This is a genomic window from Pseudomonas sp. BIGb0164 (assembly GCF_024810135.1).
GTDB lineage: Bacteria > Pseudomonadota > Gammaproteobacteria > Pseudomonadales > Pseudomonadaceae > Aquipseudomonas.
Map to the genome: position 1 here is coordinate 285,832 of NZ_JANUEA010000002.1, position 115,343 is coordinate 401,174.

Consider the following 115,343-nt stretch of genomic DNA (forward strand, 5'->3'; position numbering starts at 1 on the left):
GCTTTGTCGAGCGCGCCGTGGCGCAGCCGCACATTCGCCTGGTCACCGGGGGCAAGGCGGTGGAAGGCAATGGCTTCTTCTTTGAACCCACCGTGTTGGCCGATGCGCAGCAGGACGACGAAATCGTGCGTCGCGAAGTGTTCGGGCCAGTGGTGTCGGTGACCAAGTTCAATGACGAAGCACAGGTGCTCGGCTGGGCCAACGATTCGGACTACGGCCTGGCGTCATCCGTCTGGACCGCCGATGTCGGCCGCGCCCACCGCTTGGCCGCACGCCTGCAATACGGCTGCACCTGGGTGAATACCCACTTCATGCTCGTCAGCGAAATGCCTCACGGCGGTCAGAAACTGTCGGGCTATGGCAAAGACATGTCCATGTACGGGCTGGAGGACTACACCACCGTTCGCCATGTGATGTTCAAGCACTGACCCCGCCACTCCCTTTGAGGGCGGGCTTGTGTGGGAGCGGGCTTGCTCGCGAATGCGGTGGGTCAGTCGATAATGACGGTGACTGACAGACCGCTTTCGCGAGCAAGCCCGCTCCCACAAAAAGCCCGGTTCCCACAAGTCTCTTCTCATAACAATAAAATTCAGGTTCTTCCCCATGGATATCACCCGCCGCGACTTCCTCAACGGCGTCGCCATTACCGTTGCCGCCGGCATGACCCCGCTGCAGCTCTTGCAAGCCGCGCCCGATGGACGCTACTACCCTCCCGCCCTCACCGGCCTGCGCGGCAGCCATGTCGGCTCATTCGAAGTGGCGCACCAGATGGGCTGGGAAAAGAAGGTGTTCGATACCGAGAAACTGCCGATCACCGAGGACTATGACCTGGTGGTGGTCGGTGGCGGCTTGAGCGGTTTGTCGGCGGCGTGGTTCTACCGCGAGAAGCACCCCAAGGCGAAGGTCCTGATCCTGGAAAACCACGACGACTTCGGCGGCCACGCCAAGCGTAATGAATTCCAGGCCGGTGGCCGCACGATCATCGGCTACGGCGGCAGCGAGGCGTTCCAGTCGCCGAACCACCTCTACAGCAAGCAGGTGAATGGCCTGCTGAAAAAACTCGGGGTGAACATCAAGCGCTTCGAAACCGCCTTCGACCGCCCGTTCTACCCGGGCCTGGGGCTGTCGCGCGGGGTGTTCTTCGACAAGGAAAACTTCGGCGAAGACAAACTGGTGACCGGCGACCCCACGCCGATGGTGGCCGACGATATCGCGCCGGACCAACTCAACGCGCGCGCCATCGGCGACTTCATCAATGACTTCCCGTTGCCGCAGGCTGATCGCCAAGCCTTGATCGAACTGCACACGGCGCCCAAGGATTACCTGCCGGGCAAAACAGCCGAAGAAAAGGCCCGCTACCTCGCCGCCACCAGCTACCGGGATTTCCTGCTGAAAAACGTGGGTTTGTCGGAAGGCGCGGTGAAGTACTTCCAGAGCCGGACTAACGACTTCATGGCCCTGAGCATTGATGCCGTGGCGTCGGCTGACGCTTACAACGTAGGCTTCCCAGGCTTTGCCGGGATGAACCTGGCGCCGATCAGCGAAGAAGCCGCTGCGGAAATGGAAGAGCCCTACATCTACCACTTCCCGGATGGCAACGCGTCGGTGGCGCGGCTGCTGGTGCGAGACTTGATCCCGGGCGTGGCGCCGGGGCACACCATGGACGATATCGTGCTGGCGGCCTTTGACTACGCCAAGCTGGACCAGCCCAAGGCCGCCGTGCGCTTGCGCTTGAACAGCACCGCCGTCAGCGTGCGCAACGTCGGCGACGGCGTGCATATCGGCTACAGCCGTGGCGGACAACTCGCACAGGTGCGCGGCAAACGCTGCATCCTGGCCTGCTACAACATGATGATCCCCTACCTGCTCAAGGATTTGCCGGCGCCCCAGGCCCACGCCCTGAGCCAGAACGTGAAATACCCGCTGGTGTACACCAAGGTGGTGATCCGCAATTGGCAGTCATTCCAGACACTGGGGGTGCATGAGATTTACGCGGCGACCCAGCCCTACAGCCGCATCAAGCTGGATTACCCGGTGAGCATGGGCGGCTACGACCACCCGCGCGACCCGACGCAACCGATCGGCTTGCACATGGTTTACGTGCCCACCAGCCCCAACAGCGGCATGAACGCCCGCGACCAGGCCCGCGCCGGGCGTGGCAAGTTGTATGGGCAGACCTTCGAGCAACTGGAGGCACAGCTGCGAGACCAGTTGCAGCGCATGCTGGGCCCGGGCGGGTTCAACCATGAGCGGGATATTCTGGCGATCACTGTCAACCGCTGGTCACACGGTTATGCGAGCTTCTCCAACAGTTTGTATGACGATGCGGATCAGACTGAAGCGTGGATGAAACTGGCGAAAAAACCGCTGGGGCATGTGAGCATCGCCAACTCGGATGCAGCGTGGAGTGCGTATGCCCATGCGGCGATTGATGAGGCTTACCGGGCTGTGGGTGAGGTCAGCTGAGGACTTGTAGTGAGCGGGCTGCCTGACAATTGGAAATGTCTTGTCGCACTTGCAGCGCCATCACCCCGCTATCAATCATTTTTCCTACGTCATCGAACCGCTTAAGCTATCCGGCGTCTGTTTATTGTTCGTTGCGTTTGGTCGAAGGCATGTCCGAACCGTAATTTCTGATCCAGTACGTGCCAGGAACGGCGCAGGATTTGCTCACGACAGGTTGTCTCTATGCACCGCAGGAATTTGCTCAAAGCGTCCATGGCCATTGCGGCTTACACCGGTTTATCGGCCAGCGGCCTGCTCGCTGCGCAAGCCTGGGCCGGCAACCGTGCCGCCGACGGCAAGGCCATCGCTTTCGATTTTGAATCGCTCAAGGCCCAGGCCAAGCAACTGGCCGGCACGCCTTACAAAGACACCAAACAGGTGCTGCCGCCGACCCTGGCGACCATGACCCCGCAGAACTTCAATGCCATCGGCTACGACGGCGAGCACTCGCTGTGGAAGGAATTGAACGGCCAACTGGACGTGCAGTTTTTCCACGTCGGCATGGGCTTCAAGACGCCGGTGCGCATGCACAGCGTCGACCCCAAGACCCGCGAAGCCCGCGAGGTGCATTTCCGCCCGTCGCTGTTCAACTATGAAAAAACCACCGTCGACACCAAACAACTGACGGGCGACCTGGGTTTTTCCGGCTTCAAGCTGTTCAAGGCGCCTGAACTGGACCGTCATGACGTGCTGTCGTTTCTGGGCGCCAGCTACTTCCGCGCCGTGGATTCCACCGGCCAATACGGCCTTTCTGCCCGTGGCCTGGCCATCGACACCTACGCGAAAAAACGCGAGGAATTCCCCGACTTCACGCAATTCTGGTTCGAAACCCCGGACAAGGACGCGACCCGCTTTGTGGTCTACGCCTTGCTCGACTCGCCAAGCGCCACCGGTGCCTACCGCTTCGACATCGACTGCCAGGCCAGCCAGGTGGTGATGGCCATCGACGCGCACATCAACGCGCGTACCGCCATCGAACAACTGGGCATCGCGCCGATGACCAGTATGTTCAGCTGTGGCACCCACGAGCGCCGCATGTGCGACACCATCCACCCACAAATCCACGACTCCGACCGCCTGGCCATGTGGCGCGGCAACGGCGAGTGGATCTGCCGCCCGTTGAACAACCCGGCCAAATTGCAGTTCAACGCCTTTGCCGACAAAGACCCGAAAGGCTTCGGCCTGGTGCAGACCGACCATGAGTTCGCCAGCTACCAGGACACCGTGGACTGGTACAGCAAGCGTCCAAGCCTGTGGGTAGAACCGACGACGGCGTGGGGTGAAGGCTCGATTGACCTGCTGGAAATCCCGACGACTGGCGAAACCCTGGACAACATCGTGGCCTTCTGGACCCCGAAAACGCCAGTGGCTGCCGGGGATTCGCTGAACTACGGCTACAAGCTGTACTGGAGCGCCTTGCCACCGGTCAGCACGCCGCTGGCGCAGGTCGATGCGACCCGTTCCGGCATGGGTGGTTTTACCGAAGGTTGGGCGCCGGGCGAGCACTACCCTGAGGTGTGGGCACGCCGTTTTGCCGTGGACTTCAAGGGTGGCGGCCTCGACCGCCTGCCGGCCGGCACCGGGATCGAGCCGGTGGTGACCTGCTCCCATGGCCAGGTAAAGGATTTCAGCGTGCTGGTGCTCGACAACATCAAGGGCTACCGCATCCTGTTCGACTGGTACCCGACCAGCGACAGCGTGGAGCCGGTGGAACTGCGGCTGTTCATCCGTACCCAGGACCGCACCTTGAGCGAGACCTGGTTGTATCAGTACTTCCCGCCGGCGCCAGAGGCGCGTAAGTACACCTGATTCAAGGGGATCGGACTCTTGTGGCGAGGGAGCTTGCTCCCGCTGGGCTGCGCAGCGGCCCCAAAATCTTGGGAGCGCTTCGCACTCCAGCGCAAGCAAGCTTGCTCGCCACAACAGCCAGTTCCTACAGGTGTTTAGAACCGCGAAACACTCTTCATCGCCCCAATCAGGTAGCGCATCGCCACCTGATCGTTCTCGGTGAGGGCCCGGTACTGCGCCAGCAATTCCACTTCATCGGAACTCAACCTTCGACCCCGCAAGGTCAACCTGCGGCCCAGAAAAGCCGCCACCGCACCCGCAATACCATAGGACTTGGTCATGGACCGTTTCTCCTGAGATCAATCAAACACTCCTGTCGCCCATTACCCGCCTCCCGCAAAGCGCAATGCCTGCGCGAACCATCAGACTGACTCCCTGGGCCAGAAATCAGACTTACCCTAAGCGTAGAAACTATCTCGCCACACGTGGGATTTTTTTAGAGTATTAACTTAAAAAATTACTGCGGTAACAAAGACCTACAACCCTTTCTCACGAAATGGCCGGTAGAGGTGAATGTCGTGGGGTTCCTGTGCGTAGAGTTCAGGGTCTGGGGATTGCAGCATCAGGCAACCTTGGCCCAGGTAAAAGTCCACGGTATTGCGCGACTCCGTGGCCGAGACATACAACCCGTCCACTCCTGCCAACACCCCGTGCTCACAGGCCAGGGCGAACAAGCGCCCGCCCAGCCCCCGCCCACGCGCGCCATGGCTGACGTGCAGGAACTTCAATTGCCGCAGCAGCAAGTGCTGGTTGTGGACGGGGCGATTGTCCACCACCACCGCGGCCACCAGGCGGGCCCCGTCAAATACCCCCCAAAGCCAGCCGCCCCGTTCGAGGCAGGCGAGCAGCGCAATGGCGTCCTGTTCAGACTCGCCTTCGGGCCAGCCACGCATGTCGTGGTAATCGGGGTACAGCACCAGTTTGCCATCCTCGACGCGGTAGCATTCGTGAACCCGCTCCGTGCGGTCGATGGTGGCCAGCAACGCAATATCGTCTTTGTTTAATGCACGTTCGATCAACATGAAGGCCTCCTGCTCTTGAGTGCCAAGCATCCGGGTTGCGTTGAACACGGGCAAGAAAAAACCCACCGGGCCAGGGTGGGTTTGCAGGAACTGCCTGAGGGATCAGTCCCTGAGATCAGACTCGTGAATCGGCTGGTCGCGGTGCGTCGCCCGTTGATACTGTGCCGGCCAGATGGCCTTGCGCCCGCCCAGGTCGTCATCGGCATGCAGCGGCCAATACGGGTCGCGCAGCAGTTCACGGGCGAGGAAGATGATGTCGGCTTGGCACGTGCGCAGGATGTGCTCGGCCTGGGCCGGTTCGGTGATCATGCCGACAGTGCCCGTGGCAATGCCGGACTCCTTGCGCACACGCTCGGCAAAGCGGGTCTGGTAACCGGGGCCGGTGGGGATCTCGGCGTTGGCGGCGGTGCCACCGGAGGACACGTCGATCAGGTCCACCCCCAAGTCCTTCAGGCGGCGTGCCAGCTCCACCGTTTCATCGGGGTTCCAGCCGTCTTCGACCCAGTCGGTGGCCGACACCCGCACGAACAACGGCAGCTCCTGGGGCCAGACGTCGCGTACGGCCTTCGTCACTTCCAGCACCAGGCGAATACGGTTTTCAAAAGAACCGCCGTACTGGTCCTGACGCTGATTGCTGATGGGCGAGAGGAATTGATGCAGCAGGTAACCGTGGGCGGCATGGATCTCCACCACCTCGAAACCCGCCGTGAGTGCGCGTTTGGCGGCGGCGACAAAGTCGGCGATCACCTGCTGGATCTGCGCTTCATCAAGTGGCTTGGGTTGCGTGTGATTGGGGTCAAACGCAATCGGTGACGGCCCCACCGGCACCCAACCGCCATCTTCGGGCTTGACGCTGCCATGCTTGCCGATCCAGGGCCGGTGGGTGCTGGCCTTGCGCCCGGCGTGGGCCAGTTGAATCCCCGCCACCGCGCCTTGGGCGGCAATAAAGCGTGTGATGCGTTGCAACGGCTCGATCTGTTCGTCGTTCCACAACCCCAGGTCCTGGGCGGTGATGCGGCCATCGGCGGTCACGGCGGTGGCTTCGGTGAAAATCAGCCCGGCGCCCCCCACGGCGCGACTGCCCAGGTGCACCAGGTGCCAGTCATTGGCCAGGCCATCCTCGGCCGAGTATTGGCACATCGGCGACACAGCAATGCGGTTGAGCAGGGTCAATTGACGGAGGGTATAGGGTTCGAGCAGCTGACTCATGGCGCACCTCTTCTGGGTTCTATGGGCACTCAACGGTGCTTAGAGCCTAGTCGACAACGCGCGATTGCACAGGGTTCAGAATGGAACACGGGAGCCGATTGCCGGCTCCCGTTTTGCAACCGCCTACATTTCGACCTGGGTGCCCAGCTCGATCACGCGGTTGACCGGCAACTTGAAGAAGCGCAGGTTGCCGTTGGCGTTTTTCAACATGAACGCGAACAGCGCTTCGCGCCAGCGCGCCATGCCCTTGATGCGCGAGGCAATGACGGTCTCGCGGCTGAGGAAGTAGGTGGTGCGCATCGGACTGAAGTCCAAGTCATCCAGATGACACAGCTTCAAGGCCTCGGGCACGTCCGGCTCGTCGGCAAAACCGAAGTGCAGGATCACCCGGAAGAAGCCTTCGCCGTAGGCGTCCACTTCGAAACGACGCGAGGCGGGCACCCGTGGGATGTCTTCGTAGACCACCGTCAGCATCACCACCTGCTCATGCAACACCTGGTTATGCAGCAGGTTGTGCAACAGCGCGTGGGGCACCGCGTCAGGCCGCGCGGTGAGGAACACAGCAGTGCCCTGCACGCGGTGCGGCGGCTGCACGCGGATACTGCCGATAAAGATCGGCAGCGGCAGGCCGCCTTCGTCGAGGCGGTCCACCAGCAACTGCTTGCCGCGCTTCCAGGTGGTCATCAGCACGAACAACACGATCCCCGCCAATACCGGGAAGGCACCGCCCTGGATGATTTTCGGCACGTTGGCGGCAAAATACAGGCCGTCCACCAACAGGCAGCAGACCAGTACCGGCACCGCCAGGATCGGCGGCCATTTCCACAGCAGCAACATCACCGCCGACACCAGGATGGTGGTCATCAGCATGGTGCCGGTCACGGCCACGCCGTAGGCCGAGGCCAGGGCGTTGGAGGACTCGAAACCCAGCACCAGCAGGATCACGCCGACCATCAGCGACCAGTTCACCGCCCCGATATAGATCTGGCCCTGTTCGGCGCTGGAGGTGTGCTGGATGTGCATGCGCGGGATGTAGCCCAACTGGATCGCCTGGCGCGTCAACGAGAACGCGCCGGAAATCACCGCCTGGGACGCAATCACGGTCGCCAGGGTGGACAGCACCACCAGCGGGATCAACGCCCAACTCGGCGCCAGCAGGTAGAACGGGTTGCGCGCCGCTTCCGGATCGCCCAGCAGCATGGCGCCCTGGCCGAAATAGTTCAGCACCAGCGCCGGCAACACCAGCATGAACCAGGCGCGGGCGATGGGCTTGCGGCCGAAGTGGCCCATGTCGGCGTACAGTGCCTCGGCCCCGGTCAATGCCAGGACCACGGCGCCGAGAATGGCCACGCCAATCCCCGGGTGGGCCTGGAAGAACCGCACGCCCCACAGCGGGTTCAACGCGCTGAGCACTTCAGGGTGCAGCGTGATGCCATACACCCCCAGGCCGCCCAGCACCAGGAACCAAGTGACCATCACCGGCCCGAACAGCTTGCCGATGCGGTCGGTGCCGTGTTTCTGGATCAGAAACAGCGCCACCAGCACGATCAACGCGATGGGCACGACCCATTTTTCCAGGCCGTCGAACGCCAACTCCAGGCCTTCGATGGCCGACAACACGGAAATGGCCGGGGTGATCATGCTGTCGCCGTAGAACAGCGCCGCACCGCACAACCCACACACCACTAGGAAACTGCGCAGTTTCTTGCGCTCCCCTGCCGCCCGACGCGCCAGTGCCGTGAGGGCCATGATGCCGCCCTCGCCCTGGTTGTCGGCGCGCAGCACGAACAGCATGTACTTGATCGACACGACCCAGATCAGCGACCAGAAGATCAGCGCCAGGATCCCTAGCACCCCATCATGGTTGACCTGAACCCCGTAACCGCCAGTGAACACTTCTTTTAGGGTATAGAGCGGGCTGGTACCGATATCGCCGTAAACCACCCCGACCGCCGCCACCAGCATGCCAATCGGCTTTGCGTTGGAATGCTCGGCACCTGCTGCCTGACTACTTGCCTGACCCATCAACCACTCCTGCCCTTTGACCTGAGGTCTTTTATAAACAGCGCGTCTAAGCTGACCCTAGCATGCGCTGTTTTACTTCTCGTAACAGACGTTTTATTGACCTCGGGGTTCTACCCGTGTGCAACGGCGCGAAGCATAGCGCAGCACTCGTCGTATTTCCCTGCATAAAGCTGGTCAAGTGCGTTGCCCGTCGCTAGAATTGCGCACTTTTTGATCAGAGGCGCACCAAGCGCCCGTCTACCGCCTTGTCGTGCCCGACTGGCGGCGTCATTCAATACCGAGGTTAGACATGTCCACCACTCCCGCGACGGCCAATCCCAAGGTCGGCTTTGTATCCCTGGGCTGCCCCAAGGCCCTGGTCGATTCCGAACGCATCCTTACGCAATTGCGCATGGAAGGCTATGACGTCGTGTCCACCTACCAGGACGCGGACGTGGTGGTGGTCAACACCTGCGGCTTCATCGACTCGGCCAAGGCTGAGTCCCTGGAAGTGATCGGCGAAGCGATCAAGGAAAACGGCAAGGTCATCGTGACCGGCTGCATGGGTGTGGAAGAAGGCAATATCCGCAACGTGCACCCGAGCGTGCTGGCCGTGACCGGCCCGCAACAGTACGAGCAGGTGGTCAACGCCGTGCACGAAGTGGTGCCGCCGCGCCAGGACCACAACCCGCTGATCGACCTGGTACCGCCGCAAGGCATCAAGCTGACCCCGCGTCACTACGCGTACCTGAAGATTTCCGAAGGCTGCAACCACAGCTGCAGCTTCTGCATCATCCCGTCGATGCGCGGCAAGCTGGTCAGCCGCCCGGTGGGTGACGTGCTCGACGAGGCCCAGCGCCTGGTCAAATCCGGCGTGAAAGAGCTGCTGGTGATCTCCCAGGACACCAGCGCCTACGGCGTCGATGTGAAATACCGCACCGGTTTCTGGAACGGCGCGCCGGTGAAAACCCGCATGACCGAGCTGTGCGAAGCCTTGAGCAGCCTGGGCGTGTGGGTACGCCTGCACTACGTCTACCCGTACCCGCACGTGGATGAGCTGATCCCACTGATGGCCGCCGGCAAGATCCTGCCGTACCTGGACATCCCGTTCCAGCACGCCAGCCCGAAAGTGCTCAAGGCCATGAAACGCCCGGCCTTCGAAGATAAGACCCTGGCGCGCATCAAGAACTGGCGCGAGATCTGCCCGGAGCTGATCATCCGCTCCACCTTCATCGTCGGCTTCCCTGGCGAAACAGAAGAAGACTTCCAGTACCTGCTGGACTGGCTGACCGAAGCCCAACTGGACCGCGTCGGCTGCTTCCAATACTCGCCGGTAGAGGGCGCACCCGCCAACCTGCTGGACCTGGCCGTGGTGCCGGACGACGTCAAGCAAGACCGTTGGGAGCGTTTCATGGCGCACCAGCAGGCCATCAGCTCGGCGCGCCTGCAACTGCGCATCGGCAAGGAAATCGAAGTGCTGATCGACGAAGTCGACGAGCAAGGCGCCGTTGGCCGTTGCTTCTTCGACGCGCCGGAAATCGACGGTAACGTGTTCATCGACGATGCCAGCGGTTTGAAGCCAGGTGACAAGGTGTGGTGCACCGTGACCGACGCCGACGAGTACGACTTGTGGGCTGAAAAGCGCGACTGAATCGCGCCTGCGTAATAATTTGAAAAAGCCCCGCCTCTGGACAAGATGCGGGGCTTTTTTCGGTCTATCGTTTGCCCATCGGCGCCATTCATCGGCAAGGGGCAGCGGGCATGCGTCAGCATTCGGTTATCCACACACCTAAAACCAGCGACTACCCCGAGTTGGCGCGCCTTTGGGAGGCCTCGGTGCGGGCGACCCATGACTTTCTGCCGGACAGTTACATCCTGTTGTTGAAAAACCTGGTGCTGACCCGCTACCTGGACGCCGTGATGCTGATCTGCACCAAGGACGCGCGCCAGAACATAACCGGGTTTGCCGGGGTGGCGGCGGGCAAGGTCGAGATGCTGTTTATTGACCCACAGCACCGGGGGGAAGGTTTGGGCCGGCAATTGTTGAGGTATGCGATTGAGCATTTGAACGCCGATGAGCTGGATGTGAACGAGCAGAATCCACAAGCGTTGGGGTTTTACTTCAAGCAGGGTTTCGAGGTGATCGGACGTACGGAGCATGATGGCTTGGGGCAGCCGTATCCGTTGCTGCACATGCGTTTGCGCACGCCTGTAGGCGCTGGCTTGCCTGCGATGCAGGCACCTCGGTCTGCCTGATGTACCGAGTGGAGGCAATCGCAGGCAAGCCAGCTCCCAGCAAAGCCAGAGCCCCCACAAAAAACACCAGCACTGAAATGGAGCCGGGATTAACCGGCGCCAGGCAGGTACAATAGCTGCCCCCTTTTGTTACGGCCCTTGTCATGACTGACCCCATACGCCTCTCCAAACGCCTTATCGAACTGGTCGGTTGCTCCCGTCGGGAGGCTGAGCTGTTCATCGAAGGCGGCTGGGTCTCGGTGGACGGTGAAGTGATCGACGAGCCGCAGTTCAAGGTCACCACCCAGAAGGTCGAGCTGGACCCGGAGGCCAAGGCCACCGCGCCCGAGCCGGTGACTATCCTGCTGCACGCGCCGGCTGGCGTAGACGCCGAAACGGCCATGGCTTCGATCAGCGCCGACACCCTCTCGGAAGAACACCGCTTCGGCAAGCGTCCGCTCAAGGGCCACTTCCTGCGCCTGAGCGCCAGCGCCGACCTGCAGGCCAAGGCCAGCGGCCTGCTGGTGTTCACCCAGGACTGGAAGATTCTGCGCAAGTTGACCGCCGATGCCGCCAAGATCGAGCAGGAATACGTGGTCGAGGTCGAAGGCGACATGGTTGCCCACGGCCTCAATCGCCTGAACCACGGCCTGACCTACAAAGGCAAAGAGCTGCCGCCCGTCAAAGCCAGCTGGCAGAACGAAAACCGCCTGCGCTTTGCGATGAAAAACCCGCAGCCCGGCGTGATCGCCCTGTTCTGCGAAGCGGTTGGCCTCAAGGTCATCGCCATCCGCCGTATCCGTATTGGCGGCGTGTCCATCGGCAAGGTGCCGGTCGGCCAATGGCGTTACCTGTCCGGCAAAGAGAAGTTCTAAGCCGTCACCCTTTTTCTCGACACTGCCGGATTTGGGCGGTGTCCTCAGTTGAATACCAGGATTGCCCACCATGATTCACAACGACGTACTGCGCAGCGTGCGCTACATGCTCGACATCAGCGACAACAAGATGGTCGAGATCATCAAGCTCGGCGGCATGGACGTGACCAAGGACGACCTGCTGACCTACCTCAAGAAAGACGAGGAAGAAGGCTTCGTGTTCTGCCCGGATGAAGTCATGGCGCACTTCCTCGACGGCCTGGTGATCTTCAAGCGCGGCAAGGACGAAAGCCGCCCGCCGCAGCCGATCGAGACGCCGGTGACCAACAACATCATCCTCAAGAAACTGCGCGTGGCCTTCGAGCTGAAGGAAGACGACATGCACGCCATCCTCAAGGCCGCCGAGTTCCCGGTGTCCAAGCCCGAGCTGAGCGCACTGTTCCGCAAGTTCGGCCACACCAACTACCGCCCGTGCGGCGACCAGTTGCTGCGCAACTTCCTCAAGGGCCTGACCCTGCGGGTTCGCACCTAAGCCATGAGCTACAACGTCTCCCCCGTCGGCTTTGTGCGCTCCTGCTTCAAGGAGAAGTTCGCCATCCCGCGCCAACCGCAACTGGCGCCCGCCGCCCGTGGCGTACTCGAGTTGGTGGCGCCGTTCGACGGCGGCGAGGCAGTGCAGGGCCTGGAGCAGGTCAGCCATGTGTGGCTGTTGTTCCTGTTCCACCAGGCCCTGGAAGACAAGCCCCGCCTGAAAGTGCGCCCGCCCCGTCTGGGCGGCAATGCATCCATGGGCGTGTTCGCCACCCGCGCCACCCACCGACCCAACGGCATCGGCCAGTCGGTGGTGAAGCTGGACAAGGTGGAACCCGGCAAGCTGTGGATTTCCGGGATTGACCTGCTCGATGGCACGCCGGTGCTGGATATCAAGCCGTACGTGCCGTATGCCGACATGGTCGACATCGCCACCAACGGCATCGCCAGTGCCGCGCCGCAGCTGATTCCGGTGCAGTGGCTGAAGACCGCCCTGCAACAGGCACAAAGCCACGCCGAGCGCCTTGGCGAACCCTTGGTGGCGTTGATTGATCAATGCCTGGCACAGGACCCACGGCCGGCGTATCAGACGCCGGGGCCGGAGCGGGAATACGGTGCGCAGTTCTGGGATGTGGATGTGCGTTGGCACTATCCCGAAACGGGGGTGATTTGTGTGTTGGAAGTGCTTCCCGCCCAGTAAACCGCAGAAACGAAAAAGCCCGCGTTGCCTTCACAGGCAACGCGGGCTTTTTTTACTGTAGGAGCCGGCTTGCCGGCGATGGTCGTCAACGATGAAGCGTTTATTCTGGATAATCGCGACGTCTTGGAGGGCATCGCCGGCAAGCCGGCTCCTACAGTTGGTCGGTAATTACTTTTCGACGAATGCGCGCTCGATCAGGTAGTCACCTGGCTCACGCATGCGCGGCGAAACCTTCAGGCCGAAGCTGTTCAGTACTTCGCTGGTTTCGTCCAGCATGCTCGGGCTGCCGCACAGCATGGCGCGGTCGTCTTCAGGGTTGATCGGCGGCAGGCCGATGTCGCTGAACAGCTTGCCGCTGCGCATCAGGTCGGTCAGGCGGCCTTCGTTTTCGAACGGCTCGCGGGTCACGGTAGGGTAGTAGATCAACTTGTCACGCAGGGCCTCGCCGAAGAATTCATTCTGCGGCAGGTGCTCGGTGATGAACTCGCGGTAGGCGACTTCGTTGACGTAACGCACGCCGTGGCACAGGATCACTTTTTCAAAGCGCTCGTAGGTTTCCGGGTCCTGGATCACGCTCATGAACGGCGCCAGGCCAGTACCGGTGCTGAGCAGGTACAGGTGTTTGCCCGGCTTCAAATCGTCAAGCACCAGGGTGCCTGTCGGTTTTTTGCTGATGATGATCTCGTCGCCTTCCTTCAAGTGCTGCAATTGGGAAGTCAGCGGGCCATCCGGGACCTTGATGCTGAAGAACTCCAGATGCTCTTCCCAGTTCGGGCTGGCAATGGAGTAAGCACGCATGAGCGGGCGGCCGTTGGGCTGTTGCAGGCCGATCATCACGAACTGACCGTTCTCGAAGCGCAGGCCCGGATCGCGGGTGCACTTGAAGCTGAACAGAGTGTCGTTCCAGTGATGAACACTGAGGACACGCTCGTGGTTCATGTTGCTCATGTACGGGGGACTCCTGGAAATGGGTCTGCGCCAAAGATGGGATGCGCAATTGCACAGCATTCTAATGGCGGCGACAATATCTGTTAACTGGATTATTAAGATAAGGGTTATCGGTTATATCGATATGCGATTTACTCTCCGTCAACTGCAAGTTTTCGTCGCCGTCGCCCAGCAGGAAAGCGTCTCCCGCGCTGCTGGCCTTCTGGCCTTATCTCAATCCGCCGCCAGCACGTCGATCACCGAACTGGAGCGTCAATCCAGCTGCCAATTATTCGACCGCGCGGGCAAGCGCCTGAGCCTCAACGCCCTCGGCCATCAGCTGTTACCCCAGGCGGTGGCGCTGCTGGACCAGGCCAAGGAGATCGAGGACCTGCTCAACGGCAAGTCCGGCTTCGGTTCCCTGGCGGTGGGCGCCACGCTGACCATCGGCAATTACCTGGCGACCCTGCTGATCGGCAGTTTCATGCAGCAGCACCCCGAGAGCCAGGTGAAGCTGCATGTGCAGAACACTGCGCATATCGTGCACCAGGTGGCGCACTACGAAATTGACCTGGGTCTAATCGAAGGTGACTGCAGCCACCCGGATATCGAGGTGCAAACCTGGGTGGAGGACGAGCTGGTGGTGTTCTGTGCGCCACAGCATCACCTGGCCAAGCGAGGCGTGGCGACCATGGAGGAGTTGACTCATGAAGCCTGGATCCTGCGAGAACAGGGCTCGGGCACGCGCCTGACGTTTGACCAAGCCATGCGTCATCACCGCAGCGCGCTGAATATCCGCCTGGAGCTGGAACACACCGAGGCGATCAAACGGGCAGTGGAATCAGGCTTGGGCATTGGCTGCATCTCCCGGCTGGCGCTGCGCGATGCATTCCGCCGTGGCAGCCTGGTGCCAGTGGAAACCCCGGACCTGGACCTGGCCCGGCAGTTCTACTTCATCTGGCATAAACAGAAGTACCAGACCTCGGCGATGCGCGAGTTTCTGGAGCTGTGCCGCGCCTTTACCGCCGGGGTTCAGCGCAGCGACGAGATCGTGCTGCCGAGCATTGCCTGAGGCTTAGATCAGGATAACGGCCCACACCAGGGTGATCATGGTCAGGGCCACGAATTGTGCGGCGCTGCCCATGTCCTTGGCGTTCTTGGACAAGGGGTGACGGTCCAGGGAGATGCGGTCGATCGCCGCCTCCACCGCCGAGTTGAGCAGCTCGACGATCAGGGCCAGCAGGCACACCGCGATCAACAAGGCGCGCTCGACGCGACTGACGTGCAGGAAAAAGCTCAGCGGGATCAGGATGACGTTCAGCAACACCAACTGACGAAATGCCGCCTCGCCGGTGAAAGCCGCACGCAGGCCATCCAGGGAGTAGCCCCCTGCGTTGAAGATACGTTTGATACCGGTTTGACCCTTGAAAGGCGACATAGATGTAGGCAACTGAACCAAAGGAGTGGGGAAACTAGTTCACACAAAGTCAAAAAAGCGTGAACCGGTGACATCTTAATGCTGCGAAATTGACTCAAGTTGTTGCAAGAGCAGCGCCGCCTGGGTGCGCGTGCGTACGCCGAGCTTGCGGAAGATCGCGGTCACGTGGGCCTTGATGGTCGCTTCCGACACATTCAACTCATAGGCAATCTGCTTGTTCAGCAGACCTTCGCACACCATGGTCAATACACGAAACTGCTGCGGCGTAAGGCTGGCAAGCCCGTCCCGCGCAGCCTTGGCTTCATCGGACACATTGATTTCTTCAAACGCCTGGGGCGGCCAGGACACGTCGCCATCGAGCACCGTGCGCACGGCGTTCTGTATATCTTCCATGGCGCTGGACTTTGGAATGAAACCACTGGCACCAAACTCCTTGGAGCGCACCACCACGTCGGCCTCTTCCTGGGCCGAGACCATCACCACGGGAATCTGCGGGTACTGCCCCCGCAACAGCACCAGCCCGGAAAAACCGTAGGCCCCGGGCATGTTCAGGTCGAGCAGCACCAGGTCCCAGTCGGATTTTTCGGTGAGGCGGGCTTCCAGCTCGGCAATACTGGCCACTTCGACCAGGCGCACGTCCGGGCCGAGACCCAAGGTCACTGCCTGATGCAGTGCACTGCGAAACAACGGGTGGTCATCGGCTATCAGGATGTCGTATGTGGCCATTGATTAAATGATCCTGTTTTTTATGGGAGCCCTGATGGGTTCAGGGTTCGCCAGTACACAAGGCGATGGCCAGGCAGCCATCGCCACAGGGCATACTCAGCGTCAAAAACACCTGCAACGACGCTGAAAATTCACGGTTAAGCCCCAATCGGCGCCCAGCATGCCCAGCGTAGCCTGGGGGGTCAAGCACTACGCCCGTGGGCATTTTAGCGGGTTGCCGGTTTGCGGTGCCATCATGCAAACGTCGTCTGGTTATACCGCGTGGATATAGGGTGCAAGACGAGTATGGACGATGTCCGCAGGATCCAGCGGCAGTTGGAACTTGGCGGCCAGGTAGTGGGTGCTGAACACATCGAGGTAGGCATCCAGCACTTCACTGGCGGTTTGATCATCGGCCAGTTCCAGGCACAGCGCCGCCACTTCGGCGGTACAGAAATGATCATCTCGCTTTGATCGACGCAGCTTGTAGCGAGACAGCTGTTCCGACGCCAGGCTCAGGACCGGCAGGTGCTCCAGGTACGGGCTCTTGCGAAACATCTTGCGCGCTTCGCTCCAGGTGCCGTCCAGCAGGATGAACAGCGGGCGCTTGCCCGTCTCCACCTTGACCTCGCTGACCACCCGCTCCGGCGTAACAAATTCGCCGGGGAACACGATGTAAGGTTGCCACTGTGGATCTGCGAGCAAGGTCAGCAGCTCAGGGTCGACTTCGGTGCGGGACCAGGCGAACGCGGTGGTGTCGTCGATCACATCGGCGATCAGCCAGCCGGTGTTGCTCGGTTTCATCGGTTCCACGTCGTGCATCAGCAGGCACATGGCGGACCGGGCCTGAACCTTGGGGCGCCAGGCACACAGGCAATACTCGGGGATCACCCGACAGCCGGGGCAGCGTTCGGCGCGGGAACCACGGTTGAGGAACGGCCGAACGGCACGGGCCAGGCGTTGGGTGCGCAGGCGGGAGACGGCGTGGCTCATCGGATGCGCCGTTGGGACGGGTAAATCGACACGGTGAAAACTCGTGGAGGGCTCAAGTGGCCGCAGTTTACCAGCGATACGCCTGGCTGTAGTGGCAAGCGGTCACCTATAATTGCGCGCCACTGAACGCACAGCGCAGTGGCTGGTCTATGCACCAGTAACCGAATCAGGAGAGTTTCATGCTGCGTTCCATGCTGCGCCTTGTCGTTCCATCCGTCGCCTTGGCGCTGGTCTTGCCGATGGGCGCCCAGGCTGCCTCGTTGCTGGAGGCCCAAATGAACCGCAAGCTGCAAAGCGTCGCGGCTGAGAGCAACAAGGACCTGCCCCGGGAAATCGATGAAAAGACCCTGGAAGTGGCCTACACCGTCGAAGGCATGCAACTGATCGACCACCTCAGTGTGCAACCTGACCGGGCCGAGCAGATGCGCGCCAACCCCAAGGCTGTGTATTTCCAGCTGGGCCAGAGCGTGTGCCTGAACAAGGGCTACCGCGAGTTGATGGCCAAGGGCGCAGTGATGCGCTACGACATCACCGAGAACAAGACCAACCGCCCCGTGGCGTCGGTCAAGTTCATCGAGGCTGACTGCCCTGCACCGGCTGCGGCGAAGAAGAAAAAGTAACCACGTGAGCTGCGCGCACTGCCGTCCGGTGGTGCGCACTCCCCCCGCTTCAAGTCCTCTCCAGCAGCTAGACTCCCTATCAGGCGGCCAATAAGTGGTTGCCAGCCAAGGGTTTTCCGGCCCATGATCAAGTCATCCCAACCGTTCATTCACAGCGCTTTTCATGCTGTTCTGTAACATTTTCAGGGCAAAAGAAGGTTGCCCCCTGCGGCAAGCAATGACACATGCAGTGTCGTCGCCTCCGGCGAATGGCTCGTCGGCCACCCGGGCCCTGCAAGAAGGAGAAGTTGAATGCCTTATGAACCGAATGACCGCCTGCTCCGGCAACTTGAAGAAAACGGGGCCGACCTCACGCAACAGGTCGAAGCACAACTCCAACTGATCGCTCCCAACAGCCAGAATACCCCCCTGTACCGCGACATGATTCTCACCGTGCTACGCATGGCCAAGGACGACCGCAGCCGCTGGAACGCCAAGATCACCTTGCAAGCCATCCGCGAGCTGGATAACGCCTTCCGCGTCCTGGAACAATTCAAGGACCGCCGCAAGGTCACGGTGTTCGGCTCGGCACGCACGCCCGTTGAAAGCCCGTTGTATGCCTTGGCCCGGGAAGTCGGCGCCCTGCTGGCGCAATCGGACCTGATGGTGATCACGGGCGGCGGTGGCGGCATCATGGCCGCTGCGCATGAAGGTGCGGGCCTGGAACACAGTTTGGGGTTCAACATCACCCTGCCGTTCGAGCAACACGCCAACCCGACCATCGATGGCACCGACAACCTGTTGTCGTTCCACTTCTTCTTCACGCGCAAACTGTTTTTCGTCAAGGAAGCCGACGCGCTGGTGCTGTGCCCGGGTGGTTTTGGCACCCTGGACGAAGCACTGGAGGTTCTGACACTGATCCAGACCGGCAAGAGCCCGTTGGTACCGGTGGTGCTGCTGGACGCACCGGGTGGGGGTTTCTGGCAAGGCGCTCTGGACTTTATCCGTGGCCAATTGGAAGCCAATCGCTACATATTGCCTACCGACCTCAAGCTGGTGCGGTTGGTGTACAGCGCACAAGAAGCGGTGGAAGAGATCAACCGGTTTTATGCCAACTTCCACTCCACTCGTTGGTTGAAACGTGAGTTTGTGGTGCGCATGAATCACCCGCTCAGTGATCGGGCGTTGGCTCATCTGCAAAGCGAGTTTGCCAGCTTGCGGTTGAGTGGGGAGTTCCAGCAGCTTGCGTACACGGGCGAGGAGCATGATGAAGCGCGGTTCAGCCATTTGACTCGGTTGGTGTTCAACTTCAATGGGCGGGACCAGGGGCGGCTGCGGGAGTTGGTGGATTACATCAATTTGCCGGAGAACTGGGCACAGGCTCAGGGGAAGGCGCAGCAGCGGGTGGCGCCGGAGCCGGCGTGACTTTTTGCTAGACGAAAAAAAAGGCCCACTATTTTCATAGTGGGCCTTTGTTTTTTGGTTCGCTCAGTCGTCCAGATCTCGGCCACTCAACAGGCGGCTGATCATTTCCATCGAGAAGCCGCGATAGCTCAGGAAACGCCCCTGTTTGGCGCGCTCCTTGGCATCGATCGGCAGATGGCCGGAAAACTTGCGACGCCAGGTGTCTTCCAACTGCGCCTGCCAGCTGATACCGCACTCACGCAGGGCAAGGTCGATATCGGCACGCTGCAGGCCACGTTGACTCAGTTCTTCACGAATTCGCGCAGGGCCGTAGCCAGAGCGCGCTCGGTAGGAAACGAAACTTTCGAGATAACGGGCTTCCGACAGCAGCCCCTCCTCCGTCAAACGGTCGAGGGCACTTTCGATCATCTCAGGCTCTGCGCCGCGCTGACGCAACTTACGCGTCAGCTCGACTCGACCATGCTCGCGGCGAGCGAGCAGGTCCATTGCAGTGCGCCGAACGGCGACGAGTGTATCCAGTACAACAGTCATCGTTTGCTTCAGATGTCAGTGTCGACTTCTTCCATCTCGTCAACCGGCTCACGGTTGGCGGCCGCTTTCACGTCTGGTGCTGCGGTCAGCAGCTTGTCGCGGATCTGCTTCTCAAGCGTGGCTGCGATGTCCGGGTTGTCCGCCAGGAACTTGGCCGAGTTGGCCTTGCCCTGACCGATCTTGCTGCCGTTGTAGGCATACCAGGCACCGGACTTCTCGACGAAACCGTGCAGCACGCCCAGGTCGATCATCTCGCCGTTCAGGTAGATACCCTTGCCGTAGAGAATCTGGAACTCGGCTTGACGGAAAGGCGGTGCCACTTTGTTCTTCACGACTTTAACGCGGGTTTCGCTACCGACAACCTCGTCACCTTCCTTCACCGCGCCAGTACGGCGGATATCCAGACGGACCGAAGCGTAGAACTTCAACGCGTTACCACCGGTGGTGGTTTCCGGGCTGCCGAACATTACGCCGATCTTCATACGGATCTGGTTGATGAAGATCACCAGGCAGTTGGCGTTCTTGATGTTACCGGTGATTTTACGCAGCGCCTGGGACATCAGACGGGCTTGCAGGCCCACGTGCATGTCACCCATTTCGCCTTCGATTTCAGCCTTGGGTACCAGGGCCGCCACGGAGTCGACCACGATCACGTCGATGGCGTTGGAGCGCACCAGCATGTCGGTGATTTCCAGGGCTTGCTCGCCGGTGTCCGGCTGGGAAACCAGCAGGTCGTCAACGTTGACGCCCAGCTTGCCGGCGTACTCTGGGTCCAGGGCGTGCTCGGCGTCGACGAACGCACAGGTGGCGCCCATTTTCTGCGCCTGGGCAATCACCGACAGGGTCAGGGTCGTTTTACCGGAAGATTCAGGACCGTAGATTTCAACGATACGGCCTTTTGGCAGGCCGCCAATGCCGAGCGCGATGTCCAGACCCAGAGAGCCAGTGGAAATGGCCGGGATCGCCTGGCGGTCGTGATCGCCCATACGCATTACGGCACCCTTGCCGAATTGACGTTCGATCTGACCCAGGGCCGCAGCCAAGGCTTTCTTCTTGTTGTCGTCCATTAAAGTCCTCACGTAATCAATAAGGCCTGGTCGGCCAACACCTGTATAAGTAGACAGTATTGTTCCACAAAGATCCGGGATCGCCTACCCCTGATTTTCGATTTCTGCTGCAGCTCGTCGCAACAAGCCCTCTAGGGCGGCCTTTACCGTTTGTCGGCGGACCTCGTCGCGGTTGCCGGTGAAGTGCTCAAGCTCAGCCGTCACCTCATCACCCACGCCAAAAGCCAGCCATACGGTGCCCACTGGCTTGTCCGGCGAACCGCCGTCCGGCCCCGCCACACCACTGACTGCCACGGCAAAGCGCGCCAGGCTTTTTTCCTGGGCGCCACGGACCATCGCTTCCACCACTTCCTGGCTGACGGCGCCCACTTTTGGAAACAACGTTTCCGGCACATTCAATTGCCGGGTCTTCTGACGATTGGAATAAGTGACATAGCCCGCCTCGAACCACGCCGAACTCCCTGGAATCCGCGTGATGGCTTCGGCAATACCGCCACCGGTACAAGACTCGGCAGTGGTGACATGGGCATTGAGCACCTGCAAGCGGCGACCCAGTTCAGCGGCCAGTTGAGTGATTTCCTTCACGGTCGTCTCCAGGAATGGGCGGGGGTTCGACTACCCTACAGGAGCCCATTGGCCATGCAAGTTACAGAGTGCATCAAGACGCTAATGCGCGACGGCCTGCACATACGCCTGGCACGCACGCAGGGCGATCAGCGCACTGTCGCCGTCGTCGGTGATGGCGATAATTCGTTGAGCATGCGCCGGGTCAAGTTGGGCTCGCGCGGCTGCATGAACCACGCCGCCGGTGGGGGTGGCGGCTGGCACTGCGCAACCACGGGAGGTGTCGGCGGTGTCGAGAAGGACTGACAACCGCACATCAGCAGTGGCCAGGCGGTCACGCAGAGCCGCCTGATGACGTTGGGCATCGTTCAATTCCTGGGCATGTTGTTGGTCGCTGGCACTGAGCTGTTGCTCCAGCGCCAACCGTTGTTCCTGCTGTACCTGTTGCTGGTGCAGGGCAGACGCAGATTGCTGACTAAGCGCCTGCACTTGCTCAGCCGCTTGCTGTTCAAGCTGCAAGCCATAACGCCAGGCCTGCACTTGCCACACAACGGCCATTAGCAGGCAAACGCCGACCACGCGACAACCGACTAGGAAACGCATAGCACCGCCTTCGCCCGCGTCCACCGTTGCAGGCGATCCTCCAAGCCATTGAGCCCGCCATTGATCCGCCGCGTGATCGTGGTGAACTGGTCCTTGTCGGCCAGTTCATTCAGGCCATTGCTTTGCCAGAACCAGGCCGCAGACTCAGCAGCCCATTGCGGTTGCTCCAGCAGCTCGGGCTGAAGCAGCAGGCGATCATCACCGAACAGAGCCTGGCTGCACGCCAGGTAGTTACGACGGCCGGTAATCTGTATCAGCCCCCTGCCCCGGTACTTCTGGCCATCGCCATCCGCTTGCGGGGTATTGCCCAGGCGTATGGCCAAGGTGCCGGTGTCGTACTTGCTCAGGTATTGATCACTGCCCAGCTCGCGCACATAGCGCAACTCGCCGGATTCGTAGCCGATTTGGGCGAGAAAAGCGGCGATGCGTTTTGCGCGGTTGATGTCATACCGATTCATAGCGTCATTTAAAGCCGTTAAAAAAATGCCCGCTCGCGGGCGGGCCCCAGGCATCACTTGAAGCAGTTGAGGAAGCGAAATCACCATAGGTCTACCTTTGAAAACCTCTACTCCGACAACCCACACGCTGTGATCGAGCTGCGATACCCCGTCGCCGGGTCACCGGTATGAACCACCTGTTTGATCGACCATCGCCCTTGCATGTAGGAGGGCCAGGTTTCATCCAGCAGAAGCAACCCCTCTGCAGCCAGTAACGGATTGCCGGGGCAGTCAATCTGCAACGTCAAGTCTTCACGCCCTACCCGCCGCAACTCGCCTTCGGCCACAGCACGCGCTTCATCTTCGTTCTGGCAGCGTTGACGCAGGGTCTTGAAGGGAGTGTTACCGACCTGAACCACGCGCTGTTTGCACGCAGCAGCATCCCACCACGTCACGCGGCAACCCTCGTATTTCGCGCGGGATTTTTCGTCGAATTTGGCGGTGATGAACGATTGATCACCAGGGCGGTTGTCCTGGGTCACGGACAAGGTCACGTCCGGCAGCAGTTGCCCCGAAAGCGAGTTGACCCGCCCGGCTTCAGCCAGCACATACAGTTCGTTGATCGGTTTGGTCACTGCGCTGTAGCGCTCGGCGAGACGGGTGATGAACGCCATGTCGCTTTCGTTGGACTGGTCGATATGCGCAATCGCAATACCGTCCAGCGTCGGTGCCACACGCGGGGAATAACCGTGGCGACTGACCAGTTGGCGAAACAGCGCACCCAGCGTAGTCGGCCCGTAACTGGCCGATCGGCGTTGGCGGTAGCCCGTCGTATCCGCCGCGCTGAAGGGCGCCGCCGTGGCGACGATCATCAGGCGCATGGGAAACAGCACCGGGGTTCGCTGAGTGACCACAAACTGGCCCTTTTCCACCAGGCCGGACTCTTTATAACCCACACGCAAGCCGATCTTTCCGTTCAGGCTGGGCAGCCCTTCAAGCCCCTCGATATTGAGGGTCAGCTCCAGGCGGTCGGTCTTTATGCCCGTGGTGTCGGTATGACTCCAGTGCATCAGGCGCTGATTGAGCAACGCCGCATTGGCGCCGTAAAACTCCACGATCGGAGTGAATCCCTGTGCCATGCTGCCTCCTTAATCCCAGGCCGACACGGGGCGCAGCGCTGCAGGCCGCGCGGCCATTTCGGGCACGATCACCCCAACGCCGACCGGTAGCACCGGGCCGTATTCCGCCAGGTCGGGGTTGACCCGCCAGAGGGTTTCTTCGGCCACGTCATCGCAGCGTCCCAGCTCGCGATAGAGCAACAGGTTGACCGAATCACCGGCAATACTTCGTACTCTACGCATTGACGAATTCCTCCAGTTCCAAGGACCAACTCATGACCAAGGCGGTGCCGTCATCGATCACATTGCTCTGCGTTTCGACCACCGAATTGATACGCCATAGGCCCCAGTTTCGGCCGATACCATCCACCAGCGGCAAGGGTGCGCGGGCGTTTTGCAGCGCGCGCAATTCATCCAGACGCTGCATCCCCAGGGCGTACATCGCCGTGCCCGTGAACGTGAGCTTTTCCAGTTTCTGACCGTTCTGCCGTGACTGGGATTTGCTCGCGATAATCGTCAGGTCACTCCAGCCGCCATCGCTGTTGCGCACCAACCCGCTGTAGGCAAACCCGCGGGACAACCCAAAAATAAAGTCGCCGAGTACCATTTGCTGTCGCATCAATCACCTCCTGGAGGGTCAGTCATCGCGGTGTTGCGCCGGATTCCCAACGCGTCGGTGACCATCGGCACACATTGGAATTGCAGGGCCTGGATGACCTGGTTGACGACCTGCTGGGCGTCAGCAGGGTTGACCCCGGTGATCTGGATACTGGGGGCGATGCTGACCTGGACGTTGTCCGTTCGGGCTGCATTGAGGTCCTTGCCGACTGCGCTGGGCGCAGGCAGGCGATCACCGGAGCCAAACAGTTTGTCACCGAACCAGGTGCCCACTTCGCTGCCCAGCAAACCACCGATGGCGCCACCCACAGCCGTGCCGACACCCGGGAAAACCAGTGTGCCCAGCGCAGCACCGGCAGAGGCACCTGCCCAGGCCCCGCCTGCGGTGCTAAGGCCGGCGCCGATGGCTTTGGCATCGCCGTTGCGAACGCCGTCAGCCACACTCAGGGCGGTGTCGACATACCTCATTGGGCCAAGACGACGGGCACCTGCTGACTCCAATTTGGCCAGTGCTCCCGACAGCCCATCCGCCAGCGCTTTGGTCGTGCGGCGCCCACCAAGCCGAGCGGCTGGAGGGGCTGCATACGAGCCAAACGAATGACCAGGGAGTGGTGGGGTGGACTGAGTGAGCCGCTGAGTGTCCAGAGGCACGAGCGGTTGCCCCTTGATATTGAGCTGAGGGCCAGCCTGCTGTGTCTGGGGCTCCACGGGCTTGCGATAGGCATTGGCCGTGGATTCACGTGAAACCGGCTGGCCGGGCTCTGGCAATTTCTGCCGCCGTTTCTTCGGCTGCCCTCGTGTGCGTGCCTTGTCTCTTTCCCGAACCGTCTCTCCAACGCTCTCCGGCAACTGTGCTGTCACCGTGTCAAACACACCAAAACCGCTTACAGAAGCCGCCGCCGGACAGCAGCACGCTTTGTCCTTGTCCTTGTCCTTGTCTTTGGTGTATCCACCGTCCCTGAACAGCTTGCCCACTCCGGGCAGCTTGCCAAGCGTCACGTCGACAAGGTTGCCGGCTACCCGGGTTTTAATCGTCTCTCCCAAGCCCGAAAGAAGGCCCGAAACCATCGGCGATATCACCGCCTCAGTTGTCTTGACCGCTTGCGCAGCCAGGGGTGAATCACCGGCCCAGCTATTGGCGGTGTCCTGCACACCGGTCTTGGTTTTCAGCCACGTTTCTTCCAAAAGCAAAGGCGCGGGTTCGAGCGTCTTGGACAGGCGTTGCTCACTGTCTCTGGATGCCTTGCGCAACGCTGTGATGGATGTTTCAGAGGTGGCTGTCGCGTCAAACGTGAGGCTGGCATTTGATTGTTGAAAGGCAGCGACCGGGTCAAGGCGCTGCATGTCACGAACGGCCAGGGCTTCACGGGCCAGGCGCAGGCCTTGCGACGTGCTCGACTCAAACTCGGTGGCGCTCTTCTGCTCCGTTGGCTCAAGGGTTTTGACCGCGTCAATGCCCACGCCGTTAAGCCGCGAGATCGCGGTTTTCAGTGCGTCCACACTGTTGCGCAATCCTCCCAGGGACACAGAAAGCTGATTGAGCTGCGAGCCCGCCTGGTTCAACCCCAGACTCATCGAAGATAACAGTGCCGCATCCCCGAGACTGCCAGACAGCAAAGCTCCCGGATTGACGATTTCGGCACGCTTTGTACCGCTTGTGTCGCCATAAACACCCTGGCCATCCTTGGCCATGGCGTAGGCGAGCGAATACTTGTCTTGCATCCCGCTTACTCCTGTTTAACGCCAAGGCGAGTCATCGCGATGTCGTAGCGGCGCAATGCTTTTGCGGCATCCCATTCCAGGATCTCCGCTTCGGTTACCGAGTAAACCAGCGGCACCACATCGAGGATTACGTCGATGTCGCGTTGCGAAAGAAGGCCGCCGGTTGATTTAAAAAATCGTCGATGCGCTCCTGCAATTGCGTCCAGTCGGGTACGGTCAGGTGGGCGAGATCGGGGATCATCAGGCCGGTGCAGTGAGCAGTGATGAACTCGGCGCGCTCTTTGTTGGTGGTGAGTTTTTTCATCACCTTGGTAGCACGCAGGGCGGGCATTTCCAGAGGCAGTTCGGTGAGGGTACGGCCGGCTGCGTCGAGGGGCAGCAGCAGCTTGACCTGTTCGTGGGAGGAGGACTCTTCCGGTTCGCCGAGGAAGAACGCCGCAGGGCGGGTCGACATCTCGTGTACGTAGTGGGCGATGGTCACGTAATCCGGGCGTTTGAGCTGGTCGAGTTCTTTTTCCGACAGGCCGGTGGCGAGTTTCGCCAGTTCGAAGAACTGGTCGTCCTCGTCATCACCGGCCCGGGCCAGCGCGTCTTTTTGCGCGGCGTAGTACAGCGGTTTGAGCTGGACCTGCTCGATCATCGCGCCGGTGTCGGCGGTGACCGGCGAGAGCAAGCGGTGCAGCGGTGGCATCCAGGCCATGGGGCAATTCCTTGGTCAGCAACTGTTGAAGAAAACGCAGATAAAAAGATGAGCGCGGTCCATGTGGGAGCCGGGCTTGCCGCGAAGGCATCACCGCGGTGTAGTGGGTAAACCGAGTCGCCTGTATCGCAGGCAAGCCAGCTCCCACATTGACCGTGCCCACCTCAGATCGCGGGGTCTTTAAGGCATGAGCACGGCGCGGCGGGCGTCACCGAGAATGTCAACGCCGTTGAGCACGAACTTCTGGGTGCGCACGTCGATGTCGATCACCGGGATACCGTTTTCCTGGCGGTTGTAGGTGCGGCAGGACAGCTCCAGAGTAGTGAGGGCCTTTTCGCCCATCTTCAACTTGGCTTCCGTGAGCGATTTGAGCTTGCCGCCGACGGTGTGGTACGTGAAGTACGTCTTGCCGTCTTGGTCCTGGCCGGCTTCACGCACGTTGAGCAGGATGTCGTCACCCAGGCGCACGCCCAGGGCCAGCATGACTTCCGGGCCCGCGCCTTGCAGCACCAGCGAGGCGCCCAGCACTTTGCCGCTCTTGGCCATTTCCTCGGCGATGAAACGCCCGCCGGACATGGACTCCATGTCGAACTCGATCTTCGGCGGGGTGAACTCCTCCACCGTTGCGGACAACGGCAGGCCTTGCAGGGTGGCCGCAATGGCCTGTCTTACACGGTTGGTAAACATTAGAGAACGTCCTCCAGGAACTGCTCGATGATTTCATCGCGGGCATTGAGTTGATAAATCATGTGTTCGTTCGGCGCGTAGCGGCCGTAGTCGATGACGATGTACCAAGTGCCGTTCTTGTATTTCTCGACACTGTTGAGTTCCGGGTGCAGGTACACGCTGCCGCCCGGGATGGTTTCGTCCGCCACCAGGGTTTGCAGCCAGTCGTTGATGCGTTTGACCTCCTGGTCCATGAAGGACTTGGTGAGGTTCTTGGCCATGGCTTTCTGGCCGGCCTTGACCAGCTTGCGGCTGATAGCGTCTTCCAGGCCGACGTAGCTGATGAACTTGCCGGTGATGGAGCGGTTACCCAGCAGTGAAAAACCGCCGAGGATGGTGCGGGCGTAGTAGCTCACGCCGTAGCGGTTGAGCAGGTCGCCTTCGGTGGAGGTGTCGAGGATGTTGTACTCGACGACGCGGGAAACGTCCTCGGCAAACGTCACCTGGTTGCCCGGGCTTTCCCACTGCTTGACCTTGGCCAGTGCGGCGATGGCCAGGGACGACGGCGACAGGAACACGTTTTTCTTGGCGGCCTTGGAGTACACCGACGGCATGTTGTGCACCAGCAGGCAACGGTCGAAACCGAGGTCGGCACCGCCCAGTTCACCGCTGTAGGTCACCTGGTCGGCGACGCTGGCGTCTTTGCCGTCCAGCACCACGCGGGCCTTGATGCGTTTGCCGAAGGCGGCAAACTCACCGGCGACAGCCTTGGTGCCGGTGAAGCCCGGGGCACCGATGATGGTCAGGTCTTCCGGCACGCTGGCCAATGCCGCCAGGCCGAGCTTGCGACCGGTGACCGGCTCGTCGCCGCCGATCACGTTGTTGATCGTGTCAGCCGGGGTCGTGCCCTCTTCGACGATCACCACATAGACCGGCACCTTGACCACTTTGAGGATCTGGTAGACCGCCTGGAACAGCGTGCCGGCTTCAGTGCCGGTCGGGTCCAGCAGCGCCTGAGTGGTGAAGCTGTTGATGCGGAACGGCGCATTCTTCGGGATCGACGCATGGGCCTTCGGCGCGGTGCCGACCAGGCCGATCACGTTATCGCCCAGGCCACCCATGGCCTCGGGGGATTCGGTGGCATTCACAGTGATGCCGTTGTGCTCGAAGTTCAAAACCTCAGCCATGATTAGTCAGCCTTCTGGGTGGTGGCCTTTTTGGCCGGGGTGGCGTTGAGGACGCTGGTCAATTCCAGACGGCCAGCGGTGCGCAGGGCGGATGCTTCGACGTCCAGCAGCTCCAGTTCCTGGCCGACGGTGGACCAATGGCCGGCGCCGATGGGGAATGGGGTGAGGACGGTGTAGGTTTGGCGGGTGGACATAAGTAGGATCTCCAGGCGAAAAAAAACCGCTCAAGGCGGTTGGGGGTAAAAACGCTGCGTCGGTGCAAGGCGTTTACTTAGTCAATGGTTCCATGCGTTCTTCGTCAGGAGGCAACGGCCACTCAATCTCAATCGGGAACCCTGTTTGCTGGTGTATTCGCCCCAGATCGATCCGGTAGCGCTTCCATAACGCGAGAAGAGCAACCTCATCGTTGCTAGCACGATCTGTATCAATTGCATCCTGAAGAGGAGCTACGTGTAGTGCCGCGCTAGCAAGAAGTCGGAGCTTCTTTTCAATCGCAAGCTGTATCAGCTCTTCGGTTGAAGGACGTGTTTCAGAGGGGAGCTCCGCCGAATACCATTGATCGGCCCCAACTTCATCTGGTCCGCTAACCGACCAAAACCCTCGGCCGTCGTTACGAACTGCGAAACTCATAGCTTTTCCTCCCAACCCATCAGGCGAACGCGCGGAGATGCGCCGTTTGCCGCGTAATAGATGTTCATGTTTGCACTGTCCACTTGAAACAGTGCCACTCTCGAATCACACCTGTTAGTCGGGCAATTGATAACAACGGGCGGAGCCACCGTAGTGGAATTGATACCGCCAAAATTCGGATTAGGAGCCAACATGGCCGAAGCGGCGTCGTCTGGTTTTGAAAGTTGAATCAGGACTGCGGAGGCGGTAGGAGGAACAAAACTCGCCAGAGAAACAGCTTGCCATGTGGGTGCTGTGATATTTCCTGCAACACCTGAGGCCATAAGAGGGTATTCAAGGAGATTTGTACCAGGTGCAAACCTCATGGAAATTCGATTGCCTTCCTGTTCATATTTCAGGGGGAATTTCGTCGTTGCATCAGTGCGCAGACAGCTGATCCGCGCCTTATGTGTGTAGCCGGCAGGCATCAGCGGTTCGATCGAACTTAAGGATGCAATTGAAGCAATATTTGCACCGCCTCTAATTACATAGACGTGATAAAACGATGATGCGGCGACAACACCAGAATCTAAGCCCCCCGGTCCGTTCAGGGTCAGGTCCAATGTCAAATTCAGAGCTCCAGTGGCATCGACAGAGCTTGCCCCACCGACAATGAGCTGCTCAGCCTTTATGAAGACCTGACTGCCTACACCATTAGCTGAAACAAAGAGCCCCTTAGAAGCTCCTGAAATTCCAACTTGCTTCTGCTTTTCCACTGTCAGAGAGAGTGCCGCAATATCAATATTTCCTTGATTGATGGGCGCATTCCAAGCCTTGATGCACCAAATCACTGCAAGGTTGCGTGGTCGAGTACCACCTAATCCTAGGTTTTGGGTAGCTTGGGTGCCGCTAGAAAAAATTACATAACTAACGGGGTAATTACTTTGCGTGATGGCATCGAGTCCATGTGCGTTTAAAACGCTTGAATCTGACCCTGTGTGCCAAAGTCCAGAAACAGCTGGACTTTCAGAGCTGTAATCGAACGTCTGTAGCGTACCTTTTTGCCAAGTACCGACTTCTCGAGCCGTATCCACTCCTCGTCCATGATCCCAGCCCCGCAGGAACTCACCGCGGGACTCGGGCATTCGAAAGTTTCCAGCCCCCTCATCACCTTTATTAAAAGCCCCACCAAGAAAAGCAGACAGATCGGGATAAATCGCAGAGCTTTTAATACTGCCATCAATCTCCAAAAAGCCTGGAGGAACCTTATTTAAGGGAAAAGCAATAACAGAACCCACCGGCAATGCCGACGCCTTGGCAATCATCGCCTCAATCTCTGCCTTGCTATAAGTCCCCTTCGCCAACTGGGCCGATAGGTAATCCATCACCCAAGCCCGAGTCGCCTTCACCACTGTGTCATCGATCAACAACGTCACGATCGAGGCATTGCTCGTTTCGAAAATCGAGCGAATGTAAAACTCTTTCCCCGAGCCCGACGTGGCCAACACCGGCTTGTACGACTCCGGGTATTTCACGATGGCATACAAAATACCGGTGTCTGTCCACAGCCCGGCCTCTCGCACATACCAGCCACCAACATCCGAAGGAATGGTGACTTCGGCCATCAGCCAGTTGGCGTTTTTTTCGTCTTGAAACAGTGCATTCAACGGCCCGCGCCACACTTCGCGTTTCAGCGCTTTTGCGTTGGCATCCGGGTTGTAGACGGCGCCGTTGCCGTCGCCGACGGAGATCTGCGCCAGTTTGATCGGTACGCCCGCCGCCTTGCAGGCGGTTTCGTAAGCGATCCCCGCATTCGTGAGCAGGGTGTAATAGTCAGCCATTTAGTGCTCCTGAGGATAAAGGGTGGTGGTTTCGACGGTGTAGAGCCCGGCCGCCATAAAAGCGCGGCCCGTGGCCTCGACTCCTGCCAGCACGTTGGGGTAGATCGTGGTCAGTTCGCCGCACAACGTGGCGGCGCCGATGGAGTGACGGCCCGAAGCACTCAGGCCTACGGAGATCGACAAAATGTCGCGCTCGCTCTTGGCGTCAGCCAGGCGGCGGTCGAGTCGGGCGTCGATGATTTCGCTGTAGGGCAATTCGGTGTAGGCCCGTACGGAAAAGCTGTAGGGCACGCCAGGCGGTGTTTGTTCGTACCAGGCACGCACCTCTGGGGTGAGTTGCAGACCTTTGGCCGCGTTTTCCAAAGCCTGTCGCGTGCCAGCCTGGCGAGCGGTGGGCCAGGCGAGTTTGACGGTCAGGCGTTTCTCGATCTCGGGGGCCGTGGAACTCCATTCGTTCACCGCGCGGTCTGCCGCCAGGTAGGGCAGGAACGCCGCCGGTGTGCGATCCGGGTCCATCAATTGCGGGAACGGTGGAGTCACCCGCTCCAGCAACTGGCCAAAGCCCAGGTCCAGCGCCTTTTCCAGCGGTGAGCTGTTGGCAGGCAACAGGCTCGCTTTAGGCTCACTCATAGCGTGCGCACCTCCACTTCGACGCCCGTGCAATAGGGGGCCTGGAACGCGCTGCTGATGATCGGTTCCAGAGGTTCGAGAATCTGCAGTTGGGCGGCACCGGCGCTGTGGATGGCGTAGTCGATCCAGCTTGGATCGACACGGCCCTCCAGGCGGTGGCAAGAGTCGGCGTAGGTTTGCAGCAGTTTTTGCGCAGCGACTTGGGTCAATCCCGAATCGGGGCCGGCGTTGATCATGGCCACCACGCGAATCTTGTAACGTTGAATCTGCGCGCCCTGAACGGTGACCCGATCGGTCTCCGGCCGCACATCGGGCCGTGCGAAATGTCGCCGTACACCGTCAAGCAAATCGGCAGAAGCGCTGCCATCGCCCTCCCGTGAAAGCACAGTGACCATCACCTCACCGGGGGCGGTGCGCCTGCCATTGCCGTCCTTGACCTGAGCCGCGTAACCATCCGGTTCGAAGGTATAGCTGACGGTGACCAAACCCGGCGTGGCGCTTTGCACCTTGACCGACGGCCGTTCGCCGAGGGTGAAGACTTCACGGCGATACTGCATGCGCGAGCCCGCTGCCGGCGCATGGGGCGCCAGGTAATACCGCAGGCGGGCGTCGTCGTCACTCTCAAGAATCGGCGGCACCGGGGGGAATGCGGCCGGGTCGCCGGGGTCGAGTACCTGCCGCTCCAGGCCCATGTCGGCCAGACGGGCATCCAGGTTGCTGCCAGTGGCCCACCACGCCAGCATCTGTTTGATGCGGGCGTTGTATTTGCGCTCGTGGGTTTGCAGGCGCACGCAAAACGCTTCCAGGGCCAGGGTCAGCAGTTCGCTTTCGTTGTCGAGACTGACCTTGAGTTTGGCCGCGCTTTGCGGCGCACGGGTGGCGACGTAATCGACGACGAAGGCTTTGAACTCGGCCAATAAAGGTTCGAACTCATCGACAGCGATGATCGCCGGTTCTGCCAGTTGGTTCTGGCCAGGGATCAGCATGCTCATGTCACGACCTCGAAAGACTGTTGGCGGTTTTTCCAGGTGCCGGCAAAACGCAGCAACAAACCGGCGCCCTGGCGAGTGGCGACGATGACCTGGGGTTGAAAATCGGCGATGCCGTTCTGGGCGTTATAGAACGCCTGGGCGGCATGGCTCTGGGCGAGAATCAGCAAGTCGTCGCCCAGGTTCTGGCCGAGCAGTTGGGGGATGAGCGAGCCGTACAAAGGCCGCTTCTGACGCGTGCCCACGGGGGTGGTCAGCGCTCGGGTGGCACGCTGCACAAATTGCAGCCAGTCATCGACGGCTGCTCCGGTGTTCCTATCGATTCCGATCATGGCAAATCCTTATGCGCTGCTGATCACGCGGCCCTGGTGATCCACCACCGGGCCGCTCAAATGCACGCCGGCCGCATCCAGCAACACACCGCTGGCGCCGAGTTGCAGGGCGATGCTCTGGGCCGTCATCGTCAGGCTGGCGGCACCGACCTTGACCTCGACCTGTTCGCGGGAGCCGCTGAACGTGGTGGGGCCGTTGATCCAATTGAAGGTGTGGCTGGCATCGTCGTAATCGCTTTGAGTGCCGTCCTGATGGCGGCGGCGTGTCAGCGAAGCAACACTGGAGACAGGCGGAAAAAGGCTACTGTTGAGGCCGAACAAAGCCACGGACTGTGCGCCCCCTTCCCCGCCGCCATAGTTGAGCAACAGGCATTGTTCACCGACTGACGGAATACGGGTTTCGGTCTGCGCCCCCGCGCTGGGGTTGAAGAACCGAATGGCCGGGGTGAGCAACTCGCCGTGGCTGACCTTGCAGGTATTGCTGGCAGCGTCCACTTCCTGGCAGACACCAATGCGGCAGAAGCTCTCGGCGCGACGGTAGAGGTCTTCGAGCTGGGCTTCCATTTCGGCCAGACGCTCGACGATCGGCCCCAGCTGCATGCGTAGCAATGCATCGAACATGGACTACTCCTGCAGGGGGCGATATTGGTCAGGATCATCGATGTTCGAAACTTCCCAGGTTCGGGCAAACAGCGGTGTGCCGGTGGGGTCTTCGAGCAGCGACGGGCCGAGGTAAAGGGTTTGGGTAAAGGACACGGTCCAGGTGTCGTAGTCCGTTTCTGAATTGGATGAAGTCGACGGCGCCGCAACAATGTTTGTGGGCAAGTCGCATTGGTCTGGCGGTAGGCCCCAGCGGTTATCCAGGGCCAGGTCCATCAGTTGGCTGGCCAGGTCGCAGGCGTCGAAAGGGGCTGAGCCGGTGGTTACGCTGACCTTGAGTAAAACCGTGAGCGCATGGGCCTTGCGCCCTGCCAGGGAACGCAGGCCGGGGCCGTTGCGTTCGAGGCTGATCAAGACGCCAGGGCCTTGAACATCCAAGTGGTTGCCTACGCGCAGCTGTGGGAGAGCACTCTTCACCGCCTCCACGATGGCCCCGGGAAGCTGGGAAGGTTTTTCAATAAGTGTCATTGGGTCGCGTCCTTGCAGCGAGTTACTGCTGATCCGGGCGAGACGTCGGGGCCTCGTTGACCCCGATACGCTTGGCCGCCCAGCGTTCATAAAGGCCGATGGCGACGTCTGCGCCGGCCATGGCGGTGAGGCACCCAATGGCGCCCGCCGTCCAGATCGACATGCCGGCGGCGTAGCACAGCATCAAGGCTGAAACCCCGCAGACCATGCACGCTCCGGATCGCAAGGCCAGGCGCCGTACCAGCGACCAGCCACGGGCGCCCTCCTTGTCGGCGCGCCACATTTCGCCAGATACACCGCCGATCAGGGCCAGTGCGATCACCAGCCAGATAGGCATTTCCGCTAACGCTTGCTGCTCGTTTGTCATGTCACGCCTCCTGGCTGAGCACTGCCGGCAATGGGCCGGCTTCCTTGGTAAATCCATGTAGGGGTAGGCATTCCAAAAAGCCCGGTCGCCCGGGCTTTTCAGTAATGATGTCCTCGGTCTTTCGGCGCTACTGGCGCGGTACGGACCTTTCCTCAATGTTTTTCCGACCACGATCCCTGTCTGCCGGATAACTGCTTCTGGTGCTTTACGCTGCACACCCGGGCCAGTTGCCAACCCTCTGAACCGTTATGAGGCCGGTTCATCGCTGCCTGTTCTTGAAGCGCTGGTGAAACTAAAGAGCGTCGGCATCCTTGCCGGTGTTACCTGGCATCCCTGCCATCGCTTCGATGGCGTCCTTGCCGGTGTTGCGTGCCTTCCTTGTCTTCCTTGGCAGCATCCTTGCCGCCTCCACCAGGCCTTGTTGGCTGGCTTGAGATGAAGAATATGCATGTATGCATATACAGTCAATGCACAAATGCATTTATTTTTCCTGATGAAATGCATGAATGCATTTTCAGCCTTGTAGGCAGTGGGTTTGGTGGTTTTTTGCAGACGAAAAAAAGCCCGCTCGTGGGCGGGCTTTGTCTTACTGAAGAAGGTTAACGGGCGTACATGCCCCACCAGAATACATGGCCGAGGATGCTGATCTGCTCATCCTGGATATCCTGGAAGCTATAGTCCTCGTCCGGGTGCTCATCGCGATTAAAACTGCGCAGGCGAATCCCGGAAGGCAGGCGGTAGAGCTGTTTCACCCGCAACTGGCCATTGTGATTGATGGCATACAAGTCGCCATCGACGATGTCGCCGATGCCGCTCTTGCCGGCATTCACCCCGACGGTGGCGCCGTCACGCAGCACCGGCAACATGCTGTTGCCACGGACCGTCACGCACTTGGCCTGGTCGAACTGCACACCGTTGTGGCGAAGGCTGCGTTTGCCGAACCGCAGGCTGGCTTTCTCGCTTTCCTCGATGACGAATCTTCCTGATCCAGCAGCCAATTCAACCTCGCGCAAAAAGGGGATCGACACCTCGTCATCATTAACGGGTGTGTCGTCGTCCCACAGGCTTATGTCCTTGAGTTCGGAATGCATCGGGTCACGCCCCTCCTCCCGCGAAACGCCCACCGCCACGCGCCCGCGCAGTTGATCGGTGCTCACGCGGAAGTACTCGGCGATGCGGGAAATATGCTTGTCCGACGGATCAACGATCTTGCCGCTGAGGATCCGTGACAGCGTGGATTGAGGCACGCCGGTACGCCGGTGAAGCTCCGTGGGGGAGATCCGGTCGCGGTCCAGCAGTTCTCTTAATACGGTTGAAACGTTGCGTTTTTGCATAACGGGGATGATGACGGGGGATTTAGGGGTTGGCAAATGCAAAATTGCATATTTCATGCATTTACCCTGCCGGGATACCTATCCGTTTGTGAACTGCGTAGCCACGACCTCGCGTGTTAACCTTGCCGCCATCGCAAAATCGCAGGGCCGAATGCCCCACCTTTGCCCCACTCCTTTCAACGAATTTGCCTACGACCCAATGAGTAAAGCCACTTCAGATCTGTCCTCCCACACCCCGATGATGCAGCAGTACTGGCGCCTCAAGAACCAGCACCCTGATCAGTTGATGTTCTATCGCATGGGCGACTTCTACGAGATCTTCTATGAAGACGCGAAGAAGGCCGCCAAGTTGCTGGACATCACCCTGACCGCGCGCGGGCAGTCGGCGGGGCAGTCGATTCCGATGTGTGGCATTCCTTACCACTCGCTGGAAGGTTACCTGGTCAAGCTGGTGAAGCTGGGCGAGTCGGTGGTGATTTGTGAGCAGATCGGTGACCCGGCGACGAGCAAGGGGCCGGTGGAACGTCAGGTGGTGCGCATTATTACGCCGGGGACGGTGAGTGATGAGGCGCTGCTGGATGAGCGTCGCGACAACCTGATCGCTGCTGTACTGGGCGATGAGCGTCTGTTCGGCCTGTCGGTGCTGGATATCACCAGTGGCAATTTCAGTGTGCTGGAGATCAAGGGCTGGGAAAACCTGCTGGCGGAGCTGGAGCGCATCAATCCGGTAGAGCTGTTGATCCCGGATGATTGGCCGAAGGACTTGCCGGCAGAAAAACGCCGTGGGACCAAGCGTCGTGCGCCGTGGGATTTCGAGCGTGATTCGGCGCTGAAAAGTCTGTGCCAGCAATTCTCTGTGCAGGACCTTAAAGGCTTCGGTTGTGAAACCCTCACACTGGCCATCGGCGCTGCCGGTTGCCTGCTCAGCTATGCCAAGGAAACCCAGCGCACCGCCCTGCCGCATTTGCGCAGCCTGCGCCATGAGCGCCTCGACGACACCGTGGTGCTGGATGGCGCGAGCCGTCGCAACCTGGAACTGGACACCAACCTGGCCGGCGGTCGTGATAACACCCTGCAATCGGTGGTCGACCGTTGCCAGACCGCCATGGGCAGCCGCTTGCTGACCCGTTGGCTGAACCGCCCACTGCGGGATTTGAGCGTGCTACAGGCACGTCAGTCTTCTATTACCTGCCTGCTGGACGGATACCGCTTCGAGAAACTGCAGCCGCAGTTGAAGGAAATCGGCGACATCGAGCGCATCCTGGCGCGAATCGGCCTGCGTAACGCTCGCCCTCGCGACTTGGCACGCCTGCGCGATGCCCTCGGTGCCCTGCCGCAATTGCAGGCTGCGATGACCGAACTGGACACGCCGCACCTGCAACAACTCGCCGTGATCGCCAGCACCTACCCGGAACTGGCGGCGCTGCTGGAAAAAGCCATCATCGACAACCCGCCGGCGATCATCCGTGACGGCGGTGTACTCAAGACCGGTTACGACAGTGAGTTGGACGAGCTGCAGGCCCTGAGCGAAAACGCCGGGCAGTTCCTGATCGACCTGGAAGCCCGTGAAAAAGCCCGCACCGGCCTGGCCAACCTGAAAGTCGGCTACAACCGCGTGCACGGCTACTTCATCGAATTGCCAAGCAAACAGGCCGAGTCGGCGCCGATCGACTATCAACGTCGCCAAACGCTTAAAGGTGCCGAGCGCTTTATCACCCCGGAGCTGAAAGAGTTCGAAGACAAGGCACTCTCGGCCAAGAGTCGTGCCCTGGCTCGGGAAAAGATGCTGTATGAGAACCTGCTGGAAGACCTGATCAGCCAGTTGGCCCCGCTGCAGGACACCGCCGCCGCCCTGGCCGAACTGGATGTACTGAGCAACCTGGCCGAACGGGCGCTGAACCTTGACCTGAACTGCCCGCGCTTCGTGAGCGAGCCGTGCATGCGCATCGTGCAGGGGCGCCACCCGGTGGTGGAACAGGTGTTGACCACACCGTTCGTCGCCAACGACCTGTCGCTGGACGACGATACTCGCATGCTGGTGATCACCGGTCCGAACATGGGCGGTAAATCCACCTACATGCGCCAGACCGCGTTGATCGTGTTGTTGGCACACATCGGCAGTTTCGTACCGGCTGCCAGTTGCGAATTGTCGCTGGTGGACCGCATTTTCACGCGGATCGGCTCCAGTGATGACCTGGCCGGTGGCCGTTCGACCTTTATGGTGGAAATGAGCGAAACCGCCAACATCCTGCACAACGCGACCGAGCGCAGCCTGGTGCTGATGGACGAAGTGGGGCGCGGCACCAGCACCTTCGACGGTCTGTCCCTGGCGTGGGCGGCGGCCGAGCGATTGGCACACCTGCGTGCCTATACGTTGTTCGCCACTCACTACTTCGAGCTGACCGTGCTGCCGGAAAGCGAGCCACTGGTGGCCAACGTGCACCTGAACGCCACCGAGCACAACGAACGCATCGTCTTCCTGCACCACGTACTGCCAGGGCCGGCCAGCCAGAGCTATGGCCTGGCCGTGGCCCAATTGGCCGGTGTGCCAAACGATGTGATCCTGCGCGCCCGCGAGCACCTCAGCCGCCTGGAAACCACGGCCCTGCCCCACGAAACCGTGGTCGCCAGCCCTGCCAAGGCCGCCAGCAAACCTGCCGCTCCGCACCAGAGCGATATGTTCGCCAGCCTGCCCCACCCGGTACTGGAAGAGTTGGCCAAGCTTGACGTGGATGACTTGACGCCGCGTAAAGCGCTCGAAATGTTATATGCACTGAAGGTTCGGATATAACGCTGACGCTTGCAAGCTGGTAGACTCTCGCGCGGTTTGGGATGCTGCAGGCTATTAGCCTGGCCTGCAGACTATCGCTCCCGAACCTCGCGAGCCCTGCCACAAAGGGTTTCGCTGCCGCCGCCTGAGGAGAGAATTAGAAATGACCTTCGTCGTCACCGACAACTGCATCAAGTGCAAGTACACCGACTGCGTGGAAGTATGTCCGGTGGACTGCTTCTACGAAGGCCCGAACTTCCTGGTTATCCACCCGGACGAGTGCATCGACTGCGCCCTGTGTGAGCCAGAATGCCCGGCCGTCGCCATTTTCTCCGAGGACGAAGTCCCGGCAGAGATGCAGGAATTTATTCAGTTGAACGTCGAGCTGGCGGAAATCTGGCCGAACATTACTGAACGCAAGGATCCGATGCCGGATGCTGCGGAGTGGGATGGCAAAAAAGGTAAGATTGCAGACCTCGAGCGCTGATCGCGCTGCCGCCCACTAAAAAGGCCCCTTGCGGGCCTTTTTGCGTTTCTGAGTAGCCGGTTTTACTTTTCTACAGGCAAAAAAAAGGGGCGGTATGACCCGCCCACATTTTTTCCCTAGTCCCTGTATTCCTTTTCATCATCCTGATGAATCGCATCCTGCGACGTTCCTTGAACCATCGTTCCTTGATGGCTGTGTCAATCCGTGGACACAGGGCTGATCTTAAAGAGTTCCCATGTAAGTTCAACGGGATCCAAGCGCACTGACTACCATTGACCCTGGTCAAATCGAACAAAATAACCTTTTAATATCAATAAGATAAAAAACACTCTCACCAATTCAAGACGGCCAAGGCGGGTAAAAAAACCAATCACTTACGAAAAAGTAAGCGAATGCTTACACGAGCAATTGCGTAAAAGCGTAACTGCCGCCTTCCATCGACCCTCCAGACAAGAAAAAGCCCCGACACGTCGAGGCTCTTTTTCCCACCAACGGCTCAGTCGTCGCTGACCGTAATGGTCGGCATCGCTGGCGCAGCGGCTTCCTGCAGGACGATCCGCGCGCCCACGTGGCGGGCCAATTCCTGATAGATCATCGCGATCTGGCTATCCGGCTCTGCAACCACCGTAGGCTTACCGCCGTCGGCCTGCTCGCGAATCAGCATCGACAATGGCAGCGAGGCCAGCAATTCCACGCCGTATTGAGTGGCCAATTTCTCGCCACCGCCTTCGCCGAACAAATGCTCGGCATGGCCGCAGTTGGAGCAGATATGTACCGCCATGTTCTCCACGACGCCCAGCACCGGGATGTTGACCTTGCGGAACATCTCCACGCCTTTCTTCGCGTCCAGCAGCGCCAGGTCCTGGGGCGTGGTGACAATCACAGAACCGGCCACCGGGACTTTCTGCGCCAGGGTCAGCTGGATATCACCGGTGCCTGGCGGCATGTCGATCACCAGGTAGTCCAGGTCGCCCCAGGCGGTCTGGGTCACCAGTTGCAGCAGTGCGCCGGAAACCATCGGCCCGCGCCAGACCATCGGTGTGTTGTCATCGGTGAGGAAGGCCATGGACATGACCTCCACGCCCAGGGACTCGATCGGCACGAACCACTTCTGGTCCTTGACCTTGGGCCGAGTACCCTCGGCAATGCCGAACATCACGCCTTGGCTCGGGCCGTAAATGTCAGCGTCGAGAATGCCTACGCGCGCGCCTTCACGGGCCAGGGCCAGGGCCAGGTTGGCGGCAGTAGTGGATTTACCCACACCGCCCTTGCCGGACGCCACCGCGACCACGTTCTTGACGTTGGCCAGGCCAGGGATCTGCGCCTGGGCCTTGTGCGGGGCAATCACGCATTGAATGTCGACCTTGGCGGACGCTACGCCGTCGAGACCTTCGATGGCCATCTGCAGCATCTGCGCCCAGCCGCTCTTGAACAGACCGGCGGCATAGCCCAGTTCCAACTGGACCGAGACCTGGTCGCCCTGGACCTCGATGGCCCGTACACAACCGGCACTGACCGGGTCCTGGTTCAAATAGGGGTCGGTGTACTGGCGAAGAACGGCTTCCACCGCTGCGCGATTGACGGCGCTCATGGGCTACTCCCGAAAAAAGACTGACTGAAACAGGCGGCTATCCTAACCGTTCCCGCCGGTTAACGGCATGCTTTCGCAGTCTCGAAAGAGGCTGAAACAGCGCCACGGGGTGAAATATATTTCCCGGCGCTTTATAGTGGCCGACCTCCGTTTCATCAAGTAGCCGAGCCCCATGTCCGAGCCACGCAAGATCCTCGTCACCAGCGCCCTGCCCTATGCCAATGGTTCCATCCATCTTGGCCATATGCTTGAGTACATCCAGACCGATATGTGGGTGCGCTTCCAGAAGCATCGCGGCAATCAATGCATTTATGTCTGCGCGGACGACGCCCACGGTTCGGCCATCATGTTGCGCGCCGAAAAGGAAGGCATCACACCGGAACAACTGATCGCCAACGTGCAGGCTGAACACAGCGCCGACTTTGCCGAGTTCCTGGTGGATTTCGACAACTTCCACTCGACCCACTCCGAAGAAAACCGCGAGCTGTCGAGCCAGATCTACCTGCGTTTGAAAGAAGCCGGGCATATCGACCAGCGGTCGGTGACTCAGTATTTCGACCCGGAAAAGAAAATGTTCCTGGCCGACCGCTTCATCAAGGGCACTTGCCCGAAATGCGGCACCGAAGACCAGTACGGCGACAACTGCGAGAAATGCGGTGCTACCTACGCACCCACTGAACTGAAGAACCCGAAGTCGGCGATTTCCGGTGCCACCCCGGTGCTCAAGGATTCCCAGCACTTCTTCTTCAAGCTCCCGGACTTCCAGGCCATGCTGCAAGCCTGGACTCGCAGCGGCACCTTGCAGGACGCTGTAGCCAACAAACTCGCCGAATGGCTCGACAGCGGCCTGCAGCAGTGGGACATCTCCCGCGATGCGCCGTACTTCGGCTTCGAGATCCCGGGCGAGCCGGGCAAGTACTTCTACGTGTGGCTGGACGCGCCGATCGGCTACATGGCCAGCTTCAAGAACCTGTGTGACCGCACGCCGGAGCTGGACTTCGACGCGTTCTGGAACAAGGACTCCACCGCCGAGCTGTACCACTTCATCGGCAAGGACATCGTCAACTTCCACGCCCTGTTCTGGCCGGCGATGCTCGAAGGTTCGGGCTACCGCAAACCGACCGGTATTGCCGTGCACGGCTACCTGACCGTCAACGGCCAGAAGATGTCCAAGTCCCGTGGCACCTTTATCAAGGCGCGCACCTACCTGGATCACCTGTCGCCGGAATACCTGCGCTATTACTACGCTTCCAAGCTGGGCCGTGGCGTGGATGACCTCGACCTGAACCTGGAAGACTTCGTACAGAAGGTCAACTCGGACCTGGTCGGTAAAGTGGTCAACATTGCCAGCCGCTGCGCCGGCTTCATCCACAAGGGCAACGCCGGTGTGCTGGTGGCCGAGAACGCCGCACCGGAACTGACCGACGCCTTCCTGGCCGCCGCGCCGAGCATCGCCGACGCCTATGAAGCCCGTGACTTTGCCCGCGCCATGCGCGAGATCATGGGCCTGGCCGACCGTGCCAATGCCTGGATCGCCGACAAGGCACCGTGGTCGCTGAGCAAGCAGGAAGGCAAGCAGGCGGAAGTCCAGGCGATCTGCGCCACGGGCGTCAACCTGTTCCGCCAGTTGGTGATCTTCCTCAAGCCAGTTCTGCCGTTGCTGGCCGCCGATGCCGAGGCGTTCCTGAACGTCGCGCCGCTGACCTGGAACGACCACGCCACATTGCTCGCCAACCATCAATTGAATGAGTTCAAGCCGCTGATGACCCGTATCGATCCGGTCAAGGTCCAGGCCATGACTGACGCTTCGAAGGAAGACCTGGTCGCCAGCCAGACCGACACCGGTGAATCCGCGCCGGCCGGCAATGGTGAACTGGCCAAGGACCCGATTTCCCCGGAAATCGAGTTCGACGCCTTTGCTGCCGTGGATCTGCGCGTGGCGCTGATCGTCAAGGCCGAGGCCGTGGAAGGTGCCGACAAGCTGTTGCGCCTGACGCTGGACCTGGGAGGCGAGCAACGCAACGTGTTCTCCGGGATCAAGAGTGCCTACCCGGACCCGTCCAAGCTTGATGGTCGCTTGACCATGATGATCGCCAACCTCAAGCCTCGGAAGATGAAGTTCGGCATCTCCGAAGGCATGGTGATGGCCGCCGGCCCAGGCGGCGAAGAAATCTACCTGTTGAGCCCTGACAGCGGTGCCAAGCCGGGCCAACGCATCAAGTAAGCCCATGGGCCTACGATGAGCGAAACAGGTCTACTGTAGGAGCCCGGCTTGCCGGCGATGGCGTTCTCAAGGACGCCATCGCAAGCAGGCCGGGCTCTTACACATCCACTACCCGCCCGTTCGCTTGACCGGCATGCCAATGATCACCCCATGAACCTGATTCAACGTATCGACGCGCTGCTGCCACAGACCCAATGCGGCAAGTGCGGGCACCCGGGCTGCAAGCCTTACGCCGAGGGCATCGCGCTTGGCGAGGCAATCAACAAGTGCCCGCCCGGGGGGCTGGAAACCATCACCGGCCTGGCGCAGTTGCTCCAGGTGCCAGTGCTGGAACTGGACACCCGCCGTGGCGAGGCGCCTGCGCAGGTTGCCTATATCCGTGAAGCCGAGTGCATCGGCTGCACCAAATGCATCCAGGCCTGCCCGGTGGACGCGATTGTCGGTGCGGCCAAGCTGATGCATACCGTTATCGCCGATGAATGCACCGGTTGCGACCTGTGCGTCGCGCCCTGCCCCGTCGATTGCATTGAGATGCGCCCTGCGACCCACGTGTTGCCGATCGTAGGCGGCCTGGCAACCCACGCTCACGAGCTGCATGAGCGCAGCCTCAAGCGCGATCGCGCCAGACGGCGCTATGAACAACGCGCTGCACGGTTGCAGCGGGAAGAAGCACATAGGCTCGCCGAACGCCTGGCTCGGGCCAAGCGCCCAGCAACGGCTGCCCCCATGCAGGCTGATACGACTCAGGCCGCCCAGGATGCAGCGGTCAAGAAGGCCAAAATCGCGGTTGCAATGAGTCGCGCCCAGTTGCACAAATCGCTGAAGGCATTCGGTCACCCTCCGACATTCGAACAGCAGTCGCAGTTGATCGTGCTCCAACAGCAGTTCGAAGCGGCTGAACGGGCACTCGCGGCATTGGAGGTCAGTACCCCGACACCGTTGCCCACACAGAAGGACCCGGCGCTCAAACGCGCAAAAATCCAGCTGGCCATGCGCCGGGCCGAACTGAAAAAAGCCCAGGATTTGAACGCTGACGAGCAACAGTTGGCAACCTTGAGTGCTGCCCTGTCCAGTGCGGAGCAAGCGCTGCATGATGCCGAAGCGGAAAGCGACCAACCCAGGCCCGATCTGCAGCGTGTGGAAAAACGTCCTATCGACGCTCAGTTGCGCCAGCTGAAAACGGCCCTGGCTTATGCACGGGCTGAAGTCAGCAAGCTGCAACGCCAACCAGGGATCAGCGCGCAGGCACTGGAGGCCGCGCAACAGAAGCTCGAAGAAGCGCAGTTGCGGGTGGACACCCACACAACCGCCTGACCCGCGACAGGCACAGCAGGAGGCGCCGGCGATGGTTTATCCTGCAAGACCTGCATTCCCATTAAAAAATTACGCTGCCCCCTGCAAGGAATCGCCCACCCGATGAACGCCGCAAAACGCCTGGAAATATTCCGCCGGCTTCATGAAGACAATCCTGAGCCCAAGACCGAACTGGCCTACTCAACGCCCTTCGAATTGCTGATTGCGGTGATCCTGTCAGCCCAATCCACGGACGTTGGTGTCAACAAGGCCACCGCCAAACTGTATCCAGTGGCCAATACGCCAGAGGCGATCTACGCCCTGGGTGTGGAAGGGTTATCGGAATACATCAAGACCATCGGTCTGTACAACAGCAAGGCCAAGAACGTCATCGAGACCTGTCGCCTGCTGGTGGAGCTCCATGGAGGCGAAGTGCCACAGACTCGCGACGCACTGGAGGCGCTGCCCGGAGTCGGTCGAAAAACGGCCAACGTTGTACTGAACACTGCATTTCGGCAACTGACCATGGCAGTGGATACCCATATATTCCGTGTCAGCAACCGCACCGGCATTGCCCGCGGCAAGAATGTGGTAGAAGTCGAAAAACAGTTGATGAAGTTCGTGCCCAAGCCGTACCTGCTCGATTCACATCACTGGCTGATCCTGCACGGGCGCTATGTTTGCCAGGCGCGCAAGCCGCGTTGCGGCAGCTGTCGCATTGAAGACTTGTGTGAATACAAGGAGAAAACGTCCGACGATTGAGTGATCATTGTTTTTTTCGATGAATCGATTGAAAAAATCTTTTTTACCCATTCATGGATTATCGTTATAAGGAGCGCCAACGGCAGTCTTAGCCTGGAGTTAACCTTATGAGCACTGGCAAAGAACAACTCGATGTAGAAGACGACCTCGTTGCGGAGTCGGACGATGATGGGGAAGCACCTGTTGTAGAGGTGGCCAAGACCAATTTGAGCAAACGCCGCACCATCGACAATCTTCTGGAAGAGCGACGCTTGCAAAAACAACTGGCCGACTACGACTTCGACCTCTGATCAATCCGTTGACGACCGGAAGCCTCCCTGACGGAGGCTTTTTTGTGCCGGCTAAGCTGGATACCAACGCTGTATCGCTTCTCCTCTAGACCAGGCCGTTGCGCTGGGCCAGTTCGATCAAGTCCACCAGGGAACGAGCGTTGAGCTTGAGTAACAGGCGAGTCTTGTAGGTACTGACGGTCTTGTTGCTGAGGAACATGCCGTCGGCAATCTCCTTGTTGGTTTTGCCTCGCGCCAGTTGCTGCAACACCATCATTTCCCGCCCTGAAAGACGCTCGACCATGTCCGCCTCACTGGCGTTGCCAATGGTTGAACGCACCGAGTTCAAGGCCTGGTTGGGGAAGTAGCTGTAGCCGGACAGTACTGCCTTGATAGCACTCAGCAGTTCGGTCAAATCCTGCTGCTTGCACACATAACCTGCCGCGCCTGCCTGCATGCAACGCATCGAAAAATGCCCCGGCGCCTGGGATGTCAGCACCAGCACCTTGAAGGGGGCGGGTTGCTTGGTGGAAGACAGCCGGCAGATAACTTCCAGCCCATCGAGTTTGGGAATTCCGATATCCAGGATGACGATATCCGGCATATGTTCCCGGGCAAGTTGCAGCGCATCGACACCGTTATCCGTCTCTGCAACGACCTCATAACCATGACGCTCCATTAGCATGCGCACAGCAAGTCGAATGACAGGATGATCATCCACGATCAGCACTTTATTCATGAGAAAGTCCAATTTCGCTGTTCGAATTATTTAGAGCAAGCACAATAGCCTAGTCGTTTCCTAGTTGGCATAGTGCTCCCCCCCTAGCAACAACAAGCAGAGACCCAACCCACAACGATAAAGGAAATACCCTACAAAAAAACGTCAACGCGGATGTATCGAGTTTTATGGAGGCTTTCAGACCTTTCCGGGGACTTACATATCTTGAGTGAAATAACCAGGGCCCAAGGGGGGCGCGGTAAATGTTCCGCACATTACTTTCAGGAAATGCCCCTTGCTTGTGGCCTTCCAACAGAGAAGCAGGCTGAAATAATTCGACTGTTTTAGTTCCATTTAACATATTTAATTACACCCTAAATTCCTACAGACTATTCAGCACACAGCGGCTTCGCTGTACTTCATGAGTGAATTTTCTGTAAGACCAGTTCCTATACAGGTGTAAAAAAATCATTCCTATCCAAATAAACCTTACGATCAATCAAGGCTATCTATCGAACATTTTTTCTCCTCCAAAACATCAACACAAATTAAACATATTTAAACGCCAAGAACCCTTTCAAAACGGGCAAAAAAAATGGCCCCTTGAACAAGGGGCCATTTTTTATAACGCGCGGAACACTCAGAACAACGAGCGACCCTTGTTGGCCGCAATGCGCATGCGCAGTGCATTCAACTTGATAAAGCCCGCTGCGTCCGCCTGGTTGTAGGCGCCGCCATCTTCTTCGAAGGTGGCGATGTTGGCGTCGAACAGCGACTCATCGGACTTGCGGCCGGTGACGATCACGTTGCCCTTGTACAGCTTCAGGCGCACAACGCCGTTCACGTGGACCTGGGATGCGTCGATCATCTGTTGCAGCATCAGACGCTCTGGGCTCCACCAGTAGCCGGTGTAGATCAGGCTGGCGTACTTGGGCATCAGTTCGTCTTTGAGGTGAGCCACTTCGCGGTCCAAGGTGATGGACTCAATGGCGCGGTGGGCGCGCAGCATGATGGTGCCGCCTGGGGTTTCGTAGCAGCCACGGGACTTCATGCCCACGTAACGGTTCTCGACGATGTCGAGACGGCCGATGCCGTGTTCGCCGCCGATACGGTTCAGGGTCGCCAGTACGGTGGCCGGAGTCATTTCGACGCCATCCAGCGCGACGATGTCGCCGTTGCGATAGGTCAGTTCCAGGTACTGCGGCTTGTCTGGAGCGTTCTCCGGGGAGACGGTCCAACGCCACATGTCTTCTTCGTGCTCGGTCCAGGTGTCTTCCAGCACGCCGCCTTCATAGGAGATGTGCAGCAGGTTGGCGTCCATCGAGTACGGGGACTTCTTCTTGCCGTGGCGCTCGATCGGGATGGCGTGCTTTTCAGCATAATCCATCAGCTTTTCACGGGACAGCAGGTCCCACTCACGCCATGGAGCAATCACTTTCACGCCTGGCTTGAGGGCGTAGGCGCCCAGTTCGAAACGTACCTGGTCGTTGCCTTTGCCGGTAGCGCCATGGGAAATGGCGTCGGCGCCGGTTTCGTTGGCGATTTCGATCAGGCGCTTGGCGATCAGCGGACGTGCGATGGAAGTACCCAGCAGGTACTCGCCTTCGTAGACGGTGTTGGCGCGAAACATCGGGAAAACGAAATCGCGGACGAACTCTTCGCGCAGGTCGTCAATGTAGATCTCTTTCACGCCCATGGCTTGCGCCTTGGCACGTGCAGGTTCGACCTCTTCGCCCTGACCCAGGTCAGCGGTGAAGGTCACCACTTCACAGTTATAAGTATCCTGCAGCCACTTGAGGATCACCGAAGTGTCCAGGCCTCCGGAATACGCGAGAACGACCTTGTTTACGTCGGCCATGCCATCACTCCACGGGGTTGTACGGAAAGGCGCCGATTCTACCGACCAAAACCGTGGATTTACAGAGGCGCGACAGCAAATGAAGATAAAGCGACAGATTATGTCGAGCGGGCGACCGATGGTCGCACCTTACGACGTGTGCGCCGGGTTGCTCGGGCCGGTGGCCGTGGGCGCCGGTTTCTCGGGGACTGCCACGCGCTCAAGCTGAATGTTGACGCGGCGATTGCGGGCCCGGTTTGCCGCGTTGGTGTTCGGTGCCAACGGGTAGCTTTCGCCATGAAAGCGCAGGGTGATCTGCGATTCCTGGATGCCGTTGGCCTTTAGATAGTCCATCACCGCCAGCCCGCGACGGCGCGAAACGTCGCGATTGGTCAGTCGATTGCCGCTGTTGTCCGAATGACCATTCAACTCAACATGGTTGACCGTGGGGTCGGCTTTCATGAACGCGAGTATCACATCCAGTTTCTTCTTGGCGGCCGCATCCAGCTCGATGCCTCCCCCGGGGAACCCGACTTCGGTCTGCTTGACCTGGTCATAATTCATCGGCAACAGCTTGGTGGTGCACAACTGGTAGTCGTTGTAGGCCTTGCTGAATTTCACCGGTAACAGACGAATTTCAGAATAGCCCCCTTCTCGTCCGTAATGCCGAACGGTGGGGCTGCGACCTTCAAGCAAGCCGGTGAACAATCGCCCGGCCTGGGCCTGGGAGCTGTTGAACAGCACATCGCCACTGCCCGCGCGTACGGCGCCAAGGTTAATATCACCGCGCCCTGGTTGCCACGGTGCAGCAGCGGCCAACAGCGTGGCCGAGCCAGCCCCCAGCGAGCCGTTATAGGCTTTCAGACGAAACGTCGCCTGCTCGCCGGCCCGGCGCACGAACTCACCCGAACCGAAATCCGTGATCGGCTGGGTCAGGCGGCACTCGAACTGGTCGCCTTCCACCTTCCACTCAATGTTCTCCAGACGTGTCTGGAACGTGAGGGCCATCGCAGGCAGGCTGGCGAACACACTGAGCAGGGCTAGATAATGCTGGCGCACGGGAGGCTCCACTGGTTTCTACAACACTTCAAAGCGTCATACATCGATAAGGCATACAAAAGGCTATCGGATGCATCCCGCAAAACTTGATAGCGAGTGCCTGATAGAGTCTTTTCCGGTAGCATTCCCACCAGATTGACCCGCCTGGAATCCCCAATGTCCGACCGCCTGACCCTGCTGCGTCCCGACGACTGGCATATTCATCTTCGCGATGGTGCTGCGTTACCCCACACCGTGGCCGATGTAGCGCGCACGTTTGGCCGCGCCATCATCATGCCTAACCTGGTACCTCCGGTGCGTAACGCCGAGCAAGCCGATGCCTATCGCCAGCGTATCCTCGCTGCACGACCGGCCGGCAGCCGCTTCGAACCGTTGATGGTGCTCTACCTCACCGACCGCACCCAGCCCGAAGAGATTCGTGAAGCCAAGGCCAGTGGTTTCGTGCATGCCGCCAAGCTGTACCCGGCAGGCGCGACCACCAACTCCGACTCCGGCGTAACCAGTATCGACAAGATCCTGCCGGCGATCGAGGCCATGGCCGAAGTGGGCATGCCGCTGTTGATCCACGGTGAAGTCACCCGTGGCGACGTCGACGTGTTCGATCGTGAAAAGATCTTCATCGATGAGCACATGCGCCGTGTGGTCGAGCTGTTCCCGACCCTGAAGGTGGTGTTTGAGCACATCACCACGGCCGATGCCGTGCAGTTCGTCAACGAGGCTTCGGCCAACGTTGGCGCAACCATCACCGCACATCACCTGCTCTATAACCGCAACCACATGCTGGTGGGCGGGATTCGGCCGCACTTCTATTGCCTGCCGATTCTCAAGCGCAACACCCATCAGGTGGCGCTGCTGGATGCCGCGACCAGCGGCAATCCGAAGTTCTTCCTCGGCACCGACTCGGCGCCCCACGCCCAGCACGCCAAGGAGGCCGCGTGCGGTTGTGCAGGTTGCTACACGGCGTTTGCGGCCATCGAGCTGTACGCCGAAGCATTCGAACAACGTAATGCGCTGGACAAACTCGAAGAGTTTGCCAGCCTCAACGGCCCGCGTTTCTACGGCCTGCCGGCGAACACCGACCGCATCACCCTGGTTCGTGAAGACTGGACCGCCCCTGCCAGCCTGCCGTTTGGCGAGCTGACTGTCATCCCGCTGCGCGCCGGTGAAACACTGCGCTGGCGCCTGCTGGAGGAAAGCAAGTGAGTGAAGATCATTACGACGACGAACACGAGCACAGTGGTGGCGGTTCGCGCCACCCGATGGCCGAGCGGTTTCGCGGCTATCTGCCGGTTGTCATCGACGTAGAGACCGGTGGTTTCAACAGCGCAACTGACGCCCTGCTGGAAATCGCTGCGACCACCATCGGCATGGACGAACAGGGCTTTGTGTTCCCGGAACATACCCACTTCTTCCGCGTCGAGCCGTTCGAAGGTGCGAATATCGAGGCCGCCGCCTTGGAGTTCACCGGGATCAAGCTCGATCACCCACTGCGCATGGCCGTGAGCGAAGAAGCGGCGCTGACCGACATCTTCCGTGGCGTGCGCAAGGCGTTGAAGGCCAATGGCTGCAAACGCGCGATCCTGGTGGGTCACAACAGCAGCTTCGACCTGGGCTTCCTGAACGCCGCCGTGGCGCGGTTGGACATGAAGCGCAACCCGTTCCACCCCTTCTCCAGCTTTGACACGGCGACCCTCGCCGGCCTGGCGTATGGCCAGACTGTGTTGGCAAAAGCCTGCCAGGCAGCCGGTATCGACTTTGACGGGCGTGAGGCCCACTCTGCTCGCTACGACACCGAGAAGACGGCGGAGCTGTTCTGCGGCATCGTCAACCGCTGGAAAGACATGGGCGGTTGGGAAGATTTCAACGATTGAAATCGTTTCCCGCGCATAAAAAAACCGGCCTTCTCAGGCCGGTTTTTTTGTACCGTTAACGTGGCTTACAGCTTGCCAGCGTTCTCGGTCAGGTAAGCCGCAACGCCTTCTGGCGAAGCGTTCATGCCTTTGTCGCCTTTTTTCCAGTTGGCTGGGCAGACTTCACCGTGCTCTTCGTGGAATTGCAGGGCGTCAACCAGACGGATCAGCTCTTCCATGTTACGGCCCAGTGGCAGGTCGTTGATGATCTGGGAGCGAACCACGCCTTTGTCGTCGATCAGGAATGCGCCACGGAACGCCACGCCGCCTTCGGATTCAACGTCGTAGGCCTTGGCGATGTCGTGCTTCATGTCGGCAGCCATGGTGTATTTGACTTTGCCGATGCCGCCATCGTTGATGGCAGTGTTGCGCCAGGCGTTGTGGGTGAAATGGGAGTCGATGGAAACGGCGACCACTTCAACGTTGCGCGCCTTGAAATCGTCCATTCGGTGGTCCAGAGCGATCAGCTCCGAAGGGCAGACGAAAGTGAAGTCCAGTGGGTAGAAGAACACCAGGCCGTATTTGCCTTTGATGGCTTCAGACAGTTTGAAGCTGTCTACGATTTCGCCATTGCCGAGGACGGCAGGTACGTCGAAATCCGGGGCTTGTTTGCCGACGAGTACGCTCATTGGGTATCTCCTGATGTGAGGGTGACGATTGAAGTAAAAGGACAGCTTCCCAGTCTGCCGTGTGTAAACGACAACCCTGTGACGCCGTCACGCTTCGTGAAGACCGACCATCATACACTGAAAAAACCGTTCGTCAGCGCACAGGCAGCACCGGTGAATACCCTACGATTCTACTTTGACAATCATTCTCGTTAACATTAAGATCCATCGCACTTAAGCCTTAAACCGCGACGGTTCTCCCTTATGTATGTGTGCCTGTGTACTGGCGTCACCGACGGACAAATCCGCGAAGCAATCTATGAAGGTTGCTGCAGCTACAAGGAAGTGCGTGAAACCACTGGCGTTGCCAGCCAGTGCGGCAAATGTGCTTGCCTTGCCAAGCAAGTGGTACGGGAAACCCTGACGCAGCTGCAAACAGCCCAGGCCGCGATCCCCTATTCAGCAGAATTTACACACGCTTAATTGAGCGTGTTTTAAAGAACCGGACTTAGTGTCCGGTTTTTTTATGCCCGCAATTCAATTAGTTAGCGTCAAGACGCGGAACACAAACATTCTTATTCCGATTAATTTTCATTTATTATTCAATAACTTAGGTTTGACACTAAGGATTTCGCCGCTCAAACTCCGCCTTATACACAGCTATTACAGGGCAGGACCCCAGTCATGAAAGGCGACATCTCAGTCATCCAGCAACTCAACAAAATCCTTGCCAATGAACTGGTCGCGATCAATCAGTACTTTCTGCATGCGCGCATGTATGACGATTGGGGCCTGGAAAAGCTGGGCAAGCGTGAATACAAAGAATCCATCAAGGCCATGAAGGACGCCGACGCGCTGATCAAGCGCATCCTGTTCCTCGAAGGCCTGCCGAACGTGCAAGACCTGGGCAAGCTGAACATCGGCGAGCACACCCAGGAAATGATCAGCAGCGACCTGAAGTTCGAGCACAAGAGCCACAGCGACCTGAAAGCCGCTATTGCTCATTGCGAAACCAAGGGTGATTTCGGCAGCCGCGAACTGCTGGAAGATATCCTGGAAGACCAGGAAGAACACATCGACTGGCTGGAAACCCAGCTGGGCCTGATCGACAAAGTCAGCCTGGAAAACTACCTGCAATCGCAGATGGGCGAATAAGCCCAAACGCTCAGGTATAAAAAAGCCCCGCTCTCTTACGAGAAGCGGGGCTTTTTATTGACCGCGGATTTTGTAGGAGCCCGGCTTGCCGGCGATGGCGGCTTCAAAATCACCGCTTGGCTCAAGGCCCTATCGCCGGCAAGCCGGCTCCTACACAGATTACGCGTCGGTCTTGGCGGCGGCGTTGGCCGCTGCTTCCTTGATCAGCGCTTGCAGCGAGCCATCGGCCGCCATCTCAACGATGATGTCGCTGCCGCCGACCAGCTCACCGGCGACCCACAGTTGTGGGAACGTTGGCCAGTTGGCGTATTTCGGCAGGTTGGCGCGGATTTCAGGGTTCTGCAGGATATCCACGTAAGCGAATTTCTCGCCACACGCCATGATGGCCTGGGAAGCCTTCGCGGAGAAACCGCACTGAGGAGCGTTTGGCGCGCCCTTCATGTAAAGCAGAATGGTGTTGTTGGCAATCTGCTCTTTGATCGTTTCGATGATATCCATGGAACACCTCGGCTGGAACTTTGCGACTCACAGGTCGGCACGGTGGCGCATTGTAACGCAAAATCCCAGCGTGGTGCTCAGGCTCCTTATGCGGCCGCCACCTGCACGGGAACCCCGTTCAGCGCGGCATTTCCGGACAATTCGTCCAATTGCCGCTCGTCGGTCAAGTCATTCGCGCTCGCCCCCGGCTGCCCACTGGCAATCGTCATCTGCACCCCTGGCCGGCCGTGGCCCCAGCCATGGGGTAGACTGACCACGCCGGGCATCATGTCCTGGCTGGCCACCACTTCCACCTCGATCATGCCGATACGCGAACTCACCCGCACACGCTGCCCATCAGCCAACTGCCGGCTCGCCAGGTCGTCGGGGTGCATCAGCAATTGATGGCGCGGCTTGCCCTTCACCAGTCGGTGATAGTTATGCATCCACGAATTATTGCTGCGCACATGACGGCGGCCGATCAGAAGCAGTTCGCCCACCTGGGGCACCGGCTGCGCCGCGAAGCGCGCGAGATCCGCAAGGATTACCGCCGGTGCAGCCTGGATATGGCCATCGGCGGTTTTCAACCGCGCAACGAGATTGGCCTTTAGTGGCCCCAAATCCACGCCATGGGGATGATCCGCCAACCTCGCCACCGACAGCTTGTGCTCGGAAGCATCGCCATAAACCCCAGCACGCAGGCCGAAGTCGATCATCTGGGCCGGCGCCATGGTCGGCTTGAGCGTGGCACCGGTGCGCGCCGCGAACGCCTGGGCCAAGCCGACAAAGATCTCCCAGTCATGCAGCGCACCTTCGGGCTTGGGCAAGATCGCCCGGTTAAAACGCGTGACGTTGCGCACGGCGAACATATTGAAGGTGGTGTCGTAGTGATCGTTTTCCAGCGCCGAGGTGGACGGCAGTATCAGGTCGGCATAACGGGTGGTCTCGTTGATATACAGATCGACGCTGACCATGAACTCCAGGCCGTCCAACGCCTGTTCCAGCTGGCGGCCATTGGGCGTCGACAACACCGGGTTACCGGCCACCGTCACCAGCGCACGGATTTGCCCTTCGCCCTCAGTGAGCATTTCCTCGGCCAGGGCCGACACGGGCAATTCGCCACCGTACTCAGGGCGCCCGGAAACCCGGCTCTGCCAACGATTGAAATGCCCGCCCCCCGTGGACGCGACCAAGTCCACCGCTGGCGTGGTGCACAAGGCGCCGCCCACTCGATCCAGATTTCCAGTCACCAGGTTGATCAATTGCACCAGCCAGTGGCACAACGTGCCGAACGCCTGGGTCGATACCCCCATGCGCCCGTAACACACGGCCTTATCCGCCCCCGCAAAGTCACGCGCCAGCTGGCGGATCTGCTCGGCCGGCACCGCGCATTGGCGGCTCATGGCCTCGGCAGTGAACCCGGCGATCGCCCGGCGCACCTCATCCAGGCCCACAACCGGCAAGTGCGTGGCACGGGTCAAGTTTTCGGCAAACAGCGTATTGAGCACGCCGAACAACAGCGCCGCATCGCCGCCTGGGCGTACGAACAGATGCTGATCAGCCATCGCCGCCGTTTCGCTGCGTCGCGGGTCAACCACCACCACTTTACCGCCCCGGGCCTGGATGGCCTTCAGGCGCTTCTCCACGTCGGGCACGGTCATGATGCTGCCGTTGGACGCCAGCGGGTTGCCGCCCAGGATCAGCATGAAGTCAGTGTGATCAATGTCCGGGATCGGTAGCAGCAAACCGTGCCCGTACATGAGGTAGCTGGTGAGGTGGTGGGGCAACTGGTCCACCGACGTCGCGGAAAAGCGGTTACGCGTCTTGAGCTGGCCCAGGAAATAGTTGCTGTGGGTCATCAGCCCGTAGTTATGCACGCTGGGGTTGCCCTGGTACACCGCCACGGCGTTTTGCCCATGCCGAGCCTGGATGCCTGCCAGCCGTTCGGCGACCAGCGAGAAGGCTTCGTCCCACGGGATCGGTCGCCATTCGCTGCCCTCACGCAGCATAGGCTGGTGCAGGCGGTCGGGGTCGTTCTGGATATCTTGCAGCGCCACAGCCTTGGGGCAGATGTGACCACGGCTGAAGGTGTCCAACGCATCACCCTTGATCGAAGTGATCGCCAGGCTGCCATCGTCGGCCTCGGTGGTTTCCAGGGTCAGGCCGCAAATGGCTTCGCACAGGTGGCAGGCACGGTGGTGGAGAGTCTTGGTCATGGCCAGTCTCTTTATCAGGGCTTTGATTGCACTATGGGCCGCGACAGCAGCAGGCACCAGTATCGTTCGCCCCGTGAATCCAAGCCCATCAGGCCAAACCATGGGCAAGCGTGAGCAAATGTTTCAGAACCCGGCGCACAGCCCCTGAAACCGACACGGCCTGGTCTGGGCCCGCCCCCACACATTGCAAAAGGTCTCGGCGCCAGTGTACAAATGGCCCGCTGCTGTCTGGAAATCGTCTTCAAAAGCGCTCTGGCGCCCTTCTTGAACACCCTTAAAAACCGTAGCCCTATTGGTAAGACGCGACATTTAATTATAAGATCGCGCCTTCCCCTATTTCGTCGCCCCGTGCGGCTTTCGCCGCAGGTCTCGCCCGTTGTCACAATAAACAAGGCTTTGAGTATCTGCGGTCTGTTGCAAAAAGGTAGTTAATGATGAGCGCAAGGCACTTTCTCTCCCTGATGGATTGCACGCCCGAAGAGCTGGTCAGCGTGATCCGTCGAGGCATTGAGCTTAAAGACCTGCGTAACCGCGGCGTACTGTTCGAGCCTTTGAAAAACCGTGTGCTCGGGATGATTTTCGAGAAGTCCTCGACCCGCACCCGCGTGTCGTTCGAAGCCGGCATGATCCAGTTGGGTGGCCAAGCCATCTTCCTGTCCTCGCGCGATACCCAATTGGGCCGTGGCGAACCGGTCGCCGACAGCGCCATCGTCCTGTCGAGCATGCTTGATGCGGTGATGATCCGTACCTTCGCCCACAGCACCGTCACCGAATTTGCCGCCCACTCCCGCGTGCCGGTGATCAACGGCCTGTCCGATGACCTGCACCCGTGCCAGTTGCTGGCCGACATGCAAACCTTCCTTGAACACCGTGGCTCGATCCAGGGCAAGACCGTGGCCTGGATCGGCGACGGCAACAACATGTGCAACAGCTATATAGAAGCGGCGATCCAGTTCGACTTCAAACTGCGTGTCGCCTGCCCGGAAGGTTACGAGCCCGACGCGCGCTTCCTGGCGCAGGCCGGCGACCGCGTGACCCTCGTGCGTGACCCGCGCGACGCCGTGATCGGCGCGCACCTGGTAAGCACCGACGTCTGGACCTCCATGGGCCAGGAAGACGAAACCGCCAAGCGCCTGGCCTTGTTCGCTCCGTATCAGGTCACCCGCGCCCTGCTCGACCTGGCCGCGCCAGACGTGCTGTTCATGCATTGCCTGCCTGCGCACCGTGGCGAAGAAATCAGCCTCGACCTGCTTGACGACTCGCGTTCAGTCGCCTGGGACCAGGCTGAAAACCGCCTGCATGCACAGAAAGCCTTGCTGGAGTTTCTCGTGCCGCCGTCGTACCACCACGCATGAGCCAGCCTTTACTGCTGAACCTGCGCAATCTGGCATGCGGCTATCAAGATCAACGGGTGGTGCAGAACCTCAACCTGCACCTCAACGCTGGCGACATCGGTTGCCTGCTGGGCTCTTCGGGCTGTGGCAAGACCACTACGCTACGGGCGATTGCCGGGTTTGAACCGGTGCACGAAGGGGAAATCAGCCTGGCGGGCGAAGTGATCTCCAGCGCCGGTTTCACCCTGGCACCGGAGAAACGTCGTATCGGCATGGTGTTTCAGGACTACGCGTTGTTTCCTCATCTGAGCGTGGCCGACAACATCGCCTTCGGCATTCGCAAGCACCCGCAAAAAGATCGCGTGGTGGCCGAACTGCTGGAACTGGTGAACCTGAAGAACCTGGGCAAGCGTTTTCCCCACGAGCTTTCCGGTGGTCAGCAACAGCGTGTCGCCCTCGCCCGCGCCCTGGCGCCGGAGCCGGCACTGTTGCTGCTGGACGAACCGTTCTCCAACCTTGATGGCGAACTGCGCCGCAAGCTCAGCCACGAAGTGCGCGACATTCTCAAGGCACGGGGCACCAGTGCGATTCTGGTGACCCATGACCAGGAAGAAGCGTTTGCCGTGAGCGATCAGGTGGGCGTGTTCAAAGAGGGGCGCCTGGAGCAATGGGACACGCCCTACAACCTCTACCACGAACCGCAGACGCCTTACGTTGCCAGCTTTATCGGCCAGGGTTACTTCATTCGTGGCCAATTGAGTTCGCCGGAGTCGGTGAGTACCGAACTGGGTGACCTGCGCGGTAATCGTGCCTACACCTGGCCTACCGGTGGTGCGGTGGATGTGTTGCTGCGCCCGGATGACATCGTCTACGCGCCGGACAGTGCATTGAAAGCACGGATCGTCGGCAAGACATTCCTCGGTGCATCGACCCTGTATCGCCTGCAATTGCCAACGGGCGCGCAATTGGAATCGATCTTCCCAAGCCATGCCGACCATCAGGTCGGGGCTGATGTGGGGATTCGTGTTGCCGCCGAACACCTGGTGTTGTTCCAGGCTTCGGGCAGCACGGCGGCGCAGATTCCGCAGTCCGAATCAGGCGTGCGGCGGTACAGCCCGGCCCACTGACCACACAGGATCAAAAATGTAGGCGCCGGCTTTTGTGGGAGCGGGCTTGCTCGCGAATGCGGTGTATCAGAAAAAAATTCGTTGACTGACACTCCGCATTCGCGAGCAAGCCCGCTCCCACATTGGTTTTGCATTGGCTTCAAAAGCGGTGATTCAAGCCCGGCCAATCGGCGCGAATTTGGCCTGGGTGTGCTCCGCCAGCACAGCCGCTGGCAATTCAACTTCCAACCCCCTTCTGCCCGCACTCACAAAAATCGTCGAGAACGGCTGCGCCGTCTCATCGATAAAAGTACGCAAGCGCTTCTTCTGCCCCAGCGGGCTGATACCGCCCAACAAATAACCGGTAGAACGCTGCGCCGCTGCCGGGTCAGCCATCTCGACTTTTTTTACCCCCGCTGCATGGGCCAGCGCTTTTAAGTCCAGGCTTCCGACGACCGGCACCACGGCCACCAGCAACTCACCTTTCTCGCTGCTGGCCAACAAGGTCTTGAACACCTGCGCCGGATCCAACCCCAATTTCTCTGCGGCCTCCAGGCCATATGACGCGGCCTTGGGATCGTGCTCGTAACTGTGAATACGATGTTCGGCGCGAACTTTTTTCAACAGGTCCAATGCGGGGGTCATGACGTCTCCGGGCGTGGCAAACAGATGGCCAATTCTAGGCCAAGGCCACATAAAAGGCTCTAGTCCGCCCACCTTTAAGGTGCACGGGCAATGTGACAAGCGTGATCATTCACCAGACCAATAGTTTGAAAGTGACTGACGGTTCACTTTCGACCTTTGACAGCCGTCATTCTTGTCTATATTTTTTCGTTTCCGAATACTGTAGGAATAGACCTGCAGCACTCGAGCAGTAAGCCGCGACCGGGATGGGGATCCTTGCCACGGTGAAAATCGCGCAACAACCCGTTGAGGTTGTGCGCCAGACAAGAACAACAACTGAGGTTTTCCATGACGACTGCTCTTCAACAGCCTTCACTTTCGAGCCAATGCATGGCCGAGTTCCTGGGGACTGCGCTTCTGATCTTCTTCGGTACAGGATGTGTCGCTGCGCTCAAGGTTGCGGGTGCCAGCTTCGGGTTGTGGGAAATCAGCATCATCTGGGGGGTGGGCGTCAGCATGGCGATCTACCTGAGCGCCGGTATTTCCGGGGCGCACCTCAACCCTGCCGTCAGTATTGCCCTGTGTATTTTCGCCGACTTCGAAAAGCGCAAACTGCCCTTCTATATCCTTGCCCAAGTCGCCGGCGCCTTCTGCTCCGCCGCGTTGGTCTACACCCTCTACAGCAATCTGTTTTTCGATTACGAACAAACCCACCATATGGTTCGCGGCACGCAAGCGAGCCTGGAACTGGCCTCGGTCTTCTCCACCTACCCTCACCCACTGCTGAGCACCGCCCAGGCCTTCCTGGTAGAAGTGGTGATTACCGCGATCCTGATGGGCGTGATCATGGCCCTGACCGACGATAACAACGGCCTGCCGCGTGGCCCCTTGGCGCCGCTGCTGATTGGCTTGCTGATCGCCGTGATTGGCAGCGCCATGGGCCCGCTGACCGGCTTCGCCATGAACCCTGCACGGGATTTCGGGCCGAAGCTGATGACCTTTTTCGCAGGCTGGGGTGAAATGGCCTTCACGGGTGGCCGCGATATTCCTTACTTCCTGGTTCCGATTTTCGCGCCAATTGTTGGCGCATGCCTCGGTGCTGCGGCCTATCGCGGGCTGATTGCCCGTCATCTGCCGAGCGCCGCACCTGCTATAGCTGAAGAAACACCTGACACGTCTGTCAATGGCAAGACCCGTATTTCCTGATAGCGCCAGCCTGGACGCACCTGCCCTTTTTGTGGCCCAGGCTGATTACCGATTTTCTTATTTTCCAAGGCATTCGACATGACCGATCTTCAGAATAAGAACTACATCATCGCCCTTGACCAAGGCACCACCAGCTCGCGCGCGATCATCTTTGATCGCGATGCCAACGTGGTTTGCACCGCCCAGCGCGAATTCGCCCAGCATTACCCGCAAGCCGGTTGGGTCGAACATGACCCGATGGAAATCTTCGCTACCCAAAGCGCCGTGATGGTCGAGGCCCTGGCCCAAGCTGGCCTGCACCATGACCAAGTGGCTGCCATCGGTATCACCAACCAGCGCGAAACTACCGTGGTGTGGGATAAGGTCACCGGCCGCCCAATCTACAACGCCATCGTCTGGCAGTGCCGCCGCAGCACCGAGATCTGCCAGCAGCTCAAGCGCGACGGCCACGAGCAGTACATCAGCGACACCACGGGCCTGGTCACCGACCCCTACTTCTCCGGCACCAAGCTCAAGTGGATCCTCGACAACGTCGAAGGCAGCCGCGAGCGCGCACGCGCTGGCGAACTGCTGTTCGGTACCGTCGACAGCTGGTTGATCTGGAAATTTACCGGCGGCAAGACCCACGTCACCGACTACACCAACGCCTCGCGCACCATGCTCTTCAACATCCACACCCTGGAGTGGGATGCGAAGATGCTGGAGATTCTCGACATTCCGCGCGAGATGCTGCCGGAAGTGAAGTCGTCCTCGGAAATCTACGGCCGCACCAAAAGCGGTATTGCCATCGGCGGTATCGCCGGCGACCAACAAGCCGCCCTGTTCGGCCAGATGTGTGTCGAAGCCGGCCAGGCCAAAAACACCTACGGCACCGGTTGCTTCCTGCTGATGAACACCGGCGACAAGGCGGTGAAATCCAAGCACGGCATGCTCACCACCATCGCCTGCGGCCCACGTGGCGAAGTGGCCTACGCCCTGGAAGGCGCCGTGTTCAACGGCGGCTCCACCGTGCAGTGGCTGCGTGATGAGCTGAAAATCATCAACGATGCCCACGACACCGAATACTTCGCCGGCAAGGTCAAGGACAGCAACGGCGTGTACCTGGTGCCTGCGTTTACTGGCCTGGGGGCGCCCTACTGGGACCCGTACGCCCGTGGCGCGTTGTTCGGCCTGACCCGTGGCGTACGCGTGGATCACATTATTCGTGCGGCCCTGGAGTCGATTGCCTACCAGACCCGCGATGTGCTCGACGCCATGCAACAGGATTCCGGCGAGCGCCTCAAAGCCCTGCGCGTGGACGGCGGTGCAGTGGCCAACAACTTCCTGATGCAGTTCCAGGCCGACATCCTCGGCACCCAGGTCGAGCGCCCGCAAATGCGTGAGACCACGGCACTCGGCGCGGCTTATCTGGCGGGCTTGGCGTGCGGTTTCTGGGGCAGCCTGGAAGAATTGCGCGGCAAGGCTGTGATCGAGCGCGAATTCGAGCCGCAGCTCGAAGAAAAGGAAAAAGAGAAGCTGTACGCCGGCTGGCAGAAAGCGGTCAGCCGCACCCGTGACTGGGAGCCTCACGAAGGCGCTGAATAAGCCAACGTCTGGTTGTAACTGGCAGGGAGCTGATTCCTGCGTCATCATGGGCCACTTTTGTATGGCAGCCCAAAGGACGCCCCATGAATCTGCCTCCCCGCCAACAACAAATCCTCGAGCTGGTCCGCGAACGCGGTTACGTCAGCATCGAGGAAATGGCGCAGCTGTTCGTTGTCACCCCGCAAACCATCCGCCGCGATATCAACCAGCTGGCGGACGCCAATCTGCTGCGCCGCTACCACGGCGGCGCGGCCTATGACTCCAGCGTCGAGAACACCGCGTACGCCATGCGTGCCGACCAGATGCGCGACGAGAAACAACGCATCGGCGAAGCCATCGCCGCCCAGATCCCCGATCACGCCTCGCTGTTCATCAATATCGGCACCACCACCGAATCCATCGCTCGTGCGCTGCTGAACCATAGTCACCTGAAAATCATCACCAATAACCTCAACGTCGCCACCATGCTCAGTGCCAAGGACGACTTCGATGTGTTGCTGACCGGCGGTAACGTGCGCCGTGACGGCGGTGTGGTGGGCCAGGCCAGTGTGGACTTCATCAACCAGTTCAAGGTCGACTTTGCGCTGGTGGGCATCAGCGGCATTGATGAGGACGGCAGCCTGCTGGACTTCGATTATCAGGAAGTGCGCGTTTCCCAGGCGATCATCGCCAATGCACGCCAGGTGATCCTGGCGGCTGACTCCAGCAAATTCGGGCGCAATGCCATGATTCGCCTGGGGCCGATCAGTCTGGTGGATTGCCTGGTGACCGATCAGCAGCCAGTGCCGGCGTTGGTGCAGTTGTTGAATCAGCACAAGGTTCGGCTGGAAGTCGTCTAGCGCCTGTTCTGACGCCATCGCGGGCAAGCCCGGCTCCCACAGGTAATCGCATTTCAATGTGGGAGCCGGGCTTGCCCGCGATGGCGGCCTGCCTGACCCCACATCACCCTCACCTTTTGTTCACAAATTTTCCTTTCTCGGTCTTTCGATGAGTTTTTTCAATCGAAGGCAGGTGGCTGCGCGCGCGTTTATCAGCTACCATTTTCGCAAATGAACATTAATGTTCGAATTCCAAGACGAAAAAGATCGCGAGGCCAGCCGATGAACCCTTCCACCTTGCCTGCTCCACCGCTTGCCGAAGTCTATGACGTTGCCGTTATCGGTGGCGGGATCAATGGCGTCGGCATTGCAGCAGACGCAGCCGGTCGCGGGTTGTCGGTATTCCTTTGCGAAAAGGACGACTTGGCCAGCCACACCTCGTCGGCCAGCAGCAAGCTGATCCACGGCGGCTTGCGCTACCTCGAACATTACGAATTCCGCCTGGTGCGCGAAGCCCTGGCCGAACGTGAAGTGCTGCTGGCCAAGGCGCCGCACATTGTCAAGCAGATGCGTTTCGTGCTGCCACACCGCCCGCACCTTCGCCCGGCGTGGATGATCCGCGCCGGCCTGTTCCTGTATGACCATCTCGGCAAACGCGAAAAACTCGCGGGTTCCAAGAGCCTCAAGTTCGGCGCGGACAGCCCGCTCAAAAGCGAAATCACCAAAGGCTTCGAATACTCCGATTGCTGGGTCGATGACGCGCGACTCGTCGTGTTGAACGCCATGGCCGCCCGTGAAAAAGGCGCGCACATCCACACTCAGACCCGCTGCGTGAGCGCTCACCGCAGCAAAGGCCTGTGGGAAATGAACATGGAGCGCGCCGACGGCAGCCTGTTCTCGATCCGCGCCCGTGCGCTGGTGAACGCGGCCGGCCCATGGGTCGCCAAGTTCATCAAGGACGACTTGAAGCTGGACTCGCCTTACGGCATCCGCTTGATCCAGGGCAGCCACCTGATCGTACCGAAGCTGTACGAAGGCGCCCACGCGCACATCCTGCAGAACGAAGACCAACGCATCGTTTTCACCATTCCGTACCTCAACCACCTGACCATCATCGGCACCACCGACCGCGAATACACCGGCGACCCGTCGAAAGTAGCGATTACCGAAGGTGAAACCGACTACATGCTCAAGGTGGTCAACGCGCACTTCAAGAAACAGCTGAGCCGTGACGACATCGTGCACACCTACTCCGGCGTGCGCCCGCTGTGCAACGACGAATCGGACAACCCGTCGGCCATCACCCGCGACTACACCCTGGCGCTGTCTGGCGGCACGGGTGAAGCACCGATCCTGTCGGTGTTCGGCGGCAAGCTGACCACCTACCGCAAACTCGCCGAGTCGGCGATGGCGCAACTGGCCCCCTACTTCACGCAGATGCGTCCGAGCTGGACCGCCAAAGCCAGTCTGCCCGGCGGCGAGAACATGACCACGCCAGAGGCATTGGCCGACGCCATTCGCAGCAAGTTCGACTGGGTGCCGAGCGAGATCGCCCGCCGCTGGTCCACCACCTACGGCAGCCGCACCTGGCGCCTGCTGGAAGGTGTGCAATCGTTGGCCGATTTGGGCGATCACCTGGGTGGCGGCCTATACACCCGTGAAGTCGACTACCTGTGCGCCGAAGAATGGGCCACCCAGGCTCACGATGTGCTGTGGCGCCGCACCAAGCTCGGTCTGTTCACCACGCCGGACGAGCAGGAGAACGTGCAGCGCTATCTGTCACAGGTTGAGCAGAATCGCGGCAAGACCCAGGCAGCCTGATCACCGCAGCCAAACAAAGCCCCCGTATCGAAAGGTCCGGGGGCTTTTTATTGGGTGTCTGATTGTTGTTGGTAACGCAGCCCCATCTCACGGATGGCGCTGGAAGCCGACGCGAGCAAAACAGGGTAAGCCGCTTCCAGAAAACCCGGCGTCGCCGTGCTCAATGCACGCTCGAGCCACACGCACGCCTGCTCTTCATCGCCCGCCTGGGCCAGCTCTGCGGCATGGTTGTATTGGCCGCGAAAATCCCCGGCCTCGGCGGCGCGCAGGTACCACTGCCGCGCCAGTGGCACATCCTTGGGCACCACAACACCTTCATGGTGAAAGCGTCCCAGCAGGTTCATCGACTTGGCGTGCCCCTTGGCGGCGGCCAGGCGGAACTGTTCGTATGCGGCCGCCAGGTCTTGCTCCACGCCACGACCACGGCTCAGCAATTGGCCGTAGTTGTAGAGCCCCCAATCCAGCCCCAAGTCGGCGGCCTGCCGGTAATGCTGCGCCGCATCGGCCAGGTCGATCGCGCAACCCCAGCCGTTCTCCAGGCAACGTCCGACCATGTTGATCGCCATCGGGTGACATTGGCGGGCAGCGATTCGAAACCAGCTCAGCGCCAATGTCGGGTCTTTCTGCACGCCACGGCCATCGAGCAACAACTGGGCCAGGGTTGCCTGCGCATCCACGTCCCCCAGCTGCGCGGCATGCATGACCCAGCGCACATACGCACGCGGGTTGTCCGCAATTTCTGGCTGCCCACTCTGCATTGGCACTTCTCACAGGCTGATAAAACTGACTGAAATTTCATGAATCATTTCGTTACAAAGTATTACATTTGAGATCTGTTATCAATTACGATCGCCTCTCACTTCTACCAACAAGAGACTATTCAATGGCTACCGGGATCAGTTCTGCCCCCCTCTCATCGCGGCATTTGCTCGCGTCGGCTGTGGGTTTGGCAGTGGCTGCGCAAGGAGGATTCAGTTACGCGGCGGAGACCGCAACCGATGACACAGGCGTCATTCAACTCGGCGCGACGAGCATCGAGGGCCAAGCCCCGAGCCAGAGCGCCTACAACCCTGTGGCGCCTTCATCCCCCAAGTACACCGAAGCGCTGCGCGATACGCCGCAGACCATCACGGTCGTCCCCAAGGAAGTCATTCATGACCAGAACCTGCTGACCCTGCGCGATGTGCTCAGCACCGTGCCGGGCATCACCTTCGGCGCCGGCGAAGGCGGCAGCGGCTATGGCGACAGCATCAACCTGCGCGGTTTTTCCGCCAGCGGCGACATCTACGTGGACGGCGTGCGCGACAGCGCGCAATACAGCCGCACCGACCCGTTCAACCTGGAGCAGGTGGAAGTCGTCAGCGGCGCAAGCTCGGTGTATTCAGGCTCGGGCGCGGTCGGCGGCACCATCAACCTGGTGAGCAAGACCCCGGAGTTGCGTGACAAAACCACTATCAGTGCTGGCATTGGCACCGACAATTACAAGCGCACCACGCTTGATACCAACCAGATGCTCAACGACACCACCGCGTTCCGGCTCAACCTCATGGCCCATGGTAACGACGTGCCGGGGCGCGATTATGAAGATTACGAACGCTGGGGCATTGCGCCTTCCATTGCGTTCGGCCTGGGCACGCCGACGCGCGTCACCGTCAGTTACGAGCACCAGAAAGACGACAACACCCCGCAATACGGCATCCCCATCTACAACGGCAAACCCATGCCGGGCGTGGGTTGGAGCGACTTCTACGGCTACCACAACATCAACGACCAGCAGATCACCTCGGACGCGTTCAGCCTGAAGCTCGAACACGATTTCAATGACGCCGTGTCGGTGCGCAACTTCACCCGCGTCGAGCGCGTGCGCCAAGATTTGCGCGCCTCCGGTCCAGAAGGCGCGCAAGCCGGTTGTCTGGCCAGCGGCACGCAGATCACTGGCGCCCCGTGCGCTGCGGGTTTGAACCCGGGTTTCTTCCAGCCAAGCGGCGGCTCGCTGGGTAACGAGCGCAACACCCAGAACAAGATGTTCACCAACCAGACCGACGTCACCAGCCGCTTCAGCACCGGCTTCATCGACCACACCCTGGTGACCGGCATCGCCATCAGCCGTGAGGAATACGAGGCGGATACCGGCAAATGGCTGACCAACAGCAACGGCACCGCAATCGTGCCGCCGCCGGTCAGCTTCAGCGACCCGAACTCCTACTGGGCGGGCCCGGTCAACTTCACCCGCGCGGCCCACGTCGACGGCGCGCTGAACAACCGTGCGGCCTACGCCTTCGACACGCTCAAGCTGAACCCGCAGTGGGAAATCAACGGCGGCCTGCGCTACGAGCACAACGCCGGCAGTTCGGTGACCAACGCCTACTCGACCTCGGGCGTGGAAACCCCGGGCCAGCGCTACGGCCAAGCCGACGACCTGACCTCCTACCGCCTGGCGCTGGTCTACAAGCCAGTGGAGAACGGCAGCTTCTATGTCGCCTACGGCAACAGCAAGACCCCGTCCCAAGCGAGCGTGAACGGTGGCTGCTTCACCCCGGCCAAAAGCTCCAGCATCGCCACCAACAACTGCAACGTCGCCCCGGAAACCGCCGTCAGCTATGAAATCGGCACCAAGTGGGACTTCCTCAACAATGCCCTGTCGGTCACCGGCGCGATCTTCCGCAACGACCGCACCAACTACAAAGTGGCCGACCCCGACCCCACCAACCTGAGCGGTACGCAGTCCCTCGACGGTAAAGCCCGGGCAGACGGCGTGGCACTGGGCCTGAGCGGCGCGATCACCGATCGCTGGAAGGTCTTCGCCAACTACACCTACCTCGACACCCGCGTCCTGCGCAGCGCCAGCGACTTTACCCTGGCCAACACCGGCTTCGACGCGCAGAAAGGCGAGCCTCTGCCCTTCACGCCCAAACACGCAGCCAGCCTGTGGACGGTGTACGACCTGCCCTACGACTTCCAGGTGGGCTACGGCATCACCGCGCAGTCCAAGCAGTACCTGGTCAGCGCCGCCGGGGCACCGACGGCGCCCGGCTATGCGGTTCAGCGCGCGATGCTCGGCTATAAGGTCAACAAGCAGCTGAACCTGCAGTTGAACGTCAATAACCTGTTCGACAAGGACTACCTGACCCGCATCCGCAACAACGGCTGGGCTGTGCCAGGCGATGGCCGCGCAGCCGTCGTTTCCGCCGACTACACCTTCTAACCCGCCCCTGTAGGATCTGGCTTGCCAGCGATGGCATCACCTCGGTCACTCTGACAAACCGAGGTGCCTGAATCGCAGGCAAGCCAGCTCCTACATAAAAGCGTCGCCTAAAACACCTTCAGCGCCATTCGGTTTTCCGAACGCCGCCCTCCCCCCTATTCGGTTTGCCGGACCCCGCGCTTTAAAATCCTTCGTCACACAAAGTTAATCTATATATAAATCAGATAGTTAACTGTTTGTTTCGGGTATGGCACGACTCATGCTCTACACTCCCTGACGATTGCCTGAGACGCCTCAGGAGCCGTCATGGGCATTCGCTGTACAAGAGAGCCGTTTAGCCGGCTTCATAAAAAAAACAAATGTCGAGGAAGTATTGATGCGCATCGTTCCCCATATCCTGGGCGCAGCTATCGCTGCTGCTCTGATCAGCACTCCAGTTTTCGCCGCCGAACTCACCGGCACACTGAAGAAAATCAACGACTCCGGCACCATCACCCTCGCGCACCGCGACAGCTCCATTCCGTTTTCCTACATCGCGGATGGTTCGGGCAAACCCGTGGGCTACTCCCACGACATTCAGTTGGCCATCGTTGAACAACTGAAAAAAGACCTGAACAAGCCCGACCTCAAGGTTAAATACAACCTGGTGACCTCGCAGACCCGCATCCCGTTGATCCAGAACGGCACTGCGGACGTTGAGTGTGGTTCCACCACCAACAACGCCGAACGCGCCCAGCAAGTTGATTTCACCGTCAACATCTTCGAAATCGGCACCCGTCTGCTGGTCAAGAAAGACGCTGATGGCAAGCCGTCCTACGCTGACTTTGCCGACCTGAAAGGCAAGAACGTCGTGACCACCGCGGGCACCACGTCCGAGCGCATCATCAAGGCGATGAACGCTGACAAGCAAATGGGCATGAACGTCATTTCCGCCAAAGACCACGGCGAATCCTTCAACATGCTGGAAAGCGGCCGTGCCGTTGCCTTCATGATGGACGACGCCCTGCTGGCCGGTGAAGAAGCCAAGGCCAAGAAGCCGGACGACTGGGTCATCACCGGTACTCCGCAGTCCTTCGAAGCCTACGCGTGCATGGTGCGTAAAGACGACCCAGCATTCAAGAAAGCTGTCGATGACGCCATCGTCGCCCTGTACAAATCCGGCGAGATCAACAAGATCTACAGCAAGTGGTTCGAGAGCCCAATCCCACCAAAAGGCCTGAACCTGAACTTCCCGATGAGCGACAAGGTGAAGGAGCTGATCGCCAACCCAAGCGACAAGCCAGCGCCTGACGTAAAAATCTGATACCTGACTAAGCTTATCTCCTGAGGGAGCCAACCCTCCCTCAGGCGTCTGTTACTACCTGCTGGCTTTAATGTGGAACACTCGACCTGGCGGTTTTCGAGCCGATCGCGTGTGCCTGGCGTTCACCGTCAGGCGGGAAAGGATCTTCCCCAAGCGGGTGCTTGTACATCGATCGATCTCGAGGGGAGACCCTAATGAATTACAACTGGGACTGGGGCGTGTTCTTCAAGTCCACCGGCGTTGGCAGCGAGACTTATCTCGACTGGTACATCGCCGGCCTGGGCTGGACCATCGCCATCGCTGTCGTGGCATGGATTATCGCCTTGCTGCTGGGGTCCATTCTGGGCGTCATGCGCACCGTGCCAAACCGCATCGTATCGGGCATCGCGACCTGCTACGTGGAACTGTTTCGTAACGTGCCGCTGCTGGTTCAGCTGTTCATCTGGTACTTCCTGGTACCGGACATGCTGCCGCAGAACCTGCAGGACTGGTACAAACAAGACCTGAACCCGACCACCTCGGCCTACCTGAGTGTTGTCGTGTGCCTGGGCCTGTTCACCGCCGCTCGCGTCTGTGAGCAAGTGCGCACCGGTATCCAGGCGCTGCCACGGGGCCAGGAATCCGCCGCGCGGGCCATGGGCTTCAAGCTGCCGCAGATCTACTGGAACGTGCTGCTGCCCCAGGCCTACCGGATCATCATTCCGCCGCTCACCTCGGAGTTCCTCAACGTCTTCAAGAACTCCTCCGTGGCGTCCTTGATCGGCCTGATGGAATTGCTGGCGCAGACCAAGCAGACCGCCGAGTTCTCGGCCAACCTGTTTGAAGCCTTCACCCTGGCCACGCTGATCTACTTCACCCTGAACATGAGCCTGATGCTGCTCATGCGCCTGGTCGAGAAGAAAGTCGCCGTGCCCGGCCTGATCTCCGTGGGGGGTAAATAATGGACTTCGATTTCAGCGGCATCATCCCCGCCATCCCGGGCCTGTGGAACGGCATGGTCATGACCTTGCAGTTGATGGTCATGGGCGTGGTCGGCGGTATTGCCCTTGGTACGGTCCTGGCGCTGATGCGCCTGTCGTCCAGCAAACTGCTGTCCCGCGTGGCCGGCGCCTACGTGAACTACTTCCGCTCGATCCCGCTGCTGCTGGTGATCACCTGGTTCTACCTGGCGGTGCCGTTCGTGCTGCGCTGGATCACCGGCGAAGACACCCCGATCGGCGCGTTCACCTCCTGCGTCGTGGCTTTCATGATGTTCGAAGCTGCGTACTTCTGTGAAATCGTGCGGGCCGGCGTGCAGTCGATCCCTAAAGGCCAGATGGCGGCGGCACAGGCCATGGGCATGACCTATGGCCAGACCATGCGCCTGATCATCCTGCCCCAGGCGTTCCGCAAGATGACCCCGTTGCTGCTGCAACAGTCGATCATCCTGTTCCAGGACACCTCGCTGGTCTACACCGTGGGCCTGGTGGACTTCCTCAACTCCGCCCGCTCCAACGGCGACATCATCGGCCGCTCCAACGAGTTCCTGATCTTCGCCGGTGTCGTCTACTTCATCATCAGCTTTTCCGCCTCGCTGCTGGTCAAGCGTCTGCAAAAAAGGTTTGCCGTATGATCTCTATCAAGAACATCAACAAGTGGTATGGCGACTTCCAGGTGCTGACCGATTGCAGCACCGAGGTTAAAAAAGGCGAAGTGATCGTGGTGTGCGGGCCGTCGGGCTCGGGTAAGTCCACCCTGATCAAGTGCGTCAACGCGCTGGAACCGTTCCAGAAGGGCGACATCGTGGTCGACGGCACCTCCATCGCCGACCCGAAGACAGACTTGCCGAAACTGCGTTCGCGCGTGGGCATGGTGTTCCAGCACTTCGAGCTGTTCCCGCACCTGACCATCACCGAAAACCTGACCATCGCGCAGATCAAGGTGCTGGGTCGCAGCAAGGAAGAGGCCACCAAGAAAGGCCTGCAACTGCTCGACCGCGTCGGCCTGTCGGCCCATGCCCACAAGCACCCGGGCCAGCTGTCCGGCGGCCAGCAACAACGTGTGGCGATCGCCCGCGCCCTGGCCATGGACCCGATCGTCATGCTGTTCGACGAACCGACCTCGGCGCTGGACCCGGAGATGGTGAACGAAGTGCTCGACGTGATGGTGCAGCTGGCCCACGAAGGCATGACCATGATGTGCGTGACCCACGAAATGGGCTTCGCCCGTAAAGTGGCCGACCGCGTGATCTTCATGGACGCCGGCAAGATCATCGAGGACTGCCCGAAAGAAGAGTTCTTCGGCGACATCAGCGCCCGTTCCGAACGCGCGCAGCACTTCCTCGAGAAAATCCTGCAGCACTAAGCCCTACAAAGCTTCCACTGTAAAAGCCGGGCCAATTGTGGGAGCGGGCTTGCTCGCGAAAGCGGTACATCAGCCACTGCATCTTTGACTGACACACCGCCTTCGCGAGCAAGCCCGCTCCCACAGGGCCCGCGCAGGCCGGTAAGCTCTGGTTGACCCAAGGCATCTGTGATGAAATGCGACCCCAACCCCTATCGCGCCGCGCCGCCATCACTTGCCGTGAAGCCTCGTCTGATTCGCCAACTGTTCCTGCCGCCGTTGATCATCGCCCTGATGATCGGCTTGGGTTATATCGGCTTCTGGGTCAGTGAGTACTATGGCATCCGCACCCTCAGCGACAACGGCGAACGCCAGCTGGAGCTGCACGCCCGTACCGTCGAAAGCGAACTGAGCAAATACACCTACCTGCCCAGCCTGCTGGAACTGGAATCCAGCGTGTCGACGCTGCTGGCCGACCCGAATCAGGAAACCCGCAAGACCGTCAACGATTACCTCGAAGGCCTGAATCGACGCAGTCGCAGTCGGGCCATCTACGTGATGGACACCACCGGCCGTGTGCTGGCCACCAGTAACTGGCGCGATGCCGACAGTTACCAGGGTGAAGACCTGTCCTTTCGCGCCTATTTCCAGAATGCCGTGCGCGGCCAACCCGGCCGTTTCTACGGCATCGGCAGCACCAACGGCGAACCCGGCTACTACCTGGCCCATGGCCTGGAAGAGCACGGCAAGATCATCGGCGTCGCCGTGGTCAAGGTGCGCCTCGAAGCCCTTGAAGAACGCTGGCAGCGCGCGCGCCTCGAAGCCTTCGTGAGCGACGAGAACGGCATCATCATTCTGTCCAGCGACCCGGCCCGCCGCCTCAAGGCTGTGCGCCCGCTGAGCGACGACACCAAGGAACGCCTGGCCCACAGCCTGCAATATTACTGGGCGACACTGAACGAGCTTGAGCCCCTGGCCCGCGAGCGCCTGAACGAAGGCACCGAAAAACTGACCTTCCCGGCCAACAGTGAAGTGGTCAACGACGAGCACGAAGTCAGCTACCTGGCACAAACTCGCCCGCTCAATGACACACCGTGGAATTTCACCCTACTCACCCCGCTCAATGACCTGCGCCGGGCCGCCATCAACCAGGGCATCCTGGTGGCCGTGGCCTTTGGCCTGGTCGCATTCCTGCTGATTGCCTGGAACGAGCGGCGCAAAGTCATCGCCACCCGCCTCGCCGCGCGGGAAGCCTTGCAGGAAGCTAACAGCCAGCTGGAACGTCGGATTGCCGAACGCACCGCCGACCTGCGCGCCAGCAACGAACGACTCAAGGGCCAGATCCGCGAACGGCGCCAGGCCGAAGAGACCCTGCGCCGCGCCCAGGATGAGCTGGTACAGGCTGGCAAACTGGCTGCCATCGGTCAGATGTCCACCAGCATCGCCCACGAACTGAACCAGCCACTGGCCGCGCTGCGCACTTTGTCTGGCAACACTGTGCGCTTCCTCGAGCGTGGCGCCTTGGACACCGCCAGCGCCAACCTCAAGACCATCAACGAACTGATCGACCGCATGGGCCGCATCACCGCCAGCCTGCGCTCCTTTGCCCGGCGCGGTGATGACCAGGGCGAAGCCAGCCTCGCCAAGGCCGTGGAGGCTGCCTTCCAGGTGCTTGGTGCGCGCCTGGACAGCTTGCCGCTGACCCTGCACCGCGACTTCGCCAACGCCCAACTGCAAATCGACCAGACGCGCCTGGAGCAGATCCTGGTCAACCTGATCGGCAACGCCCTGGACGCCATGCAGGCACAACCGACGCCGCAGTTGTGGCTCGAAGGCAGCAGCAGCGACGGCAAATATCGCCTGCAGGTGCGCGACAACGGCCACGGCATCGACCCCGAGGCGCGCAAGCATTTGTTCGAACCGTTCTTCACCACCAAGCCCGGCGAGCAAGGCCTGGGGCTGGGCCTGACCCTTTCCGCCAGCCTCGCGGCGGCCACCGGCGGCAACCTTGCCGTGGAACACCCGGCCAGTGGTGGTACTGCCTTTGTCTTGTGCCTGCCGTTGGCGGGCACTCAAAAAGCTGAGTCGACATGAAAACAGATCCTAAAGACCTCACCGTCCTGATCGTCGAAGACGACCCCCATGTGCTGCTCGGCTGCCAGCAAGCCCTGGCGCTGGAAGATATTCCCAGCGTGGGCGTGGGCAGCGCCGAGGAAGCGCTCAAGCGCATCGGCGAAAACTTTGCCGGCATCGTCATCAGCGACATCCGCCTGCCGGGCATCGACGGCCTGGAACTGCTGACGCGCCTCAAGGCCCTGGATAAAAGCCTGCCGGTGGTGTTGATCACCGGGCACGGCGACATTTCCATGGCCGTCGGCGCCATGCGCAACGGCGCCTACGACTTCATGGAAAAACCCTTTTCCCCCGAGCGTCTGGTGGATGTGGTCCGCCGTGCCCTGGAGCAACGTGGCCTGGCCCGGGAAGTCTGGTCGCTGCGCCGCCAACTGGCCGAACGCGACTCCCTGGAAGGTCGCATCATCGGGCGCTCGCCGGCCATGCAGAACCTGCGCGAACTGATCGCCAACGTCGCCGACACCTCGGCCAACGTGCTGATCGAAGGTGAGACCGGCACCGGCAAGGAATTGGTTGCGCGGTGCCTGCATGATTTCAGCCGACGCCACACTCACCAGTTCGTGGCACTGAACTGCGGCGGTTTGCCGGAAAACCTGTTTGAAAGCGAGATCTTCGGCCACGAGGCCAACGCCTTCACCGGCGCCGGCAAGCGTCGCATCGGCAAGATCGAGCACGCCCACGAGGGCACGCTGTTCCTCGATGAAGTGGAAAGCATGCCGATCAACCTGCAGATCAAACTGCTGCGGGTCTTGCAGGAGCGCACCCTCGAACGCCTGGGTTCGAACCAGAGCGTTGCGGTGGATTGCCGGGTGATCGCCGCCACCAAGTCCGACCTCGATGAGCTGAGCCGCGCCAACCAGTTCCGCAGCGACCTGTACTACCGCCTCAACGTGGTCACCCTGGAACTGCCGCCCCTGCGCGAGCGCCGCGAAGACATCCTGCAACTGTTCGAGCACTTTCTGCAGCAGTCGTCCCTGCGCTTCGACCGCACCGCGCCGGAACTGGACAACCAGACCCTGTCGAGCCTGATGAGCCACGACTGGCCGGGCAACGTACGTGAGCTGCGCAACGTCGCCGAACGCTTCGCCCTGGGCCTGCCCGCCTTCAAGAAAAGCGGCACCGGCAGTGGCAACCACGGCCTGGCGTTTACCGAAGCGGTGGAGGCGTTCGAACGCAACCTGCTCAACGATGCACTGCAACGCAGCGGCGGCAACCTGACCCAGGCCAGCCTGGAACTGGGGATGGCCAAGACCACGCTGTTCGACAAGGTCAAGAAATACGGGTTGAGCCACTGATGGATCTGTTACTCAAGGCTGCCCTGGGCGCAGCGGTCGTGCTGATCCTGGCCGCGCTGGCCAAGACCAAGAACTACTACATCGCAGGCCTGGTGCCGCTGTTCCCGACCTTCGCGCTGATCGCCCATTACATCGTCGGCAAGGGCCGTTCGGTGGACGACCTGAAGACCACGATCCTGTTCGGGATGTGGTCGATCATTCCGTACTTTGTGTATTTGGCGACGCTGTATGTGATGGTCGACCGGATGCGGCTGGAGGCGTCTTTGGCCGTCGCAGCAGTAGCATGGTTGATGGCCGCGACCGTGCTGGTCAGCGTGTGGGTACGCGTCCACGCCTGACCCAATGTAATCAAAACTGTGGGAGCGGGCTTGCTCGCGAATGCGGAGGTTCAGTTGGAACCTATTTGACTGACACACCGCTTTCGCGAGCAAGCCCGCTCCCACATTTGGACCTCAGGGTGTCAGCGGACTATTTTGTCGACCTGGATGCCCAGCTTCTTCAGGCGATACCAGAAGCTTCGCTCCGATATCCCGATTTTCGCCGCTGCCGCCGCCTGCACCCCATTGCTCTCCTGCAAGGCTGCAAGGATGTAAGCCTTTTCCACCTCAGCCAGCGCCGCGTCGAGGTCCTGGGGAATCCCCGGGCCGTCACTGAGGATCGTTGCCACCCCGCCTTCGCTCGGTTTGGAAGCGAACAGATAACCCGGCAGGTCAATGTCCTCGATCACCGGCGATGCCGCCACAATGGTCGCCCGTTCCACACAGTTCTGCAGCTCACGGATATTGCCCGGCCAGCTGTAGGCCGCCATCGCTTGCAACGCCTCGGCACTGAAACCGGTGATGCGCTTGCCGGCCGTGGCGCTCAGGGTCTGGGCGAAGTGGCGGGCCAGGGGCGCGATGTCTTCCACGCGCTCACGCAGGGCAGGCAGCGGGATCGGGAACACGTTGAGGCGGTAATACAGGTCTTCGCGAAACTCTTTATTGGCGACCGCGTCCAGCAAATTCTTGTTGGTGGCGGCGATCACGCGCACATCGACCTTGCGCTCACGCGGGTCGCCCACCGGTTCGATCACCCGCTCTTGCAGCGCGCGCAGGATCTTGGCCTGCAACGCCAGGGGCATGTCGCCCACTTCGTCGAGAAACAGTGTGCCTTTGTCAGCCTGCATGAAGCGCCCTACCCGGTCCGCCACGGCGCCGGTGAACGCGCCTTTGCGGTGGCCGAACATTTCGCTTTCCAGCAGGCCTTCCGGGATCGCGGCGCAGTTGACCGCGACAAAGGGTTTGTCGGCGCGGCTGCCGTGCTTATGAATGGCGCGGGCGACCATTTCCTTGCCGGTTCCGCTTTCGCCGGTCAGCAGGATGGTGGCGGTGCTGTCGCGTACCGAATCCACCGCCTGCAACACTTTGCGAAACGCGGGGCTGTCACCCACCAGGCTGTCGAACTGGGCATGTTCATCCAGCTCGGCGCGCAGGCGGGCGTTGTCGCGCATGATGTCGCGAAACTGCAAGGCCTTGGCCACGGTGATGTCCAGTTCATCGATATCGAACGGCTTGGCGATGTAGTCATACGCACCGTTACGCATCGACTGCACGGCGTTTTTCACCGTGCTGTAGGCCGTCATCACAATCACCGGCAAGTGCGGGTAGCGCACCTTGATCTCGGCCAGCAGCGCCGGCCCGTCCATGCCCGGCATGCGCCAGTCACTGATCACCAGGTCGATGTCTTCCTGTTCCAGCACCTTGAGCGCATGCAGGCCGTTGCCTGCGGTAAACACCTGGATGCCGCTCTGGCTCAGGGCCGACGACAACAAGTCACACAGCTTGGGTTCGTCGTCGACCACCAATACGTTATGCGTCATGACCTTCCTCATCATCCCCGTCGTCTTCGCCGTTAGCCGGAATGTACAGGCTGAACGTGGCGCCGGCATCTTTCTCACTGGCACATTCGATGCTGCCGTCGTGACTTTCCATGATCGAATAGACTTTGGCCAGGCCCAGGCCGGTGCCCGAGGCCTTGGTGGTGACAAACGGTGTGAAGATGCGCTCGATCATGTCCGCCGGAATCCCTTGGCCGGTGTCGGCAATGCTGATGATCGTGTTGTCGTCTTCGCTGCGGATGCCCAGCGTCAGGCGCCCGCCTTCAGGCATGGCGTCGATGGCGTTGAGGATCAGGTTCAGGCAGGCCTGCTTGAGCTGCTTGGCATCGGCGTAGATCGTTGCGCCGGGCGCCTGGTCATCGATCTGTGCATCGATGTTATGGGTAGACAGCTCCGGGCCGCAGAAGCCGAGGATCTCTTCCACCACCGGGCGTGCCGCCTGCAGCGTGCGCAACGGTGGGTTGGGCTTGGCGAAATCGAGGAACTCGGTGATCAGGTCGTTGATACGGCTGACCTCGCTGATCACGTATTCCAAATGGCGCTTGTCGGTTTCCGCCAGGTCGGCGCGCCGGTGCAGCAGTTGCGTGGCGGTCTTGATGATGCCCAACGGGTTGCGGATCTCATGGGCCAGGCCCATGGCGACTTCGCCCAAGGCATGCAGGCGGTCACGCCGGCGCAGTTGGGCTTCCAGGTGATGCAACTCGCCCAGGCGCTCGGTCATGTGGTTGAACGTGCTGCTCAACTGCGCCAGCTCATCGCCGCCGCTCACCAGCACGCGGTGTTCATAGTTGCCCGAGATCACCGCATTCACGCCCTGGGACAAATCCCGCAACGGCTTGGTCAGGCGCCGTGACACCAGCACCCCCGCCGCCAGGGACAGTGCCGAACTGAGCAGGAAAATCAGCACGAACAGATTGCTCTGGTTCACCAGCCCCACCAGGCTGGTATGGCGCAGCAAACCACTGAAAATCACACCTTGCAGCTCACCGGCATCGTTGAAGATCGGCCAGTACAACCCGCTGTACTTGCTGGTGAATTGCTCACTGGGTTGCTTGGTGCTGCGCAACGCCGCTTCAACCCCCTTGGGGATGCGCGAGGGATGATCTTCGAAACGCTGGGTCGAGAAAATCTCGGAGAAGCCCGAGGGGTTGGCCAGGTAGAGACGCAGGTCCAGGGAATGCACATCGGCCACGCTGGTGAGGAAGCTGCTGTCCAGGTAGGTGGCGACCAGCAGCAGGTAATCCTCGCCATCGCGATTGGTCTCGAAGGTCGAGACCACCAACCCCGTACTGACGCCGGCCACTTGCACCGTCTGCAACACCGCGTTGCTGGTCAGGTTGATCTGCTTGACGATGTCATCGGCGGCCGTGCTGAACACCACCTTGTGATCGCTGACCCGAATCAGCGCCACCACGTCGATATCCGTGGCATCGGCAATGTCGGCGGTGAGCCGATCATGCCGAGCAGCCTGTTTGGACGAGGGCGGGCTGGTGTAGCGCAAGAACAGCTTGGCCATGCGCGCGTTGTCGTGAAGGATGTCGCCAATCTCGTCCTTGACGATCTTGGTCGATTCTTGCAGCCAGATCCGCACGTTGCTGTCGAAAATCTGCGACAACGTGGTGGCAGCCAGCTCGGCCGCGATCATGGTGGGAATAACGCTGACCAGCCAGAACGCCAGCACCAGCTTGCGCTGGACGCTCCAGCGCGAGATGGCAAAGGGGCGGGCTTTCTGGCGGGTCTTGGTGATCATCAGGTTTCGCTTATCGCAGCAGCCATGGCAGGGTCGGAACGATCCGGTCGGAAAAACATTTTCACTACTTTGAGCAGCCCATTGACCAACCGATTGCGGTGGCGGAAGAACATGCTGTTGCCCTGGAACTCGCAACCCAGGCGCAGCTTACTGGCATACCCGGCCTGCCCGCACTCGTACAACGCGATATTGTTCTGGATACAGTAGTCGACGTTGGTCAGCCAGCTGCGGAAGTACAGGTTGTACTCACGGGTGAACGCCACGTCGTGCCCGAAGAACTTGTCGATCAAGCGGTGCTCATCCACCAGCACCAGGTTGAACGCCACCAGGCTGTCATCCACCCAGTAAAGTACACAGACCGCGCGCTCATCAAGGCGTTCGAGCACGCCGGTGAAGTAGCTGGCGGGCAAGCGTTCGAACTGCAATTCGGCGCGTGTCAGGGTCGCTTCGTAGAGGCGCATGACCTCAGGCAACACGTCGTCGATGTTGCGCCGCCATTCCACGCGCGGCCCAGGTGCGCGCAACTTGCGGCGCAGGTCCTTGCGGGTGGATTTGCCCAGCGACCCCAGGTAGGCGTCCACCGACCCGTAAGGCAGCGGCAACAGCCCGGTGGGCAGGCTCGGCATGCTTTGAAAGCCTGCGGCGCGGCAGCTGTCTGCCCAGTCGGGGTCTTTGGTCGGCGCATCCTTGACCGCCACCAAGCCGATGCCGAACTCGTCGGCGTCCTGGCGTGCAGCCTGCAGCAAATGCTTGAGCAGCAGCGGGCGGCGTTCGCTCGGGACGTGGCTGGCCACCCCCGCGTCGCAACGCTCGGCCACCGGCGAACCGATGGCATACAAGCCCAACTGCAAAACACCCGGCCACAGTCGCTCCAGGCGCTCGGTCAAGCGCTTGCCGGCACCCGACACCGTGGTGTCGAGTCGATAATGAGTGATGAAGGCGGCGGCGACAGCAACCAGCACACCATCATCGTAAACAGCCAGGTAACGCCACTGAAAATCATCGATCGCGGCGTTTTCCACGGCCACGTAATAGTCCCAGTCCTCCAGGGCACCGGGAAAACAGTCATTCCAGGCACTGCGCTGGATAGCCCGGATGGTCGGGAAGGCTTGGGCGGTAATCACGTCTGTTCCTTAGGCTTACGCCCGCTGTCGATAATCTTCGGGCGCCTCGATGGCATGGGTGTGCTGCTCGACAAACTCGGCACTCAACTCGATCACACGACGGTACTGCAGGTCGACGGTGATCATGTGGTAACAGTTGTCCAGCAGGATCTTGGTCACGGGGCCGCCGAGGTGGCGTTCCACGTAATCGGCGTTCCAGCGGCTGGTGATGTCATCCTCGATGGAATGCAGCACCAGCGCCGGTACCTTGACCTCGGGCATGCGCTTCTTGACCACGGCGTTCATGCGGTGCAGCTCGCGCACCGTGATGCCTTCCATCGTCAACAAGCCCGCCTCGCTGCTGTGCCCTTCCTTCATCTGCCGTTCGACGATCGCCCGCAGGCGCTCGTTCTTAATGCCGTACGGCGGCTTCTCTTCGAAGCGGCAGATGTGCACGCCGAACGGAATCTTCATCAGCAACGGCGTCAGGAACGCCAGCTTGTGAATGCTCCAGCCGTCGTACTTCAAGGTGGTGGAATACATCAGCAACCCGGCAACCTGCCCGGGGTGTTCGGCGGCCACGTACATCGACATTACCGCGCCCATGGACAAGCCACCGACGAACACCTGCGCGTGGCGTTGCTTGACCTGTGCGAAGGTCTTGCGCACGCCTTCGTACCAGTCCAGCCAGCCGGTGGCCTGCAGGTCGCTGTTGCCCCCGCAATGCCCGGCCAGCGTCGGCACGTACACCGTGCAGTTACCCGCCTTGGCCAAGCCTTTGGCGACCTGGCGCAATTCCGTCGGGGTGCCGGTCAGGCCGTGGATCAACAGGATCCCGACCGGACCTTCACCGAGAACGAAGCCGGCATCACCTTCACCGAGGTCGATCTCGAGGCTGTTCACCGTTTGGTTGCTCGCACCAGCAGTTGCTCCAGGAGCTTCAGGCCCAGGTCGATTTCCGGGTAGCTGATTTCCAGGGACGGTGCCAGGGTGATCACGTTTTTGTAGTAACCGCCGACGTCGAGGATCAGGCCGAGTTTCTGGCCATCAACCACCATGTCGCCCTTCATGCCTTCTTCAACCATGTAGTCCAGGGTCGCCTTGTCTGGCGTGAAGCCATCCGGGCCGCAGATTTCGCAGCGCAGGGCCAGGCCCAGGCCGTCGACGTCGCCGATGATCGGGAAACGTTTCTGCAGGTCTTGCAGGCCTTCCAGGAAGTATTTGCCCTTGGCCATGACCATCGCGCCGTAGTCGACTTCGTTGGTCATCTTGAACATTTCCAGGCCTACCGCCGTCCCCAGTGGGTTGGAGGCGAAGGTGGAGTGGGTGGAACCTGGTGGGAAGATCTTCGGGTTGATCAGCTCTTCACGGGCCCAGATGCCGCCCAGTGGGTTCAGGCCGTTGGTCAGAGCTTTACCGAAGACGATCACATCCGGTTGTACGTCGAAGTGTTCGATCGACCACAGTTTGCCGGTACGGTAGAAGCCCATCTGGATTTCGTCGGACACCATCAGGATGCCGTGCTGATCCAGCACTTGCTTGAGTTCGCGGTAGAAGTTCATCGGCGGAATCACGTAGCCGCCGGTGCCCTGGATCGGCTCGACGTAGAACGCTGCGTATTCGCTGGAACCGACTTTCGGGTCCCACACGCCGTTGTATTCCGTCTCGAACAGACGGGCGAATTGCTGCACGCAGTGGCTGCCGTATTCTTCCTTGGTCATGCCTTTAGGGCCGCGGAAGTGGTACGGGAACGGGATGAACTGCGCACGCTCGCCGAAGTGGCCGTAGCGACGACGGTAGCGGTAGCTGGAGGTGATCGACGAGGCGCCGAGGGTACGGCCGTGGTAGCCGCCTTCGAAGGCGAACATCAGGCTCTTGCCGTTGGTGGCGTTACGCACGACCTTCAGGGAGTCTTCGATAGACTGCGAACCGCCGACGTTGAAGTGCACGCGACCGTCGAGGCCGAACTTCTTCTTGGCGTCGACTGCGATCATTTCCGACAGCTCGATCTTGCCTTTGTGCAGGTACTGGCTGGCGATTTGCGGCAGGGTGTCGATCTGCTGCTTCAGCGCGTTGTTCAGGCGCGGGTTGGCGTAGCCGAAGTTAACGGCCGAGTACCACATTTGCAGGTCGAGGTACGCCTGGTCTTCGGTGTCCCACACGTAGGAGCCTTCGCAACGGCTGAAAATACGCGGTGGCTCGATGTAGTGAACGGTGTCGCCGTAGGAGCAGTACTTGGCTTCTTTATCCAGAAGAATCTGGTCTTCGGCGGTAGCGATACGGATATCAGACATGGTGGAAGAGTTCCTGATTTTCAACAGAGAGGTCAGCAGCAGTGAAGGTGGTGGCGTTGGCGGCGATGCCCAGAGGCAACTTGGCCAGCAGCGCGGGCACTTCGGCAAAGGTGTCGAAGCGCGCGTAAGGGATGTTGTTGGTTTCGCAGTAGTCAGCCAGGCTGCCTTTGGCGAAGACGAAATCGGCGGTGGAGGCCACGCACATGTCGGACTTGCCGTCACCGATCACCAGCACGCGCTTGTTGCGCGGGGTGGATTTGCATTTGCAGTTGCCGGACGCGGCACGGCAGGCATCGCTGGAGTACGGGAAGTCGATGCGCCAGCTGTTCTGGTCGACCTGGCGCAGGCGGTTGGCGAGGATCGGCAACAAGGTCACGTAGTTGCGCGACAGGATGCGCGCGATGCCTTGTTCGATGCCGTCGCTGACCACTTCGATGGTCGCGCCCAGGCCCATGACGTGGTCGACGAAGTCCGGGAAGTCCGGGTCGATCTCGACGCTGTCGAAGTAGGCCAGCAGTTCGGCAGGTGTGGCCTTGATCAGGGCCAGTTGACGGCTCAGGCATTCGCGGGAACCGATATGCCCATCCAGCCATTCCTGCTCGATGGTTTCCCACTCGGGGCCGGCGAAGCGTTGGAGGACGTTGTCGATGACATCGGTGGGGGTAATGGTCCCGTCGAAGTCACACACGATATGCCAGTGGATCATCTGCGTTTACCTTGAAGGTGGAGCGCGCTGCATGCGCTTGCCCAACCGGTAGAGCAGGGAGCGTGCCAACTGGCCGAAAGCCAGCGGGGCTGGGGGTTTGCCGTGTAACGGTGGTGATATGTGTCGCCCAAGCTACAATTTTTGTAGCTTGCTACAAACAAGATGAGTGCTTGCGCCAGGAAGGCCCTTCGCGCGTTCATGCGCACGTAATCAATCAAGGAACCGTGACCATGTTCAGGATCACATGTGCTGCATTCGCCGGTTTGCTGGGCTTGTGGGGCTTTTCAAACGCCGCCCAGGCTGAGGGCATTACCGGTGAAGTGGGCGCAGGCGTCAGCTATCAGCCCCGCGAACCCACGGGCAGCCGCTATCAGATCACCCCTATTCCGTACTTCGACCTGGACTGGGGCAATGTCAGCCTCGGCACTGACGATGGCTTGACCTGGAGCGCCCTGAATACCAACGGGTTCAGCGCCGGGCCTTACGTCAATTACATCCCGGGCCGCACGGCCAACGGCGCCCTCGCCGGCCTGCGGGACGTCTCAAGCATGGCCGAGGTGGGCGGGTTCGTGCAGTACGCGCCGGCCGAGTTCTGGCGGGTCTACGCCCAGTTGGGCCGGGCCGTGGGCGGTGGCCACGACCAGGGCGGCGTGCTCGGCAAGGTCGGTGGCGAGCTGGGTTACCCGCTGGGCGGCGGGATCATTGGCAGCAGCGGCCTGATGGCGCATTTCGCCGACGACCGCCAGACCAACACGTTTTTCGGCGTGGATGACAACGAAGCCGCCGCTTCGGGCTTCAAGCCCTACAACGCCAGCGGCGGCTTCCAGAACCTGACGTTTACCCAGAGCTTCGAGTTCCCCCTGGCGGCGAAATGGTCGTTGCTGACCAGCGCCAGCTGGGTCCACCTGGTGGGCTCGGCGGCGGACAGCAGCATCGTTCGCCAGACCGGCGAAGTGAACCAGGGCCAGGTGCAGACCGCTATCAGCTACAAATTCGACTGATTCCCCTGTAGGAGCCGGCTTGTCGAATCCTACAGTTGGGTTTCGTGAGTGCCGATGAAGTTGGTCTGAGCCTTGCAGTAACGCCCTGGAATCCACTTTTCAGGACGTTCTTCATGGCTCGCCCCGCTTACCGCCTGTTGCACCATTCGCTGTGGGACCTGGTCCCGATCGCCATGGGCCTGGCGCACTTTGCTTTTGTCATCTGGCTGGTTGCCGCGTTTCATAGCTTGAGCTGGTGGGCACTGGTGCCCCTGGCGCTGGTGTACGCGGTGAGCCTGTCGTGGAGCATCAACAGCATCTCCCACAACCAGATCCACAACGCCTACTTCACCCATCGCGCCATGAACCGTGGGTTCGACCTGCTGCTGTCGGTGACCATCGGGTTTTCCCAGACGCTCTACCGCGATATCCACAACCGCCACCACCGTGGCAACGCCGACCTGCCGGGCCCGGACGGGCAAACCATCGACCCGCTGTCGATCTACCAACGCGGCAAGGACGGCCAGCCGGAAAACCCGTGGGCCTACACGTTCCTCAGTTTTTTCCGCGACGATCCCAAGCCGTTCTATGACGAAATGAAGCGCAAGCGCCCCGCTGACGCTCGTTGGGTCAAGGTGGAGATCTGCGTGACGGTGGCATTCTACATCGCCCTGGCGTTCTACAACTGGCAGGCGGTGCTGTGGCTGTTGCCGTTCTGGTACCTGGGCCAGTGCCTGTCATCGCTCAATGGCTACTACGAACATTTCGGTGGCAACCCGGACCTGCCGATTGCCTGGGGCGTGAGTTCCTACAGCGTGTTGTACAACCTGATCTGGATGAACAACGGCTACCACGCCGAGCACCACTACCGGCCGAAGATGCACTGGACCAAAGTGAAGGCGTTTCATCGGGAGATTGCCGAGCAGCAGCGTGAGGCGGGCGTCAAGGCGCTTCCGGTGTCCCACGGCCTAGGCTTCCTGGTGGCCCACCGCAAATCCCAGGGCTGATCCTGATTTTGTAGTGAGCGGGCTTGCCCCGCGCGAGGCAAGCTCGCTCACTACACAATCCAACCAGTTCACCACTCGCTGCCAAGACAGCCTCCTACAGGGGTGGTGCATCAGTTCTCTTCGCCCTCAGCCAGCAAGGCGATCCCGCCGATAATCACCGCAACCCCCACCCAGTGCAGCAGGCTGATGTGTTCCCCCAGCCCCAGCCACGACCCCAGCAGCACCACCACAAACACCAGCGAACTCAGCGGAAACGCCAGGGACAGACTGCTGCGCCGCAGGATCAGCATCCACACGAAAAAGGCACCGATGTAACTGCCGATCGCCGCCAGGATCCCCGGGTTACGCGCCACGTCGGCCAGCCACTGCCAGTTGAAATCCATCTGCCCCAGTTGGTCACCGGCCACCTTGGTAAACAGCTGCCCGGCGCTTTCAAAACCGATCAGCAACGCCCATAGCACAACGGTGCCCAGGCGCCCGTGCAGCCAGCCGCTGGGCCGCTCTGCCGCTACATTCTGCGAACTCATGCCTGACTCCCCGCAATGGCCACCAACATCACGCCAAAGGTAATCACCAGCGTGCCCAGCCAGCGACGCCGGCTGACGGTTTCCTTGAGCACCAGCTTGCCCGCCAGCACCACGCCGCAGTAGGCCAGCGCTGCGGCCGGGAACAACAGGCTCAACGGCGCACGGGACAAGGCTTCCAGCCACACGAAAAACTCAATGGCATAGGCGCCGATCCCGGCCCACAGCAACGGCGCATTGAACACTTGGCCCCAGAACGCATTCAGGCGAAAACCGCCTTCCAGCTCCGGCAGGCGGTCCAGGCCGATCTTGAAACACAGCTGGCCGATCACATCGAGCACGATGGAAAACGCCACCAGCATCACTACGAGCAGGGTCACGGGAACAACTCCTCAAACAGGTCAATCAGGGCTTCATTGGTCGCGGCGTTGCGCTGAATATCCTCCGGGCTCCAGCGCTCGGGCGGCGGCTGGTCGGACTTGGCTTCCCAGCGCTTGAACGCGTTGCTGAACGCCGGGGTGGCGAACTCGCCGCACACGTCGATGCCAATGATGCGCTTGCGCGCCGCCAAGGCCCGCAGGGCCTCCAGCAGATGGGTCAGGCGCATGCCGCCCTGGTCCCAGTTGGTGGCGGCGTCTTCGCTGGCCAGCACGTCTTTGTCGATGGTGATCCAGATCGCTTCGGTGGGCAGGCTGCTGATCATCTGCTCCAGAAACGCGGTCCAGTCCAACTCGGCCAGGTTGCGCCAGTGCAGGTGGTTTTCCTGCTGTTGATGACCGGCGCCATCGCCTACCCGGCCCCAGACTTTCGACGGCGGATGCTGCCACGGAAACAGCTGCAATTGCCCGCGTTTGAGGGCGCCGAGGTTGCCGCCACGCAGTTGCGGGTTATGCAGGTCGTCGCTGCATGGGCCGAGGGTGACGATGCGTTTGACGGCCGGCATCTTCAACGCGCGGTTGACCCAGGAACCACAGTGGCGCTTGGGCGCAAAGCGCACCCAGTCGGGGTGGTTGTCGAAATGGATCAGGCTGATGGGTTCCTTGAGGTCCGCCAGGAACGCCGGCGTGAGGTGGTGATAATCACCGGAGCCAACAAACAGGATTTCCGGGCGTGCATCCACCGGCCGCGGCCGTTTGGCCAGGCGCTCGGCGAAAGATTTCCAGGTTTTTTCGGTGGACCACAGGCGCAGTTTCGGGCCCAGGTCCAGCAAGTCGAGGCGCGTGGCCTGGCCGCTGGCCAAACGCCGGGCAATCGGTGCCTGGCCGGTAAGGCTGTGGTCGAGGTCAAGAATATTCAAGGCAGTGTTGCCCCCTAATAACAGCGCCCATCCGGCTGCCGGAGGGGCTTTGAGGGGGTAATGCAAGGGACGGGCCAGCACTTATCTTAAAAACAGTGAATAACCAATGTGGGAGCGGGCTTGCTCGCGAAGGCGCAGTGTCAGCCAACACATGCATCAACTGACACACCGCCTTCGCGAGCAAGCCCGCTCCCACATTTTGAACAGTGACCGGCCTTAGGCTTTGGCTTCGCTGATGATCTGGCGGATGGCGCCAACAAACGCCTCGGCCGGCTGGCCACCGCTGACGGCGTACTGGTCGTTGAACACGATGGTCGGCACCGAGCTTACACCTCGGGAAATCCACAGCTGTTCCTGCTCACGGACGTCGGCGGCGTATTCGTCGCTGGCGAGAATCTCGGCGGCGCGCTTGATGTCCAGGCCGACGCTTTCGGCAATGATCGCCAGGGTCGCGTGGTCGGACGGGTCTTGGCCGTCGCTGAAGTATGCCTTGAACAGCGCTTCCTTGAGGTTGTACTGCAAACCTTGCAGCCCGGCCCAATGCAGCAGGCGGTGGGCGTCGAAGGTGTTGTAGATGCGGCTCTGGCCATCGGTGCGAAAGGCAAAACCCAACGCGGCGCCCATGTCGCGGATGCGTTCGCGGTTGGCCAGGGACTGCTCGGCCGTGGAGCCGTATTTCTCGGTGATGTGTTCGACGATGTTTTGCCCCTCGGCAGGCATGTTCGGGTTCAGCTCGAACGGCTGGAAATGGATCTCGGCCTGCACTTCGGCTCCCAGTTGGTCCAGGGCCTCGGTCAGGCCGCGCAGGCCGATGATGCACCAGGGGCAGGACACGTCGCTGACGAAATCGATTTTCAGGGGAGTACTCATGGTAGGCAACCTCGCTGGCATTCACGCGCCGGAAACCTCGCACGATACACCAATGTCACAGCACCTTCGAAGGCTCGCCCAGGTCAATCTGCGCCCAGTGCGCGGCATCTTCGCGGTGGGCTTTGAGATACGGCAGCACCGCCGTCAGCAACGGCGCCTTGAACGCCTCCTGGAAACGATGGGCCATGCCCGGAATCAGTTTCAGTTGACTGCCCTGGATATGCGCGGCCAGGTGTACGCCATGCATCACTGGCAACAACGGGTCGGCGGTGCCATGTACCACCAGCGTTGGCACCCGTAATTGGTTGAGCAGCGGCACACGGCTGGGCTCGGCAAGGATGGCCATGATCTGGCGCTTCACGCCGTCGGGGTTGAAGGCACGGTCATAGGACAGCGCCGCCTGGTGCAGCAACGCCTGGCGATCGTCTTTCACATAAGGGCTGCCGAGGGCGGCCAACAGGTCGGCCTGTTGTTCCAGCGCCACTTCACGGTTGGGCGCGCTGCGCCGCGACAGCAACTGCACCAGCGCCGCATTCGGGGCGGGCAGGCCTTCGGCGCCGGAACTGGTCATGACCAGGGTCAGGCTTTCCACCCGCTGCGGTGCCATGGCCGCCAGGTGCTGGGCGATCATGCCGCCCATGCTTGCGCCCAGCACGTGGAACTGCTGGACCTGCAATGCGTCCATCAAGCCCAGGGCGTCGTCGGCCATGTCGGTCAGCGTGTAGGGCGCCGCCACCGGCAGGCCGAGCTTGTAGCGCAGCACTTCAAACGTCAGGTTGGCGCTGGCCGGCGCCTGGCGCCAGGTGGACAGGCCGACATCGCGGTTGTCGTAGCGGATCACCCGGAAACCTTGCTGGCACAGGGCGACCACCACCTCATCCGGCCAATGGATCAACTGCCCGCCCAGGCCCATCACGAGCAGCAAGGCAGGGTCGGACGCACGGCCAATGCTCTGGTAGGCGATGCTCACCTTTTCCAAGTCGACCGTTTGGGTTGGGACATTGACGTCACATCGAGAAGCCGCAAAGGACGGCAGGCCGAACAAGAGAGCGGCCAGTAAAAACAACACGCGCATGAAAAACACCGAAACGCAGAACCCCAGTAGAGCGCGAGTCTGATGAAGTTTGTTCAAGCGCGCTGCCACACTTCCGTGACAGTTTGATGAAGAGTGCCGAGTGGTCACATTTTGTCGACAGGCGCGTCAACATGAGACAAACTCACGCCATTCAGATTCTCTACAAATTATATTCATGGAGACCCCGTGCTCGAGATCCGTCACCTCAAGACCCTGCACGCCCTGCGCGAGGCCGACAGCCTGGTGGAAGCCGCCGAGCGTTTGCACCTGACGCAGTCGGCGCTGTCCCACCAGTTCAAAGAGCTGGAAGAGCGTTTGGGCATGCCGCTGTTCGTGCGCAAGACCAAGCCCCTGCGTTTCACCAGCGCCGGCTTGCGCCTGCTGCAATTGGCCGACGCCACCCTGCCCCTGCTGCGCGGTGCCGAACGGGATATCGCACGATTGGCGGGTGGCACCGCCGGGCGCCTGCACATGGCAATCGAATGCCACAGCTGCTTCCAGTGGCTGATGCCGACCATCGACCAATTCCGCGATGCCTGGCCGGAAGTCGAGCTGGACCTGGCCTCAGGTTTCGCCTTCGCTCCACTGCCGGCACTGGCCCGTGGCGACCTCGATCTGGTGGTGACCTCCGACCCGCTGGAGCTGCCGGGCATCACCTACGTGCCGTTGTTCACCTACGAAGCCATGCTGGCGGTGGCCAACCAGCACGCGCTGGCGCACAAGGCGTACATCGTGCCCGAAGACCTGCTGACTGAAACCCTGATCACCTACCCGGTGGAGCGCGACCGCCTGGACATCTTCACGCGCTTCCTCGAACCCGCCGACGTGGAACCCGCCCAGGTACGTACGTCGGAGCTGTCGGTGATGATGATGCAACTGGTGGCCAGCGGCCGTGGCGTGTGTGGCATGCCCCATTGGGCGCTGCATGAGTACAGCTCGCGTGGCTACGTGAAGGCCAAGCGCCTGGGCGAGAAAGGGTTGTTTGCAACGTTGTACGCGGCGATCCGTGCCGACATGCTGGATGCACCGTACATGCGCGACTTCCTGCTGACGGCCAAGGACACGTCGTTTTCAACGTTGGATGGCGTCAGCGCGGTGCGCTGATATTAGAAACAGTGAGGATCAAACTGTGGGAGCGGGCTTGCTCGCGAAAACGCAGTGTCAGTCGATAGATTCATCACTGACACACCGCATTCGCGAGCAAGCCCGCTCCCACATTGGAATGGGTTCTTACAGTTGGATATCAGTCGGTCTTGAGTTCGCGCCACATGTGGATCTTGTCGAAGTAGTCCACCCCCACCCGCACCGCCAGCGGCTCCAGGCCGTACTGGATGAAACCGCAACGCTGGTACAGCGCAAAGGCGGCATCGTTGCCAGCGGTGACGGTCAGTTGGATCAGCTTGAGGCGCGGGTGACGGCGTGCCTCATCGAGCGCCGCCTCCACCAACTGGCGGCCCAGTCCTTTGCGTTGATGCGCGCGGGTCACGTACATGCCGAACAGCGTTACCTTGTGCCGCGCTTTCTCCCGGGGCTCGAAGGCCAGGCCGACGATGCCCGCCAGTTCATCCTCTTCAAACGCACCCAGCAAACAGTCCAGTGGGCTGCTCACACGCTTTTCCCACCAGCTCAACGGCATCGCCGCACGCTCGGCCACGCTGGAGGTGAAGGCCTGGGGATAATCGCCATACGCTTCGAGCATCAAGCCTCGATAGGCCTCGGCGTCGCCCGCCCCCAGGGTGCGAATGCTCATGCGGGCAGCGAAGCGCGGTAGAACGGCAGGATCAAGTCGCGCGTCAGCGGCGCCAACGGCAGGCCACCGTCACCGGCCGGGTCGATCCAGCGCACTTCTTCGATTTCTGCAGCGGGGGTTACCGGTACGTCGATCCGTACCTGGAACAATTCCGCGTGTACGGTGAAGCCGGGTTCGTTGGCGGCCGGGGCCGAGAAGTGGCCGAGGTAGAGCGCATCTTCAGGATTGATCCGCAGGTTCAGCTCTTCGTGCAGCTCACGGGCCAGTGCTTCGGCGGGTTGCTCGCCCGCATCGATCTTGCCGCCCGGCTGCATGAAGGCCTGGGTACCGCGCTTGCGCACCAGCAGGGTCTGGCCGTCGTTGCCGATCAGCAGGGCGGCGGCGATGCGGATGGTAGAAGTCATGAAAGGTTACCTTGAACACAAAGGCGCAAGGATCACATGATCGTTGGGAACGCCGCAATCAATGTAGGAGCGGGCTTGCTCGCGAATACGGAGTGTCAGTCTCAGATGCATTGACTGATCCACCGCTTTCGCGAGCAAGCCCGCTCCCACAGTTGTAGAGTGTGTTCAGCCTGGGGGTTACGGCGGTGTCCTTGATGAACACGCTGTACCGCGCGCCTTCCATGGTTTCGAAAGCGATCAGCTTGTCCACCAACGGCAAGTTCAACACCTTCCCGGCATTGAGCAGCAACATACCGTTATCGGCGTTGAGATTGCGCGCCAGGATCATGCCCTCCTCCAGTTCGCGAGTGCCCAGCACCTTGACGTTGGGGTCGCCCAGAGTCACGTCGTTGAGGTAGGTGGCGCAGACCAGCACAAAGTCCTCGACCATCAGCGGGTCATACAGCCGCCCGGCGTATTTGCGGATGTACAGCAGCGCTTCGTCGCTGTTCATCTGCCGTTCCAGGATCAGGCCTTTTTGCAGTTCGATGAAATCCACCGCCAGCTTCAACAGGCGCGAACCGGCCGGAATCGCCTCGCCCTTGAGGTGGTCGGGAAAGCCCGAGCCGTCCCAGCGCTCCTGGTGATGACGGATCAGCCGTGCGGCGTCTTTCATCGGTTCCAGGGTCATCAGCAGCGACTCACTCTGGGCGGCATAGGCGCGATAACGCTCACGGTCGCTGCTGTGCAGCAGGTCCGAGGGCGAAGCCATCATGCTGTCGCTCCAGCTCAACTTGCCGATGTTGTAGAGCGCGGCGGCCATGGTCAGGTCGCGATTGCTGGCCTCGTCCACGCCATGGGCCACGCACCAGGTGCGCACCAACTCGATGATCTGGCGGTTGGTCTGCTTGGCGCGGGGCAGGCGCAGGTTGGCCAACAGCGAGAACACTTCGGTGCCGGTGGCGTAGCTGTGCTTGAGCTCTTCGTAGGCCAGGTCGAGCATGTCGGCGGTCTGTTGCAGCTCGCTGGTGCGCGATGCCACACGTTTTTCCAAGGTGGCATTGAGCTGCTTGAGGGCCTCGTTCTGTTGCAGGATCAATTGCTCCAGGCGCAGGCGCTCACGCTCCGAATGTTGGTGGGCCAGGGATTGGCGCAGGGCCAGCAGCAGTTCTTCGTCCTTCCAGGGCTTGCTGAGGTAGCGGTAGATCTCACCCTCGTTGATGGCTTTGACGATCAGGGTCAGGTCGGTTTCGCCGGTGAGCAAGATGCGTACGGTGTGGGGATAGTGCTGGTGGATATGCGCCAGCAATGTGGCGCCGTCCATGTCCGGCAAGCGCGCGGCGCTCATCACCAGGTCGACGGGTTGGCGGGCGAGGATGGCCAGGGCATCGGCAGCGCAGGTGGCGCTGTGAAGGTCGAAGGGTTCCAGCCGCAGCAGGTGCGTGAGGCTATGCAGCACGTCGGGGTGGGCGTCGATCAACAGCACCACGGCACGGTCGGCATCGGTGAAGGTTACGGACTCTCCCATGGGACACCTCGGATCGTCGGTGTGCGCTCCTTACGGTCTGGGCCTGCCTCCTTGGCGTTTACTGAGTAGTTTAGTCGGTTTTCGACAAGATGATGGCCTTACGATATCAACGCATAAAAAAAGCCGCTCCAGAAACCGGAGCGGCCTTCGAGGTGAAACGGTGTGCCCTCACGCGTCGGCTTTTTTCGGGCTTGAACCGAAGGAGGCAAAACGCTTGTTGAACCCGGCAATCCGGCCTTCGGCCTGGGTCTTGCGCTGTTGGCCGGTGTAGATCGGGTGCGAGGCGCTGGACACGTCCAGCGGGATGTACGGGTAAGTGTTGCCGTCGCTGTGCGTGTGGGTGCGGTCGCTGTCGGCGGTAGAGCCGATCAGGAAGAACACGTCGGCGGCGGTGTCGTGGAACAGCACGGTGCGGTAGTCAGGATGGATACCAGCTTTCATAAGGCCTCCGGGGCGTCTGGATGCAAAATATGCGTTACACAGTAACATAAATCATGCGCCCAAACGAGAACGGATTGCAATAAGAATAGGCCCGGTGCTTCTATGCGGCTTCCTGGAAGTCCATTTCCGGTGGCTGTTGCGAGAAGCCACGGGTCAGGAAACCCAGGTAAACCAGGCCAATCGCCAACCACACCAGGCCCAGGTAAATCGCCAGGTGATCCAAGCTGACCATCAGCCACACATCCGCAAGCAGGCCAATCACTGGGAACACCAGGAACAGGATCAGCTCACGCACACCGCGCTCTTTTGCACCGATCCAGTAGTGAAAGATCACCGACAGGTTCACCAGGCTGAACGCCAGGAACGCGCCGAAGTTGATGAACGAGGTGGAGGTGGTCACGTCCAGCTTCAGCGCCAGCAACGCCACGACCGCACACAACAGGATGCTGTTGACCGGCGTACCGAAGCGCGCATGCAAGGTGCCGAAGAACGACTTGGGCAACACGCCGTCACGTCCCATGGCAAACAACAGCCGCGAACCGCTGGCCTGGGCCGACAGCCCCGAGGCGAACTGGCCGACGATCAGGCCAATCAGGAAGATCGACACAAACAGGTCGCCACCGATATTGCGCGCGATTTCGTACGCAGCCGAATCCACATCGGCAAATTCGAACGACGGGTGGGCCACCTGCACGAAGTACGACACACCGACAAAAATCAGCCCGCCAATCAAGGTGATCAGCATGATCGCCCGTGGAATGGTGCGGCGCGGGTCGCGGGTTTCCTCGGTCAGGGTGCTGACCGCGTCGAAGCCCAGGAACGAATAGCAGGCGATGGCCGCACCGCTCATGATCAAGGGCATTTGCATCTGGCCGTTGAAGAACGGGGCGATGGTCCAGAGTGGCTTGCTCGCATCACCACCGATGTAGTGGATGCACAGCGCGACGAACGCAATCAACACCAGGAACTGCACCAGCATCAGCAGCGCGTTGATGCCGTTGGCCAGTTTGAGGCCGATGATATTGATCACGGTGGTGATGCCGATGAAGGCCAGTACCCACACCCACTGCGGCACGGCCGGGAACGCCGAGTGCAGGTAAGCCGCGCCGATCAGCCAGATGGCCATGGGCAGGAACAGGTAGTCGAGCAACACCGCCCAACCGGCGATAAAACCCAGCTTGGGGCTGATGGCCTTGCGCACGTAGCTGTAGGCGGAACCGGCCACCGGGAAGGCCGAAGCCATGCGCCCGTAACTCATGGCGGTGAAGAACATCGCCACCAGGGCGGCCAGGTAAGCGGCGGGGACCATGCCCGCCGTGGATTGCGCCAGGATACCGAAGGTACCGAGCACAATGATCGGCGTCATATAGGCGATGCCAAACAGCACCACCGACCCTAGCGACAGGGTGCGTTGCAAACGAGCCATGAGCGATTCTCCGCGCAATTATTAGATTTATGGCAGAACTGAAAGGGGTGTTGCAGGTATCTTTTTTCTTATTTAAGGCACAGGTTTTGTAGTGAGCGAGCTTGCCTCGCGCTGCGTCCGTTCAGACACAATCGGATTGCAGGATGTAGGGCCGCTTCGCAGCCCAGCGCGGGGCAAGCCCGCTCACTACAGAATCTCATCAGCCTTGAAAATCAGTTTTTGGGGATCAGCAATTCGCGTGTTCCGTCGCTGCGCTCGATCACCTCACCCGGCAATTTCAAGCGCTGGTCGTCCAGGTAGCGGTAGTCCTTGCGCGCTGCCGCCAGTTGGTCGAGGTCCAGCTCGACGGTGAATTGCCCTTCTTCACGCCCAGCTTCAAACAGCAAAGTGCCGAACGGGTCCACCAGCGCACTGCCGCCGGCAAACACCAATTCGCCATCGCCGTCTTCCACACGGTTGACCATCAGCGCAAACGCCTGGTTTTCCTGGGCGCGGGCCATGATTGCGGTGCGATGTGTCGGCCCGTAGGGGTCCATGTTGCCGTTGGTGACCAGCAGCAATTGAGCCCCCAACTGCCCCAAAGCGCGGGCGGTTTCCGGAAATTCGATGTCGTAGCAGATCAACAGGCCAACGCGTACGCCCTTCCACAGGCAGGTGGCATAACGATCACCGGGGCTGACCACGCCGCGTTCCAAAGGCCACAGGTGGGTCTTGCGATACCGCAAGGCAATGCCTTCGGGCGTGATCAGCAAGGTGGTGTTATAGAATTGGCCACCCTCGCTCTCGATCATGCCGATCACCACAGCCACATCACGCGCGCGGGCAGCCTGGATAATGGCTTGCACGGTGGGACCGTCCAGCGGCTCGGCCACAGCGGCGACGGTTTCAGCCGAGGGGAAGCCCGTCAGGTGGGTTTCCGGAAAGACGATCAGTTGGGTATCGTCGGCGCAGGCTGCAATTGCCGCCAAGGCGCGCTCAAGGTTGTAAGCTGTGTCGTTATCACGGCCTGCCAACTGGGCAAATTCGACCTTCATGAGTATTCCTTGTTCTTTATCTGTGCCGCAGTATGCGCAGCCACACCCTGCCAGGGAATTACGCGGCGGGGGTAACCCGATAGGGGTAGATCAATGACTATGTCGCTGGAAGACATCGCCTGGCACCGTTCGGTGGGGCAAATGATAGACGCCCTGGACCAGGCCAATTTCTGGACCCAACTGGTGCGCTTGCTCGACCAGTATGTGCCGTCCGACAGCTGGGTGGCCCTGCTGTTCAGCAGCGAGCACCGCCCCCTGGTGTTCGCCGAATGCCCGGGCGCGGACGGCACGCCCGACCATCTGTTCCAGGATTACCTCAACGGGCTGTACCTGCTCGACCCCTTCTACATCGCCAGCCGCGAGCACGCCCACACCGGCCTGTTGCGCCTGGCCGAGGTGGCACCGGAGCACTTCGAACTCACCGAGTACTACCAGCGCTACTTCCGCCTGAACGTGGTAGCCGACGAAATCCAGTTCAATTGCCACCTGCCGGATGGGCGTACCTTGTGCCTGTCCCTGGGTTCCAAGCAGCGTTTTGACCCGACGCAGATTGCCCTGCTGTCGCTGATCCAACCCTGGGTACTGAGCCTGCTGCGCCAGCGCCTGCCCTATGAACTCAACCAGGTCAGCGCGCCGCAACCGCCCGTGCAGAACGATGAATGGGGCGCGCAGTTGACCGCACGCGAGCTGGATGTCGGCCGTTTGATGCTCAGCGGTTGCTCCAGCAAGGAAATCGCTCGTAAGCTGGAAATCTCTGTAGAAACCGTGAAAGTCCATAAGAAACACATGTACAGCAAGCTAGGGATCAAATCCCAGTCTGAGCTGTTCTCGATCTTCCTTCAGGCGCAAAACGCCTGATTGAGCCCCGTAGGCGCCGGCCTATGTGGCGAGGGAGCTTGCTCCCGCTGGAGTGCGAAGCGCTCCCAAATCCATCGCAACCCTGCACTTGATGCAGTGAGATCGCCTGGTTTGGGGTTGCTATGCAACCCAGCGGGAGCAAGCTCCCTCGCCACAACAAGCCGGACGCCTACAGGTCCTGATGAGTGAACCCAAGGAAAACCGTATGAGCCTGTCCTTGTTAAGCCGTTACGCCTTCTTTGCCGTGTGCGTCATTTTCACCCTCGCCAGCCTCCCCTTTATCCAGCATGAATGGCTGTGGCCCATCACCGTGGTCACCGGCATCCTCAGCCTGATCGGTATCTTCGACCTGCTGCAAAGCCCCCACGCGGTGCGCCGCAACTACCCGATCCTGGGCAATATCCGTTACCTGGTGGAAGCCATCCGCCCGGAAATCCGCCAGTACCTGCTCGAATCCGACAGCGACGCCCTGCCCTTCTCCCGGGCCCAGCGTTCGCTGGTGTATTCACGCGCCAAGAATGAAAGCGCCGACAAACCCTTCGGCACCCTGATCGACGTGTACCAGTCGGGCTTCGAGTTCATCGGCCACTCCATGCGCCCCGCGCCGTTGAGCGACCCCAGCGCCTTTCGCGTGATGGTCGGCGGCCCGCAGTGCAAGCAGCCTTACTCGGCGTCGGTATTCAACATCTCGGCGATGAGCTTCGGCTCGCTGAGCGCCAACGCGATTCGTGCGTTGAACCAGGGTGCCAAGTTGGGCAACTTTGCCCATGACACCGGCGAAGGCAGCATCAGCCCCTACCACCGCGAAAACGGCGGCGACCTGACTTGGGAGCTGGGCAGCGGCTACTTCGGCTGCCGCACCAGCGATGGCCGTTTCGACCCGGAGCGCTTCGCCGTGCAGGCCCAAGACCCCCAGGTGCGCATGATCGAAATCAAGATGAGCCAGGGCGCCAAGCCCGGCCATGGCGGCATCCTGCCCAAGCACAAGGTCACCCAGGAAATCGCCGAGACACGTGGCATCCTGATGGGCGAAGACTGCATCTCGCCATCGCGCCACAGCGCGTTTTCCACGCCGATTGAAATGATGCATTTCATCGCCCAGTTGCGCGAGCTGTCCGGCGGCAAACCGGTGGGCTTCAAATTCTGCCTGGGCCACCCATGGGAATTCATGGGCATTGCCAAGGCCATGCTCGAGACCGGCATTCTCCCGGACTTCATCGTGGTCGACGGCAAGGAAGGTGGGACTGGCGCCGCGCCGGTGGAGTTCACCGACCATATCGGTGTACCGCTGCGTGAAGGCCTGCTGTTTGTGCACAACACCTTGGTGGGGCTGAACCTGCGCGACAAGATCAAACTCGGCGCCAGCGGCAAGATTGTCAGCGCGTTCGACATCGCCAGCGTCCTGGCCATCGGCGCCGACTGGGCCAACTCGGCACGCGGCTTCATGTTTGCCATTGGCTGCATCCAGTCCCAGTCGTGCCACACCAACAAATGCCCGACCGGCGTCGCCACCCAAGACCCTCTGCGCCAACGCGCACTGGTGGTGCCGGACAAGGCCCAGCGCGTGTTCAACTTCCACCGCAGCACGCTCAAGGCGCTGGCGGAGATGCTCGCCGCTGCCGGCCTTGATCACCCCTCGCAACTGTCGGCCAAGCACCTGGTACGGCGCATGTCGGCGACGGAGATCAAGCTGTTCTCGCAGTTGCATGTGTTCCTCAAGCCCGGTGAATTGCTCACTGGCGAAGTGAACGGCGAGTTCTACTCGCGCATGTGGCAGATGGCGCGGGCGGACAGTTTTGAGCCCAATGAGGTTGCCGCCGCCTGATCCTCCTGAGGCCTGCCCGGAGCCGGGCAGGCTTTACATTCAGTAATATCCCGCCTTTGCAATTACTTACAAATACCGCCAACCTGCGCCCGCCCGACGTGCGGCGTACGACAACACGCGCATTCGCCTGTCTTTTTTAAACTTATTGTTCAAGAGCCCGCTGCCATGCTGAACGGACGCGACCCGCGCATCGATTTTTTTCGGGGCCTGGCGTTGATCTTCATTTTCTGGGATCACGTCCCCCACAATCCTCTCGGCCAGATCACCCTGCGCAACGTCGGTTTCAGCGACGCTGCAGAAGTCTTCGTGTTCCTCGCCGGCTTCGCGTCGGTACTGGCCTACGGCAAAGTCCTGCAACGCGAAGGCTACTGGATGGCCTGTCTGAAAATCCTGCGCCGCACCTGGGTGCTGTACGTGGTGCATATCTTTCTGCTGGCGATGCTGATGGGCATCGTGTTCTTCGCCAACAGCCACGTGGAAACCCGCGACCTGGTGCAAGAGATGGGCATGACCCACTTCATCACCCACCCGCAACAGGCCCTGCTCGATGAACTGCTGCTGCGCTTCAAGCCCAACCTGATGGACCCGCTGCCGCTGTACATCGTGCTGCTGGCCAGCCTGGCGCTGGTATTACCGCTGATGCTGCGCACGCCCCTGGTGGTGGTCGCGGTGTCGCTGACGGTGTACCTGCTGGCGCCGTGGATGGGCTGGAACCTGCGAGCCATCGAGGATGGCGTGTGGTACTTCAACCCGATCACCTGGCAGTTGCTGTTTGTGCTGGGTGGGGCAGCAGCGATTCACAGCCAGCGCGCCAAGTCTCTCGATCATCGGCCGCTGGCGCGCCAGCCGCTGTTTATCGCGGCTGCGGTGTATGTGCTGATCACCGGTATCCTGACCCTGTCGTGGCGCTGGCCTGAACTCCACGACGCGGTGATGCCTGCGCTGATCAGTGACTTGATCTACCCCATCAGCAAGACCGACCTGTCCCCGGTGCGCCTGTTGCATTTCCTGGCCCTGGCCTACGTCACTGCCAAGCTGTTGCCGAGCGCCAGTTGGACGCAAAACCCGCTCGCCGCGCAGGTGTGCCGCATGGGTCGGTTCTCCCTGGAAGTGTTCTGCCTCGGTGTGCTGCTCGCCCCCCTGGCCGACATGCTCAATGCCATGGCCGGTGATGCACTGGCCGTGCAACTGCTGACCGCGCTGGCGGGCGTGGCGCTGATGGCCGCCTTGGGCGCCTGGCTGGAGTTGAACAAGCGCCTGAGCCGGCCCCGCGCTATATAGGTAGCCCCCGTCGCAGACGGGCGGGTGCTTCCATTTCCTTCCACATCTCGACGTGAAAGGAAACGCCCCATGCCTAGCCAAGAACGCCCCAACGGCCTGTCCGGCCACCTGCAGTCCAGCCAGTCCTGGGGGCTGCAGCAGGCCCTGGAGCTGCTGCGCCAGAACCTGGCGCAGTCGATGAGTAGCCTGACACGCGCCCAACAGCGCGATTACATTCGCCTGCAACGGGAGGCCATCGCGGCGCTCAAGGCCGTCGAAGCGGAAAACGCCACCCTGGTCGAACACTTCAAGGCCCAGGGCCTGGCGCTGCTGCGTGAAAAACTCAACGGCCTTGACCCGCAGACCCTTTTCATCAACACCCGCTACCTGGAAAAAATCGACACCCCGCTGCCCTGGGAACCCCACAAGAGCAGCGTGGAGGGCTCTCCCCCCTCCTCGCGCTTTCGTCGCGCGGTGGACGAATGGCAGTATCGCGTCCATGTCTCCAGGCTGTCGTTGTGGGACGCCGCCTGCCTGAATTTCGACTTCGGCACCGGCAACCCGCAACCGTCTGGCCACAGCTACGTTGACGCGTCCTACCTGAGCGGTGTCGACGAAAAACAATTGAGCGTCAGCCAATTCATCGCCATCTGCCGCGAACTGGACCTGGGCGCAAAACTGCACACCCGTTTGGCGAATAGCATGGGGGCTGGCGGCAAGCTGCAAGGTTTGATCGAGACCTGCGCCCGCGCCCATTTGCGATTCGAAGCGCTGGAGGCCTATCGAAACCGCGCCAGCAGCGGCGTGACCCAGGCCAGGTACACCGCGCTGTTGGCCGCCATCGAGGGCACAGGTACGGCGCTGCCCTTCGACACCCTGAGCATGGACATCGACTACACCCTGCTACCGGCTGTGCCCTTTACCCCATCGGGTACCCGTGTGCCGGTGCCCTTGTTGCTGATCCATGTCGGCAGCCTGGGGGTGATTTCCTACTTCCCGTTTCGCCCCGGTGGCGCCTTGCGTTATCACCTTGACGCAAAAAGCGCCGGCGCGCAGTTTCTCGACGACCTCAAGGCCAGCCATGACGCGGGTGATCTGGGCTGGTTCTCGCGGCAGTTGCCGATCACCGAAATCAGCCAGTTCAGGGACCTGCTACGCGAAGAGCCGCGCCCGGAAGGATTGAGCCTGGTAGCGGGCTATCTCTACGACGGCTTTCACAGTCTGTTCCCGAAAAGAACCCTGGAACACATCCGCTTCGTCCATGACCCCAAGCCGGCTCGCCCACACAGCCTGGTCCAGGCGCTCACCTATCGCCATGTCCAGCACTACCAGGCCAATCTGGGCATGCTTGCCACCCGGCGCTCGGAACGCGACCTGCAAGGGGTGATCGACGGTGCCGCCGCGATCGCCAGTGAAATCATGGAATTGCTGATGACGCCCGTGCCGGGCGGTGTCACCGGCCTGAACCGCGTGATGCAGCTGGTGGTATTCAGCAACCTGGCCTACAGCCTGATCATCGGTATCAATGAGGCCGCCAAGGGCCAGGCCAGTGACTTCGCCGCCGCCATGGCCGATGTGGCTGACCTGGCGATCAACGGCCTGTTGATTTCCACCGCCGGGCGTGTGCATCGCCAACGCATGGAAGGCCTGCTGCAACGCCTGGGCGACCCGCGCAAAGTGTCACGCAGCGACGGAACCGTCGAACTGTGGAAACCGGACATCAGCCCTTACGCCATCAATAATCAGCGCCTGCTCGACGGCCAGATGCCGAACGCCCAGGGGCTGTACTTGATCGATGGCGAGCTTTACGCCCGGGTGCAACACGGGGCGTTGCACGTGGTGGCGCAAGTCACTGCCAACCCGAAGGCCCCGGGGTTCGTGATCAAACACAAAAACGGCGATGGCTTTGCCGCGCCCGTGGTGTTCAAACCCGAGCTGCAAGCCTGGGTGCTGGACCTGCACGGCGCCGGTCAACTCACCGACGCTCAATTGATCAGCCAGATGCTGCCCAACGGTGAAGCCTCGGTATCCGCAGCGCAGATCCGCCACCTGCTGCGTAGCACCGCTGTTCCCCGTGCCACCCTCGATAGCATCTGGGCGGGTGAGACGCCGCCCGTCAATTTGATTGAAGCGACCCGGCGTATGCAGGTCGATCGGGTCATCGAACAACTGGCCAGCGGTTTTCATCGCAGCGGCAACCTGCCGGCCTACGCCGGCAGTGCCATTTTGAGCCTGTTGACCCAACTGCCCACCTGGCCTGCCGACGCAATCATCCACCTGTACGACCCGCAAGGCCGGCTGCTGGAAAGCCACGCCGCCAACGACCATGCCACACGGGCGATCAACCTCAAGCGCAAGGATGACGGCACCTACATTGCCCTTGACGCTGCGACCACCCACGTCGCGACCCAGGAGTCGCTGTTCGAGCTGATCATCCGCCAGCAGCCCGCCACCTCGACCCTCGGCAAGGAAGGCAGCCCACAGCTCACCGAAGCCCAGCGCATCGCACGCTTGCGCGTGCAGATCAGCGCCCTGGCGAACAAGGAACGCATTGCCTTGTTCCAGGCCCTGACCCGCTATGCCGGCCAGGCCCGGCACCAGGTCCCAGCCGATGAACCGGCCCGGGTATTTGTGCCGATCAAGGCCAACACCGAGGGCGTGGACGCCACCCCGTTGCTGAGTAAACTGCGCACTCAGTTCCCGCCGTTGACCCTGGCCAACCTTCGTCAGTTGCTGGAAAAAACACCCCTGGACCCTGCGCAGCAAAGCGCCTACCTCAACGACGCGACCTTGCCGGCCAACGTGCGCGAACACCTTGAGCAGCACCGCACCGCGTTGCGGATCGACGCCGTGATTGACGGCCTGTACCACCCTCGTGCATTCAGCCGCGACACCGACCAATGGGCTCGCGAATTCACCGCCAGCCTGCTGCAGGAGCGTCTCAAGCGCCACTTCACGGTCACCGAGATCGTCGACGGCCCCGCGCAGGATCGCTACCAGAACACCGGCCCTGAGGACACCACCGTCGAACTGTTGCACTACGGCAACGGACACTACGAAGCCTACGACATGCGCAATGCCGGGCCGATCCCTGTGGCGCCGGTCGTCGACAGTTTTTACCTGGCCATTGCCTCGGTGCTGCAACCCCACGAACGCACCACGCTGGGCATGACCTCGGCCAGCGACGCCCAGGGCCTGCGCACTACCCTGGGTGATCTGATGAGCGAGCGCCGCGGCCCTGCCGGCCTGGTGAGCCTGCTTGATCATTCGCTAGGGCAGTACCAACAGAGCCTGGTATTGCCCCTCGACTTGAAGCCCAACCCCGAGGGTCTGTACGACTGGCAAGGCCAACAGTTGATGCCGTTGTACGGTGCGCTCTACCCGGTGACCTACGACCAGGCGGTGCTCCGGTGGCGGCTCAAGCACCCGCAGAAAGTCGGGGTCGATACGCCACTGCTGGAACACAACCACCACGGTGCCTGGCGGCTGAAAAACGAAAACCCGATGGCCTGGGATGACCATCACCTGTTCTCACGCCTGGGCGCGGTTGACTTCAACCTGGACCAGGCCACCGCCACGCGCATCCTTAAACTCACCGACACACCACCTAGTGCCCTGCGGGAGGTCCACTGCGCCGGCCTGCCACCGCCGCCACTGCTGAAAGACAGCAGCAAGCGCTTCGGCATCGAGCGCCAGATCCTGCATTTCATCCAGGCCATGACCACCTACTCGGCCACGCGCACGGCACGCCCCTCCCTGCAATTGCTGCTGGTGTGCGGCCTGCCGCAGTGGCCGGCCAGCCACGTACTGGAGCTGTACGATGACGCCGGCCGTACCACCGCGCACTACCCTGCGGCCAATGCCGGCGCCCCCGACAGGATCCGGATGTCCCAGGCCCGTAGCCGCAGCCTGGAACCCTTGACCCCTCTGGTGCGCAACGATGCACTGACCCGCGCGTTGATCGGCGAGCTGCCCGCAAGCCAGGACGAGCGCCTGTTCAAGCTGGCGAAGACGATCGCCGGACACGCCTATCGCGAGCGGTCCCAGCTCTTCGATACGCTCTACGCCCAAAGCGAACGTGAGGGCAACGCGCTGCACACTCGTCTGCGTCGCCATTACCCGCAACTGCCCGGCAGTGCGCTCCAGGCCCTGCTGGAACACGCCACCCCCAAGGAGCTCAAGAGACTCAACACCCATGACCAAGTGCCCCTGCGCCTGCAACAGCAAGCAAAGTTGACTGCCAACGATGTGCGCCTCAACCGCGCGTTCGAAGGTTTGTACCTGAGCACCCTGACCAACCCCGACAGCGAAAAGATCATCCTGCATACGCTCAAATTGCTGCCCGGCTGGCCGGCCAGTGTGCGTCTGGATATTCATCAAGGCAGTGCCAGCGGGCCGTTGCTGGAAAGCGCCGGGCACCTGGCAGGCAGCGAGCGCAAGGTCCTGGCACGGGTCGATGGTCGCTATCAGGCCTATGCCGCCGACCACACATTGATCAGCGACAGCGGCGATACCTCCACGGACTTGCTGACCGCCATCTGGCGCGTCTTGAGCGACAGCCAGCGCAAGGCCCTGGGGCTGGATGACAGTGGCGACACGACCGCCCTGCGCGCGCCCATAGCCGAGCTGGCGCTCAACCAGCGTGTCGCCATCAAGGACCTGCTCGGGTTGCCCCATATTCCTTACTGGTTGCAACCGCCGATGCGCGTCCACAGCACCTTTACGGCCTACCCGTTCAGCCTGCGCAACTGGTGGCCATTCAGCGATACGCAGACAACGGAGGCGGTGAGCATGATGGGTAGGCTTTATCCAAGCATGCACTTGGCCGACGTCAGGAAAATGGTCGAATCCTGGAAGCTGGAGCCGTCGCAGGCGTGGTTGGAAGCGCAAAGGCGCAACAAAGAATACGAAATCTTGAAGTCCGGCCTTGAGCGTTGGGTGAATGGCGAATATCCCATCGATGCCGATGACCCCCTCGGGTTGAACTTGGGTCGCCGCGGTTATGCCGCGCTACAGATACGACGCGCCTGGCGACGGGAGACACGTCTGGCCTATGTAGGCGGGCTCCTCGACGCCTATACCCTCGATCTGCAACTGGACGGCAGCAATACGCTGCCGGACGCGGATTTCATCCTGGGTACGCGAGGTTTCGAACACATCGAGTACCTGAAAATTTCCGGCGACAGCTTTCCCGCCACAGGCAACGCGTTCCTCGGCAAATTCACCGGCCTCAAATCACTGCGGCTCGACTGCATGCTCACCGATCTGCCCACCAGCATTACCGATATGACGCAACTGGAGAACCTGGACCTGAGCGACAATCACATCGTCCTCACCCAAGCGTCACGCCAGCGCCTGGCCAACCTGACCAACCTGGAAATGCTGACCCTGGACGGCAACCCGCTGGGCCTGACGCCGGATGTCTCGGCCATGCACCACCTGCTCAATCTCAACCTGCAACGGACCGATATCAGCCAATGGCCCATCGGTGCCGAACACCTCACTCACCTGCACAGCCTGCAGTTGCAAGAGAACCGTATTACCACGATCCCCCAGTCACTGTTCACCAACCCCGCCATGCGCATGGCCAATCGTGGCACGATGCTGCATGGCAACCCGTTGGATGCTGCCACCCGGCAACGGTTGAACGAGTACCGCCAGCGCACCAACACCGTCTTGGGCGGCGCAATGCCGGGCATCCTGCATGTGGAGCGCTCCACGGATGACATCTCCCCATGGCTGGAAAGCGTGCCACCTGCCGATCATGGGCAACGCAGGGCAGTGTGGGAACAACTCCAGCACCATCAAGGCGCAAGACCGGACGATGTGTTCCGGGTACTGGGCGACCTGACCCAGAGTTACGACTATAGAAATGAACCGCGGCGCCCAGCCTTGGTCAGCCGAGTGTGGCGCGTGCTCAATGGCATGGCTGAATCCCACGAACTGCGCGAAAATATTTTCCTCAATACCTACCTGGCCGGTACCTGTGGTGACGGGGCTATTCTGGCGCTGAGCAATATGGAGCTCCTGCACCGGCAACAACAGGCCCTGGAGCTTCCCAACTCTAACCAGGCCAATCGGGAATTGCTGGCGTTGGCCGAGGGGCTGTTCTACCTGCGCAAGCTGGATGAGTTGGCCGATGATCACCTGGTCTCACTGCGCAATCAGCGCGGAACGGAAGGACTGGAGCCAGATGATGTCGAGGTCAAGCTGTACCTGCGACTGCACTTCAGAGAGCGCTATAACCTGCCGTTGCAGCATGAACAAAGGCTCTACGCGCCAGGCAACGATCTGACCGATCAGGCTTTGGGCCAAATCGCCAATGCCATGGCGGCCCTGAAATCGACGAATGCCGTCGAAAACTCACTGCTGATGGAAGAGTTCTGGATCAAGTACCTGGCACGCAGCATCCCGGAACCCTTCGCCACCATCGAAGATGTGACGCGCTACAAGCTTGAAGCGCTGAAACAGGAAATACCCGACACCCGCTCCATGGATTACCAGGAGCGGCGCCAGTCCATCAACGAGGAAAAGGAAAGCGAGCTCAACCGCTTGATCAGCCAACTGACCCGTGCGGCCAAGAGCGGCGCGCAACGGGCCCATTAAACGTCAGACCGACTGAGGGGCAACCCGACCGTTGCCGGTCGGCTGCAGCTTGAAGACGTAGAACAACACCGTCAGCAGCACCAGGAACGCCGGCCCTACGTAGAGTGCCACGCGGGTATCCGGGAAGTAGGCCATCAGGCCGACCACCAGCACCAGGAACGCCAGGGCCAGGTAGGAACTGAGCGGGTACAGCCACATGCGGTACTTGAGCCCCGCCTGCTCGGCCGGGCTCAGGCCTTTGCGGAACTTGAGCTGGGCCAGCAGGATCATCAGCCAGGTCCAGATCGCGCCGAAGGTGGCGATGGACGTCACCCAGACGAACACCTGGTCCGGCACCAGGTAGTTGAGCAACACGCCCAGCAGCAAGGCAAAGATCGACAACAGCAGCGCCTTGCGTGGCACGCCATTGCGGGAGGTCTTGGCGAACGTGGCCGGGGCCTGGCCATTCTGCGCCAGGCTGTAAAGCATGCGCCCGGTGCTGAAGATGCCGCCGTTGCAGGAGGATAGCGCGGCGGTGATCACCACGAAGTTGATGATGCCGGCGGCGGTCTTGATGCCCAGGCGCTCGAACGTCATCACGAACGGGCTGCCCTGGGTGCCGATTTCATTCCACGGGTAGATCGACAGGATCACGAACAACGCGCCCACGTAGAACAGCAGGATGCGCCAGAACACCGAGCCGATGGCACTGGGAATGGTCTTCTGCGGGTTGCGCGCTTCACCGGCGGTGAGGCCGATCATCTCTACGCCCAGGTAGGCGAACATCACCATCTGCAAGGACATCAACACGCCCTGCACGCCGTTGGGCATGAAGCCGCCATGGCTCCACAGGTTGGCAATACCCAACGCCACGCCATCGTTGCCAAAGCCGAACGCGATGATGCCGACGCCGCCGATGACCATCGCAATGATGGTGACGATCTTGATCAGCGCGAACCAGAATTCGAATTCGCCGAAAGCCTTGACCGCGATGAGGTTGATGGTGCCCATGCTGACCAGGGCCGCCAGGGCCCAGATCCAGCGCGGCGTGTCGGGAAACCACACGCCCATGTACACCGCCACGGCGGTGATCTCCGCCACGCAGGTCACCAGCCACAGGAACCAGTAGTTCCAGCCCGTGAGAAAGCCCGCCAACGGGCCGAGATAATCTTGTGCATAGCGGCTGAACGAGCCGGCGACGGGGTTGTGCACCGCCATCTCGCCGAGGGCGCGCATGATCACCAGGATCGCAAGGCCACCGATGATGTACGACAGCATGATCGCCGGGCCGGCCATTTCGATGGCCTTGGCCGAGCCGAGGAACAGGCCGACACCGATGCAGGCACCGAGGGCCATGAGACGAATATGGCGTTCGCCGAGTTCGCGTTTGAGCGGGCCGCCTTGAGCGGTCTCGCCAGGGGGCAGTGGGTTGCCGACGGGCATAGGGGTACAACCTCATCTTGTTATTGGATTGTCCGTTGAGTTTCCGGGGAACAGGCCGGTAAGCCTGCACCCTTGCCGAAACCGGGGCCGCCTGATAGGCGAACCGTTCTTGCCGGGCAAGATCAGCGGGGCGTGCAGTATAAAAAGCCCAGGTCAGGGTCTTTCACTATAAAAACGAGGCAATTTAGGTTAATTGCTTGCCTGAATTCAATTTAACAGGAGCATCTATCCTGTCTACCGCGACAAAACGTCACGCAGGGCGCCGAACGACGTAGCTATCCGGAAGATTCTGGCCGGGAAAATACATTTCCCTCACAGGCAGCCCCCAGCGACTACGCTTCTAACAAGTCCGATCAATCTGCGTGTAGGGATCAATCGACTATGGGCGCACTGTGGCAAACCGATTCGACCAAGGCTGCGAAAGTACAAGGCAGTCCGGACACAGCGCCTTTACCCAAAAATAAACCCAGGCCTCGCTACGGCCGTCGGCTGTTCTGGCTGATCGTGCTGATGGGCTTGATTGCCCTGGGGTTCGCCGCCGCCAAAGAGATGCGCACCTCGCGCCTGCAAGCCCAGGAACTCAGCCGCCTGGCCCGCGACCTCACCTACCAGGTAGAACCCGGCGCCAGTGACGCCATGGTCTATCCGGGCGCAGGCCCCTTCGACCGGCGCCTGGGGTATAGCGACCTCGACACCTTTTTACCGCGCCTGCTCAAGCGCGGTTACGTGATCCAGGCCCAGTCGCGCTTCTCCCCTGAACTGATGGACTACAGCGCCAGGGGCCTGTTTGTGCCCTATGCAGAAAAGATTCAGGCCGGGCTGTCGATCACCGATTGCCGTGGCGTGCCGCTGTACCAGTACAACTACCCGCAGCAGCTGTACGACAGCTTCGCCTCGATCCCGCCACTGGTGGTCAACAGCCTGCTGTTCATCGAAAACCGCGACCTGCTTGACCCCGCCCAACCCCAGGCCAACCCGGCGGTGGATTGGCCGCGTTTTGCCAAGGCCGCCTGGTCGCAAGTGGCCAAGCTCCTGCACCTGCCGGGCCAGAGCGCCGGGGGCAGCACCCTGGCCACCCAGTTGGAAAAGTATCGCCACTCGCCGGACGGCTTGACCGTGTCGGGCGGCGAGAAACTGCGGCAGATGTTTTCCGCCGCCGTGCGCGCCTACCACGACGGCCCCGATACCCTGACGGCACGCAAAAACATCTTGCGCGACTACCTCAACAGCGTGCCCCTCTCAGCGGTGCCCGGGCATGGCGAAGTGCACGGCATGGCCGAGGGCCTGCGGGTGTGGTACGGCGCCGACTTCAACCAGGTCAACCAGGCCTTGCGTGGGCCGGTGAACGCTGAACAGGGCTTGGCGTTGCGCCAGGTGTTGTCGCTGATCATCGCCCAGCGGCGCCCCTCCCATTACCTGGCCAAGGGGCGCGACGAACTGGCCCAGCTCACCGACAGCCACCTGCGCCTGCTGGCCCAGAATGGCGTGATCGAGCCAGTCCAGTTGAAGGCAGCCCTCGCCAGCAAGGTCACTTACCGCGACTGGGTGCAGCAACCCACCGTCCAACCGATCGAGACCAACAAGGGCATCAGCGTGGCCCGCAGCCGCCTGGCCGCCCTGCTCGACCGGCCGCTGTACGACCTCGACCGCCTGGACCTGTCCGCCACCACCACCCTGCAAGCGCAGTTGCAGGGCCAGGTCAGCGACTACCTCAAGCAGTTGGCTAACCCCGACTACGCCCGCCAGATCGGCCTGCTCGGCGAACGCCTGCTCACCCCCGCCAGCACCGCGCAAGTGCGCTACAGCTTCACGCTGTTCGAGCTGACCCCAGACGGCTCACGAGTACGGGTGCAAACCGACAACACCGATCAACCCTTCGACATCAATGAAGGCAGCAAGCTGGAGCTGGGTTCCACCGCCAAGCTGCGCGTGCTCACCACGTACCTGCAGATCATCACCGAGCTGCACGACAAGTACGCCGCCCAGGCCCCCGCAGCACTGAAAAAAATCGTCGTGGATGACCAGGACCGCCTGAGCCGCTGGGCCCTCGACTACTTGATCCAGACCCCGGACAAATCCCTCGCCAAGATGCTCGACGCCGCCCTCGACCGGACCTATTCGGCCAGCCCCGGCGAGCGTTTTTTCACCGGGGGCGGCCTGCACACCTTCCACAACTTCCGTAGCCAGGACAACGGCCGCAGCCCGACCCTGCGCGATGCCTTGCGTGAGTCGATCAACCTGCCATTCATTCGCCTGATGCGCGACGTGGTGCGCTACGTCACCTACGCCGGCGAAAACAACAGCGCCGCCTTGCTCAAGGACGACAGCGACCCGCGCCGTCAGGAATACCTCGCCGGTTTCGCCGACCGCGAAGGCACCACCTTCCTGCGCAAGTTCTGGAGGAAGTACCAGAAGAAAGACACCCAGGCGCGCCTGGAAACCTTCCTCGACAGCCTGCGCCCCACCCCTATCCGCCTGGCCGCCGTGCACCGTTACCTGTTGCCCAACGCCAGTCAGGAAAGCTTCAACCTGTTCGTGCGCGCCCACATGACCGGTATCCAATCCCCCATCAAACTCACCGACGAGCGCCTCGAAAAACTCTACAAGGACTACGGCCCCGGCACCTACGACCTGCCCGACCAAGGCTACATCGCCAAAGTGCACCCCCTGGACCTGTGGCTGCTGGGCTACCTGCTCAACCATCCTGACGCCACCTTCACCGACGCCGTCAAAGCCAGCCAGTTCGAACGCCAGGAGGTCTACAGCTGGCTGTTCAAGAGCCGCCACCAAAGTGCGCGAGACAGCCGGATCCGCACCATGCTGGAGATCGAGGCGTTCCTGGACATTCATCAGCGCTGGAAAGCCGTGGGCTACCCCTTCGACCACCTGGTGCCGTCACTGGCTACCGCCATCGGCAGCTCCGGCGACCGCCCCGCCGCGCTGGCGGAACTGATGGGGATCATCCTCAATGACGGCGTGCGGCCCCATGTGCTGCGCATCGACACCCTGCACTTTGCCGCCGACACCCCGTATGACACCCACGTGGTCAACGACCCGGCGCCGGGCAAGCGGGTGATGCCGGTGGAGGTGGCCCAGGCCTTGCGTGGCGCGCTGTCCCAAGTGGTGGATGCCGGCACGGCCAAACGGGTGGCCGGCAGCTTCAAGCTCGCCGACGGTACGCCGCTGGCCATGGGCGGCAAGACCGGCACCGGCGACAATCGCATCGAAGCGATTGGCGCAGGCGGGCGCGTGCTGAGTTCGAAATCCATCAACCGCACCGCGACCTTTGTGTTCTACCTGGGCGAACATCACTTCGGCACATTGACAGCCTTCGTGCCCGGCCAGTCAGCCGAACACTTCACCTTTACCTCGGCGCTGCCGGTGCAAGTGCTCAAGGGCATGGCGCCGATCCTGATGCCGTACCTGCAACCGGGCGAGCAGACCCTGTGCCGCCTAAGTATGTAACGCCAGAGGTGCAGCACCCGCCTTTAGGCTGGCAGCCTTGTCCACGACACAAGGTTATCCGTCATGCCCAACGGCCCGAACTACTCCCTGATCAAACGCAACTTGCCCACTTGGCTGGGCACCACGGCCTGGCCTCGGGCCCAGGCGTTGAGATCGGTATCGATGGATCACCTGCCCAGGCTGCTGGGCACGGCCGGTCAGGACCACGCCCTGCTCAAGGCGGCCAACGCCAGGGCCTGGACCTTGCAAAACCGGGTCGACAAACGCCTTGAACACCTGCAGGACCTCTACGCTTTCGCCACGCCCTTGCTCAGCCGAGCGCTGCGCGAACGCTATGGGCTCGACCTCGATGTGCGCGCCACGTACCTGTTCCTGGTGGTCGCCAAGGGCACGCTTCTGGAAGGCAGCACCAGCCGCACCCTGTCGCTGCTGGACGCCGCATTGCAGAACTTCGCCAAGGACGAAACCTTCACCGACAGTTCTCGCTACATCACCCGGCCGGATGCGCGCGGTCACTTCACGATAGAGGCGCACGAGGCGCGGATGAGCATCGCGCACTTCATCGCGCTGTGCCGCGAGCTCGACCTCGGCGCGCACTATGCCCGGCACCTGCGCCAGCACCTGCTCGACGCGCCGGGCCTGCAAGCCGAGGTCATCGCCAGCCAGCAGGCGGCCCTCGACAACGCCGCGCACCTGGCAGTGCTGCAGGGCGATATCCCGCCGGCAACGTTCCAGCTGCTGCAGCGCACGGTCAAGGGTGAACGCGGTGTCATGCAGTTTTATCGGCTGCGCCTGCAAGACACACTGCTGACCGGCATCCTGATGATTGCCGCCGACCTTGACCTGGCCAGGGACGTTACACCGGTGGTGCTGTATATCCCCCATGACCCTCACGGGGCGATCCAGCATTACCCCAGCACCCTGGCGTTTCGCACCACCCTGCTGGAGCGCTTGAAGACCCCGGCCTACCGTGACTTTTTCGCCCAGTTCGTCGACCACGCCGGGCGCGCAACCTTGTTCAGCGGAGTGCAGCAGCGCGCCACCTTTGCCGCCGTGCGTATCGACGGCGACCTGTGGCCACAGCTGTACCAGGCCGCGCTGAATAAAATCCTCAACGACGGCCGCACGCTTGCCGTCTCCACCGCCGACGCCGACCGTCGCGCCCGCTGGGCCTGGTGGGACGCCCTCGGCCAAACCCTGGAAGGCGCACTGAACGTGGCGCTGCTGGTGATCACACCGTTCGTGCCGCTGCTGGGCGAAGCGATGCTGGCCTACACCGCCTACCAGTTGCTCGATGAGCTGGTGGAGGGCGTGGTCGACCTCAGCGAAGGCCAGGCACGCGAGGCCGCCGGGCATTTCGTCGGCGTGGTCAGCGACGTGGTGCAACTGGCGGCGTTCGGCGTCGGCGGCCAACTGGCGCAATCGGCGTTCGTCAACGGCCTGCAGCCCATCGAGGTCAACCGCAAGACGCGTCTGTGGCACCCCGACCCACGCCCTTATCGGCAAACGCTGCAACTGCCTGCCGGGTCCAGTGCCGACGCGCTGGGGCTGCATACCCATGCCGGGCAGAAAATCCTGCCGCTGGACGGCGCGCACTATGCGCTCACGTTCGATGCCGTCAGCGGTGACCACCACATCCAGCACCCCACACGCCCCGACGCGTATGCGCCGCCGATCCGCCACAATGACGGGCCCCGCGCCTGGGGTGACGAGCGGCGCTTGCAGGCACTCGGGCCGTTCGATGCCGCGACCGGGGAACAGATCCTGCGCACCAGCGGCCTCGACCACGGCACCCTGCGCGCCGTGCAAGCCGATGACCAACCGGCACCGCTGCTGGACGACACCCTCAAGCGCATTCGCCTGCACCGGCAAGCCGCCGCGTTGCCGGAAAAACTCCGTGCGGGCGAACCGGTGGACCACGACACCTACTGGAGCCCGCACATCGCCCGCGAACTGCCCGGGTGGCCCGAGGATCACGCGATCCTGGTGTTTGAAAGTGCCGATCTGAGCGGCGACCACCTGCGTTTCGGTGATCACGAAGCCCCCCATACCCTGGCCATCAGCCGCGAGGACTTGAACCTAGGCCGCTTGCCTGAACGCCTGGTAGAGGGGCTCGACCCGCAGCACTTGACCACCCTACTCGACACTCTGCCCGAAGGCCGCGCGGCGCAGGTCGATGCCCTGCGCAACCGTCTCGCCGACCAACTGGCACGGCACCGAGGCGCGATGTTTGCCTACCTCTACCGCCACAGTGAAAACCTCGGCAGTGAACACGGCCTGCGCGTGCGCGAGGCCTGCCCCGACCTGCCAAGGCACCTGGTCGAACACGTCATCGCTCAAGCACGCGCAGATGAACTGGCGATCATGGACACCGAAAAACGCATGCCCCTGCGCCTGAAAAACATCGCCCGTGAACTGCAGGTGCAGGCCCGTGGGGCTCACGCCTTCCAAGGGTTCTACGACCCCGACCTGTTGGGCCCGGCCACCGAACAAATGGTGCTCGACACCTTGCGCCTGTTCAGCGACAGCCTGGCCGACAGCCGAATTGAAGTCCGCCAGCACAGCCCTATCGCCACCCTGCGCGCCAGTGCCGGGCCGCAAGTGGCGAGCCAGAAACGGCTGTTACTGAAAACCGACGGGCGCTACGCGCTGTACGATGGCAACAGCCAACCCTTGCAGCCAGCCAGCGATTTTTTCGACGCCGTGCACCACGCCCTGCCCGCGGCAAAACGCAGCCGCTTTGCCGATGGCCCGGCACTCAAACGTTGGGTGATGGGCAACCTGCTCAGCACCGAATCGCGACGCACAGTACTGGCCGAGCCTGCACCCAAGCCACGCCTGCAGCCCCTGCGACTGCTGCAAAAACCCATGCACGCGGTGCCGTCATGGAGCAGCCGCCTGTTCCCCGGCACACTGGAACAACGGGTGAAGGCGCTTTACCCCTACGCCGAGCAAACGGTCATCGACACCTACCTGGGCAGCCTTGAAGACCCGCTGCAACGGCAACGCTTCGAAGCCCGCGAGATCGAAAAGGCCGAGTTGCAGGAGGACCTGAGCAACTGGATCAACGCCATCCCTGCCGACGAACCACCAGGCCCTGGCCACCAGCGCGCTTACCTGGCCAAGGCATTGCTGCGCACCTGGGAAGAAAACCTCGACGCCGACGACACCGGCGTGCGCCTGAGCCTGCAAAGCGTGCGGCTCACCGGCCTGCTCGGCAACTTGCGCCTGCGCGCCAACTTCGAACATGTGCTGCACCTGGACTTGATCGATGCCCAACTGCTCAACGGCGATATGCGTTTTCTCGACAGTTTCCCGCACCTGATCAGCCTCAGCCTGCGCAACAATCAACTGAGCCAGCTGCCCACCGCCATCACCCGCATGGCCTCGCTCACGCACCTGAGCCTGGAGAACAACCCGATTCAGTGGCAAGCCGACAGCCTGGAACACCTCAGTGGTCTGACCCATTTGCGCCAGGTGTCCCTGGCACACAACCGCCAGCTGACGCAGGCACCGGATATCACCCGCTGGCCGCACCTAGAAGCGTTGTCGCTGCGCAACACGGCGATCAGCAACTGGCCCCCCGGCCTGTTCGAGCGCTCCAGGCCCTGGGGCTTTTACCTGGATGTGCAAAACACTGCGATTCACAGCGTGCCGCATTTCTTGCCCTGGCAACCCCAGGCCGAACTGCTCGCAAGGGCCCGCCTGGACCGCAATCACCTGAGCCTGGAGGCCGAACAACGCCTGGTGAGTTATCGCCTGGAAGCCGGCCTGGACCCTTATCGCAGCTACCCGCCAAAAGGCGATGTCGGGTTCTGGCTGGAGCAGGAACAACCGCACCACCATCCCTGGCTGCGGGCGTTGTGGAACGACGTGGAGGCGGAACACGGCTCCCAGGGCTTTTTTGAGGTCATCAAGAGCCTGGAGCCCTCAGCGTTTTTTGAAGAGGACCAGGATGCCGCGCTGTACGAGCAGGGCCGCAGCGACCTGACCGACAAGGTCTGGCGCATGCTGCTGGCCATGGAAGCCGATAGCGACCTGCGGGTGCGGCTGTTCCAGATGGCGAGCAACCCGGTGACCTGCGCTGATGCCGGGGCGCATATCTTCAATGCCATGGGCCTGGAGGTGCAGTTGGTGGAAATCGACCGCGACCTGCGCGGCCAGTTGCGCGAGCTTAAATTGGCCCACCTGGCGCGGGGCAAGTCCCGCCTCGACCGTCTCAACCGAGCGGCCCAGGCCGATATCCGCCAGCGCATCAAACCCCGGCAAGACGGCGGCCAGGGCCTGCGTTTCAGCACTGACGTGATCGACGGCGTACCGGGTACGGTGGATGAGGTGGAGGTGTACCTTGCCTATCACACCGGTTTGAAAAGCCGCCTGAAACTGCCGTGGGTGACCCCTTACATGCACTACCGCAGCACGGCCGACGTGGGCCCCACCCACCTCAACAGCGCATTCGACACGGTCATGCGCGCAGAGGCCCATGACGGGCTGGTGGAAGGCATGCTGGCGCAGCCGTTCTGGGACCGCTACCTGCGCACCACCCATGCCGGACGGTTCCAGGCCAGCCTGGCCCGTGCCAATGAGCTGATCGACCCCCTCGACGACTTGCTGTTTGCCCAGAACCAATGGGCCAACGCCGACGCTGCAGAACGCGAGCGCCTCAAGCCTCGCCTGCAGGCGCTGGCGGACGCCCTCAACGTGCCGCACGCCGAGGTGCTCAGCGGCCAGCCGATGAGCGCCGAGACGTACGAGCGCCTGCTCGCGGCAGGGTTTACCGAGGAGGTGCCCAGTGAACATGACCTCGCCCGCCAACTGACGCGCGATGTGCTGCAGCGTTTGACCGCGTACGAGAGCAGCAGCGCCGATTGAACCAGGGATGCACTACACCTCCGAATCCCACACCACCGTGACCGTGCCGTGATAGGTACTGCCTGGATGTTCCAGCATCTGCGCGACCCCATCTGCCTTGACCTCAAAATGCAGGGTCGAGGGTTTGCGGTCGACGTATCGCGCGGGCTGGAACAACTCGGTGCCGCTGCCATCCAGGGTCAGGGGTAAACGGTTGACCGGGCGCCCGGCAGCGTCACTGAGCCCAGCGGGCAACGTGACGGCGACATCCAATGGCACCTGGTGGCCAGAGGCGTTGCGCAGGCTGCAAGTATTGCCCATGGGTTCGCCACACTCCAGGTTCATCTTGAACTGCGAGCTGGCCCAGAGGTTGACGGTCTGGTCGCGGAACAGGCGGCTGGGCTTGCGCCCGTTTTGCAACCAGGCCTGCCAGCCGCCCTGGGGTTCGAGCCGGATGTGGTTGCCGCCGGGTGGTACCTCCACTTTCAGGACATGATCAACGTCCAGAATAAAATTAAGTGTCGCAATATTGTCGTGGGGCAGGACGTTGTCACCCAGATCGAAATCCATACCGGGGCCGACTGTGTAGGTCTGGCTGCCGCGATAAATGCCTGCCGACATGGCCAGCGGGTTCGGCGTGCGCAATTCGTAGCCGAAATGCACATAGCGATACTCGAACCTGGGCAAATCAAACAATGCCTGCGTGGCGCACGCTCCCGCATTCTCCGGTACTAGCCAAAACCAGATCACATAGTAACTGTTCCCGTTAAGCCCTCCGGAGGCTACGCAGGGTGCTGGCGCGCTGCTCCAACGGCCGGCACTCCATAAATTCCAGTAATTGCCGCCACCCGTGATGACTTGCACGTCACCATAATGGTCGGCACGCCCGCCGATCCCGGATATCCGGATTTCCAACTCGGCGCTGTTGCCTTGTTCGTTGGTGACCGTAACCCTGCGCCATTCCGATGGCACCTTTAAATACGCACCTTGACGAGGATCGGCGTGGTGGGCGGCCACGGGCCCACCTGTGGTTTGCGGAAACGAGCCCAACGGTAAATTGAGGCTAAACAAACCTCGCGGGGTGCAATACCCAACAAAGTGTTCGCAATAGCCACTACTGGGGGTCGTGTTCTTGAAGCGATTGACCTGCGGGTTGGCAGGGTCCGGGCGAAACTCAGCACGAACCTCTACGGTGCCCGCAATGACGGAGGAACAGAACAGGGCGAAGATGAAAAAAGCCAACCCTCGATACAGAAAATGCATCATTGCGTATAAACCTTTCATTGTTGAAACGCTTGTCGTCAAGGCGCCACTGCATCGAACACCATATGCACCGTGCCGAAATAATTGCCGGGGCGATAATCGTCATCGGGCTTGATCGCGGCGACCTCCAGGGCGACCCGTTTACCCGGCCGCGCGTCCGCCA

Annotated in this window: 101 protein-coding genes and 2 pseudogenes (2 of these 103 only partly in view); 44 read left to right on the forward strand and 59 right to left on the reverse strand. The window is 60.9% G+C overall.

What is annotated here, in order from left to right:
• The 3 genes from M2394_RS05250 to M2394_RS05260 all read left to right on the forward strand — a co-directional run.
• Positions 1-428: the end of a gamma-aminobutyraldehyde dehydrogenase gene (locus tag M2394_RS05250; protein WP_259171824.1), read on the forward strand. It extends 997 nt beyond the left edge of the window; the window shows 428 of its 1,425 coding nt (coding positions 998-1,425); its start codon lies beyond the left edge, outside the window; its stop codon occupies positions 426-428.
• Positions 429-603: 175 nt separating this feature from the next.
• Positions 604-2,466 carry an FAD/NAD(P)-binding protein gene (locus tag M2394_RS05255; RefSeq protein WP_259171825.1) on the forward strand — a complete coding sequence of 621 codons (1,863 nt, stop codon included), beginning with the start codon at positions 604-606 and terminating at the stop codon, positions 2,464-2,466.
• 222 nt (positions 2,467-2,688) lie between these two features.
• Positions 2,689-4,314 (forward strand): glucan biosynthesis protein D, encoded by a 1,626-nt coding sequence (locus M2394_RS05260; RefSeq protein ID WP_259171826.1) that lies wholly within the window; start codon positions 2,689-2,691, stop codon positions 4,312-4,314.
• A 134-nt stretch (positions 4,315-4,448) separates the two neighbouring features.
• Here M2394_RS05260 and M2394_RS05265 read toward each other — a convergent pair whose 3' ends face one another.
• The 4 genes from M2394_RS05265 to M2394_RS05280 all read right to left on the reverse strand — a co-directional run bounded on the left by M2394_RS05265 (position 4,449) and on the right by M2394_RS05280 (position 8,609).
• Positions 4,449-4,634: a hypothetical protein gene (locus tag M2394_RS05265; protein WP_178921242.1), complete on the reverse strand. Its 186-nt coding sequence runs from the start codon at positions 4,632-4,634 to the stop codon at positions 4,449-4,451.
• A gap of 195 nt (positions 4,635-4,829) precedes the next feature.
• On the reverse strand, positions 4,830-5,375 hold the full coding sequence (locus M2394_RS05270) for a GNAT family N-acetyltransferase (protein WP_259171827.1): 546 nt from the start codon (positions 5,373-5,375) through the stop codon (positions 4,830-4,832).
• Between the two features lie 102 nt (positions 5,376-5,477).
• On the reverse strand, positions 5,478-6,584 hold the full coding sequence (locus M2394_RS05275; RefSeq protein ID WP_259171828.1) for an NADH:flavin oxidoreductase/NADH oxidase: 1,107 nt from the start codon (positions 6,582-6,584) through the stop codon (positions 5,478-5,480).
• Between the two features lie 123 nt (positions 6,585-6,707).
• Positions 6,708-8,609, reverse strand: coding sequence for a potassium transporter Kup (locus M2394_RS05280; RefSeq protein WP_178925772.1), 1,902 nt, complete (start codon positions 8,607-8,609; stop codon positions 6,708-6,710).
• Between the two features lie 289 nt (positions 8,610-8,898).
• Between M2394_RS05280 and rimO the strand changes: the two genes are divergently transcribed.
• From rimO to tsaA, 5 genes are all read left to right on the forward strand, one after another.
• Positions 8,899-10,239, forward strand: coding sequence for a 30S ribosomal protein S12 methylthiotransferase RimO (gene rimO, locus M2394_RS05285; protein ID WP_017254931.1), 1,341 nt, complete (start codon positions 8,899-8,901; stop codon positions 10,237-10,239).
• A 110-nt stretch (positions 10,240-10,349) separates the two neighbouring features.
• The gene (locus tag M2394_RS05290; RefSeq protein WP_178925773.1) at positions 10,350-10,844 is read left to right on the forward strand and encodes a GNAT family N-acetyltransferase; all 495 of its coding nucleotides are present in this window, start codon (positions 10,350-10,352) and stop codon (positions 10,842-10,844) included.
• Positions 10,845-10,987: 143 nt separating this feature from the next.
• The gene (locus M2394_RS05295; RefSeq protein ID WP_178925774.1) at positions 10,988-11,698 is read left to right on the forward strand and encodes an rRNA pseudouridine synthase; all 711 of its coding nucleotides are present in this window, start codon (positions 10,988-10,990) and stop codon (positions 11,696-11,698) included.
• A gap of 70 nt (positions 11,699-11,768) precedes the next feature.
• Positions 11,769-12,230 (forward strand): DUF1456 family protein, encoded by a 462-nt coding sequence (locus tag M2394_RS05300; RefSeq protein ID WP_071487504.1) that lies wholly within the window; start codon positions 11,769-11,771, stop codon positions 12,228-12,230.
• Positions 12,231-12,233: 3 nt separating this feature from the next.
• Positions 12,234-12,929 (forward strand): tRNA (N6-threonylcarbamoyladenosine(37)-N6)-methyltransferase TrmO, encoded by a 696-nt coding sequence (gene tsaA, locus M2394_RS05305; protein ID WP_259171829.1) that lies wholly within the window; start codon positions 12,234-12,236, stop codon positions 12,927-12,929.
• Between the two features lie 168 nt (positions 12,930-13,097).
• Here the strand turns inward: tsaA and fpr are convergent, their stop codons facing one another.
• A complete protein-coding gene (gene fpr, locus M2394_RS05310; protein WP_003189055.1) occupies positions 13,098-13,877 on the reverse strand; it encodes a ferredoxin-NADP reductase in 780 nt (259 codons plus the stop codon).
• A gap of 124 nt (positions 13,878-14,001) precedes the next feature.
• On the opposite strand from fpr, the gene M2394_RS05315 reads away from it, so the two are divergent.
• Complete coding sequence (locus M2394_RS05315; RefSeq protein ID WP_169368331.1) at positions 14,002-14,928, forward strand: LysR family transcriptional regulator; 927 nt, start codon at positions 14,002-14,004, stop codon at positions 14,926-14,928.
• A gap of 3 nt (positions 14,929-14,931) precedes the next feature.
• On the opposite strand, the gene M2394_RS05320 is transcribed toward M2394_RS05315, so the two are convergent.
• The 3 genes from M2394_RS05320 to M2394_RS05330 form a co-directional block, all read right to left on the reverse strand.
• Positions 14,932-15,294: a diacylglycerol kinase gene (locus tag M2394_RS05320; RefSeq protein ID WP_017137081.1), complete on the reverse strand. Its 363-nt coding sequence runs from the start codon at positions 15,292-15,294 to the stop codon at positions 14,932-14,934.
• Positions 15,295-15,369: 75 nt separating this feature from the next.
• Entirely contained in the window at positions 15,370-16,020 is a 651-nt protein-coding gene (erdR, locus tag M2394_RS05325; RefSeq protein ID WP_176994813.1) for a response regulator transcription factor ErdR, read from the reverse strand.
• A gap of 252 nt (positions 16,021-16,272) precedes the next feature.
• On the reverse strand, positions 16,273-16,992 hold the full coding sequence (locus tag M2394_RS05330; RefSeq protein WP_259171830.1) for a tRNA-uridine aminocarboxypropyltransferase: 720 nt from the start codon (positions 16,990-16,992) through the stop codon (positions 16,273-16,275).
• Between the two features lie 179 nt (positions 16,993-17,171).
• Here M2394_RS05330 and M2394_RS05335 point away from each other — a divergent pair, with 179 nt between their 5' ends.
• Positions 17,172-17,612, forward strand: a complete 441-nt coding sequence (locus M2394_RS05335; protein WP_176994815.1) for a PA3611 family quorum-sensing-regulated virulence factor — start codon at positions 17,172-17,174, stop codon at positions 17,610-17,612.
• A gap of 291 nt (positions 17,613-17,903) precedes the next feature.
• A complete protein-coding gene (locus tag M2394_RS05340; protein WP_259171831.1) occupies positions 17,904-19,016 on the forward strand; it encodes a TIGR00730 family Rossman fold protein in 1,113 nt (370 codons plus the stop codon).
• A gap of 63 nt (positions 19,017-19,079) precedes the next feature.
• Here M2394_RS05340 and recX read toward each other — a convergent pair whose 3' ends face one another.
• The 22 genes from recX to M2394_RS05450 form a co-directional block, all read right to left on the reverse strand.
• The gene (recX, locus tag M2394_RS05345; RefSeq protein WP_178925779.1) at positions 19,080-19,547 is read right to left on the reverse strand and encodes a recombination regulator RecX; all 468 of its coding nucleotides are present in this window, start codon (positions 19,545-19,547) and stop codon (positions 19,080-19,082) included.
• An 8-nt stretch (positions 19,548-19,555) separates the two neighbouring features.
• On the reverse strand, positions 19,556-20,614 hold the full coding sequence (recA, locus tag M2394_RS05350) for a recombinase RecA (RefSeq protein WP_016970800.1): 1,059 nt from the start codon (positions 20,612-20,614) through the stop codon (positions 19,556-19,558).
• A gap of 84 nt (positions 20,615-20,698) precedes the next feature.
• Entirely contained in the window at positions 20,699-21,199 is a 501-nt protein-coding gene (locus M2394_RS05355) for a CinA family protein (protein ID WP_095014909.1), read from the reverse strand.
• An 81-nt stretch (positions 21,200-21,280) separates the two neighbouring features.
• Positions 21,281-21,781 carry a lysis protein gene (locus tag M2394_RS05360; protein WP_259171832.1) on the reverse strand — a complete coding sequence of 167 codons (501 nt, stop codon included), beginning with the start codon at positions 21,779-21,781 and terminating at the stop codon, positions 21,281-21,283.
• Positions 21,769-22,326 (reverse strand): glycoside hydrolase family 19 protein, encoded by a 558-nt coding sequence (locus M2394_RS05365; protein ID WP_259171833.1) that lies wholly within the window; start codon positions 22,324-22,326, stop codon positions 21,769-21,771. The genes M2394_RS05360 and M2394_RS05365 overlap by 13 nt, the downstream gene beginning before the upstream one ends.
• A 20-nt stretch (positions 22,327-22,346) precedes the next feature.
• The gene (locus M2394_RS05370; protein ID WP_178925782.1) at positions 22,347-23,357 is read right to left on the reverse strand and encodes a contractile injection system protein, VgrG/Pvc8 family; all 1,011 of its coding nucleotides are present in this window, start codon (positions 23,355-23,357) and stop codon (positions 22,347-22,349) included.
• A 9-nt stretch (positions 23,358-23,366) separates the two neighbouring features.
• A complete protein-coding gene (locus M2394_RS05375; protein WP_259171834.1) occupies positions 23,367-23,579 on the reverse strand; it encodes a tail protein X in 213 nt (70 codons plus the stop codon).
• A complete protein-coding gene (locus M2394_RS05380) occupies positions 23,572-23,955 on the reverse strand; it encodes a phage tail protein (RefSeq protein ID WP_178925784.1) in 384 nt (127 codons plus the stop codon). The genes M2394_RS05375 and M2394_RS05380 overlap by 8 nt, the downstream gene beginning before the upstream one ends.
• Positions 23,955-25,676, reverse strand: a complete 1,722-nt coding sequence (locus tag M2394_RS05385; protein ID WP_259171835.1) for a phage tail tape measure protein — start codon at positions 25,674-25,676, stop codon at positions 23,955-23,957. The genes M2394_RS05380 and M2394_RS05385 overlap by 1 nt, the downstream gene beginning before the upstream one ends.
• A gap of 127 nt (positions 25,677-25,803) precedes the next feature.
• Positions 25,804-26,376, reverse strand: a complete 573-nt coding sequence (locus tag M2394_RS05390; RefSeq protein WP_259171836.1) for a phage tail assembly protein — start codon at positions 26,374-26,376, stop codon at positions 25,804-25,806.
• Positions 26,377-26,556: 180 nt separating this feature from the next.
• Complete coding sequence (locus tag M2394_RS05395; protein ID WP_259171837.1) at positions 26,557-27,063, reverse strand: phage major tail tube protein; 507 nt, start codon at positions 27,061-27,063, stop codon at positions 26,557-26,559.
• Positions 27,063-28,229, reverse strand: coding sequence for a phage tail protein (locus M2394_RS05400; RefSeq protein ID WP_259171838.1), 1,167 nt, complete (start codon positions 28,227-28,229; stop codon positions 27,063-27,065). The genes M2394_RS05395 and M2394_RS05400 overlap by 1 nt, the downstream gene beginning before the upstream one ends.
• A gap of 2 nt (positions 28,230-28,231) precedes the next feature.
• A complete protein-coding gene (locus tag M2394_RS05405; RefSeq protein WP_178925789.1) occupies positions 28,232-28,423 on the reverse strand; it encodes a hypothetical protein in 192 nt (63 codons plus the stop codon).
• 73 nt (positions 28,424-28,496) lie between these two features.
• Positions 28,497-28,859 carry a tail fiber assembly protein gene (locus M2394_RS05410; protein ID WP_259171839.1) on the reverse strand — a complete coding sequence of 121 codons (363 nt, stop codon included), beginning with the start codon at positions 28,857-28,859 and terminating at the stop codon, positions 28,497-28,499.
• On the reverse strand, positions 28,856-30,679 hold the full coding sequence (locus M2394_RS05415) for a phage tail protein (RefSeq protein WP_259171840.1): 1,824 nt from the start codon (positions 30,677-30,679) through the stop codon (positions 28,856-28,858). Before M2394_RS05415 ends, M2394_RS05410 begins: the two co-directional genes overlap by 4 nt.
• Positions 30,680-31,309, reverse strand: coding sequence for a phage tail protein I (locus M2394_RS05420; RefSeq protein ID WP_259171841.1), 630 nt, complete (start codon positions 31,307-31,309; stop codon positions 30,680-30,682).
• The gene (locus M2394_RS05425; protein WP_259171842.1) at positions 31,306-32,301 is read right to left on the reverse strand and encodes a baseplate J/gp47 family protein; all 996 of its coding nucleotides are present in this window, start codon (positions 32,299-32,301) and stop codon (positions 31,306-31,308) included. The genes M2394_RS05420 and M2394_RS05425 overlap by 4 nt, the downstream gene beginning before the upstream one ends.
• On the reverse strand, positions 32,298-32,630 hold the full coding sequence (locus tag M2394_RS05430; protein ID WP_071492667.1) for a phage baseplate protein: 333 nt from the start codon (positions 32,628-32,630) through the stop codon (positions 32,298-32,300). Before M2394_RS05430 ends, M2394_RS05425 begins: the two co-directional genes overlap by 4 nt.
• Before the next feature lie 9 nt (positions 32,631-32,639).
• On the reverse strand, positions 32,640-33,251 hold the full coding sequence (locus tag M2394_RS05435) for a phage baseplate assembly protein V (RefSeq protein ID WP_259171843.1): 612 nt from the start codon (positions 33,249-33,251) through the stop codon (positions 32,640-32,642).
• Positions 33,252-33,254: 3 nt separating this feature from the next.
• On the reverse strand, positions 33,255-33,758 hold the full coding sequence (locus M2394_RS05440) for a hypothetical protein (RefSeq protein WP_259171844.1): 504 nt from the start codon (positions 33,756-33,758) through the stop codon (positions 33,255-33,257).
• A 22-nt stretch (positions 33,759-33,780) separates the two neighbouring features.
• Positions 33,781-34,125 carry a phage holin family protein gene (locus M2394_RS05445; protein WP_131697366.1) on the reverse strand — a complete coding sequence of 115 codons (345 nt, stop codon included), beginning with the start codon at positions 34,123-34,125 and terminating at the stop codon, positions 33,781-33,783.
• Between the two features lie 599 nt (positions 34,126-34,724).
• A complete protein-coding gene (locus M2394_RS05450; protein WP_259172023.1) occupies positions 34,725-35,459 on the reverse strand; it encodes an XRE family transcriptional regulator in 735 nt (244 codons plus the stop codon).
• Between the two features lie 199 nt (positions 35,460-35,658).
• Between M2394_RS05450 and mutS the strand changes: the two genes are divergently transcribed.
• Positions 35,659-38,250: a DNA mismatch repair protein MutS gene (gene mutS / locus M2394_RS05455; protein ID WP_259171845.1), complete on the forward strand. Its 2,592-nt coding sequence runs from the start codon at positions 35,659-35,661 to the stop codon at positions 38,248-38,250.
• A gap of 142 nt (positions 38,251-38,392) precedes the next feature.
• The gene (fdxA, locus tag M2394_RS05460; protein WP_003208688.1) at positions 38,393-38,716 is read left to right on the forward strand and encodes a ferredoxin FdxA; all 324 of its coding nucleotides are present in this window, start codon (positions 38,393-38,395) and stop codon (positions 38,714-38,716) included.
• 496 nt (positions 38,717-39,212) lie between these two features.
• On the opposite strand, the gene apbC is transcribed toward fdxA, so the two are convergent.
• Positions 39,213-40,307: an iron-sulfur cluster carrier protein ApbC gene (apbC, locus tag M2394_RS05465; protein WP_178922075.1), complete on the reverse strand. Its 1,095-nt coding sequence runs from the start codon at positions 40,305-40,307 to the stop codon at positions 39,213-39,215.
• Positions 40,308-40,479: 172 nt separating this feature from the next.
• On the opposite strand from apbC, the gene metG reads away from it, so the two are divergent.
• The 4 genes and pseudogenes from metG to M2394_RS05485 all read left to right on the forward strand — a co-directional run bounded on the left by metG (position 40,480) and on the right by M2394_RS05485 (position 44,876).
• Positions 40,480-42,531, forward strand: coding sequence for a methionine--tRNA ligase (gene metG, locus M2394_RS05470; protein ID WP_259171846.1), 2,052 nt, complete (start codon positions 40,480-40,482; stop codon positions 42,529-42,531).
• A gap of 162 nt (positions 42,532-42,693) precedes the next feature.
• A pseudogene (gene rsxB, locus M2394_RS30430) lies at positions 42,694-43,068 on the forward strand (electron transport complex subunit RsxB); the annotation flags it as partial.
• Positions 43,069-43,947: 879 nt separating this feature from the next.
• On the forward strand, positions 43,948-44,586 hold the full coding sequence (nth, locus tag M2394_RS05480; protein WP_259171848.1) for an endonuclease III: 639 nt from the start codon (positions 43,948-43,950) through the stop codon (positions 44,584-44,586).
• Positions 44,587-44,693: 107 nt separating this feature from the next.
• Entirely contained in the window at positions 44,694-44,876 is a 183-nt protein-coding gene (locus M2394_RS05485) for a PA3496 family putative envelope integrity protein (RefSeq protein WP_178922068.1), read from the forward strand.
• A gap of 85 nt (positions 44,877-44,961) precedes the next feature.
• Here M2394_RS05485 and M2394_RS05490 read toward each other — a convergent pair whose 3' ends face one another.
• The 3 genes from M2394_RS05490 to M2394_RS05500 form a co-directional block, all read right to left on the reverse strand.
• On the reverse strand, positions 44,962-45,594 hold the full coding sequence (locus M2394_RS05490) for a response regulator transcription factor (RefSeq protein WP_178922066.1): 633 nt from the start codon (positions 45,592-45,594) through the stop codon (positions 44,962-44,964).
• Positions 45,595-46,213: 619 nt separating this feature from the next.
• Entirely contained in the window at positions 46,214-47,431 is a 1,218-nt protein-coding gene (locus M2394_RS05495; RefSeq protein ID WP_025856870.1) for an argininosuccinate synthase, read from the reverse strand.
• Between the two features lie 129 nt (positions 47,432-47,560).
• Entirely contained in the window at positions 47,561-48,469 is a 909-nt protein-coding gene (locus tag M2394_RS05500; RefSeq protein ID WP_259171849.1) for an OmpA family protein, read from the reverse strand.
• A 156-nt stretch (positions 48,470-48,625) separates the two neighbouring features.
• Here M2394_RS05500 and pyrC point away from each other — a divergent pair, with 156 nt between their 5' ends.
• Positions 48,626-49,672, forward strand: a complete 1,047-nt coding sequence (gene pyrC, locus M2394_RS05505) for a dihydroorotase (protein ID WP_259171850.1) — start codon at positions 48,626-48,628, stop codon at positions 49,670-49,672.
• The gene (gene rnt, locus M2394_RS05510) at positions 49,669-50,340 is read left to right on the forward strand and encodes a ribonuclease T (protein ID WP_016970751.1); all 672 of its coding nucleotides are present in this window, start codon (positions 49,669-49,671) and stop codon (positions 50,338-50,340) included. The genes pyrC and rnt overlap by 4 nt, the downstream gene beginning before the upstream one ends.
• Before the next feature lie 65 nt (positions 50,341-50,405).
• On the opposite strand, the gene M2394_RS05515 is transcribed toward rnt, so the two are convergent.
• Positions 50,406-51,008, reverse strand: a complete 603-nt coding sequence (locus M2394_RS05515) for a peroxiredoxin (protein ID WP_003172097.1) — start codon at positions 51,006-51,008, stop codon at positions 50,406-50,408.
• Positions 51,009-51,251: 243 nt separating this feature from the next.
• Between M2394_RS05515 and M2394_RS05520 the strand changes: the two genes are divergently transcribed.
• Both M2394_RS05520 and bfr read left to right on the forward strand, forming a co-directional pair.
• The gene (locus M2394_RS05520; RefSeq protein WP_003208706.1) at positions 51,252-51,470 is read left to right on the forward strand and encodes a bacterioferritin-associated ferredoxin; all 219 of its coding nucleotides are present in this window, start codon (positions 51,252-51,254) and stop codon (positions 51,468-51,470) included.
• A gap of 201 nt (positions 51,471-51,671) precedes the next feature.
• Positions 51,672-52,142 carry a bacterioferritin gene (gene bfr, locus M2394_RS05525; protein WP_159956755.1) on the forward strand — a complete coding sequence of 157 codons (471 nt, stop codon included), beginning with the start codon at positions 51,672-51,674 and terminating at the stop codon, positions 52,140-52,142.
• A 159-nt stretch (positions 52,143-52,301) separates the two neighbouring features.
• On the opposite strand, the gene grxD is transcribed toward bfr, so the two are convergent.
• On the reverse strand, positions 52,302-52,640 hold the full coding sequence (gene grxD / locus M2394_RS05530) for a Grx4 family monothiol glutaredoxin (RefSeq protein ID WP_065906770.1): 339 nt from the start codon (positions 52,638-52,640) through the stop codon (positions 52,302-52,304).
• 86 nt (positions 52,641-52,726) lie between these two features.
• On the reverse strand, positions 52,727-54,835 hold the full coding sequence (locus M2394_RS05535) for a molybdopterin oxidoreductase family protein (protein WP_259171851.1): 2,109 nt from the start codon (positions 54,833-54,835) through the stop codon (positions 52,727-52,729).
• A 434-nt stretch (positions 54,836-55,269) separates the two neighbouring features.
• Here M2394_RS05535 and argF point away from each other — a divergent pair, with 434 nt between their 5' ends.
• Positions 55,270-56,190, forward strand: coding sequence for an ornithine carbamoyltransferase (gene argF / locus M2394_RS05540; protein ID WP_259171852.1), 921 nt, complete (start codon positions 55,270-55,272; stop codon positions 56,188-56,190).
• The gene (locus M2394_RS05545; RefSeq protein WP_178922056.1) at positions 56,187-57,296 is read left to right on the forward strand and encodes an ABC transporter ATP-binding protein; all 1,110 of its coding nucleotides are present in this window, start codon (positions 56,187-56,189) and stop codon (positions 57,294-57,296) included. Before argF ends, M2394_RS05545 begins: the two co-directional genes overlap by 4 nt.
• Positions 57,297-57,449: 153 nt before the next feature.
• On the opposite strand, the gene ybaK is transcribed toward M2394_RS05545, so the two are convergent.
• A complete protein-coding gene (gene ybaK, locus M2394_RS05550; RefSeq protein WP_259171853.1) occupies positions 57,450-57,920 on the reverse strand; it encodes a Cys-tRNA(Pro) deacylase in 471 nt (156 codons plus the stop codon).
• A 327-nt stretch (positions 57,921-58,247) separates the two neighbouring features.
• Here ybaK and M2394_RS05555 point away from each other — a divergent pair, with 327 nt between their 5' ends.
• The 4 genes from M2394_RS05555 (at position 58,248) to glpD (ending at position 63,328) form a co-directional block, all read left to right on the forward strand.
• Positions 58,248-59,105, forward strand: a complete 858-nt coding sequence (locus tag M2394_RS05555; RefSeq protein ID WP_259171854.1) for an MIP/aquaporin family protein — start codon at positions 58,248-58,250, stop codon at positions 59,103-59,105.
• Between the two features lie 78 nt (positions 59,106-59,183).
• The gene (gene glpK, locus M2394_RS05560) at positions 59,184-60,689 is read left to right on the forward strand and encodes a glycerol kinase GlpK (RefSeq protein WP_176994864.1); all 1,506 of its coding nucleotides are present in this window, start codon (positions 59,184-59,186) and stop codon (positions 60,687-60,689) included.
• An 83-nt stretch (positions 60,690-60,772) separates the two neighbouring features.
• Positions 60,773-61,528, forward strand: coding sequence for a DeoR/GlpR family transcriptional regulator (locus tag M2394_RS05565; RefSeq protein ID WP_176994865.1), 756 nt, complete (start codon positions 60,773-60,775; stop codon positions 61,526-61,528).
• A 261-nt stretch (positions 61,529-61,789) separates the two neighbouring features.
• A complete protein-coding gene (gene glpD / locus M2394_RS05570) occupies positions 61,790-63,328 on the forward strand; it encodes a glycerol-3-phosphate dehydrogenase (RefSeq protein ID WP_259171855.1) in 1,539 nt (512 codons plus the stop codon).
• Between the two features lie 47 nt (positions 63,329-63,375).
• On the opposite strand, the gene M2394_RS05575 is transcribed toward glpD, so the two are convergent.
• Complete coding sequence (locus M2394_RS05575; protein WP_259171856.1) at positions 63,376-64,086, reverse strand: tetratricopeptide repeat protein; 711 nt, start codon at positions 64,084-64,086, stop codon at positions 63,376-63,378.
• A gap of 194 nt (positions 64,087-64,280) precedes the next feature.
• Here M2394_RS05575 and M2394_RS05580 point away from each other — a divergent pair, with 194 nt between their 5' ends.
• The 8 genes from M2394_RS05580 to M2394_RS05615 all read left to right on the forward strand — a co-directional run bounded on the left by M2394_RS05580 (position 64,281) and on the right by M2394_RS05615 (position 73,924).
• Complete coding sequence (locus M2394_RS05580; protein ID WP_259171857.1) at positions 64,281-66,533, forward strand: TonB-dependent siderophore receptor; 2,253 nt, start codon at positions 64,281-64,283, stop codon at positions 66,531-66,533.
• A 376-nt stretch (positions 66,534-66,909) separates the two neighbouring features.
• Positions 66,910-67,836, forward strand: coding sequence for a glutamate/aspartate ABC transporter substrate-binding protein (locus tag M2394_RS05585; RefSeq protein ID WP_178922044.1), 927 nt, complete (start codon positions 66,910-66,912; stop codon positions 67,834-67,836).
• A 194-nt stretch (positions 67,837-68,030) separates the two neighbouring features.
• A complete protein-coding gene (locus tag M2394_RS05590) occupies positions 68,031-68,777 on the forward strand; it encodes an amino acid ABC transporter permease (protein ID WP_010212762.1) in 747 nt (248 codons plus the stop codon).
• Positions 68,777-69,448 (forward strand): amino acid ABC transporter permease, encoded by a 672-nt coding sequence (locus tag M2394_RS05595; protein ID WP_010212763.1) that lies wholly within the window; start codon positions 68,777-68,779, stop codon positions 69,446-69,448. Before M2394_RS05590 ends, M2394_RS05595 begins: the two co-directional genes overlap by 1 nt.
• Positions 69,445-70,179, forward strand: coding sequence for an amino acid ABC transporter ATP-binding protein (locus tag M2394_RS05600; RefSeq protein WP_016970736.1), 735 nt, complete (start codon positions 69,445-69,447; stop codon positions 70,177-70,179). The genes M2394_RS05595 and M2394_RS05600 overlap by 4 nt, the downstream gene beginning before the upstream one ends.
• A 171-nt stretch (positions 70,180-70,350) precedes the next feature.
• Positions 70,351-72,252 (forward strand): sensor histidine kinase, encoded by a 1,902-nt coding sequence (locus M2394_RS05605; protein ID WP_259171858.1) that lies wholly within the window; start codon positions 70,351-70,353, stop codon positions 72,250-72,252.
• Positions 72,249-73,586: a sigma-54 dependent transcriptional regulator gene (locus M2394_RS05610; protein ID WP_178922040.1), complete on the forward strand. Its 1,338-nt coding sequence runs from the start codon at positions 72,249-72,251 to the stop codon at positions 73,584-73,586. The genes M2394_RS05605 and M2394_RS05610 overlap by 4 nt, the downstream gene beginning before the upstream one ends.
• On the forward strand, positions 73,586-73,924 hold the full coding sequence (locus M2394_RS05615; protein WP_056858829.1) for a GlpM family protein: 339 nt from the start codon (positions 73,586-73,588) through the stop codon (positions 73,922-73,924). The genes M2394_RS05610 and M2394_RS05615 overlap by 1 nt, the downstream gene beginning before the upstream one ends.
• Before the next feature lie 122 nt (positions 73,925-74,046).
• Here M2394_RS05615 and M2394_RS05620 read toward each other — a convergent pair whose 3' ends face one another.
• From M2394_RS05620 to M2394_RS05645, 6 genes are read right to left on the reverse strand one after another with little or no spacing between them, the layout of a single operon-like run.
• Positions 74,047-75,444: a sigma-54 dependent transcriptional regulator gene (locus tag M2394_RS05620; RefSeq protein ID WP_176994874.1), complete on the reverse strand. Its 1,398-nt coding sequence runs from the start codon at positions 75,442-75,444 to the stop codon at positions 74,047-74,049.
• Positions 75,434-77,212, reverse strand: a complete 1,779-nt coding sequence (locus tag M2394_RS05625; RefSeq protein WP_259171859.1) for a HAMP domain-containing sensor histidine kinase — start codon at positions 77,210-77,212, stop codon at positions 75,434-75,436. The genes M2394_RS05620 and M2394_RS05625 overlap by 11 nt, the downstream gene beginning before the upstream one ends.
• Positions 77,212-78,336, reverse strand: coding sequence for a GNAT family N-acetyltransferase (locus tag M2394_RS05630; RefSeq protein ID WP_259171860.1), 1,125 nt, complete (start codon positions 78,334-78,336; stop codon positions 77,212-77,214). The genes M2394_RS05625 and M2394_RS05630 overlap by 1 nt, the downstream gene beginning before the upstream one ends.
• A gap of 15 nt (positions 78,337-78,351) precedes the next feature.
• Entirely contained in the window at positions 78,352-79,218 is an 867-nt protein-coding gene (locus M2394_RS05635) for a carboxylesterase (protein WP_178922032.1), read from the reverse strand.
• Positions 79,215-80,609 (reverse strand): aspartate aminotransferase family protein, encoded by a 1,395-nt coding sequence (locus tag M2394_RS05640; RefSeq protein WP_176994878.1) that lies wholly within the window; start codon positions 80,607-80,609, stop codon positions 79,215-79,217. The genes M2394_RS05635 and M2394_RS05640 overlap by 4 nt, the downstream gene beginning before the upstream one ends.
• Positions 80,602-81,315, reverse strand: a complete 714-nt coding sequence (locus M2394_RS05645) for an MtnX-like HAD-IB family phosphatase (RefSeq protein WP_178922030.1) — start codon at positions 81,313-81,315, stop codon at positions 80,602-80,604. Before M2394_RS05645 ends, M2394_RS05640 begins: the two co-directional genes overlap by 8 nt.
• A gap of 230 nt (positions 81,316-81,545) precedes the next feature.
• Between M2394_RS05645 and M2394_RS05650 the strand changes: the two genes are divergently transcribed.
• Both M2394_RS05650 and M2394_RS05655 read left to right on the forward strand, forming a co-directional pair.
• Complete coding sequence (locus M2394_RS05650; RefSeq protein WP_178922027.1) at positions 81,546-82,316, forward strand: MipA/OmpV family protein; 771 nt, start codon at positions 81,546-81,548, stop codon at positions 82,314-82,316.
• Between the two features lie 113 nt (positions 82,317-82,429).
• Positions 82,430-83,302, forward strand: coding sequence for a fatty acid desaturase (locus tag M2394_RS05655; protein ID WP_178922025.1), 873 nt, complete (start codon positions 82,430-82,432; stop codon positions 83,300-83,302).
• A 110-nt stretch (positions 83,303-83,412) separates the two neighbouring features.
• On the opposite strand, the gene M2394_RS05660 is transcribed toward M2394_RS05655, so the two are convergent.
• The 5 genes from M2394_RS05660 to M2394_RS05680 all read right to left on the reverse strand — a co-directional run bounded on the left by M2394_RS05660 (position 83,413) and on the right by M2394_RS05680 (position 87,068).
• Complete coding sequence (locus M2394_RS05660; RefSeq protein WP_176994882.1) at positions 83,413-83,829, reverse strand: EamA family transporter; 417 nt, start codon at positions 83,827-83,829, stop codon at positions 83,413-83,415.
• Positions 83,826-84,206, reverse strand: a complete 381-nt coding sequence (locus M2394_RS05665; protein WP_176994883.1) for a transporter — start codon at positions 84,204-84,206, stop codon at positions 83,826-83,828. Before M2394_RS05665 ends, M2394_RS05660 begins: the two co-directional genes overlap by 4 nt.
• A complete protein-coding gene (locus M2394_RS05670; RefSeq protein WP_176994884.1) occupies positions 84,203-85,123 on the reverse strand; it encodes an arginase family protein in 921 nt (306 codons plus the stop codon). Before M2394_RS05670 ends, M2394_RS05665 begins: the two co-directional genes overlap by 4 nt.
• 216 nt (positions 85,124-85,339) lie before the next feature.
• On the reverse strand, positions 85,340-85,993 hold the full coding sequence (locus M2394_RS05675; protein WP_259171862.1) for a DsbA family oxidoreductase: 654 nt from the start codon (positions 85,991-85,993) through the stop codon (positions 85,340-85,342).
• 55 nt (positions 85,994-86,048) lie between these two features.
• Positions 86,049-87,068 (reverse strand): alpha/beta fold hydrolase, encoded by a 1,020-nt coding sequence (locus tag M2394_RS05680; RefSeq protein WP_178922021.1) that lies wholly within the window; start codon positions 87,066-87,068, stop codon positions 86,049-86,051.
• Positions 87,069-87,254: 186 nt separating this feature from the next.
• Between M2394_RS05680 and metR the strand changes: the two genes are divergently transcribed.
• On the forward strand, positions 87,255-88,172 hold the full coding sequence (gene metR, locus M2394_RS05685; protein ID WP_178922019.1) for a transcriptional regulator MetR: 918 nt from the start codon (positions 87,255-87,257) through the stop codon (positions 88,170-88,172).
• Positions 88,173-88,311: 139 nt separating this feature from the next.
• On the opposite strand, the gene M2394_RS05690 is transcribed toward metR, so the two are convergent.
• The 6 genes and pseudogenes from M2394_RS05690 to M2394_RS05715 form a co-directional block, all read right to left on the reverse strand.
• A complete protein-coding gene (locus M2394_RS05690; RefSeq protein WP_259171863.1) occupies positions 88,312-88,818 on the reverse strand; it encodes a GNAT family N-acetyltransferase in 507 nt (168 codons plus the stop codon).
• On the reverse strand, positions 88,815-89,222 hold the full coding sequence (locus tag M2394_RS05695; protein ID WP_178922016.1) for an NUDIX domain-containing protein: 408 nt from the start codon (positions 89,220-89,222) through the stop codon (positions 88,815-88,817). Before M2394_RS05695 ends, M2394_RS05690 begins: the two co-directional genes overlap by 4 nt.
• Positions 89,223-89,412: 190 nt before the next feature.
• Positions 89,413-90,729: pseudogene (locus tag M2394_RS05700) on the reverse strand (HD domain-containing phosphohydrolase); the annotation flags it as partial.
• A 168-nt stretch (positions 90,730-90,897) separates the two neighbouring features.
• Complete coding sequence (locus M2394_RS05705; RefSeq protein WP_176994891.1) at positions 90,898-91,170, reverse strand: type B 50S ribosomal protein L31; 273 nt, start codon at positions 91,168-91,170, stop codon at positions 90,898-90,900.
• A gap of 100 nt (positions 91,171-91,270) precedes the next feature.
• Positions 91,271-92,596 carry an APC family permease gene (locus M2394_RS05710; RefSeq protein ID WP_259171865.1) on the reverse strand — a complete coding sequence of 442 codons (1,326 nt, stop codon included), beginning with the start codon at positions 92,594-92,596 and terminating at the stop codon, positions 91,271-91,273.
• A gap of 212 nt (positions 92,597-92,808) precedes the next feature.
• On the reverse strand, positions 92,809-93,630 hold the full coding sequence (locus tag M2394_RS05715; protein ID WP_259171866.1) for a carbon-nitrogen hydrolase family protein: 822 nt from the start codon (positions 93,628-93,630) through the stop codon (positions 92,809-92,811).
• Between the two features lie 93 nt (positions 93,631-93,723).
• On the opposite strand from M2394_RS05715, the gene M2394_RS05720 reads away from it, so the two are divergent.
• From M2394_RS05720 to M2394_RS05735, 4 genes are all read left to right on the forward strand, one after another.
• On the forward strand, positions 93,724-94,488 hold the full coding sequence (locus M2394_RS05720; RefSeq protein WP_178922008.1) for a LuxR C-terminal-related transcriptional regulator: 765 nt from the start codon (positions 93,724-93,726) through the stop codon (positions 94,486-94,488).
• A 205-nt stretch (positions 94,489-94,693) separates the two neighbouring features.
• A complete protein-coding gene (locus M2394_RS05725; protein WP_178922006.1) occupies positions 94,694-96,313 on the forward strand; it encodes an FMN-binding glutamate synthase family protein in 1,620 nt (539 codons plus the stop codon).
• Positions 96,314-96,478: 165 nt separating this feature from the next.
• Positions 96,479-97,594 carry an OpgC family protein gene (locus tag M2394_RS05730; RefSeq protein ID WP_259171867.1) on the forward strand — a complete coding sequence of 372 codons (1,116 nt, stop codon included), beginning with the start codon at positions 96,479-96,481 and terminating at the stop codon, positions 97,592-97,594.
• A 69-nt stretch (positions 97,595-97,663) separates the two neighbouring features.
• Positions 97,664-104,179 carry an NEL-type E3 ubiquitin ligase domain-containing protein gene (locus M2394_RS05735; RefSeq protein WP_259171868.1) on the forward strand — a complete coding sequence of 2,172 codons (6,516 nt, stop codon included), beginning with the start codon at positions 97,664-97,666 and terminating at the stop codon, positions 104,177-104,179.
• Between the two features lie 3 nt (positions 104,180-104,182).
• Here M2394_RS05735 and M2394_RS05740 read toward each other — a convergent pair whose 3' ends face one another.
• The gene (locus tag M2394_RS05740; RefSeq protein ID WP_178922001.1) at positions 104,183-105,601 is read right to left on the reverse strand and encodes an amino acid permease; all 1,419 of its coding nucleotides are present in this window, start codon (positions 105,599-105,601) and stop codon (positions 104,183-104,185) included.
• Positions 105,602-105,982: 381 nt separating this feature from the next.
• Here M2394_RS05740 and M2394_RS05745 point away from each other — a divergent pair, with 381 nt between their 5' ends.
• Both M2394_RS05745 and M2394_RS05750 read left to right on the forward strand, forming a co-directional pair.
• Positions 105,983-109,066, forward strand: coding sequence for a transglycosylase domain-containing protein (locus tag M2394_RS05745; protein WP_259171869.1), 3,084 nt, complete (start codon positions 105,983-105,985; stop codon positions 109,064-109,066).
• Between the two features lie 63 nt (positions 109,067-109,129).
• A complete protein-coding gene (locus M2394_RS05750) occupies positions 109,130-113,938 on the forward strand; it encodes an NEL-type E3 ubiquitin ligase domain-containing protein (RefSeq protein ID WP_259171870.1) in 4,809 nt (1,602 codons plus the stop codon).
• Positions 113,939-113,950: 12 nt separating this feature from the next.
• Here M2394_RS05750 and M2394_RS05755 read toward each other — a convergent pair whose 3' ends face one another.
• Together M2394_RS05755 and M2394_RS05760 are read right to left on the reverse strand one after the other, a co-directional pair.
• Positions 113,951-115,180 carry a hypothetical protein gene (locus M2394_RS05755; protein ID WP_405046556.1) on the reverse strand — a complete coding sequence of 410 codons (1,230 nt, stop codon included), beginning with the start codon at positions 115,178-115,180 and terminating at the stop codon, positions 113,951-113,953.
• A 38-nt stretch (positions 115,181-115,218) separates the two neighbouring features.
• Positions 115,219-115,343 carry the end of a fimbrial protein gene (locus M2394_RS05760; protein ID WP_259171872.1) on the reverse strand. The gene runs 358 nt beyond the window's last position, so the window shows 125 of its 483 coding nt (coding positions 359-483); its start codon lies off the right edge, out of view — the gene reads right to left on this strand; the stop codon is at positions 115,219-115,221.

What these genes read in the sequence shown, in the direction of transcription:
- M2394_RS05515 (WP_003172097.1), bottom strand. Translation starts at nt 51,008, where the DNA reads ATGAGCGTACTCGTCGGCAAACAAGCCCCGGATTTCGACGTACCTGCC.
- M2394_RS05415 (WP_259171840.1), bottom strand. Translation starts at nt 30,679, where the DNA reads ATGGCTGACTATTACACCCTGCTCACGAATGCGGGGATCGCTTACGAA.
- M2394_RS05615 (WP_056858829.1), top strand. Translation starts at nt 73,586, where the DNA reads ATGGATCTGTTACTCAAGGCTGCCCTGGGCGCAGCGGTCGTGCTGATC.
- M2394_RS05400 (WP_259171838.1), bottom strand. Translation starts at nt 28,229, where the DNA reads ATGGCTGAGGTTTTGAACTTCGAGCACAACGGCATCACTGTGAATGCC.
- pyrC (WP_259171850.1), top strand. Translation starts at nt 48,626, where the DNA reads ATGTCCGACCGCCTGACCCTGCTGCGTCCCGACGACTGGCATATTCAT.
- M2394_RS05380 (WP_178925784.1), bottom strand. Translation starts at nt 23,955, where the DNA reads ATGCGACAGCAAATGGTACTCGGCGACTTTATTTTTGGGTTGTCCCGC.
- M2394_RS05425 (WP_259171842.1), bottom strand. Translation starts at nt 32,301, where the DNA reads ATGAGCATGCTGATCCCTGGCCAGAACCAACTGGCAGAACCGGCGATC.
- M2394_RS05520 (WP_003208706.1), top strand. Translation starts at nt 51,252, where the DNA reads ATGTATGTGTGCCTGTGTACTGGCGTCACCGACGGACAAATCCGCGAA.
- M2394_RS05640 (WP_176994878.1), bottom strand. Translation starts at nt 80,609, where the DNA reads ATGTCTGATATCCGTATCGCTACCGCCGAAGACCAGATTCTTCTGGAT.
- M2394_RS05365 (WP_259171833.1), bottom strand. Translation starts at nt 22,326, where the DNA reads ATGGTGATTTCGCTTCCTCAACTGCTTCAAGTGATGCCTGGGGCCCGC.
- M2394_RS05340 (WP_259171831.1), top strand. Translation starts at nt 17,904, where the DNA reads ATGCCTTATGAACCGAATGACCGCCTGCTCCGGCAACTTGAAGAAAAC.
- M2394_RS05490 (WP_178922066.1), bottom strand. Translation starts at nt 45,594, where the DNA reads ATGAATAAAGTGCTGATCGTGGATGATCATCCTGTCATTCGACTTGCT.
- bfr (WP_159956755.1), top strand. Translation starts at nt 51,672, where the DNA reads ATGAAAGGCGACATCTCAGTCATCCAGCAACTCAACAAAATCCTTGCC.
- glpD (WP_259171855.1), top strand. Translation starts at nt 61,790, where the DNA reads ATGAACCCTTCCACCTTGCCTGCTCCACCGCTTGCCGAAGTCTATGAC.
- M2394_RS05715 (WP_259171866.1), bottom strand. Translation starts at nt 93,630, where the DNA reads ATGAAGGTCGAATTTGCCCAGTTGGCAGGCCGTGATAACGACACAGCT.
- M2394_RS05740 (WP_178922001.1), bottom strand. Translation starts at nt 105,601, where the DNA reads ATGCCCGTCGGCAACCCACTGCCCCCTGGCGAGACCGCTCAAGGCGGC.
- M2394_RS05705 (WP_176994891.1), bottom strand. Translation starts at nt 91,170, where the DNA reads ATGAAAGCTGGTATCCATCCTGACTACCGCACCGTGCTGTTCCACGAC.
- M2394_RS05730 (WP_259171867.1), top strand. Translation starts at nt 96,479, where the DNA reads ATGCTGAACGGACGCGACCCGCGCATCGATTTTTTTCGGGGCCTGGCG.
- M2394_RS05755 (WP_405046556.1), bottom strand. Translation starts at nt 115,180, where the DNA reads ATGCATTTTCTGTATCGAGGGTTGGCTTTTTTCATCTTCGCCCTGTTC.
- M2394_RS05405 (WP_178925789.1), bottom strand. Translation starts at nt 28,423, where the DNA reads ATGTCCACCCGCCAAACCTACACCGTCCTCACCCCATTCCCCATCGGC.
- M2394_RS05440 (WP_259171844.1), bottom strand. Translation starts at nt 33,758, where the DNA reads ATGACACTTATTGAAAAACCTTCCCAGCTTCCCGGGGCCATCGTGGAG.
- M2394_RS05290 (WP_178925773.1), top strand. Translation starts at nt 10,350, where the DNA reads ATGCGTCAGCATTCGGTTATCCACACACCTAAAACCAGCGACTACCCC.
- recA (WP_016970800.1), bottom strand. Translation starts at nt 20,614, where the DNA reads ATGGACGACAACAAGAAGAAAGCCTTGGCTGCGGCCCTGGGTCAGATC.
- fdxA (WP_003208688.1), top strand. Translation starts at nt 38,393, where the DNA reads ATGACCTTCGTCGTCACCGACAACTGCATCAAGTGCAAGTACACCGAC.
- M2394_RS05555 (WP_259171854.1), top strand. Translation starts at nt 58,248, where the DNA reads ATGACGACTGCTCTTCAACAGCCTTCACTTTCGAGCCAATGCATGGCC.
- M2394_RS05435 (WP_259171843.1), bottom strand. Translation starts at nt 33,251, where the DNA reads ATGTTCGATGCATTGCTACGCATGCAGCTGGGGCCGATCGTCGAGCGT.
- M2394_RS05595 (WP_010212763.1), top strand. Translation starts at nt 68,777, where the DNA reads ATGGACTTCGATTTCAGCGGCATCATCCCCGCCATCCCGGGCCTGTGG.
- M2394_RS05565 (WP_176994865.1), top strand. Translation starts at nt 60,773, where the DNA reads ATGAATCTGCCTCCCCGCCAACAACAAATCCTCGAGCTGGTCCGCGAA.
- M2394_RS05650 (WP_178922027.1), top strand. Translation starts at nt 81,546, where the DNA reads ATGTTCAGGATCACATGTGCTGCATTCGCCGGTTTGCTGGGCTTGTGG.
- M2394_RS05335 (WP_176994815.1), top strand. Translation starts at nt 17,172, where the DNA reads ATGCTGCGTTCCATGCTGCGCCTTGTCGTTCCATCCGTCGCCTTGGCG.
- M2394_RS05315 (WP_169368331.1), top strand. Translation starts at nt 14,002, where the DNA reads ATGCGATTTACTCTCCGTCAACTGCAAGTTTTCGTCGCCGTCGCCCAG.
- M2394_RS05385 (WP_259171835.1), bottom strand. Translation starts at nt 25,676, where the DNA reads ATGCAAGACAAGTATTCGCTCGCCTACGCCATGGCCAAGGATGGCCAG.
- M2394_RS05585 (WP_178922044.1), top strand. Translation starts at nt 66,910, where the DNA reads ATGCGCATCGTTCCCCATATCCTGGGCGCAGCTATCGCTGCTGCTCTG.
- erdR (WP_176994813.1), bottom strand. Translation starts at nt 16,020, where the DNA reads ATGGCCACATACGACATCCTGATAGCCGATGACCACCCGTTGTTTCGC.
- recX (WP_178925779.1), bottom strand. Translation starts at nt 19,547, where the DNA reads ATGACTGTTGTACTGGATACACTCGTCGCCGTTCGGCGCACTGCAATG.
- M2394_RS05720 (WP_178922008.1), top strand. Translation starts at nt 93,724, where the DNA reads ATGACTATGTCGCTGGAAGACATCGCCTGGCACCGTTCGGTGGGGCAA.
- fpr (WP_003189055.1), bottom strand. Translation starts at nt 13,877, where the DNA reads ATGAGCAACATGAACCACGAGCGTGTCCTCAGTGTTCATCACTGGAAC.
- M2394_RS05660 (WP_176994882.1), bottom strand. Translation starts at nt 83,829, where the DNA reads ATGAGTTCGCAGAATGTAGCGGCAGAGCGGCCCAGCGGCTGGCTGCAC.
- M2394_RS05655 (WP_178922025.1), top strand. Translation starts at nt 82,430, where the DNA reads ATGGCTCGCCCCGCTTACCGCCTGTTGCACCATTCGCTGTGGGACCTG.
- M2394_RS05265 (WP_178921242.1), bottom strand. Translation starts at nt 4,634, where the DNA reads ATGACCAAGTCCTATGGTATTGCGGGTGCGGTGGCGGCTTTTCTGGGC.
- M2394_RS05590 (WP_010212762.1), top strand. Translation starts at nt 68,031, where the DNA reads ATGAATTACAACTGGGACTGGGGCGTGTTCTTCAAGTCCACCGGCGTT.
- M2394_RS05745 (WP_259171869.1), top strand. Translation starts at nt 105,983, where the DNA reads ATGGGCGCACTGTGGCAAACCGATTCGACCAAGGCTGCGAAAGTACAA.
- M2394_RS05410 (WP_259171839.1), bottom strand. Translation starts at nt 28,859, where the DNA reads ATGAGTTTCGCAGTTCGTAACGACGGCCGAGGGTTTTGGTCGGTTAGC.
- M2394_RS05300 (WP_071487504.1), top strand. Translation starts at nt 11,769, where the DNA reads ATGATTCACAACGACGTACTGCGCAGCGTGCGCTACATGCTCGACATC.
- M2394_RS05255 (WP_259171825.1), top strand. Translation starts at nt 604, where the DNA reads ATGGATATCACCCGCCGCGACTTCCTCAACGGCGTCGCCATTACCGTT.
- M2394_RS05605 (WP_259171858.1), top strand. Translation starts at nt 70,351, where the DNA reads ATGAAATGCGACCCCAACCCCTATCGCGCCGCGCCGCCATCACTTGCC.
- M2394_RS05320 (WP_017137081.1), bottom strand. Translation starts at nt 15,294, where the DNA reads ATGTCGCCTTTCAAGGGTCAAACCGGTATCAAACGTATCTTCAACGCA.
- ybaK (WP_259171853.1), bottom strand. Translation starts at nt 57,920, where the DNA reads ATGACCCCCGCATTGGACCTGTTGAAAAAAGTTCGCGCCGAACATCGT.
- M2394_RS05275 (WP_259171828.1), bottom strand. Translation starts at nt 6,584, where the DNA reads ATGAGTCAGCTGCTCGAACCCTATACCCTCCGTCAATTGACCCTGCTC.
- M2394_RS05535 (WP_259171851.1), bottom strand. Translation starts at nt 54,835, where the DNA reads ATGACCAAGACTCTCCACCACCGTGCCTGCCACCTGTGCGAAGCCATT.
- metG (WP_259171846.1), top strand. Translation starts at nt 40,480, where the DNA reads ATGTCCGAGCCACGCAAGATCCTCGTCACCAGCGCCCTGCCCTATGCC.
- M2394_RS05395 (WP_259171837.1), bottom strand. Translation starts at nt 27,063, where the DNA reads ATGTTTACCAACCGTGTAAGACAGGCCATTGCGGCCACCCTGCAAGGC.
- apbC (WP_178922075.1), bottom strand. Translation starts at nt 40,307, where the DNA reads ATGAGCGCCGTCAATCGCGCAGCGGTGGAAGCCGTTCTTCGCCAGTAC.
- M2394_RS05690 (WP_259171863.1), bottom strand. Translation starts at nt 88,818, where the DNA reads ATGAGCATTCGCACCCTGGGGGCGGGCGACGCCGAGGCCTATCGAGGC.
- M2394_RS05270 (WP_259171827.1), bottom strand. Translation starts at nt 5,375, where the DNA reads ATGTTGATCGAACGTGCATTAAACAAAGACGATATTGCGTTGCTGGCC.
- M2394_RS05575 (WP_259171856.1), bottom strand. Translation starts at nt 64,086, where the DNA reads ATGCAGAGTGGGCAGCCAGAAATTGCGGACAACCCGCGTGCGTATGTG.
- rimO (WP_017254931.1), top strand. Translation starts at nt 8,899, where the DNA reads ATGTCCACCACTCCCGCGACGGCCAATCCCAAGGTCGGCTTTGTATCC.
- M2394_RS05675 (WP_259171862.1), bottom strand. Translation starts at nt 85,993, where the DNA reads ATGAGTACTCCCCTGAAAATCGATTTCGTCAGCGACGTGTCCTGCCCC.
- M2394_RS05620 (WP_176994874.1), bottom strand. Translation starts at nt 75,444, where the DNA reads ATGACGCATAACGTATTGGTGGTCGACGACGAACCCAAGCTGTGTGAC.
- M2394_RS05280 (WP_178925772.1), bottom strand. Translation starts at nt 8,609, where the DNA reads ATGGGTCAGGCAAGTAGTCAGGCAGCAGGTGCCGAGCATTCCAACGCA.
- M2394_RS05375 (WP_259171834.1), bottom strand. Translation starts at nt 23,579, where the DNA reads ATGCGTAGAGTACGAAGTATTGCCGGTGATTCGGTCAACCTGTTGCTC.
- grxD (WP_065906770.1), bottom strand. Translation starts at nt 52,640, where the DNA reads ATGGATATCATCGAAACGATCAAAGAGCAGATTGCCAACAACACCATT.
- M2394_RS05370 (WP_178925782.1), bottom strand. Translation starts at nt 23,357, where the DNA reads ATGGCACAGGGATTCACTCCGATCGTGGAGTTTTACGGCGCCAATGCG.
- nth (WP_259171848.1), top strand. Translation starts at nt 43,948, where the DNA reads ATGAACGCCGCAAAACGCCTGGAAATATTCCGCCGGCTTCATGAAGAC.
- M2394_RS05495 (WP_025856870.1), bottom strand. Translation starts at nt 47,431, where the DNA reads ATGGCCGACGTAAACAAGGTCGTTCTCGCGTATTCCGGAGGCCTGGAC.
- M2394_RS05610 (WP_178922040.1), top strand. Translation starts at nt 72,249, where the DNA reads ATGAAAACAGATCCTAAAGACCTCACCGTCCTGATCGTCGAAGACGAC.
- M2394_RS05625 (WP_259171859.1), bottom strand. Translation starts at nt 77,212, where the DNA reads ATGATCACCAAGACCCGCCAGAAAGCCCGCCCCTTTGCCATCTCGCGC.
- M2394_RS05645 (WP_178922030.1), bottom strand. Translation starts at nt 81,315, where the DNA reads ATGATCCACTGGCATATCGTGTGTGACTTCGACGGGACCATTACCCCC.
- M2394_RS05260 (WP_259171826.1), top strand. Translation starts at nt 2,689, where the DNA reads ATGCACCGCAGGAATTTGCTCAAAGCGTCCATGGCCATTGCGGCTTAC.
- M2394_RS05710 (WP_259171865.1), bottom strand. Translation starts at nt 92,596, where the DNA reads ATGGCTCGTTTGCAACGCACCCTGTCGCTAGGGTCGGTGGTGCTGTTT.
- M2394_RS05735 (WP_259171868.1), top strand. Translation starts at nt 97,664, where the DNA reads ATGCCTAGCCAAGAACGCCCCAACGGCCTGTCCGGCCACCTGCAGTCC.
- M2394_RS05360 (WP_259171832.1), bottom strand. Translation starts at nt 21,781, where the DNA reads ATGCGTTTCCTAGTCGGTTGTCGCGTGGTCGGCGTTTGCCTGCTAATG.
- M2394_RS05295 (WP_178925774.1), top strand. Translation starts at nt 10,988, where the DNA reads ATGACTGACCCCATACGCCTCTCCAAACGCCTTATCGAACTGGTCGGT.
- M2394_RS05485 (WP_178922068.1), top strand. Translation starts at nt 44,694, where the DNA reads ATGAGCACTGGCAAAGAACAACTCGATGTAGAAGACGACCTCGTTGCG.
- M2394_RS05450 (WP_259172023.1), bottom strand. Translation starts at nt 35,459, where the DNA reads ATGCAAAAACGCAACGTTTCAACCGTATTAAGAGAACTGCTGGACCGC.
- M2394_RS05695 (WP_178922016.1), bottom strand. Translation starts at nt 89,222, where the DNA reads ATGACTTCTACCATCCGCATCGCCGCCGCCCTGCTGATCGGCAACGAC.
- M2394_RS05750 (WP_259171870.1), top strand. Translation starts at nt 109,130, where the DNA reads ATGCCCAACGGCCCGAACTACTCCCTGATCAAACGCAACTTGCCCACT.
- M2394_RS05390 (WP_259171836.1), bottom strand. Translation starts at nt 26,376, where the DNA reads ATGGCCTGGATGCCACCGCTGCACCGCTTGCTCTCGCCGGTCACCGCC.
- mutS (WP_259171845.1), top strand. Translation starts at nt 35,659, where the DNA reads ATGAGTAAAGCCACTTCAGATCTGTCCTCCCACACCCCGATGATGCAG.
- tsaA (WP_259171829.1), top strand. Translation starts at nt 12,234, where the DNA reads ATGAGCTACAACGTCTCCCCCGTCGGCTTTGTGCGCTCCTGCTTCAAG.
- argF (WP_259171852.1), top strand. Translation starts at nt 55,270, where the DNA reads ATGAGCGCAAGGCACTTTCTCTCCCTGATGGATTGCACGCCCGAAGAG.
- M2394_RS05330 (WP_259171830.1), bottom strand. Translation starts at nt 16,992, where the DNA reads ATGAGCCACGCCGTCTCCCGCCTGCGCACCCAACGCCTGGCCCGTGCC.
- glpK (WP_176994864.1), top strand. Translation starts at nt 59,184, where the DNA reads ATGACCGATCTTCAGAATAAGAACTACATCATCGCCCTTGACCAAGGC.
- M2394_RS05445 (WP_131697366.1), bottom strand. Translation starts at nt 34,125, where the DNA reads ATGACAAACGAGCAGCAAGCGTTAGCGGAAATGCCTATCTGGCTGGTG.
- M2394_RS05725 (WP_178922006.1), top strand. Translation starts at nt 94,694, where the DNA reads ATGAGCCTGTCCTTGTTAAGCCGTTACGCCTTCTTTGCCGTGTGCGTC.
- M2394_RS05420 (WP_259171841.1), bottom strand. Translation starts at nt 31,309, where the DNA reads ATGAGTGAGCCTAAAGCGAGCCTGTTGCCTGCCAACAGCTCACCGCTG.
- M2394_RS05600 (WP_016970736.1), top strand. Translation starts at nt 69,445, where the DNA reads ATGATCTCTATCAAGAACATCAACAAGTGGTATGGCGACTTCCAGGTG.
- M2394_RS05680 (WP_178922021.1), bottom strand. Translation starts at nt 87,068, where the DNA reads ATGCGCGTGTTGTTTTTACTGGCCGCTCTCTTGTTCGGCCTGCCGTCC.
- M2394_RS05545 (WP_178922056.1), top strand. Translation starts at nt 56,187, where the DNA reads ATGAGCCAGCCTTTACTGCTGAACCTGCGCAATCTGGCATGCGGCTAT.
- M2394_RS05430 (WP_071492667.1), bottom strand. Translation starts at nt 32,630, where the DNA reads ATGATCGGAATCGATAGGAACACCGGAGCAGCCGTCGATGACTGGCTG.